The sequence below is a fragment of the Lysinibacillus sp. S1 genome, assembly GCF_044986265.1.
Taxonomy (GTDB): Bacteria; Bacillota; Bacilli; order Bacillales_A; family Planococcaceae; genus Lysinibacillus; species Lysinibacillus capsici.
Genome location: NZ_CP173154.1, coordinates 3,451,773 through 3,567,115, shown reverse-complemented (window position 1 = coordinate 3,567,115; position 115,343 = coordinate 3,451,773). Strand labels below are relative to the sequence as shown.

The following is a 115,343-nucleotide window of genomic DNA, read 5'->3' as shown; positions in this document are numbered from 1 at the left end:
AACGATAAAGAAAACAATTTCAGCGCTATACTACAAAGCTTTGAATACGATATCCCCCGACCAGAAGCCTGCTGTCGCCTAGGTTATCACTTTATGGAACAATCTAGAAATTACGAAGCTATATTTTGGTATGAGCAAGCTCTAGTGATTAAACAGAAGCCAAATGCGCCCTTTCAAAACAAAAGCTTTTCTACATGGCTACCCCACTTACAGCTCTGTGTTCTTTACGATCGCTTACAACAATATGAACTAGCCAATGCCCATAATGAATTAGCGGGCTCGTTTATTCCGAATGACCCAAAAATTCTACACAATAAAGAATATTTCAAGCGTATTTTAACAATCAATCAAAATGACTCTTAAAAAATATCAATCACCATCTAAAAAGTTTCGTCTCCTATTCACAGGATAAACATCCAATTATCTTAAATACAATTGCAACGAATCTATAAATAACTCTCTATTTACAAGTAATTAATAGTTATGTGTCTACCTCCCTTCTCATTCATCAGAATACGATATTTGAGAGAGGAGGTGAGATTATGCATTTTGGAAATTTTATAGATAGAGTTTGCAGTAAGTGTCATTCATTTCCTTGTTGTTGTAAAACTGGTCCTATTCCAAGTTGTCCAATTTGGCCAGTGAAACCTACAGGACCGACTGGGGGGATAACTGGACCTACAGGTAGTACAGGTGTGACTGGCGCTACGGGGGTTACTGGCGTTACAGGGACTACTGGTGTTACTGGTGCTACTGGCGCTACTGGGGCTACTGGGGTAACCGGCGTTACTGGTTCTACGGGTGAGACTGGGGCTACTGGAGTTACCGGCGCTACTGGGGTAACCGGCGCTACTGGTGYTACGGGTGCTACTGGGTCTACTGGCGCTACTGGGGTAACTGGGGCTACGGGCGTTACTGGGGCTACTGGCGCTACTGGAGTAACCGGAGCTACTGGCGCTACTGGTTCTACCGGCGCTACCGGCGTTACTGGKGTAACTGGGGCTACCGGCGTTGCCGGGGCTACTGGCGTTACTGGGGTTACTGGGGCTACTGGCGTTACTGGTGTAACTGGSGCTACTGGCGCTACTGGCGTTACTGGGGCTACTGGCGTTACTGGCGCTACTGGCGCTACTGGTTCTACCGGCGCTACTGGCGTTACTGGGGTAACTGGGGCTACCGGCGTTACTGGAGTAACCGGGGCTACCGGCGTTACTGGGGCTACTGGCGTTACTGGTGTAACTGGGGCTACCGGCGTTACTGGGCTAACCGGCGCTACTGGCTTGACTGGTGCAATCGGACCTACTGGCGCTACTGGGGTTACTGGGGCTACCGGCGTTACTGGGGCTACTGGGGTTACCGGCGTTACTGGTGCTACCGGCGCTACTGGCGCTACTGGCGCTACTGGCGTTACTGGCGCTACTGGASCTACTGGTTCTACCGGCGTTACTGGCGTTACTGGGCTAACCGGCGCTACCGGCGCTACTGGTTCTACGGGTGWKACTGGGCCTACTGGCGCTACTGGGGKAACTGGGGCTACCGGCGTTACTGGCGCAACCGGCGCTACTGGCGCTACTGGAGTAACCGGGGCTACTGGCGTTACTGGAGTAACCGGGGCTACTGGYGCTACTGGTTTTACTGGCGCTACAGGTGTTACTGGTTCAACCGGASCTACTGGCGTTACTGGTGTAACTGGGGCTACTGGCGGAACTGGGGYAACTGGCGCTACTGGACKTACTGGTGCWATCGGACCTACTGGCGCTACTGGGGTAACCGGCGCTACTGGCGTTACTGGGCTAACCGGGTCTACTGGCGTTACTGGTGCWACRGGKCCTACTGGCGTTACTGGTGCAATCGGACCTACTGGCGCTACTGGTTCTACCGGCGCTACCGGCGYTACTGGGGTAACYGGGGCTACCGGCGTTACTGGGGTAACGGGGGCTACTGGCGTTACTGGCKTTACTGGYTCTACTGGCRCTACTGGCGTTACTGGTGCAATYGGASCTACTGGCGCTACTGGTTCTACCGGCGCTACCGGCGTTACTGGCGCTACCGGCGCTACTGGGGTAACCGGGGCTACTGGCGTTACTGGGGTAACTGGGGCTACTGGCGTTACTGGGGTAACTGGGGCTACTGGCTGNACTGGTGCAATCGGACCTACTGGTGCTACCGGCGTGACTGGGTCAACCGGCGCTACTGGCTTGACTGGTGCAATCGGACCTACTGGCGCTACTGGGTCAACCGGCGCTACTGGCTTGACTGGTGCAATCGGACCTACTGGCGCTACTGGAGTAACCGGGGCTACCGGCGTTACTGGGGCTACTGGCGTTACTGGGGTTACTGGGGCTACTGGCGTTACCGGCGTTACTGGGGTAACCGGCGCTACTGGCGCTACTGGTGTAACTGGGGCTATCGTACCAACTGGGGCTACTGGCGTTACTGGCGCAACGGACCTGACTGGCGCTACTGGGGTAACCGGGGCTACTGGCGTTACTGGAGCTACCGGTGTTACTGGTGCTACKGGCGCTACTGGAGCTACTGGTGTTACTGGTTCTACGGGCGCTACAGGTGTTACTGGCGAATCTGGACCTACTGGCGTTACTGGTGTAACTGGGGCTACCGGCGCAACGGACCTAACTGGCGCTACTGGGGTTACTGGTTCTACGGGTGTAACTGGGGCTACCGGTGTTACTGGTGTAACTGGCGCTACCGGCGTTACTGGTGTAACCGGGGCTACCGGCGTTACTGGAGTAACCGGAGCTACCGGCGTTACTGGTGTAACTGGCGCTACGGGTGCTACTGGCTCTACGGGTGTGACCGGCGCTACTGGTTCTACTGGTTCTACGGGTGTAACCGGGGCTACTGGCGCTACTGGTTCTACTGGAGTAACCGGCGCTACTGGCACTACTGGCGTTACTGGAGCTACCGGCGTTGCTGGGGCTACGGGTGAGACCGGCGCTACTGGGGCTACTGGGGCTACTGGCGTTACTGGTGCAATCGGACCTACTGGCACTACTGGGATAACTGGGGCTACCGGCGTGACTGGCGCAATCGGACCTACTGGCGTTACTGGCGCAATCGGACCTACTGGCGTTACTGGTTCTACGGGCACTACTGGCGCTACTGGGGTTACTGGTTCTACGGGTGTAACTGGGGCTACCGGTGTTACTGGGGTAACCGGGGCTACCGGCGTTACTGGTGTAACTGGCGCTACGGGTGCTACTGGGCCTGCGTTTTCTGAAGGATTCTCTGCCTTTAAAAACACGTTGGCTGTTAGTGGATCTACTTCAATCACTAACTGGAGTGTTGCTTCACCATACTTTACAACACCTGCTTTCAATCCAACAACTGGGATATTCACTGTACCAACTACAGGTAGGTATTCCTTTGAAGCAACCATTAACTACTCCACTGCTGCGGCTATTACCGTTACTTTAGGAGCAGGAATAAACCCTTCATTTGCAATTAGACAAAATGCTACTACAAATTTAATTAGTGGCTTGTTCCCTGTACTAAACGTCAATGTGGCGCTTGTATTAACTTTACGCGCAGTTCTTGGAAATGGCACAATCACTTTAGCAGGAGAAGTGAATTTAAATGCTGGAGATACGATTGATTTGTTCTATGAAGCAAATGGATTGACTATCTCTCTTACACTAGGCGGCGCTAACTCTGGTGGTATTGTTTGGTCATGTCATCGAATTTCTTAGAGTTAGGACATTAATCAGCAATACAGCTCTTAGTAGAAATAGCAAACCACAAATAGTGGTTTGCTATTTCTTTTTCATGTAACAATATAAAAAATAGTACAAACATTGATAATAAATGTTTGTACTATCTGATTTGCATTACTTGAACATTTCCATTAATACTTCATTCGCAACCTGTTTACCTTGCTGTACACATTCTGGAATTGATATTCCTTCAAACGAGCTTCCTGCAAGCTTTACAGTTGGAAAATGTTCTTGTAATTCTTGTTTGATACGAAGGACTTTCGCCTCGTGGCCAACTGTATATTGTGGCATCGCATTTTTCCAACGTGTTACAACCGTTGTGACAGGTGCGCCATCGATACCAATCGTTTTCTGTAAATCCTGTAGCACGGTTTTTTCGATCTCCGTATCCGATAAAGCCACAATCGCTTCGTCGCCCACTCGACCAATATAACTGCGTAATAATACAAAATCCTTTGGTGAAGTACCTGGCCATTTTCGATTCATCCAAGTGCAGGAAGTAATTGAAAAATCACTATTTCGAGAGACATAAAAAGAAAGTGCATCTAAATCCCCGAGTTGTTCCTTTTTAAAGGCCATTGTAACGGTTGCAATAGTAGCAGCCTTCATTGTGCCCAATTCATGTAATAGACTTAACTTACTAAACATTTTTTCAGCCATATTAAAGGGGGTGGCAATAATAACAGCATCTGCTTTGATATGTGAAAAATTATTGAGCATTACCTGAACTGAACCATCCTTGCCATGCTCTATTTCCTCTACTTTGACACCCTTCATCACTGTCCCCGGAAGTAGTGATTCTTCTATACTTTCAATGAGTGTTTCAAGGCCATTGCTAAAGGTTTGAAAGATACCTTTATTTTCAGCTATGTGATGATTGCTTAAGAAATTCGTGCCTGACTTCTTCATACCAATCAGCAAACTACGATATTGTTGTTCTAAACTATAAAGCTGTGGGAAGGTTGAGCTCATACTTAACTGCTCAATATCCCCTGCAAATGTACCTGCTAGTAGGGGCTCTACTAGATTTTCCACTATCTCAGCACCAAATCTTCTTCTAAAAAAAGCGCCTAACGGTTGATCGTCATCCTGTGTAGAACGGGGAATGAAAAAGTCCCCCGCCGCACGAACTTTACCACTTAGTGAGAACAAGCCTGAAGTTATGAATGAAGAGATATGTGGTGTCTCTCCAGATAAGAGATGACTAGGTATTGGATATAACTGACTACCAACAGCTATATAGTTTGGACCCGCATTACTTGTTAATAGTTTCTGTTCGATCCCAAGATCCTTTGCTAAATCATTGACATAGTTTTCACGATCAAAAAAAGATTCTGGCCCACGCTCAATAATAAAGCCATCTTTTCTTAGAGTTTGAATTTTTCCGCCAAGACGTAATGACGACTCGACAAGTACGATATCTAATGGCAATTCTTTTGCGCTTGCTTCTTTTTGCATATAGAACGCAGCTGTAAGGCCTGTAATGCCACCGCCTACGACAACTACCTTTCGTCTTTTCTGAGTCACCAACATCATCACTTTCTTTTCGCTTAGCTTAATTTTTTATGAATCGCCTCTACCATCGCATCAATAAATAAAGGATGTGTATTTGGCATCGCTGGACGATAGTATTTTGCACCAAGTTCATCACAAACAACTTTACATTCAAAATCGTTGTCATACAACACTTCTAAATGCTCTGTTACGAAACCTACTGGTGTATAAACAAATGAACGGAAACCTTTTTCTTCGAATAGCTCACGTGTTAAGTCTTGAACATCTGGACCAATCCAAGGCTCTGGTGTTTGGCCTGCTGATTGCCAGCCAACCTCTACATTTTTTAAACCGGTCGCAGCTTGAATAAGACGAGCTGTTTCAATTAGTTGATCTTCATATGGATCACCTAAGTTTTTAATTTTTTCAGGCAATGAATGTGCTGATACAATTAGACAAGCTGTCTCACGTTCTTCTTCTGACATTGCATTGAATGTCTCATTCACTTGTTGTTTCCAGTATTCTATGAATTTTGGCTCGTCATACCAAGATTCCACAGAAGTTATCTTTAAGCGACCTCCTGCGGCCTCTTCAGCACGACCATTATAAGACTTAATTGAGAAAGTAGAGAAATGAGGAGCTAAAACAATAGAAACCGCTTCTTTTATGCCCTCCTCCACCATTTGCTCTACTGCATCTTCTATAAATGGATGAATATGTTTTAAACCAATAAACAATTTATATTCTATAGCATCCTGTACTTCGTTCAAACGTGTACATAATGCTTCAGCTTGTGCTTGTGTTGCCGCAGCTAATGGGGATAAACCACCGATTGCTTCATAGCGGCTACGCAAATCTTCTAAATGCTCTGCAGAAGGTTTACGTCCATGACGAATATGCGTATAGTAAGGTTCAATATCTTCTTCTTTATAAGGTGTTCCATATGCCATTACTAGTAAGCCTTTAACTTCTTTCATTACCCTTTTCACCTCTAAAATTGTTTTATGTTTTTCATACATTATGTGATAAAAAGAAGCTGCCCAATCTTGATTGTTGGACAGCTCCTTTTCTACATTGAAATTAAAATTCCCTATGTAGAAAAGGACATATTATTCACGCTTGATTGACTTCCATTAAGAACGAGCTTGAATTTGTTGAGCACTATATTCATGAATAAGTGTTGTAAGACGTTTTAAGACATCTGGGTCAACCTCTGGGAAAACACCATGACCAAGATTAAAGATATGACCTGGCATTTCTAGACCTTGATCAATAATATCCTTCGTTCGTTTTTCAATAACTGACCAATCTGCAAGTAATAGGGATGGATCTAAGTTTCCTTGTACAGGCTTGGTAATACCATTGGCACGTGCATCTTTAATCGGTAAACGCCAATCTAAGCCCACAACATCTATCGGTAAATCATTCCATTCCTTTGCTAAATGGCTAGCACCCACTCCAAATTGAATTAATGGTACATTTTCTTTTTGCAACTCTGCAAAAATACGAGTCATAATCGGTTTAATAAATACACGGTAATCCTCTACATTTAAGGCTCCAACCCATGAGTCGAACACTTGGATAGCTTTTGCACCAGCTTTAATTTGAGCCGTTACATCTGCAATAATCATGTCAGCGAGTTTATCCATTAAAGCAAACCAAGCTTGAGGTTCAGATACCATAAATGATTTTGTTTTATTATAGTTTCTTGAAGGACCACCTTCAATCATGTAGCTTGCAAGTGTGAATGGGGCTCCAGCAAAACCGATTAGAGGTACATTTAATTGCTCTTCTGCAAGTAACTTGATTGTTTCTAATACAAATGGTGTATGCTCTTTAGCATTGAATTCACCTAATTTTTCTACATCCGCTACTGAACGAATAGGATTTGAAATAACAGGACCAACACCTGCCTTGATTTTCACATCTATCCCAATTCCAGGGAGAGGTGTGACAATATCTTTATATAAAATAGCAGCATCTACATTGTAATTTTCTACAGGTAGACGAGTGACATACGCACATAGCTCAGGTTGATGTGTAATTTCCTCTAAGGAATACTTTTCTTTAATGGCACGGTATTCTGGCTGAGAACGTCCTGCCTGACGCATATACCAAACTGGTGTATGTGCGGTCCTTTCTCCACGTGCAGCACGTAGAAGTGTATCATTAAAAGTTGTCATGAATAGTTCCTTCCCCTCGTTAAATTCTTACTATAAAAAATCGCATGTTTATTCCTTTATTATTGATATCCGTTTCCAATAGTAAACGCTTCCTCTGTTATTGTATAGTTTTCCTAGTGAAATGTCATAAAATTGTTCTTTCTCGGCATATTCTTTTTGAGCGGAGCGTTAGACTTACGCCAGAAAGGGTATAATCACGCTATATTAGTAAGATTCATAAGGAGGATAAATTCATGTATATTTATTTAACTTCTGGTACTGGCGATTTTTTGGAACAGGTAAAAAATAAGTATCCTAATGAACATATGATTTTAATTCATGGGGAAGGTAACTCTGTACTGATACATGAAACAGAAGGAAAAACAGTATTTGCGACACCTCGTAAATTTGAAGTGCTAGATTCAGTAAATGATTTAGAGGAACACGGTTTCTTTGTTTTCAACAATATTCCTGTAACAGATGAAGGAAGACCAGTTTTCGAGCATCGCTTTTTAGAACGTTCACGCGCTATTGAAAACGAGCCTGGCTTTGTTGCCTTCCGTTTATTAAGGCCTATCAAGAGTGATACTTACATTGTCATGACTCAATGGCATGGACCTCATTCATTTGACGCATGGAAGAGCTCTAAAGCCTATGAAACTGCCCATGCTAGAAGAGATGATTCAACTGGGATACGCCAGCAAAACATCTTCTCAGCAGCTTCTTATGTAACAACCTATAGTGCTATACCAAAAGAAGAAGATTCACAATAAGTTTAAATAATTAAAAGCTCATTTATCCAACAATATCATTGGTAAATGAGCTTTTTAGTATTCTATTTCTACTTTGAAACCTTCGACGTTAATTCACTAATCACCAAAACAATGATAAAGGCAATATAAAACATTGGTTGTGTCATAGCACATAAGCCCACAACAATAGCTTGTGTAATCATGGCTAAACGCACAATTTGCTTCACAGCTAGTTGACGAGCATGATCTGGTAACGGATAGAGCATGTCCATTCGAAATTCGCCACTGGATAACAGAGCTTGTTTTAACTGAATAGTTGTCGCAAAGCTGAGTGCACCTGCTACAATCCATGTAACGACAGGAATATCTACAAATGCTGCAATGATTGCTGAAATAGCAGTAAGGCGTACCCATAAATAGAAATGGTCATCTGTTCGAATAAAGGTACGAAATACCAAGTACTTTTGAGCATTTTCCTTACCGTATGGTACAAATTTATAGAGCCAGTCCATCCAGCTTCGACGGCGAATGCTACCGTGTAAATGAGGTACATCTGTAAAATAATTTGCAAAACGATAGAAGCTCATCATACGATTCTGTTCAAGCTTGACAAAATGCTCATACGGCACTGGTTCACCAACTGATTTTTTACTAAAGACCATCATATAAACAACACTAATAACTGTCGCGATTACTGCTAATAACAACTGTGCATGGAGCCCCATATAAATAGTAGCTGCAAAAATGACAGCTCGGATAAACCTATCCACCCAAACCATCTGCCCTCGTTCACTATAACGATAGCTGAATTCTCCTCGAACACTTAGATATTTCAACACAATAGTAAGTAAAAATATTGTCCATATTTCGACCGTTGTTAATTCAGTCACGGCTTTTAATAAAGGGATACTAACAATATAGACAATCGCTACAATCCACACCTGAGACCAAAACGTCCAAGCCAACGCCTTGCTGAAGTACAAAGACATCTTTGATTCTAAAGGTAATAAGTATACTTGATCTGGCTCTCTCAACAATGTAGTCGGACGGCTAAAGGCCAATAAAATCCCGATGATAACAGCTATCAGGACTTCTGCTGGAAAGTCTGTTTGAACAACTTTCAGCCATTCGCTATATTGATAGCCCCCTGCTCCTATTAGAAATACAAGTACGATAGCAATATGCCCTGTAAAAATAAATTGCATATATTTTTGTACTTCTCCTATATAATGCATGAAGCGAGAGGACCATACATCACGCAAGTTCTTCATGGTCCCGCTCCTTTGTCATAGCAATATAGAGGTCATCTAATGTCGCATACGGCATAGCAAATGATTGACGTAAATCAGCCATTGTTCCTTGTGCTCGAACTCTTCCTTCATGCAATAAGATAATGCGATCACAATGCTTTTCAGCTGTTGATAGAATATGTGTAGACATTAATATAGAAGCGCCTTCTTTTTTCTTTTCATCCATTTGATCTAATAACGATTGAATACCTAATGGATCCAATCCCACAAAAGGTTCATCAATAATATATAGACTTGGATTCACTAAAAAGGCACACATAATCATAACTTTTTGACGCATTCCCTTTGAAAAATGTGAAGGGAACCAATTTAATCTTTTCTCCATTCGAAATTCTTTTAACAGTACCTCAGAACGAGCATCGAGTGTTGCTTTGTCAATACCGTAAGCCATTGCAGTTAATTCTAAATGCTCTCTTAATGTTAGCTCATCGTATAATACAGGGGTTTCAGGAATATAGGAAAAGGCTGTACGATACTTGTCCGTATCTTCCTTTAATGTTACACCATTTAGACGAATGTCCCCTTCCTTTGGCAACATTGTTCCTATAATATGTTTAATCGTTGTACTTTTCCCAGCTCCATTTAAGCCGATTAAGCCAACTAGTTCACCTTCTCCAATCGTAAAAGATAGATCTTTAATAACAGGTTTTCTTGTATAACCACCTGTCACATGTTGTACCTCTAATACTGACATATTCTCACTCCTCTTCTTGTATTATATTTTATCAAAAATTAGCAAATGATACAGGTTTGAGTATGATAGAATGTACTTACATATACGTTAAGGGGGAAATTCTTATGAGCGATTGCCTATTTTGCAAAATTATTGATGGTTCCATTCCAAGTACAAAAATTTATGAAGACGATCATGTCTATGCATTCACAGACATTTCACCTGTTGCAAAGGGCCATACACTATTAATTCCAAAGCATCACTGCAAAGATTTATTTGAAATGCCAGAGGAAGTGGCTCGTAATCTATATGCTGTGGCACCAAAAATTGCAAATGCAATTAAAGCAGCATTTCAGCCGATTGGTTTGAATACCATTAATAACAACGGTGCTGCAGCTGGACAAACTGTTTTCCACTACCACTTACATTTTATTCCGCGTTACGATGAAAAAGAAGGGCTAGGCTTAATTTGGCAAACACAAAAGTACTCACCAGAGCAGTTGTCAGAAGTAGCAGAAAGTATTAAAGCCAATCTATAAGCCATTTGTAATATATTAACATCTGAATGTTCAGAATGCTGTATTGCAAATTTTTAAAATTTAGCGTACAATCACAAATAAGTTTCGCTAGCGGTCAAGAGGACACGTTAGGAGACAAATAGATTAGCATAGTCGAGGAGAGATTCAAATGAATACAAAGAATTTAGTATTAATGGCACTGTTAGTAGGTGTCGGTGCTGCACTTTATGTGGTTACACCAGGAATGGTGAATGGAATGAAGCCTGATTTTATGTTAACCATGATGTTTATTGGTATTCTATTATTCCCAACAGTGAAAGAAACGTTCCTACTTTCTCTTTCAACAGGGGTGCTTTCAGGTTTATTTACAACATTCCCAGCAGGTCTAGTTCCAAATATTATTGATAAAGCTGTTACTGGTTTTGTATTTTTAGCTGCTTTAATCATTCTCAAAAAACTGGCAGGTCATTTCGCCGTATCTGCTGTCTTAGTTGGCTTGGGAACAATTCTTTCAGGAACTGTCTTCTTAGTAGTAGCGCTTTTTGTGTTTAATGCAAATGTTGGCGCGACGTTTGCGATGCTATTTATTGGCGTTGTCCTTCCAGCTGTCGTATTTAACGTTGTTGCGTTTGCCGTTATTTATCCAATTGTTTCAAAATTAGTGAAGCGCTCTAAATTCAATACAGCTATTTCTCAAATTTCATAAATAAACACTTTAAATAATCAAAAGAAACTAAACTGTGACGGTCAAATCACTCGTTTAGTTTCTTTTTTCTTTTTGTATTGGTGCATTTCATGGTTTAATAGTAAATAAACATGACTAGAAATGAGGTATCTAATATGAAAGCAAAACCATTTTTACTTGGACTAACGACAGGAATTATCGGTGGGACAATCGCTGTACTTTTCTCCACGCCACAATCTGGGCAACAGCTACGTGCTTCTGTTAAACAAAATGTTGACCAAACAAAGGGTATGCTCCTTGATGTAAAACAACAAGTAGGAACTGTTAAACAATCTGTTAACACATTAACAAATGAAGTAAAAAATAATATCCCACAAATAATAAATGATTTAAAGCAAACAATTACGACTTTTACTGAAGAAATCGAACCAACGAAAAATAATTTACAACAAGAATTAGATGCTTTACAGAATTCGATAAGCGAAATCGAGAAAAACATTGCACAAATTACAGAAAATAAGAAAAAACCTCAAGAAAAAGTTAGCGACTAAAGTCCTTATCAATAGTTAGATAATCTGTATTTTTATCAAAAACTATTGCTATAATATTATTTTTTAGCCACTTTTCAATTTTTTAATTTTTCTAACTTTAAACTTTTTTCCTTTACTGCTATAATATTTTTAAAAATGTGAAAGAAAGCAGTAGGTGATGGCTTTGTCAGAGGAATTATATACACAAAAAGAAGCGATGCTTTATAGTCAAAGAATCGCACAGTTATCAAAAGCGCTGTGGAAAGCGGTTGAAAAGGATTGGCAACAATGGATTAAACCTTATGATTTAAATATTAATGAACACCATATTTTATGGATTTCATACCACTTAAAAGGCGCTTCCATTTCTGATGTTGCTAAATTTGGCGTGATGCATGTTTCTACAGCATTTAATTTCTCCAAAAAATTAGAAGAGCGTGGCTTTCTTAAGTTTTCCAAGCGTGATGACGATAAACGTAATACGTATGTTGAACTTACAGAAGCTGGCACAGAGCTCATTATAGAGATGAATAAAAACTACCATAATACGTATCATTCCGTACTGGAAGGATCATTAGCATTAAAAGATTTATATGGCCGTTTCCCTGATTTTTTAGATGTAATGGCTGTTATTCGTAATATCTATGGTGAAGATTTCATCGATATTTTCGAACGCTCTTTCCAACATTTCCGTGATTCCTTTGACACACTAGAAGAACGCACACCTGTAAAAGGATAAGACGAAGCTTCAAACTGCACATAATTTTTCCTGCAATTATTTATAAGTTGAACATAAATGAGTTATACTACTGTTCATTCAGGAATGAGTCATGTGAAAGGAGGTATTTCAGAAATATTTCTGAAGTACCTCCTTTTTCTTGCATTCTAACATAATTCAATTTACATTAAATAGGACACTTCCTATTCGGAGTTGATAAAAAACCATGCATTGCTGGAAAATTTTAAATTTAGAACATCATTACGGTACTACGCGTATTATTATAATGGGTGTCATTACTTTTTTATTGGTCTTTTCTGTTTCGTATGTAACGTTTAATTTATTTAATGAAGAGCATTATACAGATCGACTATTCTGGCTCTTTGTGATAGCTGTGCTAACACTTTATCCCATTCACAAATTTTTGCACTTTGTGGCCCTATTTGATTTACGCCAACATTTAAAATTACGTGTACGTAGTCAGTTTTATATAATTCCTGTTTTACACATGCGAATTCGAGAGCCATTATCTAAAAATCGATACATCTTAGCATTACTTACGCCTTTTATCGTTCTAAATACTAGTATTATAGTTGGAACATGGCTTTTACCAGCCTATACCCATTATGGGACATTGCTGTTAGCCTATCACTGTAGTCTATGCCTGATTGATATCCTTTACGTAAAGTATCTCTTGAATTCACCTAAAAATTCACAAATAGAGGAAACACCTAAAGGCTATGAAATTTTAGTTCCACCGACCGTTCACTAAATTGCTTGTACTTGTTTTTTATTGACGTTCTTTGTTATGCTATTACTATTGAAAGAGGGGAGGAATAGACTTGCTATTAATGATTGTAGTTCTATTCTCGGTATTCTATTTATTTCAAATTAACCGCATGACATATGCTCTATGCATGCGACGTGAAATTCCCGAAGAAAACCAACCAAAAATATTCCGAACTATAAATATACTTATTACTATCCTACTTGTCTCATTCTACATTGAAATTTTATATGCAGTTTAACAGAAAATTCCATTACGCCAAGGCGTAATGGAATCTAAATTTTTTCGGGCTTTTTTGAAAAGCCCCTTTCAAAACATGTGCACCATCCGCGCCCGTCCGCACGCTTGAAGATAAGTCGAGCCCCCCATGCAACAACTTTTACTAATCAAATAAATTGTTTAGAACCTAAGGCATGCGGCGCGAATGTCTAACATTGTTAAGAAAAGCTAAGAGTTAAAGCTCTTAGCTTTTCGCGGTTTTATTAATTAGTATAGGAACGCTGCACCAACGATAATTAATAAAATAAATAACACAACTAATAAAGCAAAGCCTGAGCCGTAGCCACCGCCACCGTATCCTCCGTTGCCCATAACTTCACCCCCTTTCTTTTCTATATCCTATGCGCTTCAAAATTTGAAATATAGGCAATACTCAAGGGGGAACCATTTTGTTTTTAAAACGTTTATGTTATAGTAAAAAATGGACGAAACCATGTTAGGAGAGAATATCCACTATGAAAAAGACAGTTTTATCTTTAACTTTAGCTGCATCTGTATTAGCGCTTGGTGCTTGTAGCGGCGGAGACAGCAAAGCAATCGTTACTTCTAAAGTGGGCGATATTTCAGTAGCTGATTTTAATGAAAAGGCAAAAGCTTTAACAGGCTCATATGTAATGCAGCAAATGGTGACTGAAAAAGTTTTAGCTGACAAATATGAAGTAACAGATAAAGAAATCAAAGAAGCGTATGACACAACTGCATCACAATTTGGTGATGGCTTTACACAAGCGCTTGCTGAAAGTGGTTTAACAGAACAGGGCTTTAAAGATTCTTTACGTGTTCAACTTCTTCAAGAAAAAGCTTTAAAAGATCAAGCCATTAAAGAAGAAGATGTGAAAAAATACTACGAGCAAATGAAAACAGAATTAAATGGTCGTCATATTTTAGTAGCAGATGAAAAAACAGCAAAAGAAGTAATTGAAAAAATTAAGGGTGGCGCTAAGTTTGAGGACGTTGCAAAAGAGTACTCAACAGATACTGGCTCTGCTCAAAAAGGTGGAGAGCTTGGATGGTTCTCTGTAGGTTCAATGGTAGATGAATTTAACGATGCCGCTTATGCTCTTGAATTAAATACATTAAGTGAACCAGTAAAATCTAGCTTTGGTTACCATGTAATTGAAATTACGGACAAGCGTGATGTAAAAGGTGTTGGTTCATTTAAAGACGAAGAAGAAAACATTCGTTCAACTATGTTAAGTAAACTGAACCAAACTGGTGAAGCTCAAACGATTCTTAAAGATATCGTTGCAAAAATGGCTAAAGATGCCGATGTGAAAACATCTGATAAAGATTTAAAAGAACCGCTTAAATTCTTTACAACAACAAGTGAAGAACAAGCAAAAGCAGCTGAAGAAGCAGCTAAAAAAGCTGAAGAAAATGCGCCAAAAGAGGATTCCGAAGATAAAGCAGAAGATACTGACAAGGAATCTAAATAATTAGAGTCTAGTATATAACAAAAGAGAAGCACCCTGATACATCAGATGCTTCTCTTTTTACTCTATTTTACTTTAAATTGGCTAATTTCAGTTTGTAGGTCATTTGACATTGTCTGAAGAACATTTGCAGCACTTGCTATTTCCTCATTAGAAGCACTTTGTTGCTCGATAGATAAAGCAATATGCTGTATGCCCGAAGATGTGCCATTTGCTATGCCAACGACTTCTTTTACAGCCTCATCTGTTTGACTAGCTTTCTCATTGACACGCAAGACAATATCCTTTACCTCCGTTGTACGATGACTTATCTGTTGCAAATATACGACTATATTTTTAAAGGTATCGCCTGTCTGTTCAACAGACTCACGGCCTTCCTCCACAAACTGTGTACCGCTATTAATAGCATAAACAGCACTGGAGGTTTGGTTTAAGATATCATCCACCAATGTTCGAATATTATCTGCAGCCTTTCCAGATTCCTCTGCTAACTTTCTTACTTCATCTGCCACTACTGCAAAGCCTTTTCCAGCCTCTCCTGCACGAGCTGCTTCAATAGATGCATTTAATGCAAGCAAGTTTGTTTGATCTGTAATACTTGTAATCAACGCTACAATCGTACTGATTTCCTTCGATTTTTCGCCTAAAGCATTTACAACTGCAGTTGACTGATGAACAGATTCATTAATGGTATTCATTTTTGCAATCGTTTGCTCAATTAACTGTAATCCTAAATCAGCCTTTTGGTTCGTTTCATTTGCTATTGAGGCAACTTCCTGAATAGCAGAAGATGCATGATCCATATCTTTAGTAATTAAATGTGCTGATTCAGATAATAAATCCATTTGCCTTAATTGTCCTTCTGCACTGGAGGCAATTTCCCCAATGGCACCCGAAATAGTTTCAACTGTTTGACTGCTTTGTTCGGTAATCGTTGTAAATTCCTTTGTAAAGGTTGATACATCTGTCGATGCTTTATTCGTCTTTTCAATGACCGTCCCAATTTGTACTAGCATATGATTAAATTCAGTCGATAATTGACCAATTTCATCTTTTAATCGATCATCAATACGAACAGTTAAATCGCCATCAGCAGCCTGGGTCATAGCATTTAACACACGCTTTACACGCCTTAAGACAATATACCTTGTACATAACGAAATAATTACTGTGCCAATAAATAACGAAATAAATGTATTAATGGCAACCCCAGCACTTCCATTCAAATGCACTACCTTCTCGAATTGACGACTAACAAATTCTGAAATATGGGAGCTAATAAATAAACTTATGCCGATAGCTAGTATCATTTTGAAAATTAAACTTTTCCAAAACTTAATTTTCCGTGAAAAAAGTCCCTCTGTATCCATTACTTTTCCCCATTCCTATAATTTCTCTCTCTATTCTAAAATAAATATTCACATTGGTACAATAGTTAGGCACTACAATTAAATATATGAATACTTAGACTCAGAGAAATTAATATCGAATAGCTAGACAGCAACGTTAGTTTATGGGACGATTGATATTGCTTTTTAAATAGTAGGCTTATAGAATGAACGATTATCAAGTGGGAAGAGTCTCTCTGTAAATTCACCCGGTGTCGTTTTACCTAATGCCCTTGTTAACATATTCATCTTTGCATCAATGTTATCGATATAATGCAAAATTTCTGCTTCCTGAATCATAGGTTTTTTCGGGCTACCCCACTCTTCTTTCCCATGGTGTGACAATACCATATGCTGCAACAGCATGACTTCTTCACCTTCAATTTCAAGCTCACTAGCAATCTTAGCAATTTCATTTACCATAATCGTAATATGACCTAATAAATTGCCCTCCACTGTATACATTGTGGCAACTGGGCCTGATAACTCTACAACCTTGCCTACATCATGTAAAATAATTCCAGCATATAATAAGTCACGATTTAATGTTGGATATAGGTCAGCAATGGCTTTACCTAGTTTGAGCATGGAGACCATATGATCTAATAAACCTGATGCATAGTCATGATGATTTTTAGTCGCTGCTGGAAAAACTAAAATAGCCTCTTGATGTTTTTTAATTGCTGCTCTTGTAATCCGTGAGATATTAGGGTTTTTAATGTCAAAGAAAAATTGCGTTAATTCTTCATATAGTTGTTCTTTTGGTGTTGCAGAGGATGGCACTAAATCGTGAATAGCAATTCCTTCCTCTGGCTTAGCAACACGGATAGATTTAATACGCAATTGATTCTTTCCTCTATAGTCATGAATCTCTCCGCCAACACGTACAATGGCTTCCGCATGGTACATCTTTTCATGATCCTCATTCGTATCCCATAGCTTTGCCTCTATATCCCCACTCTTATCTTGTAATATTAGCGACATAAATGGCTTCCCAACGGTTGTAACCCCTTTTGTCGCTTGTTTTATTAATAAAAATTGATCAACTACTTCTCCAACTTGGAGCGTCGTAATCCCTTTCATGTTGACGCCACTCCCCTTTCATTTGCTAATGCTCCTATATCGACAATCTGGTTTTTTTGCCAATAGTTGAGCATTGTGTCATGACAAGTAAAATATAAAATTTGACGTTCATATCCTACTTCTTTCATTAATTGTACCATTTTGTCTGTGCGGTTTCGATCAAAATGGACAAAAGGATCGTCCATAATCATTGGAAATGGTGCAGCGCTCACTAGGGTTTTTGCTAGAGCCATTCGCAATGCAATATAAGCTTGCTCTTTGGTAGCCTGGGACAACTCCACCATTTGATAACGTATCCCTGCAGCATCCTGCGCTACAAAATAACCATCCTCATGAATCGAAATTTTGTCATAGTTTCCTCCTGTTAGTAAACGGAATATAGCATTTACCTCTTCAAGGACATGAGGTAATTTTTCTTCACGAAGACGGAATAGTGTTTCATGAATAGCTGTCGCCACAGCTTTTTTAGTTGCCCACTGCTCAATTAACTGCTGCAATTCCGTTTTCTCCTGCTCAAACTGTTGAAGTAATTGACCATACTTTTCATCATTTAATAGCTGTTCTTTTTCCATTAGCAAAGCAGCACGTTGTTCCAGACATTTATCAATTTCTAATTGCAATGATTGCTGCTCTTGTTCTAAAGCACATATGTGTTCGCTAACAGAGTCCTCAATCAGATTTTCCTTCTGTTGAAGATCGAGTGAAGATAATTGAGCCTGGACGGTTTGCAATTCTGTCTCAATTTTTCTTCTCTGTTCAAATTGCTCATGCATTTCATAATAAGCCTGTTCATTTTGGATCTTTGCTTCTTTGAATAGCTCGTACATTTCAGCAGTATAACGATCCATTCTTGATTGTCCACCTTCTATTTTTATTTGGACGCTGGCTAGCTGATCTTTTGCATGCTGTGCTTGCTGCTGTTGCTGTTGTGCTTCAAGGTAGGCTGTTCGTAAATGCATATAAATTTCATGTTCATTATAGGCTCCCTCTAAAACCCGTTGAAGCTGCTCATAAATGTTGTTCTTTTCTACCAGCGTTTCTTGCAACAGACTTGAGGTACTGTTTCTTTTAGCTGCTAATTCTTGTACACCACGAATACGCATAAATAATTCGGGCATTAGCGATCTGGCTATCGTTCCTTGTAAGCGATAACGCTTTAAAAAATGTTGGAGCGTTTGAGTGGCCTCTTCACTCTCTACCTCCGTTAGTTGAATTTTATATTCAAGAGAAGTATATTGCTGCTCCTTCTCTTTCTGCTGTTCATTGATGTGCAACCAGCGATCTTCATATCTTTGCTTCTTTGCAAGAACTGCTTGTACTGTCAATTCCTCTTGCTCTAACTCCCGTAGGAGGATGCTATGCTCTTTATTAGTAGGTTCACTTGCTTGCTTAACATATCGAATAAACAAAAAAGTTAGCAATGATAAAACTGCTCCAATTAGAATTACAACTATGTTTTTTTCAAATACACCATAAGCAAACGACATGAAGCAAATCAGTAGGACAAGCCAGATAAAGTCATGAGGCTGCTTCTGCTTACTGCGTTGCGATTTGGCAGAACGTAGTTGCTCAAGCCTCCGCTTTTGTTGAGGCCATTGTGCTAAAATATGTTCTTCCTCACTTGTTAATGACTCACGCATTAGCTGTTGCTTCTGTTTGGCTATTGCATCTAATTCTAGGTGTACTTGCTCTAGTGAACGTAGATGAAATTTTAGCTCTTCCTCCGCCTCCTCTAATTTACTTAATTGAAGCTGAAATTGTTGCTCCTGTTGGAGTGAAACTGTTTCGTTCAAAAGATTTTCTTGTGCTTCTTTCTCTGTTACACCTAGTAAACGAAACTGTGCTTCAATTTCTTGTTCGAGCAAAAATAGATCATCCTGTAAATTTTGCTCTTTCACCATTAGCTGATGCCACGTTGCCTCTTTTTGCATAAGGTAAGCCATTTCATTGACCTTTTGCTCATCCACTGTTGCAAGTATTTTCTCCTGCAATATTTGATGCTGCTCCTTTAATTGCATCAGTTGCTGACTTTCATGTAACAGACGATCCTTTACCTGCTCATACCGTCTGATACCCTCTGATGGAAACTGAACATGTTGAAAATTGGTCATTGTCTGTTGCAATGTCTGTTGCTGCTTGAGGAGAGGGAGTGCTTGCTTTTGAATAGTTAATTGCTGCCATTGTTGCTGTTGCCGTTTTTGCGTACCAAATAGCTGTTCTAAATTTTGCTCAAGTAATTGTAATTGCTGTAATTTATCCTCAAAGGTTTGAATCTTCACCTGTTCCTGTTTAATTGTCCGCTCAAGCTGCTTTAGTTGTTCAATCTTTTGATTAATCAATGGCACTTTACCTGTCTTTTTAAACAGCTCACTAGCCTCTTTATCCATTTTCTTTTCAAGTGCGGATAAATACTGAATACCTGTTGTACCTGAGGCAAGTAGCAAGTGGGTTAGCTCCTCTTCAGACATTTTTTCAATACCTTGTAGTTCATGCAGCGAAAAAGAAAAAATGGCTTCAAAGGATGCCCTAGAATATCCATATAAAAGCTTTACTAACAACTCATCTTGCCCCGTCGTTCCATCCTCTAGGTAGACAGTAACATCACCAGCAGCCTTTCCTTTCACACGTTCAACTGTACATTGACCATAAATAGGGTGTAAAAGTGTCAGCTGACCTCCATATTTCGTTGAAATTTTCGGCTCATATTTGCGCTGTATCTGCTGCCTTGTTGGGAAACCAAAAAGCATTTGTAGTATAAACTGCTGTATCGTCGTTTTTCCTGCTTCATTTAATCCATAAAAAATAGTGACACCATCATTTAACGAAATGGAGATATTTTCATGCTTACCAAAGCCATAAATTTGGATTTTCTGTATTGTCAGCATGTAATCACGCCCTTTGAATTTCTTCTGCTAATAATGTCTGTGCACGATGGGTTAAGTTCTCAATATCCTTTTCACTAAGTGGCTCTATCAGCCTCGCACCACCAGCATATTGGTACAAATCTTTTAGAATATCCTTCCATTCATTACTGTCCCATTGTTCCATTAAGCTCACAACGGATTGAGTTGTTGCTGTATGCTCATAAAATCTCGCTGCCTTTTGCAACACCATTTTTTGTACCCAACACATTGGGTCAATACCTTCCTCAGCCTCTCGAATAGTCTCTAACCATGCATCTACTGTTGCATGTTCAAATAAAGCTTCCGTTTGTTCGTCAATATTTTGCAAATGAAGCTCTACTACCGATGCGCCATACTTCTTCCTATTAGCTGTAATAGCTTCTGCACATCTCTTCAATAATTCATTGGCGTGTACCACATTCGTACAATCCACCTCAATGGTGCTATAAACAACAGCAGAGGTAGAGATAAAATCAAGCTCAGTCGATGTTTTGGATAGCGTCACATCATAAAAGCCTTTCATTCCTTGTTCTTTACGATGTCGACTTTGAATATTGCCTGGATAAACAATTGGAGGGTTTTGATGTAAAAGCTGTCGTTTATGAATATGGCCAAGCGCCCAATAATGATAGTTCTTTTCAAGTAACTGTTGTTTTGTAAAAGGGGCATACACATCATGTGTTGTATTGCCTGCCTCACTGCCATGAAGCATACCAATATGAATGGCATGCTGATCATGTGCAGTTGGATAGCTTTCAATAACAGATTCCTTTAAATGACGTTCAGGATAGCTAAAACCATATATATTCACTTGTTGACCCCGTATTTTTAATTGAACTACACTCGTTTCAGCTGGTAATTCATAGACATTACTTGGTAAAGAAAAGCGTGTCCATGTACCATTTAAATGATCATGATTTCCGTAGCTCACAATGACAGGGATATTGTGTTGAAAAAGCTTCTCCATTGCATCTTGAAATCTTCGTTGTGCTTGCAAGCTACGATTTTCACCATCATAAATATCCCCAACAATTAGTAAAAAATCAGGTTTTTCCTGAATCGCTTTAAGGATAATTTTATCAAACGCTTCAAAAGTGCTTGACCGTATTTTCTTTAAAATGGGTTCGGGTAGACCAAATAAGCCCTTAAATGGACTATCTAAATGTAAATCTGCCATATGGAAAAAACGAATTGCTGACATCCAATCACCTCAAATAGTAGATAATTCTCTCTTTAGTACAAAACCAAAGTAATAATATGTTGTTTATTCAAAACCGAATATTTGTTCTATTTTATCATAACTCATGTTTGATGAAAAATGCTATTACGGAAAAAAACAACATCGCCTTACTTTTTCCACAATTTTCGTAATTTATCAAAAAATTCACTAGTTTTACCGTGAAGTTTATAAATCTTCTATGTATAATAGAAATATATTCAAGTAAAAGGGTGGGGTCTGTATGGAGAATTATCGTTTTACAGCTTTTGAAAAAACAGGGGAAACATTGTTTGATGAAACTTGGACTTTTGAAAATGATGAGGCTGCTAAACTAAATGGACAACAACAAATTGAGGAAAAAGGTGTTGCCGATAAAACTCATCGTCTTGTAAACGCTTCAGGTAAATTAATTTTATTCCATGTTTAGTGGCTAATAAAAGGCACGTAGTCAATGGTTTGCTACGCGCCTTTTATTATTTTTATTTCCCTACAAAGACAGGCGTTCTTTTCTCTACAAATGCATGAATGCCCTCGACATGATCTGTTGTTTTACGCATTGCAGACTGGCCCTCAGCCTCTAATGCTAAGATATTTTCTAGCTGTGGCATATTTTGTGCATGTAGAATTTTTTTCGTTGTAATCATGGAAGAAATCGGGGATGCAAGCATTTTCCCCACCACTTGATCTGCCATTGCAAATACAGTGCCCTCTGGTGCAATATAATCAATTAACCCTGCATCTAATGCTTCTTTTGCTGTTAATACCTTTCCCTCCCATATCATTTGTTTCGCTTTAACAGTACCTACACGCTCCTTCATGAAGAAATGACCGCCCCCATCTGGAATCAGTCCAATTCCAATGAAATTCATAGCAAGTTTACTATTTTCACAGGCTACAATAATATCTGCCCCTAGTGTTAGACTAAATCCTAAACCTGCTGATGCACCATGAACCGCTGCAATCACAATCATTGGTAGCTGATAATATGCCTTCACGATACGTGTCAGATAAACCATTGCCTCATCAATATTCAGTGGTTTGCTTTCATCTAGCATTGCTTTTATATCACCACCCGCAGAAAAGACCTTTCCTTCTCCACGAATAACAAGCACCTGAATATCTTTTTCCTGCTGTAGAGCCTCAAAGCATTCTGCAAGTTCACGCATCATGACATCATCCATTGCATTCATCGCCTGTGGGCGATTCAATGTTAAGGTTGCTCGACGCTCTAATTTTTCTAATGTAATCGTTGAAAATTCCATCTCTATAACCCCCAAATATGAATAGTCATTCACTATGTATAATTCGTGTTTTTTTTGAAAACTCCTTCTCTCTAAGCAAAATTGCTCCTGTTATGCTATATTAAAGGACGAATATCGAGATAAAGGTGGTAATGTATTTTGACACAAAAAGACTATCGTGTATTACTTTATTATAAATATATTACGATTGAAGATCCTGAAGCGTTCGCAGAAGAACATTTAGCATTGTGTAAAGAGATAGGGCTTCTTGGTCGTATTTTAGTAGGTTACGAAGGTATTAATGGAACTGTATCAGGTACCATTGAGCAAACAGATGCTTACATGAATCATATGAAGGCAGATGCTCGTTTTAGCGATATGATGTGGAAAATTGATGAGACTGAAGGGCATACCTTTAGAAAAATGCATGTACGTCCTCGTCGAGAAATTGTTCACCTCGGTTTAGAACAGGATATCAATCCGTTAGAAATCACAGGTGATTATTTAACACCTAAAGAATTTATGGAACAGATGCAAGATGACAACACCGTGGTTATCGATGCCCGTAATGACTATGAATATGATCTCGGTCATTTCCGAGGGGCTGTTCGACCAGATATTGAAAACTTCCGTGACCTACCTGCTTGGATGGAGGCGCATAAAGAAGATTTTGCAGATAAAAAAATCTTAACTTATTGTACAGGTGGTATTCGCTGCGAAAAATTCTCTGGTTGGCTAAAACGCGAGGGCTATGGTAAGAGCGTAGGTCAATTACACGGCGGTATTGCTACATATGCGAAGGATCCTGAGGTAAAAGGTCAATTATGGGATGGTCAAATGTTTGTTTTTGACCGCCGTCGAAGTGTACCGATTAATCAGGTGGAACATGTTATTGTTGGGAAGGATTATTTCACCGGGGAGCCTTCTGAACGATACACAAACTGTGCAAACCCAGCGTGTCATAAGTTAATGCTTTGTGAAGAAAAACATGAGGCATTTTACATGCGAAGCTGTTCAGATGATTGTCGCCGTGCAGAACGCAACTTTTTCGTGGAGGAAAACGGTTGGACAAAGGAACAGGTTGAAGAACAAATTGCTAAGATTGCAGAGGTCCAACAATCAAATTGTTAATCCATTCCATAATTTAATCCAGGTGCGCATTGCTGTTGGATTTCTGCTCAAAACTTCAGCATAGTGATCTACTCCAACATTATCAATCCATTTAAAAAGAGCATCGTCCATCAAAACGATGCTCTTCATTCATTTATGCACTTTATCCTTGCCCTAAATAACGCCCTACCTGGCGTCCACTAAATAAACAACCACCAACAAATGTCCCTTCTAAAGCGCGGTAGCCATGGACGCCACCGCCACCGAAACCACTTACTTCACCAGCAGCAAATAACCCAGGAATTGGCTGACCGTCCATGCCCAAAACAGCGCCATTTAAATTTGTTTGTAAGCCACCTAAAGTTTTCCTTGTTAGAATGTTTAAGCGAACAGCAATTAAAGGCCAATTTTTGGTATCTAAAATTTTATGTGGCTTGGCAACACGCACCCATTTATCCCCAATATAATTTCTTGCTCCATGAATAGCGTTTACTTGCAAATCCTTTGTAAACTTATTGTCCATTTCCCGATCTCTTGCCAAGATTTGCTCTTTAATCTTCATGAAATCAAGTAGCTCATTTCCAGCAAGTTTATTCATTCCATCTACAAGTTCCTTTAGATCATGTGCAATCACAAAATCCTCTCCGTGATTTTTAAAAGCTTGGATAGGAGCAGGTGGGCCTGGTAAAATGCGTTTTAGAACATCGCCAATGCTTTTGTTTGTTAAATCTGGGTTTTGCTCCGAGCCAGATAAAGCAAATTCTTTCTCAATAATTTTCTCCGTTAAAATAAACCAGGAATAGTCATAACCTGTTTTTTGAATCGCCTCTAACGTACTGAGTGTATCAAACCCTGGAAAGTTGGGTGCATGAAAACGATTCCCCTCTGCGTCAAACCACAGGGAGGAGGGACCAGGCAATATCCGAATTCCATGGTTGGGCCATATTGGATCCCAATTTCTTAAACCCTCTGTGTAATGCCACATGCGATCACGGTTTACAATGCGTCCCCCAGCATGTTCCGTGATCTCTAGCATTCTTCCGTCAACGTAAGCTGGTACACCACATACCATATTTTTTGGAGGGGTTCCTAATCGAGCAGGCCAATTTTTTCTCACTAAATCAAAATTTGCCCCAATACCACCACTTGCCACAATCACAGCTTTAGCTTCGTAGGAAAATTCACCGATTCCTAATCTCGAACTTTTTTCACCTCGATTAATAAAGGTTTCAGCTAGCACCGTTCCGCTAATTCCTATAATCTTCCCTTCTTGCTGCACAAATTCATCCACACGATGTCTTGGCTTGAAGTCAATGAATCCTTCTTTCATAGCCTGTTTTACTTTATCTACAAATGGCTTTACAATGCCAGGGCCTGTTCCCCAGACAATATGAAATCTAGGTACTGAATTGCCATGCCCTCCTGCCAATGAGCCTCCCCGCTCTGCCCATCCAACAACAGGGAAAAACTTTATACCTTTTGACTTTAACCAGTCGTATTTTTCACCTGCAGCAAAATCAACATATGCTCTTGCCCATTTATACGCCCAGGAATCCTCATCTTCTAAACGATCAAAGCCTGCAGTTCCTTGCCAATCCTGCCATGCAAGCTCCTTACTATCTTTAATTCCAAGCCTTCTTTGCTCTGGAGAATTTACTAAAAATATTCCTCCAAAAGACCAATATGCCTGTCCTCCGATTGAATTTTCAGGCTCTTGATCTACTAAAAGAACTTTTTTCTTTGCATCGATTAATTCACAAGCTGCGACTAATCCTGCAAGACCAGCACCGACTATTGCAACATCGTACTTCATTCTTACACCCCCAAATCAATCATCCTTAACTAACATTCTTCTCTCACAGTCTGTTTACCTTCTACTTTTTATATTTTTGTCTAAAATGTGACAAACAAAAACGTTCGCTTTCTTAGAACAAATCCATGGATAATTAGCATAAACCCTCTATTTTATTCCATTTAATTCCCATATAATTTTTCATGCTAAAACTACACAGAAACCTGATACTATCGGACTTTTCAAATATCGTTAGCGCTTTCATTGTATTCCCCAAAAAGACGAACATTACAACGGTATTATATAAATAATATTCGTTTTTAGTTATTTTTCAGACTTTTGAAGTCAGTATTTTTAAAGTTTTTAAGAAATATCGTTGACAAAGGTGAACAATAGGGATTATGATGTTAACAAATTTAATCACAAAAAATATAACGACGGAGACACACTAGTCGCAAGAAAATCCAAAGAGAGCTGATGGTTGGTGCAAATCAGTGATTTCTACGATAATAGTTCCACTCCTGAATAGATAGGCTGAACAACTTAAAAGTATGCTTATCCGTCTCATGCACGTTACGCATATAGCTAAGACTGCCAGAATAAATTTTCCAGCAGTGATTAAGGGTGGTACCGCGAACCAAAGTTTATACAGCCTTTCGCCCCTTACAACACACTAACTGTGTTTGTAAGGCGTGGAAGGCTTTTTATATTGTCTTCGATTTAGAAAGGAGATTGTTTGTATGCTGTAAGATGTTCGAATTTTACAAATTTCAGACTATCGTAGATAAAGCCATAGCCAATAATGATAAAAAAGGAGCTAATTATAATGACTACTGCAACAAAAACAAGAACTATTAACGTATTTATCGCTGATCCACTAAGTGAGGATGGTATTTTCCCATTACGCCAGGAACAAGATTTAGATTTAAACATTATTGTAGACACAGGTTTAGCACCAGAAGAATTAATCGCTAAAATTGCTAATGTAGATGTATTACTTGTTCGTTCTCAAACAACGGTAACACGTGAAGTAATTGAAGCAGCAAAAAGCTTAAAATTAATTGGTCGTGCTGGTGTTGGTGTCGATAATATTGATCTTGCTGCTGCTACAGAACACGGCATTATCGTGGTAAACGCACCAGATGGTAATACTAACTCAGCTGCCGAACATACAATTGCGATGATGACTTCACTTGCCCGTCATATTCCACAAGCTTTTAATACATTAAAAAATGGCAAATGGGATCGCAAATCTTTTGTTGGCGTGGAGCTAAAAAATAAAACTTTAGGCGTTGTAGGTTTTGGTCGAATTGGTGTTGAAGTAGCTTATCGTGCTAAGGGTCAACGTATGAATGTTATGGCATACGATCCTTTCCTAACAGATGAACGTGCCAAAGAATTAGGTGTAACAAAAGCAACGGTTGAAGAAATCTGTGTAGCTGCAGATTTCATTACAGTTCATACACCACTTTTACCTGAAACTCGCAACCTTATTAATAAAGATAAATTTGCGATGATGAAAGATGGCGTACGTATTATTAACTGTGCACGTGGCGGTATCATCAATGAAGACGATTTATATGATGCAATCGTAGCAGGTAAAGTGGCTGGAGCAGCTCTTGATGTATTTGTTTCTGAACCAGCAACAGATCATAAGCTACTGACTTTACCACAAGTTATCGCAACTCCTCACTTAGGAGCATCTACAATCGAGGCACAGGAATCTGTAGCGGTTGACGTATCAAATGACATCATTAAATTTTACAAAACAGGTACTGTAACAAATCCAGTAAACATGCCATCTATACCTAAAGAGCTTCTTGCACAAGTTGAGCCATTCTTTGAATTAGCTGAAAAACTTGGTTCATTCCTATCACAAGTGACAACAGAGCCAGTCAAAGAAATCAATCTATCTTATGCTGGAGAAGTAGCAAACTATGATGTTCGTCCATTAACTTCAAATGCATTAAAAGGTTTACTGTCTAAAAATCACGGTAATCATGTCAATGATGTGAATGCTCGTTACTTATCTGAACGTATTGGTATGAAAATTAATGAGCACAAAACAACAACAGCAAAAGGCTTTACTAGCTTAATTACTATTGAAATTATTACTGCTAACGAAACACATACTGTAGCGGGTACACTATTAAACGGTTTAGGTGCACGTATTGTAAAAGTAGAGGACTATGTTGTAGATGTCATTCCACAAGGTCACCTTCTTTACATTAAAAATACTGACAAACCAGGTGCAATTGGCCGTGTAGCAACAAAGCTTGCAGAAAAAGAAATCAATATTGCAACAATGCAGGTTGGTCGTGCACAGGTTGGTGGTACAGCGGTTATGATGTTAACGGTTGATAATGTTGTAACAGAAGAAGATTTAGTTTTTGTGGCACAGCTTGAAAACATTGATGAGGTAAAAGCCATTAACCTATAATTAATAATAGCAAGAAGCAGGGAGTCTCTACTCTCTGCTTTTTATTTTGGGAAAATGATACTTTTCTATGAGTTCTTCGTCATTAAAGAAAAGGAGGTGTTCAGCTTGAACATAGAAGAAATATTTTACTTACATAATCACACCATTTTTAAATACTTATATTACTTACTAAATGATGAAAAATTAGCGGAGGATTATACACAGGAAACCTTTGTCCGTTATTTGAACCATCACCAAACAATAAAAGAAGGAGCCGATCTCGCTTGGTTGCGGTGCACTGCACGCAACCTTGCCTATGATCATTATCGTCGGAAAAGGATTATTCAGTTTGTCCCTTTTTTACAACAGCATGAAGAACAAGCGTCACCTTCTCCTCATCAATGGCTGATGCAACGAGAAGATGCCAAGATACTGTATCTTGCAATTCGAAAACTAAAAATTACCTATCGTGATGTGATCATTCTGCGCAAAATAGAGGGGCTTTCCATCGAAGAAACCTGCGCTATTCTTGGCTGGAATGAGGGGAAAGTAAAAAACACATTAAAACGAGCACTCATCGCATTAAAAAAACAGTTAGGAGGTGAGATGGATGAAGAATGATAAGAAGACATGGCAACACTTAGATGATTTAATGTTATCTGATCAGCAGCAAAAAAAATTATTACGCAATATGACAGAGCCCTCAGTAATTAGTAAACAAACTACTGGAAATGGATGGAAAATTCCTTCTGTGTCAGTGCTATTTATAGTAGTTCTTTCTTTATTAATTTTAACTTTTGTTCAACGTCCGACTGATTCTCCTATGACAATGGATTCCTCCAAAGCCATCCAACGTGTCTACTTAAAGGAGAATCTGAACAAGGATACCTTTATAGCAAAGGATTCTTGCCTTTATGTTCCTCAGCAATGCTATGCTCATTCAAAGGCTATCACACAGCTACAACAGAATTGGGACAACGCTTCTCCTATAACAATATCCGCTAGTCAATGGAAAAGTGGTACTATCTATGATATTTTGATTCTCTATAATGACCGTACACAAGAGAAATGGAAGGTACTCAATAACAAGATTTTCTTCAATGTTGAAACCCAGCAAGCCTTTCTGATTGAAGAATCAATTGACTCTCTACGCTATTTTTATGATGAGAAGCGGTCGACGAAACTTATTTTAGGGAACATTTTCATCCTACTTATGCATTTCATCCTATGGATTGCTAAAAAAAGAATGCCTTATACAGAACGTCGCTTTTTCGCTGCGACAGTTGAGCATGCTATTGCCAATGCCATCATGCTCGTGTTGTTTGGAGGTATTTCATTTGGTATCTATCTTGTCCACCATACAATTCATGCAACAATTATTTATGGCCTTTTCTCACTCTACTCCTTTATGCAAATCTATTATCGTAAAAAGGCTGGTGAACCTAAGGGTTACTTAATTGCTAGCGCTCTTGTTCAGCTTTGTATAGCGATAGCTTTTACATGTTTATACCTTGGACTGAATGTCTATTTTTAATAAAAAAATGTACTGACTCCATGAAGGGTCAGTACATTTTTATACTATAGCTTATTTACAAGCTCCAACAACGCTGTCAAAGAATCCACCTCATAGGTAGGTGTCACAGCCCCGTTGGCGATATTGCTTTCACGATTAATCCATACATTGCGCATTCCCACACGAGATGATCCTAAAATATCAGTATTAAGATTGTCGCCAACCATAATTGCCTCGTCCGCTGTAATACCTGCTTTCTCCATCACAAACTCAAAAATAGATGCGTCCGGCTTACCTTTACCAAAGTCACCTGAAATAATAATATGATCAAAATATGGGGCAATTTCTGGTGTGATTTCTAGCTTTAAATTTTGCAAACTTGGTGCGCCATTTGTAAGCAATACAAGCTGATATTTTCCTTTTAATTCATCTAACACTGCAAAAGTATCTTCGTATAAAAATGGCGCTACTTTACGCTCGGCTACAAAGCGCTCTCCTAGCTCCTCTCCAAACGCTGTATCTTCAATACCAAGAGCAGCTAACCCTTTTGTCCAAGCCGCTGCACGATAGCTAGGAACAATTTCCTTCATTTTTTGGAAGGAGTCCGTCGAGTCGTCAAACGTTCCCCAAAGTCCTTCAAATGGATTGATACCAATTAATACCGTATAATCATATGTTTCATAACCCTCATATAAAGCACGTGCCTCTCGGCGAACAGCTTCCTCTAGCTCAGTAGGATTCACATTATGTACTGTTGCTGCATAGTCACATGTTTTTTCAAATGCAGTTTTGACTGATTTTTTATCCCATAGTAGTGTATCATCTAAATCAAAAATAATTGTATTTATCGACATTTTTGTCCGCTCCTAGCTCCCGATTAATACTACTATTTTAGCATATTTTCAAAATATTTAGGATAACAATTTAAGTACAATTCATGTATCTAAAAACAAGCTGTACGTCAAATCTTCACAGCTTGTCATGTATTAATTATTTTTATTTCGTAAACGATTCATTAAACTCTGAAGGTCTGCTCTTTTTTGTTGTGTTTCTTCTTTTAAAATTTCAATATGGTAAATACCATCTTTTTCTTCTATCTGAACACGATCACCTACTTGCACAGGCTTGTTCATGGCTGACTGTGAAATAATGAGTTGTTCCTCTTCTGCTGGAAACTTTAAGAAAACCGCATAGCCATCTTCAATACGGTCCAATGTGTATTTACTCAAGCTCACTTACAAGTTCCCCTTTCTCATTCCGTAATTGCGCAGCATCTCCAGCATTTAACCAAATTTGTTTAGTTGTCCATTTCAAATAATTTTGCCCTTCCCGTGCATTGGTCCCACTAGTAATATAAATCGTTTTCCCTGGCTGTAAAGAAAGATTAGGGAAATTATAAACTTGATGCCCTTCAATTGAAATAAGCTGCCAATCTTTTAAAGATACTGCGTGTTGTCCACTATTTTTAATTCCTACAATTTCAGTAACTAGATCCTTACTAACGATTTCAATAGCTGTTGTCGGTTCTTCTTTAGATAGTATATTACCAGTTTCTACACTAGAAGTTTCCTTACCGTTCACCGTATAGTTTACCCCATCTGTGGACACCGTAATCGTTCCTAAATCCGCGGTGGCATATATTTTACTACCAATAGCCTGCAAACGGTCCACAATTTCTGCATGTGGATGTCCATACTTATTATCCTCTCCATAACTTAATATCGTGACCTCTGGTTTTACAGCCTGAATGAACTCCTCTGAGCTACTTGTGTTAGAGCCATGATGTCCAGCTTTTAAAACTGTTGCTTTCACATCATACTGCAACATTTCCTTTTCTAATGCCACTCCCGCATCTCCTGTCAATAAAAAAGAGACATTCCCATAAGTCATTTTTAAAACAATGGAGGCATCGTTATTGTCTGTAGCCTGATCATTGGCATTTAAAACTTTCACATTTACATTCTTATCAAATTCGATATCATCACCGATTTTTGGCACATGATAAGGAATATTTTTTTCATCGATACGTGTCAGCATCTCTTCAAAGGTTTGCGATGTATGTACTTTTCCCGAATCATAAAATTGCTCAATCGTCATGTTATCTAATACAGGAATAAGCCCTCCAATATGATCAGCATCTGGGTGTGTTGCTACTACAATATCAAGCTTATCTATCCCAAGTTCTTTTAAATAAGAGACAATCTGTTGCCCTGCGCCCTTCACTCCCCCATCTATAAGCATCGTTTTACCACTTGGTGATTCGATCAGTATAGAATCCCCCTGTCCTACATCAATAAAATGAACCTGCATTTCATGACCAGCTGTTACAGGAATTTTCTCTGTCTTGACTGCCTCGGTACAGCCGGCTAATAAAAAAATACAAAGGAGTAATACTATTATTTTTTTCATCTACTAACTTCCTTTCTATTCTCCTATTATACAAAAAGAGAGCTAGCCATGGGCTGCTCTCCTTTTACTTTAAACAAATATCCACCATAAAATCATCGTAATAATAATAGTCACAAGCCCTTGGAGTAATGTGGCCACCGTTTGGGCTTTATAGGCTTGTGTTACTTCCATACCACTATACTGCGTAATCACCCAAAAGAAGCTATCATTCACATGGCTAACTGTCATTGCTCCTGCACCTATTGCCATCACCACTAATGCTAATGGTACCGCTCCATCAATCCCCAATGTCACAAGCATTGGGGCTACTAAAGTAGATGTAATCACAAGAGCTGTTGTGGAAGAACCTTGAGCCGTTTTCAACGCTGCTGCTACTATAAACGGCACAAGAAGGAATAATGTACCTGAGGCAAACATACCTAAATCCATTTCTTGAAGCATTTCTCCAACACCAGCATTTTTTATAACAGTTCCAAACGAACCACCAGCCCCTGTTATAAGTAAAATTGGTGCTGCTTCTTTTAGACTTTCGCCAATCCAACCTGTTAATGTCGTTTCATTGACTTCAGGTAATAATAAAAAGGCTGCTGCTACACCTAAAAATAAGGCCACTGTTGGAGAACCTAAGAATTTAAAGATGGTATTGAAAGTCGATTCCGTATCACCAACTAATGCTGCTATAGAACCCAAACCAATTAACACAATCGGCAGAACGATTGGTAAAAATGCTTTAAATGTTGAGGGCATTTTACCAAAGGATTTAATGACTTCCTCATAATCTAATGCCTCTACCTCATCTTCAGGAACGCGAATTTTTGTCGCCACTTTTACTGACCATAGATAACCTACGAATGTTGCTGGTATCGCGACTAGTAAACCAATGACAATGACTGTTCCTAAATAATCAGCTGCGCCAATATTTCCTGCTGCTGCAATAGGCCCTGGAGTTGGTGGTACTAATACATGCGTCGCAAATAAGCCAGTTGCTAAAGCTACTGCCATAGATGCAATCGTAACATTGGCTCGCTTTGCTAATGATTTTTGCAAGCTGGATAAAATAATAAAGCCAGAATCACAAAATACTGGTATGGATACGATATAGCCAATTAAAGACATCGCTAATTGTGGACGTTTAGGTCCTACAATTCTTAACACTACTTCTGCCATTCGATAAGCAGCACCTGATTTTTCTAATATTAAGCCTATAATAGTACCAGCAATAATGACTAAACCAATACTTGTCATTAAGCCTCCAAATCCAGTATTAATGCTTTCCACTACTGTCAATAATGGCATACCTGAAGCAATTCCAACGAAGAAAGCACTAATTAATAAAGCTAAAAACGGATGAAGCTTTAACTTAGCTGTTCCTAAGACAACAAATAATACCCCTATTAATATAATAATGAACAACATCTAGACATCCCCCTTTTGTAAGTAACGCTCTATCATTCTTTTAGTTTTTAACCGAATAAAGTGTGCAGGTTCTTGCATTGCCTGCTGCACATCAATCTCCTCATCTACCAATGACTCAACAACTGTAAAATACGCTTGTAATGCTGCATTTGCCTTGGTATCAATTCCTCCAGACAGCAGCATCGCCTCTACATTCGCTTGCTTTGCAGCTTTTGCTACACCTAATGGTGCCTTACCATGTAATGTTTGAAGATCAGATTTTCCTTCACCCGTTATCACTAACTGTGCTTCTGCTAAATGAGCCTGAAGTTGTACAGCGTCCAGCACAAGGTCAATTCCTGCATGGAAGGTTCCTTTTAAAAAAGCGATTAATGCGCCCCCCATTCCCCCAGCGGCTCCAGCACCTTTATAGTCATGTAATCGTATAGCAAATTGAGCTTCAACAATATCTGCAAAATGCTTTAAACAACGATCAAATTCAGCGACCTGGTGTTTTTGAACACCCTTTTGTGGACCAAAGATGGCAGTGGCTCCTCGTTCACCAATAAGCGGATTATCCACATCACAGGCAATCGTAAATGTTGCTTCTGCTAATCTAGTATCTAGTAGACTCATATCTATGACATCTAATTGCATAAGGTTAGAAACACCAGCCTCAAGTTCCACCCCTTCCGCTGATAATAACCGCACACCTAATGCTTGTAACATACCAGTACCCGCATCATTTGTAGCACTCCCACCAATGCCAATAATAAATTTTCTAAAACCTTGATCAAGTGCAGCTTTAATTAATTGTCCTGTGCCATAAGATGTAGCAAGTTCAGGATTTTTCTCATTTTCTTGTAACAGCATAATACCAGATGCTTGAGCCATCTCTATTACACAGGTTACTTGATCGCCCAGTACACCATATTGAGCCTGGATAGCTCTTCCCAATGGATCAAGCACAGTTGCTGAGCAATATCGACCATCTGTAGAGGCAATAAGTGAGTGCAGTGTACCTTCACCACCATCTGCCACTGGTAGTATAATTGTTTCAATTGAATGATCCACATCTAAGATTCCTTTTTGCATTGCCTTTGCTACTTCAACTGCTGACAGAGTACCCTTGTAGGAATCTGGACTAATGATAACTTTCATGTTATACCTCCACTTATGTCGTCCATTGACATTTACGTAAATTTTCATATCCCTAAGTTAAGCGCTTACAATTTATTATAATGACAATAAATTCAGAAAACATTATAATAGGTGTACAATTTATCTGTCATATAACAGGCTGTTTTTTATGCGAGGTGTATAAACATGTTGACAAAAAAGTTAGCAGAAGACATCGTCCATCAAACGATGTTGCGCTTGCGTCACAATATTAATGTTATCAGCCCAAGTGGAGTCATTTTAGCTTCTGGGGATAAAATGAGGGTGGAAAATATTCATGAAGGTGCACTATACGTAGCACAGACAAAAGAGACTCTAATTATAAATGAGGAAAATATAGCACTTTATCCAAACACAAAACCAGGCATCAATATGCCAATTATGTATCAAGATGAGGTTGTAGGTGTTATAGGTATTACAGGAGATTCAGAGGATATGCTTGAAATTGCTAATCTCGTTCAACTCACAACAGAGATTATGGCCCATCAAGCGATTGTTGAATCTAAAAGCGAATGGCAACGAAAGAATAACGATTACATATTTGAAGCACTCGTTCATGGAAGTAAGCTAGACGGAACCTTAACTGAACGGATTCAGAAATTACCATTTGCTCTTTCGGGCCCTTTTCAGGTGATTTTAGTGAGCTTAAATAAAGCATCCTACGCAGAAAATACAATACCCTTCTTTTTTGAGGATCTATTTTATAAACAGCCTATTCTTGCTGGTCATAGCCAATTACAGGAATACTATATCCTACTAACAAGTTGTATGGAGCAAAATTGCCGTCCTATTATAAAAGCACTGCGTAAGCAGAAACTTCCCTCCCTTCAAATTGGGGTAGGGCCTGTGGTTCAGCATTTATCTCAGCTTCCCTATAGCTACCAAGGTGCCAGAACAGCTCTAAAATTTGCTGCAATCAATAATGAATTGACTTTTTTTGAAGATGTCGAGTTATATTCCCTTTTTAAACCTCGTGAATCGGAAGAGGTACAAGCATTTTACCGTCGTGTACTCAAAAATTTAGACGCTAAACAATTGGAAACATTACAATCGTTTTTTGATTGTAATTTACAGCTAAAGCATTGTGCTCAGCAATTGAATATTCATCGACATACACTTACTTATCGTTTAAATAAAATAAGGGAATTAACAGGCTATGATCCGCAATACTTTGAGGATGCTGTTCTGCTAAAAATGGCCTGTACATTACGAACACTACAAACAATGAAGGCAATCTGAACAGATCAGATTGCCTTCATCATTAAGCCTTATATAATTCATTTAAAAATTCTATTTTCTTCCCAATAGCCTCTTCAAAGGTCATAATATAGGCAGCAGGATCTTTCGGATTATGGAATTGTGTAATTCTCCCTGTTTCGGGATGAACAAATTTTGAGGATGCCCCACAGCCAATTCCTAAGATTGTCTGCACTTCTTCCATAATAACGATATTATAAATACTTTCTTCTCCCGCTTTACTATAGCCCACATTTTCTAAATTACCTAAAATATTTTTCTGACGATATAAATAGTATGGAACATAATCATTTTCTTTTGTCCAAATTTGTGCCATTGCCATCATTTCAGCTACCGTATCACGGTCGGCTACTTTGTATTTATCCTTATTACGCGTCATCTCTGAAGCACGTTTAAATGATAGCGTATGAACAGTTAAAGACTCTGGCTGCATTTTTGCCGATTCCTCTAATGAATGTTGGAATTCTTCAATCCCTTCATTCGGTAGCCCAATTATAAGATCCATATTGATATTGTTCATACCTGATTCTCTTGCAAGCCAAAACTTATCAATGGTTTCCTGGACTGTGTGATGACGACCAATTGCTTTTAATGTTTCATCAGTATAAGATTGTGGATTTACACTAATACGATCAATACCCCATTTTTTTAGTACTTCTAATTTTTCTGGTGTGATGGTATCAGGTCTTCCTGCTTCAACTGTCACCTCTCGAATTGTTTCAGGGTTAGGGAATGATTCATACATCGTTTGATATAAGGCATCCATTTCATCGGCCTCAATTGAAGTCGGTGTACCACCACCCCAATAAATGGAGGTGATTTTCATATCATTGTCCTTCAGCCATTTGCCCATTTCGCGCAATTCAATATGCAAGCCATCTAAAAAAGTCGTAACACGCCCTTGCTTACGATTACTACCAATCGCATAGGCTGGGAAAGTGCAATATGCACATTTGGTAGGGCAGAATGGAATACCAATATAAACACTGATTTCTTGTCCAATGGAATCAAGATCAGGAATGGTCACTAGTTGTCGGTCCACAATTTCCTTTAATAGTCCAACTTTTTCCTTTGATAAGCGGAAATCTCGAATTAATAGATCAGCAATTTCTTGCTCACTTTTACCTTCTTTTCTAAATTTATGATACAGCTTTGTTGGGCGTACACCCGTTAAAATCCCCCATTGCTGATGCACTCCAGTATGCTGTTCAAGAACATCTAAAAATACATGTGACAATGCACGTTTTATGCGAATATTTAGCTCACGATCTGTTGCCGGGGACTCATATTGAATACTGTACTCATTCGTGTATTGCTTACCATCTACAATCAAGTTTGCTTTTGTAGAAATGGAAAAATCGTCTCCAGTCTGATAGTCAAATGAAGCAGACATATCTGCTCCCATTGGTTCAACCTTCAGCTTGGAATCCTCAAAAAATAAATTCGCAATATGATTTAATACGCGAATCCAATCTTCAGGATATTTTTGATCTATATGAATAATTTTCATTTCGTTTCGCTCTCTTCTTTTATATATTGCAGATTTAAGTTTAACAAATTTCTATGACTATAAGCAAAATAACAATTAGAATCTATAAAATAACAGAATATTCAGTTTAAATATAGACAAACTATTTTTTTGTCATTATAATTTTCAGAAAAGGTGGTGTCGAGAATGTTTATTTTAAAAAATGACAATTATACATCTGTTTCGAGCTTTATTCATCAAGTAGAAGTAGCATTCCACCATTTTGATTTAGAGCGCTGTGACGAAAAAACATTATATGTCACGGTAAAACTTAAATACGGCACACATAAAGTACTATGTGATTTTATTTATATTATTGATCAACAAGAAATCTATGGCGCTATTTCAATTAACAAGCATTATGAAAAGACAAGGGTATTTATTCAACAGCATTTTCAGCAATTTTTATTGTATTCAGATGAAATGGTATTAGCTAAAAACTTCATGAATACAATATCCTTTAAACAATGTCTCCAACAATTTGCGAAAAAGTATCCAGCCTTTATTTCCTCAAAGAACCATTACGCTCTAGCAATGGCTGAGTAACCACAAATAAAAATAGTATGCCAAGCATTGTTGGCATACTATTTTCTTAATTATTTTAAATATTCATCCACAAATTCAACAGGTACATATGTCTTTGTATTTTTTAAAGTCGGTGCGACTGTTAGTGTACGTAATGCCTTATTATAGCCAAATGTTTTTTCACCGCGAGTAATTGTGTAAGACATATTCCCTTTTGAAAGGATTGCCCCCTTGCCTGTAGAATCCACTTTGAAGCCAAGCTTTTCAGCGATCACACGTAATGGCACCATTTTTGTACCAGCTACTTCATAAGAATCTGATGCGATAATATTATCAATTTCTTCATTTATTGGATTCTTAGTAGTTGAGGAATCATCGTCCAGTACAATTACTTTAGATGGTGTTGTTTGAGCTGGGATACTTTTAGTAGAGGCCGTATAGAAAACAATCAGATGCTTCTCTGCTAAATCTTTAGCGTCCACCTTTTCACCTTTTTCATTGAATAGCTCTGTTTCTTTCCCAATATTTAATTTTAAAATATCATACGTATTAGTTAAATCTTCAAAGAAATAATCCACTTCTACAAAACCAACTTCTTCTGTTTCAACGATGACAACCTCTGGATTGAATTGTGGTGGATAAATATATTTTTGCGGTTTGTTAGCAAAGGTATAAGCTAATACTTTATCACCCTTTTGTAGCTCCACTTTCTTCCCAGTATTGTCGAACACGAGAGTATCTTTAGTAATTTCTAATACATTTGTTTGCTCGCCTTCTTTTACTGTGTAATATGTAATATTTTCCCCAACACGAACATCTTCCACAGTACCACGAGTATCATTAAAAATGTGTACGGGATCAATTTGTATTTGTGGTACCTCTGCTTCTGTAGATTGCTGCTCATTTGCTGAAGCTACCGGTACAAGGGCACTTCCAAATAATAATGCAGACATAGCTGCAGGTGCTATTTTTTTCATGTTCATAAAATCTCTCCTTATTGTTTGGATTCATAGTAGTAGTAGTTTTAAAATGGAAAAAGTTTCAGTGCAAACCGAGGATTTTATGAGAAAGAGGTGGCAGTATCTACTGCCACCTCTTATTCCTATTCTTTAACAATCTCGCTCAAACCAGTAATATCGATGCCATTTAAAGCTTGAGTAGCAAGGCGATCTGCTTCCGAATTATCCTTACGTGAAACAAGCTGGTATTCGGCTTGAATGTGAAGTTGCTCCAGCTTAGCATCAATTTTATCTGCCCAGCTTGCTAGTTCTTTTTCCAATGCTGGCCATTCCCCATTCAGTTGATTGATGACCACTTGTGAATCTCCTATAATACGCACAGGCAAATGGTGGACATTTAAAAGTTCTAGTTCTACTAAGGCTAAATAAAGCGCTGCATACTCTGCCTCGTTATTTGATTTCAATTCAGACGAAAAGGCATTCCTTCTCAATCGTAAAGGTTTACCATTTTGTTCGTAATAAATGGCGCAGCCTAGTCCTGCTTGCCTTGTCCCACGATCAAAACCTCCATCAAAATAGAGCGTAATATTATGAGGCTCTGTATCAATTTCCTTTAAATATGCTTTTAGCTCTTTAAGTGACCAATTTGTATCTTGCCGATCCATACAATGTAGCGATTTTACCCTTCCCGTTCTTTCCATGTCCTCTGCAAGTAAAAGTGCTTGAGCTGCAGGCATTTCAGCTGAACGTAAAACTGTTGTTGCTCCTTTTGGTGTTTTATAGGTCCATTCAATGATGACATGCATATTCATAACCTCCCATACTCTTTAACTGGTACATAAAGCAAAAACGTGTACCGACCAATAGCGGATACACGTTTTCCTCTCACTTGTTATATGTGCAATTCCTAGAAAATTTATTCCTTTTTAAATTGCGATTATCACCTTTTATTGAATTCCTTCATATAAACCTTGGATAGGTTTTATTAAAATGCGATTTACTTCTTCGATTACTTTACTTACCTTCATTTCTGCCTCAAGCATCGTTGAAATTTTTTCATTTTGCTGTGCAAGCTGTGCCGCTTTTTGTGCATAGACAAGCTCATCCTCCAAAATATCCTCACCAGCTAATTGCTTTTTCTGTAATTCGATTTGAATTTTACGGAAGTTTTTAAAGACATTTAATGCCTCTTCATCATTTTTAACAACTTCAACAGCAGCTTTTAACGCTTCAAATTCTGGAATCTTACGGAAAGTTGCTTCTAGCGCATTAATGTCATTATAAATATTAATCATTCATACAATCTCCTTTTAAATAAAGTAAACAATCAAGCCTTGCACAATCCCAATCAATCCACCAAGCACTGCACCTAATACAGTAATCATTTTAAACTCACGTTTTGAAATACCTAATACAAGCTCCTCTAATTTCTCTACTGGGAATGAGTCAACCTGCTCTCGCACAACCTCTTGTAAGTTTAAACGTTTTAGTACATCCTCAAGTTTTTCCTCTGCCTTCACAAAAGCTTTTTCTATAGCTTGTGGAATCACGGTATACTTCGCCCAGTCATTTCCTTCTGGCCAATAATAAGAAATCGGTTGATTTAAACGTTCAGAGATTGCTAATTGTTCTTTCACGTACACTTGTAATTTCGATAAAATGGGGTCAAATTGAACATCTTGCAAAAAGTCCATAGCGGGTCGATCTTTAAGTTTTTCCCATTCCTGTGAAAATATTTTTGTTAGTAATGTTGTTGTTCCTGGTGCTTGTAAAAACTTCACAAGCTCACGTTGAACTTTCCCAACTAATGAAGAGGAATCACCTAAGAACATATTGATCATGCCGCCTAGAGACCCTTTTGATGATAAAAAGTCATCAATCATTGCCTTAATCGTCATTTCACCTTCTGGTGATAAAAAATAATCCTCGCCTTTTTCTAAAATGTGCTGAACTGCTACTGGAATTTTAGCATCAATTGTATTTTGGATATCATCTGATAGCAGCGTACGAATTGATTTTGTTGATAGTGTATTCTTTACCGACGAAAATTGTCCCTCAACAATTGCTTCAACCTTCTGTTCAATGGTAGTAGGTAGATGAGCAAACCCAGCTAAGTTTAGCCAATCCTGAATTGTTTTGTCGTTTGTAAAGATTGTTTCTTCAACTTTTGTTTGCACAAAGTGTTCTACTTTGTCTTGAATATCCTTAGAGAAAAACTTTTTTCTAAATGTTTCAGGCGTGAGTAAATAATTAACTACTGTAAGACCCAACTGTTTAGCTAATTCATCACGTCGTTTGGGTATAAGGCCTGGTGTAAACGGTACACGCCAATTTTTAATATATATCGCTTTATATGGACGAAAAAGCATTTTAATGGCTAAGTGATTTGTAACGCCCCCAATTGCAGCCCCAATGATAGCCATAAAAAGTAATGTCACTATAAAATTATCCATTAGTATCCTCTCATTTCAATTGTATTCAAGATTGGCGTATTTTGTCGCCTTCTGCACTCATTATAGCAGAGCAATGATTTTCAACGAAAGAAATACCCCTTTAGAATTTCAATCTCATCCTATTTACTTCTATGAAAAGTGAATAGTTGCAAAAATACCTTTATACTTGAATAATATGACTACATACTATAAGAAGCGAGGTTTGATGATGATTCAACATTTCAGTTTTAAACCACTATTTGAAAACACGCAACTACCTGGGTGGTCTATTTCATTTTTTTATCAACGAGAACGATACCAAGCGGAATATTTAAAGGACGGTACGATTGAGTGGATAGGAGCCATTCCATCAGACGAGGAGGTTGTTAAAAAAATGATACATGAACTTATGCTGTTTCATGTATACGATTGAATTTGATAGTCAATTTTTCGTTGTGATCCCGTATAAAAATACCTATATTTACTATTAATAGCACGCCATTTAAGCTAATTATGTTGAATCCTGTTGAAATTTGTATATTTTTCTTATACATTTATGATATCAGCTTAATAGTAAATGTTTTTTATGCAGGGGGCCATTTCAATGAGTAAAGTCACACTTTCGGATGACTTAAATAGCTATAATTCAAAAGCGTTAATTCGTGTAAAAGTAAAAGAATTTTTTTCAGAATTTTCCGCTAAAATATTCGAATTAGTGGATGAAGCGGGTGCTGTTAATAGTAAGAAATTCGAGGAACTTTCTGGCTATAAAAGCGACTTTTACAATGAGTATTGCAGTCAACTAAAGGGCTTCTTTGATTTTTCTACTAGCTCTTTCGGCAAGAAATCGATTAAAACGTTCTATTTAACGTATAATAACAAGAACTATGTTTTAACACAGCAAGGCATAACGGAAAAAGCACCTGTATCTATCGCTCCGTTTACAGGTGAAATACCTTTAAAGGAAACGGTTCATGATGTTGAAAAAGCGTGTTTAAAATTACGCTTCCAGCAAGAATAAATAGGTCAAACATTTAGAAAGGGGGAGTCTCAAATGATGATTGAGACTCCCCCCTTTCTATAAAAAATAATTCATTTAAAAAAATCCGCAAGCTAAAGCACTCTTGAGATTTTTGACGTGTCGTATTATATGAGATGCAAAATGCTTCTTTCCCTAAACAAACTATCTTTGATCTTTCTAAAGTTAGCATATAGCCATGGTAATTACAATCTTTTGGTATTTGAATCTAGTTGCATTTTTTCAAAAGATCCATGAAAAACAAGTGAAAAAGTTGTTGTCAATATTTGTGTTTTTCTTTTAAATAATTTATGATTGAAACATCCAACAATTTTTTAAATCATAGGAGGTGTACACTTTGTTTACTTCCCTCATTCGGGCGGGAACAAAGGAATTATTTGGACGGAGACATATTGGAGATAACCATTAGGTTGGCGGCATTCGCCCTACTAATTATAATGACTGGATTTTTCGTTGCAACTGAATTTGCAATCGTAAAAGTGAGATCTACCCGCATTGATCAATTGCTCGCGGAAGGGCATAAAAAAGCGAAAAATGCAAAACGTGTTGTTTCAGATTTAGATGAGTACTTATCTGCATGCCAGTTAGGTATTACCATCACTGCACTTGGTTTAGGTTGGTTAGGTGAACCTACATTTGAAATCATTTTACACCCAGTGTTTGAATTTCTAAATTTGAATGGTAGTATTACATCTATCCTTTCATTCATACTTGCATTCTCAATCGTTACGTTTATGCATGTTGTTATTGGGGAATTGGCGCCAAAAACATTAGCCATCCAAAAAGCAGAATTTGTCACATTAAACTTTTCTGGCCCATTAATTATCTTCCACAATATTACGTATCCCATCATTAAGCTATTAAATGGCTCTGCCCGTGGTTTAACAGGTCTTTTCGGCTTAAAAATGATGTCAGAATCAGAAGTTGCTCATACAGAGGAAGAGCTGCGTATGATTTTGTCGGATAGTTTAAAAGGTGGAGAAATTAATAACTCAGAATATGAATATGTTAACAGTATTTTCGAGTTCTCTGATCGTCTTGCAAAAGAAATTATGGTTCCTCGAACTGAAATTGTCGGCATAGAAAAAGAGCTAACAATTAAAGAAGTGTTTGATTTAATGGGTGTTGAGCAATATACTCGTTATCCAATTCTGGATGGAGATAAAGATCATATTATTGGATTAGTTAACATGAAGCATTTATTAACCGCTTACATTAAAGATCCTAAAAATGGTGATAAGCCAGTCATTGATTATATGCAACCTATTATTCGAGTGATGGAAACAACGCAAATTAACGATCTATTACTAAAAATTCAACGTGAACGTATTCATATGGCCATTTTAATGGATGAATATGGCGGAACATCTGGTTTAGTGACGATTGAAGATATTATTGAGGAAATTGTCGGCGATATTCAAGATGAATTTGATGAAGACGAAATCCCGGAAGTACAAGAAATTGCAGAAAATCATTTTATTTTAGATGCTAAGATGCTTCTTGAAAATGTGAATGATATGCTTGGTACTGACATAGAAGATGATGATATTGATACTATCGGTGGTTGGTTCATGACGAAGCGTTTTGATGCAGTCGAAGGTGACAGTATTGAAGAGCAAGGTTTTGAATTTATCGCAAAAGAATTAGATGGTCACCATATTTTATACTTAGAAGTTCTGAAATTACCTAACAGTGATTTATCAAATGAATATGACGCAGTCATTGACTAAAATTGAATTGATTTGCCATACTTGTCGTGGTATTATTAGAAGCACGCTTGTATAATCTAGGCTATAAATATGGTCTTTTCTTCACACCTTATATAGGTGGGAGCAACGACCGTAATAAATAGATGAAACGACTCCCTTTTTAAAAGGGGGTCGTTTTCTAATGTCCGAAAGTTTTGCGAGGAGGAAACAAAATGGAGCTCTATACAAATTTACGTCAAGGGGAAAAAGGTGCATGGCTATCCATCGGTACATATCTAATCCTAAGCTCTGCTAAGCTTACAATAGGCTACATTGGTACATCTGAGGCCCTAAAAGCAGATGGTTTAAATAACACAACTGATATCATTGCTTCCATCGCGGTACTGGTTGGTTTACGCATTGCCCAAAGACCACCTGATTCCAACCACCAATACGGACATTTACGAGCTGAGACTGTTGCCTCTTTAGTCGCATCGTTCATTATGCTTGTTGTCGGTCTCCAAGTATTAGTTAGTTCCCTAAAAAGCTTGTGGGAGCCCACTGGTACAACACCTTCACTGTTAACAGCCTATGTAGCAATAGGTAGTGCAGTTGTCATGTATGTGGTTTACCGCTATAATTTAGCACTATCTAAAAAAATAAAAAGTGCCGCTGTTAAAGCTGCTGCCTTTGACAATCGCTCTGATGCACTTGTCAGCATCGGTACAGCCATTGGTATTTTTGGAGCCATTTTCGGCTTTCCGATCATTGATTCACTTACAGCTCTCATTGTTGCCTTTTTAATTATTAAAACAGCAGTAGAAATTTTTTGGGAAGCTGTTCAAAGTCTTACAGATGCATTTGATATTGATGAAGTTGAAACGTTATCGGTCTTAATCCGTAACGTGGACGGGGTAATGGAGCTTTTAGACTTTAAAGGACGTGCCCATGGCAATATGTATTTCATTGACGTAACTGTCACAGTAGATCCTTATTTAAATGTCTTTGAAAGTCATCGCATAACTGAAGAAATCGAACATACCATTATGCGTGAAAATCGCTTTTGTCAGGTTCTTGTGCATATTGAGCCACATATCATTCCTCCACAAAACGAAGAAAAGTCTCCTACCAATTGATTGGTAGGAGACTTTTCTTATTTAATAGCTATATAAATATCCACTTGTGATTCATGTGGATTAGCGCATCGTTCATCATACAGTTCAAAGTCGCCTGTATACGTTCGTTCAATTTTAGAATTTGCAAACCAAGCCCAAATCTCTTGCCAAGTTTGAATGACAACTTCAGGCATCATGCCTTTATCAGATGTAAAAACTAGATACTTAGCTGCTGGAATCTTTTTTACTACTAAATTAGCTTGAATGTCATCATTATTTACTTCTACACCTAGTGTAAGAGTATAATTACCATTCACATCCGTCTCATAGTCTGAATACAAACCATAGACATGACCATTTTTTCGCTCGGCTATTTGGTCCGTAATATTTTGCTGATAAAAGTGATCCCATAATTGCGGAATTTTAGCTTGCTCTGTTATTTCATTGGCATTACTTGTTTGAGTTGAAATACCCACGATGTTAAATGAGTTTAATTCAACTACTTTTGGTTCTCGCCACTCACATTTTCTCCATCGCTTTAAATTTGGCAAAAAGGAAGTCAGCATATTACGTGCTTCATTTTCTGGCATACCACCTTCCATAAGATGCGGTACACAAATTTCAATCATTTCGTCTACTGTTAACTGGGGTTGTTTAAACTCGCCCCCCTCGTAACAATATGTACAATAATCCTGACTTTTTTCCCCTTCTTTTTCAGTACCCAATAATGCCTCTTCTACTAAAGGCATACCGCAGCTTTGACAATAGCTTTGCATCGTCATTCCACCTTTCGCTTTATTTGTACTTACTATAGCAAAGGAAACCTGACAACTGTCTGTCATCAATTATTTAGATTTTTATATAATTGAACAATTTCTAAAGCTCGTTTTTGAATAATATCTCTTATATAAAGTGGTTCCATAATTTTAATGCGATGCCCAAAGCTTAACAAGAAACCATAAAGCCATTCATCTTCGGGTATAGATATATAAATCATGGATTGTTCATGGTCTATATGTTCTGCACCAAAGGATTCCTCCACTAATGTTGTAATGTCTTTATCAAAAGAAATGACTAAATCGACTACGTTTTGTGGTCGATGCCATTCTTTACCCCAAGGGAGTTCACTTAAATTCACTTCCTTATGCTCAAAGGTAGAATCAGCTTGAAGCAAATGTTTCATTCGCGCAAGCTTAAATAAACGAAAGTCCTTTCTTAATGTACAATAGCCATACAAATACCATATCTTCCCTTTTTGAACAATTGTATGTGGTTCGACTATTCGGCTTGTTTGTTCACCATAAGTAGTAGAATAATGAAAGCTTATGCAACGATTATTCTCTATAGCTGTCTTGAGCGTCGTAATAAGCTCTTTAAAGAGAGCGTTTGGTCCCCATGGACTAAGATCAACAAATAGATGGTCCATCGATTGTTTTACATGATCATCAGCAATACTCGTTATTTTCTCGAGCACGGCTTCAGCGTGGGAATCTTCATAGGTAGTCAAAGCACTTTTAATCGCAATAGAAAGTGACGTGAGCTCATCCTTCGTCAACACTTGCCTATCAACACGATAACCATCGATTAAACTAATGCCACCATTTACACCTTGCTGACTAATAACAGGTACACCAGCACAGCTCAATGTTTCAATATCTCGATAAATGGTACGAATCGAAACATTAAATAACTCTGCTAATTCCTGTGCCTTAACCTTTTTACGGTTGATTAATATCATCGTCATGGTTAGAAGTCTTTCTAATTTCATGGTAAAATCTCCTTTCTTGCCATCCCATTTTTCCTATATATACTTCTATTTTAATTAATAACCTATCTTTTTAAGTATTTTTTAAGTACTTTTTGAGTATTTTTTAAGACAAATGTACTATAATAACGCCTAATTATTGTTACAACAATTATACTATTTTAACAATAAAAGAAAAAACAAGGCTTATGCCCATATGCAACTTTCATTAACAATACTATGTTGTTTCATTTTTGTATAAGAATAGTTTGATTTTAACGCCTAAGCAATTATTTCAATTCTCTTAACACAAACTAAAAAACTTTTTTCTTCTATATAATGAACGGCGAAATTTTCTTTGAATGGATTTGACGCGATGTGATAAACACATCGGGATTCATTGACTCTCACCCGTGAAAGAACTACACCATAAATTGCTTTTTTCTGGCATCAAATTTTTAATAGAAAAGTTGAGTGATTTTCACTTTTCTTGCCCTTCACTATATATAGGAAGCCTTTTCACCCAAAATGAACTAGAGTTTAATGTTTTTAATTTAATTGTATAAAGGAGAGTTTGATGTGATTCGAGCCGTTTTAATAGACAATGAACCGTTAGCTTTACACTATTTTCAAAATAAACTACATGCCTTTCAACAAATACAGGTGATGCAAACCTTTACAAGCGTAGAAGTATTTCTGAATGAACTACCAACTATGGAATTTGAGGCTATCTTTTTAGAAGTAAAACTTCAGGAATTATCAGGACTTGAAGTTGCTGATATTATCAAAACGGAACGCCCACAAGTCAGTGTAATTTTCATTACCGCCTATCATGAATTTGCATTACAAGCCTATGAAATTGGCAGTCTCGACTATGTATTAAAGCCTATCAGTCATGCCCGTTTAGAAAAAACTGTAGCCCGTATTGAGCATGAATTTTCCATTCAGCAAATGCTTCAACAGGCTACACAAACTGTCTTAAATGTACAATGCTTCGATCAATTTGCCGTCTATAGTAACAATAGTTTAGTGGCATTTAAAACAGAAAAGACAAAAGAATTGTTTGCTTATTTTATTTTGCATCCAAATATACCGATTCATCGAGATTATTTAATTGAAATTCTATGGCCAGATTTAGATTATGTACGAGCCAAATCAAATCTTCATACAGCTCTATCTTATTTAAGGAAAACTCTAAATACAATTGGCTACGAAAACTGTATTGTCTTTTCAAATAAATACTATATCTTCGAAAAGCCAAATATCGTATGTGATTTATACGATTTTCAAAAACTTCATGAGGATTTTTCAAGACTTGAATTTCCTTCTATTTCTTTGATTAATCAATGTCTTTCTATTTATAAGAATGGCTTATTTGTTTTTGATGATTATGAATGGTCAACTGCCTATAAAGATAAATTAATGAAATCATACATAGAGCTATTAGAAAAAGGGTTTCAAACAACGGTCTTTTCAGATACTGAAAGAGCTATGGAATTTTTACATGCATTAATAGAGTATGATCCCTATAATGAACAAAAACTTGAGCACTATTTATATACGTTAATACAGGCAGGGCTTCATGAACAGGCACTCAAAATTTTCCAAACATATACGCAAAGACTAGAGGAAGATTTAGCACTAACACCTAGCTCTACATTATTAGAGATATCTAAAAAATTATTTGTTCAACATAAATAATGTAAAAAACGGCGAGTGCTTCTAAGTGAGTAGAAGCTCGCCGTTTATTTATATCCCACTACCTTCAGTTAGCCCGTGCTTAACAGCATACAGTGCTGCCTGTGTACGGTCTTGTACCTGTAGCTTTGTAAAAATATTCGAAATATGGGTTTTCACCGTCTTTTCTGTGACAAATAGTGAGGATGCAATTTCCCGATTACTCTTTCCTTTTGTAAGCTCTGCTAGCACATCCTGCTCACGAGGTGTCAGCGGATTTAATAAATGGGGTGCATTCTGAGACTCCTGGCGATCCATTTCAAGCGTTGACGTTGCTTCAGGATGTAGAGTGTTTTCACCACGCATAATACGACGAATGGATAAGACCAATTCATCTGGCTCAATATCTTTTAACTGATAGCCTGCCGCTCCTGCCTCCATTGCTGGAACCACATGATCTCGATCAGAAAAGCTAGTAAGCATTAAAATTTCTATTTGTGGAAACTTCGCTTTGATGCGTTTAGTCGCCTGGATGCCATCCATTTCAGGCATGACTAAATCCATTAAGATAATATCTGGTTGAATGCTTTCTGCTAATGCAACAGCTTCGTGCCCATTTTTGGCCTCTCCAACAACCTCAATATCCTTTTGTGTCTTTAAGAAAAACAGTAGTCCTCTACGCACCACGTGATGATCGTCTGCAATTAATACACGTATCATGTCCTCTCCCCCTTAATATGGCAAGCGGATTAGCAGCTCCGTACCTTTGCCAATTTCACTTACCCAGTCGGCAGTTCCACCAACTGATTTTGCACGATCCTTGATAGATTGTAAGCCCATTGAAAGCAACTTTGTATTGTTGTCAATGACAAAGCCCCGTCCCTCATCACGAATAACCAACAAAATATCTGTTGACGTAACAGTAATATACAATGCTGCCTCTAATACACCTGCATGGCGACGTACATTATTTAACGCCTCTTGGGCTACGCGAAATAATGTTTCTTCAATACGTGAGGGAAATTGCAATACGCCTGAAACCGTAACATGTAGTTTTAAGCCAAGCATTTCAGCGTATACTTTCATGGCCTCAAGTAAACCATTTTCCAATCCTTTAGGTCGCAATTGCCAAATTAACGCACGCATCTCTGTAAGTGCATCTTGTGTTAAATGCTGAATCTCTTTAAATGTTTCTTTCACTTCGCAATCATCCGTCATTTCAATGCCAGCCCTAGCTGTTAACGTAACCGAGAATAGTAGTTGATTAACTGAATCGTGTAAATCACGAGCTAGGCGATTACGTTCCTTCACAAGCGCCATTTCCTGCTCCTGCTTTGTCAGTAAAATTCGCTTAATAGCTGAACCCATCTGAAAGGCAACTGATTCTAATAAAGCAAGCTCCTCCTCTGAAAAGCGTACTGTATCCTTAGATGCAACATTTAATACGCCAAAACGTTCTTGTCCAGATTGAAGAGGTACTGTCGCATGATGCGTGATTCCTTCATGATCCCCAACATTTGCAGCTATGGCACTTTCAATACGCTGACACTCGATAATATTGGAGGCTTTTTTTAGCTCTTCATTACGATAACGCGATACACACCAACAACCGCCCTTTTTTAAATAATGGCAATTGTTATATTCCAATGCCTCTGGTAGATTTTCATGGACAACTAGTTCTGAACGCCCCTTTGCATCAATAAAAAAAATCCAGCCTGTTTCAAAATTGGTGCCATTTAAAAATTTGATGAGCGCACCTTTTAGCATTGTGACAATTTCAGTTTCTTCATTTAATAGTTCAGCAATCTCTTTTAAAATACTGATATTGGAATGCTCATTCTCCCTCACGAAAACACCTCTTCTTTAGCATTACTATTGTTAATGATACCATTAAGCTATTGAAAGCGTCTGCTTCCACCGTTCATACTTTAGACTGAAATTCATCACATACCTTATTTTGTGTAAGTTGATTTACATATAAAACTAGAACCACTATAATCGAACAAGGACATGGTTTTATGAAGGGAAGATTGAATATGTCTAAAAAAGAAGAAAATGGCTTATTATTTATTTGGATTGTTTCTGCTATAGCAACACTAGGTTCGTTATATTTTTCTGAGATTCGTCATTATGAACCTTGTAAATTATGTTGGATTCAACGTATTTTTATGTACCCAATTGTTATAATGACGACAGTAGCATTTATACAAAAAAATGCACGTATTGCTGTCACAACAGCTGTATTTTCTGTGGTTGGCGGCTGTATTTCACTTTACCATTACGGAATTCAAAAGCTTAGCTTTTTAGCTGAAAATGCCCCCTCCTGTGGCGCAGTTTCTTGTACAGGACAATATATTAATTGGTTAGGCTTTATTACTATTCCGTTTTTAGCATTAACTGCATTTATTTTAATCGCAGGGGCAAGCTTTTATTTAATCAAAGCTTCTAAAGCTGCAAAATAATCGAAAGACCGTGTTCTACCTTTGGAATACGGTTTTTTCTACGGAGGAAGATCTATGTTTCATTATGAAATTGCTGAAGATAACTTAAGTGTGGAAGAATTGCTACGTAATCATTGGCGACTCGGTAAAAAACTCGTTCATGAATTGCGTATGGCCAAAGCCATCACATTGGTAAATGATGAGCTGATTCAATGGAATACACCATTACAAACTGGAACAATAATCAAATTTACGTTTCCTGTTCCAACTTCTAGCTACAAACCAACACCTGTATGTGCTATTGATGTAGTCTATGAGGATGACCATTGTTTAATCGTATCAAAGCCAAAAGGTATGGCAACACATCCTAATGATGCTCGTGATACACATACATGTATGAACCATGTCATGGCACATATCAAAGAACAGGGTGGCATTTATGCTGAACATGTTCATCGTCTTGATAAAGGGACACAGGGCTTATTACTAGTAGCAAAGCACCCTTTAGCAAAGTCCATTTTCGATCGAATGATTGAGGAAAAAACCATTATTCGTACGTATGCAGCAGAGGTGCAAGGTAACTTACGAACGTCTTCTGGAACGATTGCTGAACCAATTGGCAAAGACAGACACCATGCCACAAGACGTGTTGTGTCCAAAACTGGACAGCATGCTGTAACACACTATGAAGTGGTGGCGCGTTACAAAAATTCCTGTGTCGTTCATCTCATACTTGAGACTGGGCGAACACATCAGATCCGTGTGCATTTAGCCTATATTGGCCATCCAATTATTGGGGATACAATGTATGGTGCACGAGAAACAGTAAGTGATGACTACGAACTACATGCCATTCAATTAGAATTTGACCATCCTTTTTTAAATAAACGTATTATCGTCAAGGACGAGCAATAAGAAAAATCCCGCCTCTATAGGAGTGCGGGATTTATTCTTTTTTTAAAAATCAAATTTAAAATGATCAGGATCTTGTCCAAATCGTTGGTTACGATTTAATGTTGCCATTTTCTCCATTTGATCTTGGGTTAATTCAAAATCAAAAATCTGTGCGTTTTCCTCAATTCGGCTCGGTGTTACGGATTTGGGAATAACGAGTGTATCATTTTGTAAATGCCAACGCAGTACTACCTGAGCAGGGGTTTTATCGATTTCTTTCCCAATCTCCATAATGGTAGGATCAGCAAGTACACCACCACGTCCTAGTGGAGACCATGCAGTAACAGCAATTTGGTGTTCACTACAAAATGCGCTTAATGACTGCTGTTGTAAATATGGATGTACCTCCACTTGATTAACCATCGGTGCAGTATTTGCCTTAGCCAATATTTTTTCCAAATGATGCTCATGATGATTCGATACACCTGTTGAGCGAATTAATTTTTCATCGTAAAGGCGCTCAATAGCTCGATATGTTTCTTCAAATGTTTCAGGGACAGCCCAATGTGTTAAATATAAATCTAGGTAATCCATATTTAAATTCTTTAGCGAAACCTCAAAAGCACGTAATGTTGCATCATATCCTTGGTCATTATTCCATACTTTTGTTGTAACAAAAATATCTTCACGACGAATGCCTGAATGACGAATAGCTTCTCCTACTTCTACCTCATTCCCATATAAGGATGCTGTATCAATAGCTCGATAACCGTATTGAAGTGCTTTATCAATAGCCTGTAATGTTTCCTCACGTTCTGTCATTTTGTAAACACCTAAGCCAAAACGAGGCATTTCTACACCATTTGATAATGTTTTCGTTGATTGTAAATTCAAAAAGCACAACCCCTTTCTTATCCTCGTTCCATTATACAAAAAATTGGATTTAAGAAAAATAAAGCGGCTGGTTTATATACTACTTTTTCTTCTGTTCAACATCTTCCAATTGAATTGGATCAGCGATTCGCTCATCCTCCGCAAGCTCTAGACCATCACGTAAATGCTCCATCTGCTTGCCCAAATCTTTTAATTCTTTCATATCTCTCACCATTGTCCCATTTTCAATATTTGGCACCTTTTTTTCCATACTAATCACCTCACTTTTAGTTTTCCCGATATCAAGCTGTTTGAACCATTTCTGACATATTTTATTCTGCTATGTCGTTTCATTTTTAAAGTAGATAGGCTATACTAAAAAGAGATTTCTTTATAACATGAGGAGGGTTACTTCCATGAAATTATTATTAATCATTGGTGTAACAGTTGCTTTCTTAACAGCTATTTTCACTGCTGGATACGAAGGCGACTACAAAGCTGACAAATAATATCTCAAGAAAATCACTAAGCTTTTCGAAAAGCTTAGTGATTTTCTTTTTTTGTGGAACAATAGAAATACTTGACTTTCCTTTATTTTTAAAATAAACTAACTTACATAAAGTAACTTAATGAAAAAAGATAACTATTTGGAGGTATTCAAAATGCATTTTCATGAAAAACCAAACACCTATGTAACGAATGTTGAAATAAAAGTGAGTGATTTACACCGCTCTTTAACCTTTTATCAAGAAATTATTGGCTTTAAAGTGTTACAACAAGATTCACATAAAGCTATGTTAACTGCCGATGGAGAAACAGCTCTATTAACTCTTGTTCAGCCTAAAACCGTAGAAGATAAGCTTAGCATGACGACAGGACTTTATCACTTCGCCCTATTATTACCTAGTCGACGTGACTTAGCTAATGTTATTTCTCATTTTCACGAAAAAGGTGTGTACCTTGGGGCTTCTGATCATGCTGTAAGTGAAGCACTCTATTTAAATGATCCTGATCATAATGGAATCGAGATTTATGCAGATCGTCCTGAAAGTGAATGGACATGGCATAACAATCAGGTGCATATGGTGACAGAACCACTCAATATTCGTTCTATTTTAGAAGAGGGCGATGGCAACTGGCTTGGTCTGCCTGCTGGCACAGTAATGGGCCATATTCATTTATCGGTCTCTAACTTGGCTGAAGCCGAGCAATTTTATACAAAGGGATTAGGTTATGATATTGTCACACGCTACGGGTCCCAAGCATTATTTATTTCTACAGGCCGTTACCATCATCATATCGGCTTAAATACTTGGCACTCAGAGAATGCACCAAAGCTTGGAAAAAATCAAGTTGGCTTAAAAACGTTCTCATTGCGTTTAGATAACGAAGAACAAGCGGCAACTATGAAAGATAATCTTCGTGGTATAGGTGCACCCGTTACGGAAATCGTCGGAGGGTTCCAAACAGAGGATCCTGCGGGGAATGTTGTGTTATTAAAGTTTTAATATTAAAAAGCAGTTCTCACAAGCGGAGAACTGCTTTTTAATGTAACCCTGGATATCCTTGTTGACGTAATGCCTCATAAATAACAATTGCAGCCGTATTGGACAAATTAAGTGATCGCACATGATCACTTTGTGGAATACGTAAACACATATCTCGGCGTTCATAAGCAAAGTCCTTCGGCAAACCTGTAGTTTCTTTTCCGAACATAAAATAAATATCTCGGTCTTGATCACTAAAATCATTTTTCGTAAACGGCTCATCACTGTATGTTTCGATTAAATAAACATCTCCATTTTTAGAGTACTCTATAAAATCCTCAAGTGAATCATGATAGACAATATTTACACTATGCCAATAATCTAAGCCCGCCCGTTTCAGCATTTTATCATCCGTTGAAAAACCTAGCGGACGAATTAAATGGAGCGATGTATTAGTACCCGCACAGGTACGTGCAATATTCCCCGTATTGGCTGGTATTTCTGGTTGATATAAAACGATATGCAATGGCATAACGACACACTTCCTTATTAAAAAATTCTTTAAGATGACTCTTTAAAAAGTTAACGAAGCCTTCCTCTTTTGGAGCGACTCTTCTCACAATTAGAGCGGATCCGCTCTCAATCATAGGAACTCCAAGCAATTGATTTCATCCCTACATTAAACTGTAGTTAGTCAATTGCTTCTACATCCAATACTACTTAAAAAACTGCAACCCTTTATAAATTTCACTTCGCACTTCTTCGTCCTGCTCTGTAGCTTCTGCTTCATGTAAGGCAGTTTGTGCAGTATCTCCGCCAATCTTACCCAAAGCCCATGCGGCTGTGCCTCGAATGACAGGACGGTCATCTTTATGAAGTAGAGCAATCAAATCTGGTATGGCGGCTTCCTCTTTAAAATGAGCAAGTGCCAAGATGGCATTACGCTGGATAGGCTTTTTTCCACGCCATGAGCCTGAAACATGACCAAATCTCCCCTTAAACTCTCGATTAGTAATCGTTAAAAGCGGTGTCAATAATGGTTTGGCTAGCTCTGGATCTGGTATAAATTCTTCATGTATCCAATTAATTTTCCCTTTATTTTTAGGACATACTGTCTGGCATGTATCACAGCCATAGAGTCGATTACCGATATGACTACGAAACTCATCTGGTAATGTACCCTTCGTTTGAGTCAGAAAAGCAATACAACGCTGTGCATCCAATTGTCCACCTTGAATTAAGGCTCCCGTTGGACAAACATCCAAGCACAGTCGACAATCTCCGCATTCATCCTCCATTGGCTTATCTGGCGCAAATGGAATATTTGTAATGAGCTCTCCTAAATACACATAGGAACCAAATTCAGGCGTTATAATCGAGCAATTTTTTCCGCTCCACCCAATGCCTGCACGTTCAGCTACCGCCCGATCTACAAGGGCTCCTGTATCAACCATTGATTCAATACGTACACCTTTGACATGTTCCTCAAGCCAAGTGGATAATAGCTTTAAACGCTCACGTAATGCTGTATGATAATCGACACCCCATGAAGCACGGCAGAAAATTCCACGTCGCGCACCCCTTTTACCAATTGGTGCATTTTGCATACGTGAAGGGTAAGCCACAGCTATCGCTACAATACTCTCTGCTTCATCTAGTAATTGAAGGGGTTCTGTACGTTTTTGAATATCACTTTCTTCAAATCCAGACTGATAGCCAAGCTCCTGCTGGCGACGCAATCTGTTTTTTAATTCTGTAAAGGGAGCTGCTGTTGTAAAACCTATTTTATCAACACCAATGGACATCGCATATGCCACAAAATCACGTTGCAGGTCGTGTATGTTCATTTTATTTCCAACTCCTTACATGGTACAATATTAGAAATAGATAAAGTAGGTGATGTTCATTGGAAATTTCCATTAACCCAACTCTATTAACACAACATCCCGAGCTAAAAATCGGCATTATTCATTATACCAAAATTGTTGTAGCAGAATCCCCTCAAATGATTAAAGGGCGTATGCAATTGTATCAGGAAAATCTTTTTCTTGAAATGCAGGAACTTCCTGTAACACAGCGTGAGGGGATCGCAGAATGGCGACAAATTTGGAAAAAGCTTGGTGCTGATCCAAACCGCTATCGTCACTCAGCAGAAAGCCTTATGCGTCGAATTAGTAAGCAGAACTATTTAACGCCAATTCATTCAGGTGTTGATTTAAATAATTTCTTTTCACTTCAATATGAAATGCCAATTGGGCTATATGATGTTGCTCAAATCAAAGGGTTTGTAACAATTGATCTTGGTCATGACGAGATTGGTTATGAAGGTTTGAATGGGCGCTTTAACACATTAGAAAATATTCTGTATAGTCGTGATGAGGTAGGAGCATTTGGCTCACCTTTTGTTGATTCTAAACGCACAGCTGTCACAGAGGAAACAACTGATGCGTTACATATTTTTTATTTCCGCCCTTCCTTAACAAATGATGCAGCGAATGAACTGCTAGCGTCAGCTGGGAAAATGTTTAATCAAATTCATGGAGGACATTATCAAATCGCAATTATATCAAATGATGTACCCTCTATAACACTATAAAAAGGACGTGTTTTCGTGATTAATCTTGCAGAAGCTGTTAAACTAAAAAGTATTTTAGGAAAGAAAACTCAAGAGCTAGTAAACGAACTACATCGCAGTGCCTTTGTAACAGTTGAAAAGGGACAAGCCCCTAAAACAAGTAATCGAGCACTCCCCCTTATTGAAGCTGACTTAGCCCAAGTTCGTCTAGATACTCGTACATTAGACCGCCTCGTTTACGAAGCAAACATCCAAAACACGGTAGACTTTAAAGGTCAAAAGCTAGCACTAGTAGAGGCCATCGAACTAGCAACACAACTTCGTGCCGAGGCTGATATGTGTAAAGATTTCAGTATGCGAGAAAAAGAGAGTGTAAGATTTGGCTATGGCGAAAATACAATGTTATATGAAATTGCTTTGTATGAGCCAGATGAATATAGAGAACGAGCTACAAAGCTTGAAAAAGATGCACATAAGCTATCTAATCTTATTAATTCAAAAAATTACAGTATTCAAATTAACTTTGACGATTCCCGTTATTTCTAGACTCGGGACGGTGAGACTCCAACCCGAGTTGGATGTGCTGTTTTCAAATCTAGCTTTTCAGCTAATTAGTTAAAAACCAATAACAAGTTACCTGTTACTGTATGACCGATGACTAATGACCAACTATAAGCAATGGCCATACTCAAAACAACTTGATTCCATTTGAAAACGCCATCCAGGGCTCTCCTACATTTATGTATGGAGAGCTTTTTTAAGTAGTTCAAAGGGATAATTTGGATGACTAGTTTGCCCCTTTCAAGGACAAAATGGAAGTATCTATAGGAAAGGGGTCATACTATGACACAGCAAGATGATGCAACACATGAGCAAGATATGACATTGACCAACAGACAGGGACATCCAATTACCAACAATCAAAATTTGCGAACAGTCGGTAATCGAGGTCCTGCAACATTGGAAAATTATGATTTTCTAGAAAAAATGAGTCATTTTGACAGAGAGCGAGTTCCAGAACGGGTTGTGCATGCTCGTGGAGCTGGAGCACATGGGTATTTTGAAACCTATGGTGTTGTTGGCAATGAACCTATCTCTAAGTATACACGTGCAAAAGTCTTTCAGGATAAAGGGAAAAAAACACCTGTCTTTGTGCGTTTTTCAACTGTTATACATGGTGGTCACTCCCCAGAAACATTGCGTGATCCCCGCGGTTTTGCAGTAAAGTTTTATACAGAGGATGGCAATTGGGATTTAGTGGGCAATAATTTAAAGATCTTCTTTATTCGTGATGCGCTCAAATTTCCAGATATGATTCATGCTTTTAAGCCTGATCCCATTACTAATATTCAAAACGTTGAACGTTTTTTTGATTTTTGTGCTAGCTCACCAGAAACCTTCCATATGGTAACATTCGTTTACTCTCCTTGGGGGATTCCAGCAAATTATCGTATGATGCAGGGCTCTGGGGTTAATACGTACAAGTGGGTGAATAGTGAAGGCAAGGCAGTCCTTGTCAAATATCATTGGGAACCGCTACAAGGTATTAAAAATTTAACACAAAAAGAAGCAGAGGAAATCCAACAGAAAAATTTCAATCATGCTACACAAGATTTATATGATGCTATCGAACGTGGAGACTTCCCCGAATGGGAGCTACATGTTCAAATTATGGAGGATGGTTCACACCCTGAGCTTGATTTTGATCCATTGGATGATACAAAGCTTTGGCCAAACGATCAATTTCCATGGTATCCAGTTGGCAAAATGGTGTTAAACAAAAACCCTGAAGACTATTTTGCTGAGGTGGAACAGGCTACTTTCGGGACAGGGGTGCTTGTTGATGGCTTAGACTTCTCTGATGATAAAATGTTGCAAGGTCGTACTTTCTCTTATTCTGATACACAACGCCATCGTGTAGGCGCCAACTACTTACAGCTTCCAATTAATGCACCAAAAAAACGTGTAGCGACCAATCAACATGGTGGACAAATGATGTATAAGCGTGATTTGGCACCTGGACAAAATCCACATATTAATTATGAGCCATCCATGCTGAATGGATTAAAGGAAGCAACACAAGCTGGTAAAGAATATACACCATACATTGAAGGGAACCTTGTTCGTGAATCGATTGATCGTCAAAGTAATACGAAACAGGCTGGTGAAACCTATCGTAACTTTGAACAGTGGGAACGCGAAGAACTTCTTAAAAATTTAATACGTGATCTATCGGTCTGTCATGAGGATATTCAAAATGCCATGATTGCTTTGGCACAAGAAGCCGACGAAGAATATGGTCGCTTACTCAAGGAAGGTTTGCACAACGCTAAAAAAGATTCCTCTGCATCAAAACCACTTGGCAATATCAATGGTGATCAAGCACCTCAAGATGCCATGAATAAAGGACACGATGCTGAGCCTTATTAACGAAGCTAAAAAAGACATTACATTTTTTGTAATGTCTTTTACTTTATTGTTCATATGCCTTATACCAATGATAAGGTTGAATTTCCTTTAATGATTTAAATACCAATTCTCCATCTGCATTCGTAATCGCTGCCTTTACATTTTCTCCCCAATAAAAAAGTCTTTCCTGACAGACTCCACAGGGTGTCAGCACTACAAATTTAGATGTTTCATCTTCCCTAGCAACACAAATCGAATGCGTTACTTTTGTATTCAATTTATGTGCCTCTAAAATAGCACCTGTTTCCATACATAATTCAGTAGCAGCATTCATTACCTCGGGTGCGACACTTGTTAAAATTTGCCCATCCGCGGTATATAAGGCTGCAGCTCCTCCCCATCCAGTGGGATATCTTTTTTCTGCTAGTGCAACCGCAGCTTCATACAGTACTTTTTCAATATCCATATTTCCTCTCCCTATCATACATGCACACCTGGTAATATTTTCAACACCTTTTCCTGTGCGTCTAAAATTGCCTCTGTTCCTAATGGAATGGCTATATTCGTTGTTTCATGTCCGAACTTAAAACCTGCCACGACTGGTATTCCTAAATCTGTAAAATACTCCTTCATTAACGAATGAAGTGCTTCTTCATCAGATCCTGTCTGTGTAAATGAACCAATGACGACTCCTGCTAATTGCTCAAATTTCCTTGCTTGTTTTAAATGCTGAAGCATTGAGTCAATAACTGGAATTGTTTCATTTACATCCTCTATTAATAAAATCCTACCTTCAGTTCTTACTTCAAATTTGGTACCTAGTGTGCTGACAAGACGATAAAGATTTCCTCCGATCATTTCACCACGTGTGATGCCCCCAGCAATCGTTGTTAGCGGAGAAATTGCCTCTGTATACTGAATTTCCATAGGGGAAAATAGCTGTAAAAACATTTTTTTTGATAAATCATCCATCTTATTAGCTGACATCAGCATTGGCCCATGAAATGTCACCATATTGGCATACTCATTAATCGCACAATGTAAATATGTAACATCAGAAAAGCCCCAGAAAATCTTAGGATTTTCTTCTATTAAAGCATAATCAATTTTATCAGCAATTCTGGCAGAGCCATAGCCTCCCTTTACACAAAAGATTGCTTTCACTTCTGGGTTTTTTACCATCTCATGAAAATCAGCTAGTCTGATTTCATCACTTCCTGCCAAATATTCATGTTTTGCATGAATCGTATCACCCACAATATAGCGAAGACCCAATTCGTCCAAAAAAGCTACTGCTTCTCCTAGTTTTTCAGGCTCTACAAGACTTGAAAGTGCAACAACACCGACTAAATCTCCCTTTTGTAAACATGGTACGGTACTTTTCACAGTTATTCCTCCTCTTGTTGTCCTTATTTTAGCATAGCAAAACTTCAGAGGCATTGATTATTGCTATACTGACTGCCTATAATTAACTTTACTATTCAATTAATAAAGGGGTTAAAGCATCTTGAAAATTCCACCATATATATTATTAGTACTCGCAACTCTTTTATGGGGTGGTAATTTTGTTATTGGACGTGCCGTTAGTGAAGATATTCCTCCCCTAACACTTGCCTTTTTACGCTGGTGCGTCGCATTTATTATCTTTTTTCCCATTGCATTTCACCAATTAAAACGTGAATGGCGGTTACTGAAAAGACATTGGTTTATTGTCATCATTCTTTCATTAACAGGTGTTACAGCATTTAACACACTTGTTTACATTGGATTACATTACACAACGTCCATTAATGCATCTTTAATGAACTCTTCTACGCCCATAATGATTTACATACTTTCCTTTATTTTTTTGAAGGAAAAACTATCAAAATATCAGTTAATAGGGACCGTTCTATCACTGAGTGGAGTTGCCTTTATTATAATGGGTGGCTCTTTTACAAGGATTGTCCATTTTACTTTCAACAAAGGGGATTTAATTGTAATCGCAGCAGTATTATGTTGGAGCATATATTCATTGCTCATTAAACAATATGCAACTCGCTTACCAGGGCAGTCTACCTTTCTAGTGACGATTGGACTTGGGGCTATGATGTTATTTCCTTTTTCTCTCTATGAAACACTGTCTAGTGCAACAGCAATTCATTGGGAATGGTCAACCTTTGCTGCTATTTTATATGTTGGTATTTTTGCCTCTATCATTGCTTTTCTCTGCTGGAACAGTGGTGTTATACAGCTGGGAGCGAACAAAGCAAGTATTTATTTAAATTTCATTCCTGTTTTTGCCTCCATTTTCGCTGTTCTTTTTCTAAGTGAAAGATTGCACTCTTTTCAGCTTATAGGTGGACTAGCCGTTGTAGCAGGGGTTATTTTATCAGGAAAAATAAATAAGCAAAGACTTCAATCCTAAGAAGTCTTTGCTTATTTTTGCTAATTCGTACCACCATAAATTACTGTAACATTAGGATGGTTTAATAATTGGCTTGCTGGGAATTCTTCTGTAATATGACCACTTTTCAATTTCTCAATCGCCGCGAGCTTTTTTTCACCAAAGGCAATGAGAACGATTTCCTTTGCTTTCATTATGGAGTGGATGCCCATTGTAATGGCATGTGTTGGTACTTCAGATGGATCATCAAAATAAATAGCATTTTCTGTTCTTGTTGACTCTGTTAGCTCCACAATATTCGTCTTGGCATCAAACGATGCGCCTGGTTCATTAAAAGCAATATGTCCATTTACACCGATTCCTAGAAGCTGTAAATCAATGCCTCCTGCTTCTTCAATGCGCTTATCATATGCAGCACATTCTTCAGCTAAATTGGCTGCCTGTCCATTTGGCAAATAGACATTTTTCGGCTGTATATCCACAAAATTAAATAAATTCTCATGCATAAATGTAAAGTAGCTTGCTGGACTTGATTGCTCAATGCCAACATACTCATCCAAGTTAAAAGTTTGTACTTCCTTAAAAGATAAATGGCCAGCTTGGTGTCGTGCCACTAATTCTTTATACATGCCTACAGGTGATCCACCAGTTGCTAAACCTAAAACACTATCAGGTTTCTCTTGTATTTGTTTTGAGAAAATAGTAGCTGCCACTTCACTCATTTCCTCATATGTATTCACTTCTATCCATTTCATTCTTTATACGATACCTACCTTACCATTAATATTATTAACTAATATGTAAAATATTTCACTTTATAGTAGCTAATATATTAATCTTACTAGTTATTTAGCTATTTTTCTATCATTTCCTACTTCAGTTTATGCGTGTAATCTAAGACTATTTCGGTTATGTTATTAATAAGGAAGTGAGGCGATTTTATGAATGAACAGATTCAGCACTATTTACAGTATATTCAATTTCAAGGAACGTTAGAGCCATCTATTCAACTACTTGGACAACTACAAACTAAACATCTATTAACCATTCCCTATGAAAATTTAGATGTTGCCTTGAATCGTGGTATCTCCTTCGCTATTCCTGATATATTTAAGAAAATAATTATTGATAAACGTGGTGGCAATTGTTTTGAATTAAATATCTTATTCAGCTGGCTTCTACGAGAGCTTGGCTTTTCTGTCACCAATCGTTATGCCCAGTTTTGGCGCAACGTAGCGGAAAATACCCCTCCAGAGGAAATTCCTATGCATCAATTATTACTAGTAAATATGAGTGGACAATACTATATCTCGGATGTAGGTGTCGGTGCATTAGCACCCTGTAAACCAGTGCCACTGATTGCTGGCTATCAACACCGTGAAGGTAAAGAGTTATATAAAATAGATTATGATGAAGCGAATGGTTGGATGCTGTTGGAACAAGCTAAACATAGTTGGCGTTTGCTTTATAGTTTTCACGACGATGCCAATGATGCAAAATTTGCACCACGACTTTCCAAGCAAAAAAATAAAATTGCTATGATTCGAACCATTGGTGGCCGTCATACCATGATGAACAACGAATTTAGAATTTATGAAGGACAATCTTTAACTACCTATACAACAAACACTGAGAAGGAATGGCTGCAAGCTCTACAGCGTTTTTTTCATATCTCTGTACAACAATAAGGAAAGCAAGTCCATCGGTGGCTTGCTTTCCTTTCACATTATTTCATTGTCCTATTGAGCAATTCAAACACAACTATGTCATTGTGTAGCTCTTTAACTAAACCTATATCATCTACAAAGTAATAAGTTTTCACTACATCACTAAATTCTGACCTTTTCTCGACTATAACCACGCCCGTATATTGCACATCACCAGCTTGTACCGTACCATCAGTAGATTTTACAGTTACTCGTTCCCCTGCAGAAACCCCTGGATCATCTTCATGTAAAACAACACCTATTCTAAGTGGAAGTTCTATATATAAATCATAATGTGTGTTAGCTTCACTAGCAATGGCTTGTCCGTATGCACGATCATGACCATATAAAAGCTCATCAGAGATAGTTTGTCCTGTACTTACATTTTTGACTGTCCATACATCATTTTTACCGTCGTGTTGCTGATATTGATAGTTTAAAGTATAACGCTTATTGTCACTTAAAGAATAATAGGCATACGTATATTCAAATGCGGGGTCCCTTAGCAAGTTAGGTTTAGAAAGAGTCATTGCTCTCGCTAAAAACGCTGAGAAATGGGCGCGTGTAACAGGGTCATTAGGTTTAAACGAACCATTCTCATAGCCCCTTACTAAATGATTATGGGCCAGTGTTAAAATTTCTTTATAACCTGGTGTCTGCTTACTCACATCTGTAAAATAATAAGGATCTGAACCTTTTAATTGAAAGGCCCTATTTAGCACAATCGCCATTTCCCCCCTAGTAAGCGGTGCATCTGGATGAAATTTATGGGCAGTATCAAATATACCTTTATTTTGCACAGCCGCAATTTCTTTATAAAATTTATGAGTGGTTGTTACATCTTGAAAGTTTGGATTTTGCACATGGATCGTGTTTAATCCTAAAGCACGTGTTAGCATTACAGCTACTTGTGCTTTCGTAATAAAATCATTCGGCTTGAACAAGTTAGTCGAATACCCTTTCGCAATATCCTGTTCTACTAAATAATGAATTTCCGTCGTTAATGTATCATCCGTTAGATCGATAAAGCTGGCTGCCTGCACTTCCTTCGGTAATATACCAATCGTTATCAGGATCAAACATACTAGCTTCAATATGTTCTTCACATTATCCCTCCTCCTTCGATTCTATACCCATAAAGACGTACCCATATGCTTAAAATGAAAAAAGCCTCTATTAAAAGAGACTTTATTCGTTATTTTTATATTGAATTAATCCAATTCCTATTCCAGTCGGATCGACCAAATAAGCTAGATAGAAATCATCAAACGCCATTTTGTCACGCAAAATAGTAGCACCATTGTGTTTTGCCTGTGCAATGACTTCGTCAATTGCCTCCACTTCAATTTGAATTCTTGTACCATGCGGAAAATCGCTTGGTCCTTTACCAATGCCACCATTAATTCCAGCTTTGTCTTCATTCCCAGTCATAACTGCCCAATAATCCCACTTTGGAGCTGCCACCTCCCAGCCAAACACTTTACTATAAAAAGCTGCCGCTTTCTCCGGTTCCTGACTATTTAATTCAAAGCCAATCACTTTTCCCATACATATACCCCCTCATTTTTAGCATAACAAATAATTCAATAATTAATTGGAATTCCCTTCCTGCAACTTTAGAAATTTGACAATATTCCAAATAAAAAATTTATGTATTTAATTAGTTAGAAAATTATGTATAATTAAATTAGAACGATTGTTCAAAACATTAAAGGAGTACAACATTGAGTAAAAGACGCTATGACAGTGACAAGGCAAAGATTGAGATTATCAAACATGCCATCCAATTATTTTCTCAACATGGCTATAATCAGACATCTGTTGGTGATATTTCAAAAGCCTCTGGTTATAGTAAAGGACATATTTATTATCATTTCGAAAATAAAGAAAAGTTATTTGTGCTTTTGGCGCAGCAATCGATGAAAAATTGGCATGACAAATGGTTGCAACAAGAATCTTCATACACCACATCAACAGATAAATTGTATGGTATGGCCATGCATGTCCTCTATGAGTATCAAACACCCTTACTAAAGTCCGGTCAGGAACTGGCATCTAATCCCAAATCAAGTCCTGATTCAATACAACAGTTATTCAATTTAGCTATTACGCCAATGAATGCTTATCGAGCAATTCTTCAAGAGGGCATCGACCAAAACGAATTTGTTCATGGCAATGTAGATACATGGACCGTCTTACTTGGCACATGGCTAGGTGGATTATGTCAGCTGACCAATACTCATAACTTGAAATCATTAGAACCACTCTTTCAACAGGCAATAACGATTTTCTTAAAAGAAATTAAAAAAGGTGGGGTTTAAATGAAAGTAGGTTTAATAGGTGATAGCTTAACAGAAGGTCGTCCAGGCGTTTCATTTTATGATCTCTTGAAACATCAATATCCTCATATTTCATTCGATAATCTTGGAAATCCAGGCGAGACGATTAAAAGTTTATTTACTCGCTTGGAAAAAATGCCGCTCCAATCTTCCTATGATCTCCTTATTCTTTGGATAGGCGTCAATGACGTCTATTCAAAATTATTAAAGGTGCAAGCACAGCCTGTGGCGAAGGATCACATTGAATTCGAAGAGTACTGCCTCAAGGTATTAGAGAAAGCACATGACGCTTCCAAAAATGTTGTATTAGTATCTCCAGCATTAGTAGGAGAAGATCTTCAAAATCCCTCTAACAAAGAAATAACACAATTAACGTCTGTTATGGAGTCTATTTCAATGAAATCTGGCAATGTTTATTTTGTAAATATGCAAAATCTCTTTAAAGATCATTTAGAACATTTGGAGTGCTCAGGCTTTATTAATACGAATGTAATAAGAGTCCTACTGGATGTTTTATTTTACAAAAGTCCTTTACGTATCGATAAATTATCTCAAAAAAGAGGGCTACATGTAACTTTAGATGGTGTTCATTTGAATAGTAAAGGTGCTGATTTAGTGGCACAGCAATATAGCTCTATCATTGAACTTTATAAAGTCGAAGGAGACAAAATCGGGAGGTCCTAAAGATGAGAAAGATTGCTGTTGTTACTGGCGGTGTTTCAGGGATAGGAAAGGCTATTTGCCAAGAATTAATTGCTCGACATATATTTGTCATTATTGCTGATATTCAAGATCATGAGGGTCGTGTGTTAGAAGCAGAGTTAAATAAGGATATCGCCAATGTAAAATTTGTACATTTAAATGTAACCGATTACAAAAATGTAACTTCTGTCATTCATGATGTATTTGAAGAATTTCACCGTATAGATTATCTGTTTAATAATGCTGGTATCGCTATGTATGGGGAGATGGGTGAAATGACTATTGAGGATTGGAAGGAAATTATGGCCATTAATTTATGGGGTGTCATTTATGGGACTCAAATAGGCTACCCACTTATGAAAAAACAAGGTTTTGGTCATATCGTCAATACCTCCTCTGCTGCAGGGTTAGGACCTTCTCCTTTTTCTACTGCATACGCTACTACCAAACATGCTGTTATAGGACTAACAACCTCTCTACACTATGAGGCTGAGGAATTCGGGATTAAGGTGAGCACTCTATGTCCAACGTTTGTGGATACACCAATTTTCGATAATGCAAAGGCGATTCATATGGATAAATCCATTATCACCAAACAATTAAAGCAGCAAAAAATGATCTCACCTCAGCGAATTGCAAAAATGGCTATAGAGGGTGTTCATCAAAATAAGCCTATCATTTGTCCAATGCCAATGCGCAAAACACTGGATGTTGTTTTTACTATTTTTCCTTTTTTACACAAAGCGTTAATGAGAATGGTTTGTAAAGTGAGTCGTAATGCACGTTTAACCTAATGTTTCACAAGGCTCCCTTCTAATGGGAGCCTTGCTTATTTTATAATACGACACCATCGCTCATTTTAATAATACGATCTGTATATGCCAACATTTCTTCGTCATGCGTCACTAATAATGTTGTTATATTTAAAGTTTTTGTTAATGTTCTTAATAACAACATAATCTCTTTAGAGCGCTGTGAATCTAAACTAGCCGTTGGTTCATCAGCAAACAATACTTTCGGTTGATGAATAATAGCACGTGCAATTGCTACACGTTGCTTCTCTCCCCCTGACAAGGAGGAAGGATAGGCAGTTTTACGATGTTCCATTCCAACTAACTCCAATAGCCGATTGACTTCATATTTCTGTTCATTCTTTTTTAATGGAGATTCAGCTACATCTAGCATTAATAGCAATTGTTCCTCCACTGTCAAAAAGGGAACGAGATGTGCAAATTGAAAAACAAAACCGAATTTACTTGCACGTAATTTTCGTACCTGGTCGGTTTTCATCGTCGTAAGATTCTGCTCTTCAAATAACACTTGCCCATCTGTTGCTGGTTGTAGTCCTGCAGCGATCGTTAATAATGTACTTTTCCCAGAGCCAGAAGCACCTACCAATGCTGTAATCTCTCCTTCATTTAAAGAAAGATTGATGCCCTTTAAGATCTCTTCCTCGACTTCACCATTCTTAAACGTTTTTCGTACTTCATCAATTGTAAATAACGTCATGATTAAGCCTCCCCTTGCTGTATTGCTTGTAACGGTTCAATTTTTTTAATTTGCATTCCTGACAAGGTCGCACCAATAAAGCCTATGAGGAGGAATACAACGGATAACTGTGTTGTAGTGCCTATTGTTAAAGTGAATGGCATCCCCTTAGGAGCAACTATATTAAATAGCTGGCTAAGACTGACAGATACCACAAGTGAAAAGATTGTAATAATAGCCATCTGTGTCCAGATCATTTTAAATAGCTTACTTGTTTTTAATCCAATCGCTTTTAAAATGCCATACAAGCCAATTTTTTGCACATTCATCATATAGAAGAAAATAGCAAACAACATCCCACTAATGACAACTAAGAACCATATAATCATATTTAAAGATAATTGTTCCGCATTATAACTAGGGATAGTATTGAGAAACTCTTTATTGCTATATGCTTGCAATCCCTTAATATCATTTGGCTCACTATTTGGTACAAAAATTAATTGTTTATCAGCTACCCGATACATCTCCTGATAAGCCTCTTCACTAATATAAGCAACGGGAGCATGGCTATATTTTTTTTGCTCTACAAAACCTTTTACAATGAACTTTCCACTGTATTGATTATTCGTTAATATATCTCCAACTTGTATTCCTTTATCTTGTAGTGAGCTATCCAAAAGCAACTCGTCTTGATGCACATTGCTAAAAAGTGTAGATTCCGTTGATGTCACAAAGGCTACACTTTGTTGTTTATCATCCTGATCATTTAAAAAGCCCATCTGGATCGAAAAAGCTACTGCCTCTTTTTCTTTACTTATGACTTTCTGCTGCAGATCGCTATCGATTCTTGAAAGATTAAATGTGCCATCTGCATCCTCAGCCATGTAAAATTGTCCCTTCGGTAAATCCTTAATTAAAGCTGCATTATCCTGTGACAGACCATTTGCTAAACCCGAGATAATAAACGTTAAAAAACTAACTAGGAAGATAATGGAGCCCAAGATTAAAAACCGTACTTTATTCTTCTTCATTTCTTTCCAGGCAAGATTCATCACTAACCCCTCCATTTCTTTGATTACTCATAGCTTAAAATTGTTAAATGAACAGAGCATGAACTAATCGTAAAAATTTAGAGATTATATAAAAAGCCGCTCTATAAAGACATTTTTATCTCATAGAGTGGCTTCTTTTTTGAATCTTATTTATCTTTACTTGCTAAAATCTTTTTTGCTAACAAAATTTCTCCTACTATAAATGAGTTGATATTTTTAATAACAATTATATATTTTGTAAAACTTATAATAAGGTTTGTTTAACAGATTACATAAATCAAAAGTTATATACACGAAAAATTTCCAAGAATTTCTTTATTTCTACCCTTGTTATTGTCATAGTGTCTATAGTAATTTTGGACGTAATAATCATAGTAATCTATTGGAAGTATGGCTGAAAAAATCGATCAATACTTAAAAAATAAAAAATTTCAAGGTATCGTTCTTATTGCAAAGAAAGGTAAAATTTTATTTACAAAAGGTTACGGTTTGGCAGACACTGATTTACCTAATAGCCCAACCACACTCAGAAACATTCACTGCTGTAGCGATCATGCAACTAGAAGAAAAAGGACTTTTAAACCTAGATAATCCAATTTCACAATACTTTCCAGACTTTCCGAATGGAGGGTCTATTCAAATAAGTCATCTCCTATCTAAGTCGTTTCCGTCATAGCACGGCTCAATGACGAGAAGTTAACAGTGATTGTTCTTAGCAACGAGATGACAGTGAATTCTAAAAGAATCAACCCTCATTTTACTTCCATCGTTCTTCAGCAGCCAATTTGGATATGGGAAGAATAATAGAACTATTTCATTATTATAATACAGTGTTTAATGGTGATTAGAATAGTATCTTTAAACATTTCTTATCCGTAGTAGTATAGATTGAAGCAACAGAGTATATAGCACATTTAACAAAGGTTGTTTCACACATTTATAAGGAACGTCTAAAGCAAAAGGATTGCGAGTTCAGTCATACAAAATAAACTCACAATCCTTGTTATATCGATGAAAAAGTAAGCATAAGTTTTTTTACTAGGTGGATGTCTAACTATTTTAACCCCTTTATAAGTCGTGCAGAGGCAAAGCAAGTTTCACCATTTTTGAAATATACAACTCGTTCCTTATGATCTACAAATTCAATGTTTTGTTTATTCACAATAAAAGCCTTATGACATTGATACATCGATGTATGTGCTTCCTTAAAATCCTTTAAGCGACCATAAAACTCAATATGCTCATTTTCTAAATGTAATATAATTTTATGTAATTTTGGGGATGCCGCAAAAAAGTATATATCCTGAATAGCAATATTCCTTGTATAACCATTTGCTCTTATTTGAATCTGTGAAGGTGATTGTTGTTGGCCAATTTGTATATACTTTTCATATGCAACTTTTAGTGTTGTTAATATTTTTTGCTGTAACATACCTGTGTGATCCTTAATAATAAAATCTAACGCAGCAATTTTATACATAAACGTTAAATAGGTCATTTCTGCATGGGTTGTGACAAATATAATACTGCACAATGGGTCACGTTGGCGAATCATATCCCCTAACATAAGCCCTGTCACCTCATGGTTCAAATCAATATCCAAAAAATAACAATCTGCTTTTTCATATGTAATGACTTCATTAGGGTTTGTAGTTGTAAGTACAATTTCAATCCCGTTCCCTTCCATCATAGCATAGTTTTTAATGGTTTTTTTGATATGCTCTAATTGTACAACATTATCTTCACAAATAATCACTTTCATATTTACACCCCCTCCTCCTCAATAAACAACTCTTGTATAAATAAATTGCCATTTATTTTTGTATTTAAACGAAGTTTTGGAGATGCATCTACCATTTGACGTAATATAGATAAGCCCAAGCCTCGCTCCTCTCCTTTTGTCGAGAAGCCTTCTTTGAAAATTTCATGCACTTTTAACTCATAACTTTTATTGGATGAAAATGTATTCATACATGCAATTAACACAGCTTTTTCCATTCGAATAAATGCTAATCGAATCCAAGGCTCTGTAGCATGTTTACTGGCTTCAAGCGCATTGTCCAATAGTATGCCGCACATACGATTTAATTGAATCTCATCCAATGCTATTCTATCGATTTTTTCGACAATCTCAATGTACATTGGAACGTGAAACGTTTGCGCTTGAATAAGTTTTGTTGTTAAAAGTCCTTTTAAACTAGCTATATTTAAACAGTTAAGCATCGAAAAGGATATTTCATGCGCTTGCTCTTTCTTTTCAGTTTGTAAAATATGTCGATAAAAATAGGTTTCTAGTTCTGAGTAACTTTTAGAATCTATAAAATGACGCATTGATGTTAAAATATTCATATAATCATGTTTAAATTGACGCATATCTCTATTAATTTCTTCAAGCGAAGACACATATGAATTAAATTCTTCTAATTCCATTTCCTTTTGTTTAATATGTATGTTCTTAATAGCTAAGTAAACAAAGAAACCAATAATAATGATAAAGATCATCAAATAAATCACAAAAAAGAACAAATTATGTTGGACACTTTTGATAAACGATGTACCATCCATCAACACAATATCAGTATACATAAAGACAATCGTCATAAGCATCAAGGGAATCATTGCAGGTATAATGTATTGCTTAAACACATACCATCTAACAAAATAATCGAATAACTTTATGTAGACAAGCACCAATATAAATAGGATACTCATCGAAAAAATGAGTTGTACCAATGGAGAAGTGATGATAGCATCCATGCCATTCGATAAATGATACACGACAAGCGAAGAAATATGATCTGCCAAAACAACTAAAACAATCGTAAACAGCACATGGGCCACATTCCGCCAACGCTTTGTTTGCCGGTAGACGAAGAAACTTTCCACTAATAGGATGTACGCCATAGCATAGACACCTATAAAAGCAAAAAACACTACTGATGGCGAAACTATTAATAAAGAAATCTTCAATATCATTTTTTTTGTTATTGCAATTTTGCTAAAATATAACGGTAAAATACTTAATATCAAAAATTGATAAATAATCAAAGTTAAATAGGATATACTCCACATACGAATAACATGATCCTTCCAAAATAACATATAATCAATATCTATCTTAGAATATTTATGTATTTTTTTCAAATTTATTGAAATTTAATTCTTGTGGCAACTCCTCTTCTCCTAAAGCTCCCCAACACATATAAACAGAGCTAAAGTCAGCCAATTTAACGAATAAATTATATAAATAATCAATAATATTGTCGATAATAAATTTCATTAATGAGATCCTCCTATTTTTGCAATAACCACTAAAACAATCCCCTTCAAAAATCCTGCTAAGAAAAATACACTTATGGATGTTGGAAAAATAACGAGTAGTCCCCCCAACACAATAAGTCTGCTATACAGTTTTTTAAACAAAAATGTTCGATGAGCTTCACCCTGTACTTTTGTTTTTTTAGAACTCACTGGACCAATAAACAATAAGATGACAGCTCCTAGCAAAAACGCCCCCCAAACAACGAGTGAAGTGATAGGCAATGCTACAGCTAGCCATGTGATGAACGGAAATGAAATACAACTAACAATAAGACACGTTTTAAATGATGAACAATGCGCACCATATGCTACTTGACGCACCAATAGAAATCCAATTTGAACCAGTAACATTCTCCAAAATAAACCGAACGCTATAGCTATACCGTAAATAATCAAAAATTTTTTTAACTCGCTTGTAACAACACGAAATCCATACACTAATTTAATTTTATCTAACTGTGTTAACGGTCTTCTATGTTCAAAAAAATCTACTAGCATTTCCTCTTTTGCAGTAAATTCCATCTCATCACCTCCTTGATCACTAGTATAAAACATGTAACATCAAAATAGTTAAAAATATCCTAAAAAGTATATTTTTAAAGATAATCGCCTATTTTCAATCTTCTCTTTTACATAAACGTTCAAAAAAAGAACGTAAGCGTAAAGTGCCACTTAACGTTCCCTTAAATAAGTTTTTCTGTATATGCTTTATAAACTGCTTCTAAATAATGAGATGTTCCAAAATATGCATTAATATGTCTAATCGATTGCTCTATCTCTGTATTTGTAAATTTTTGAGAGTTACAAAGAAAGTCAATGGAGTGACCCTTTGCCAATTCCATGAGCACACTCATTTCTAACATATTCAATCCGCCCAATCGTCTTGTATCAACTATTTCTATTGAGTCTCCTTCAATGATATGAACTAGTTGTTCTATCGTCATATTTTTATTTATTACCTTACAATTCAAGATATTATTTGTGTAGTAATGAATCTCTCCAATATTTTCATCTGTCATAAAAACAATTTGGCATTTCATTGTTTCGAGGTTTTTTAAATATGGTATATAGTGAACAAAATGCTTATAAGATGTGTCAATTAACACAACATCATATTTTTTATTGGCATTTATCCTTATGACAACCTCACTCAACAAGTTAATGGTATCAACTACCCAAGACGGTCTATACATAGTGAACATATTTTTTAAAAGCTCTTGCATAAGCGTGTAATCTGAATGTACTAAGATATACATTATTCTGTTATCTGACACGAACATTTCTATATAACACTCCGTTTTACAAATCGAGCAATATATAGTCGACAACATACTAAAATAATCATCGCTGTACCTATACTTGAACTAAATATAAATAAGAAATCCCATTCTATTGGCCCATCTGCGTCAATTTGCATGATTAACTTTGTTAAAAACATGCCACTTGTTAATCCAAGTAGTAAACCGATAGTGACAATAAAGAGAACTTCAGACCAAATAACCTGTTTTAATTCTTTTGGGGCAAGCCCGATTAAACGTTGTGTATTGTATTGGTCTCTTCTTTTAAAGATTATATGAAAAATCGTTTGCACTAGACCAGTACAACTCGCTACTACTAAAGCAGTCAAAATGAGCATGAACATTGCCCATCGTTGATAAAACCATTCCGAGGCTTGCTCTAAAAGAACAGCTCGCTCCACAATTTTTAACGTTGGCCAATCATGAATCGTCTGTTGGAGATCGTCTAATGTTGTGCCATTACCTAAAGTTAAATGGATTTTATCAATTGTTACAACATCTTTAATCAAAGGGGAATTCCAATCAACAAAAAGTTGTTTATATTTGTTTTCAGTTGGAACAATTCCAGTAATTCTTAAACGAATGACTTTTTCATTTGACCGTCTATCTAAGTAATCGCCTTCTAAAACATCGCCTATTTTTAAATCATACTTATCAGCTACATCATCTGTAATTTCAACTCTATCTGCTCCACCAAAATCTTTGGCAAAATAATTCAGATTAACACCATTATTAGTGAGAAAAGAACTACCCTTACTATCTAATTGTATTTCTTTTATTGAAATTTTTTTTCGCAATAACTCTATATCATTATAAGAAATATTTTCAAAATAAGGATTATCAATCGCTACTTCATACGGATAGGTTTTTTCAATCGTTGTTTCCTCGGATTGTACAATAGATTTCAAAAATGTACCATTAAACGTAATAATCATAATCAAAATCGCTAATATACAAACAACAGGAACATAGTTACTTAAATTAGGGATGAATTGAATTTTTACATAGTGCGCTTTGTTTCCTAAATAGCGATGAATCCAGGAAGAATATTTTTTCAATGTGTATACTATCATATATGGGAATAAAAAGAATAGACAACCTATGATACATACACTTCCAGTAAAAATGAGAATAATTGATTGAATTGCATCATTTTGCAAAATACCTTGTGCAAGAATAAGTAAGGACATCACACCTACTATAAAAGTAAGTACGGTCTTCCATTTCGTCCAATGATATGATTTAAACTCATAATTTCTTTTCATTGCTAAAGGTAATATTTTAGTTACCCTCGCTACTTGAACAAACACAAACATGTAGAGTAAGAAATAAATAGCAAGTAAAATTGCTGAAAAATAGACAACAGGAATGTTAAAATGGGCTTGTGGTAAGCCAACCATCTCAACCAAAGATGGGACAACGAATTTTAGCAACAAAAGGCTACTGATTGTGCCTGTCCCCACACCTATTAGTAATATGATAGTCGATTGATAGTTGACAATCTTTTTTAGTTGCCCTGTCGTTGCTCCCATTGTTCTTAAAACGAAAAATTGGGCTTGTAAACGACTAAATAATAATGAAAAAGTGGACTTCAATAATAGACCACTAATAATGATAATACTAAACACTAACATCATGATGAAAACGAGTAAGGAATTTAAATTTGCTTGTACCCAGTCCGTTTCTTTCGTTATATCTACACGTATATTTGGGAAAAATTGATGTAATACAGTAGCTGTCTGCCACACATCCGTTGTTTTAATCATGACAAACAAGCCTTTTACATCCGATGGAATACTACTTACAATTTTCAAAGAATCAATGTCCATATAGAGAATAGGCGCATCTTCTCCATATTCATTAGGAGATAGCACTCCTTTTATAAGAAACGGCTTACCATTTACCATAATTGAATCTGAAACAGACTTATTTAATGTTTTTGATAACGAATGTGAAATAATAACTTCATTATCTTTCGGTATGTCGTTCAAATGATAAAATCCTTTTGTTAAATGCCCATTTGTAACACCTAATGTATAGGCTCCTTCAATCTTATCAATAGATGTAAATTGTAGTAAAATCGGTTCCACAAGCTCGACTTCTTCTAAAGTTTTAATCTGATTAAAACTTTCTTTCGTAATCCATTGACTAGACTCTTGACTAGATGAAAGGTTATAACCAGCAGAAATATCCACATCCCCATACAAGTTACGAATATTGTCTTCCATTTCTGTTCGTGCATTTTCAACATAGATCAACATTGTTGCAATTAAACAAACAGCGAGTGCTACAACTTGTATGGCAATGATTACTTGTATTTTAGCAGCTCTACAAAGTTTCCAAGCAATATTCTTTAAATCATACATTGAGATAACTCCTCTGTATGTTTTTAAATTTGTCAAAAATCATCGATAAATTATCGCTATTTACTTGATTGATATAACTATCTACTAATTTCCCTTTATGAAAGAATAGTACACGATCAGCATAAGTCGATACATGTGGATCATGTGTTACCAATATAATTGTTTGATTTGTTAGATTTTTCAATTGAACAAGTGTTGTTAAAATATCATTAGTTGTATTCACATCTAAGGCCCCTGTTGGCTCATCTGCCAGTAATAATAGCGGATTGGCAATAATCGCTCGTGATATAGCCACTCGTTGTTTTTGCCCACCAGATAATTCATGTGGTTTCTTCACAGCTAAATCACTAATTGACATTTTTGTTAAAACATCTTTCACCTTTTGCGCAATTTTTTTAGAGTCCTCATCTAGCAAAATTAAAGGCAGAGCCACATTATCTGATACCGTCAATTCATCTAATAAGTTAAAATTTTGAAATATAAAACCTATATTTCGTTTTCTAAATTCCGATGCTATCGGTTCTTGAAATTGCTCAATCATTGGTACACCTTGAAACATTAATTCCCCATGTGTAGGTTTGTCTAAAGCAGCTAAAATATTAAGTAATGTACTTTTCCCTGAACCACTCGTACCCATTATTGCTACGATTTCGTTTTGGTAAATTTCACAATTGATTGTATCTAGTGCTTGTACAATAAAATCCTTTGACTGAAATTCCTTTGACACATTTTTCATCACTACTAATGGGGTTTCTTTCATATTTTGTGTCTCATGTAGTTTCAACGGTTTCATGAAAATGCTCCTTTCGCTCATACCATTTGGATTGGGCTTGATGCATACGATAAAATAATCCTTTATTATTTATTAATTCATCAAAAGTACCAATTTCTTCAATTTTCCCCTTATCCATTACGATAATCTTATCTGATAATTTCGTGGGTCCGATTCTATGTGTAATCGTAATCGTTGTTTTATCATCTGTCATGCTATCAAATAATTCAAGTGTTTTTAATTCTGAATGAGGATCTAATGACGCTGTAGGTTCATCCAACAAAATCAAACTAACATCCTTCATTAGCGCTCGTCCTAAAGCTATTTTTTGCCATTCTCCCCCAGATAGATCAATTCCGCCATCCATTTCTTTAGATAAATAAGTATCTAAGTCAACATTATGGATTGATAATTTATGTCCCAATCCTACTTTTCTTATGACATCCCATATTTTCTGGTCATTCTCCATGTCATCTACATTGCCAAAACCAATATTTTCTCTTAAGGAATACATATATTTAGGGAATGTTTGAAAAACAACAGCAACTTGTTTATGTAAACTAGATTTATCAATGTCGGTCATATTTTCTCCATTTACTAAAATCGTTCCTTCTGTCAAATTGAATAATCCTACTAAACAATGGGCGAGTGTTGTTTTCCCTGAACCGTTTCCACCTACAATCGAAATTTTTTCTCCTCTTCGTATTGAAAAGTTCAATTTTGAAAAAGCTGAAATATCAGAATAAGGATAGTTGAAAGTGCCATTTTTAATATCAATCGTTTCAATAGAATTAATTTCTTCTCTCTTTTCGTCATCAAAATGTTCTATTTTCAACAACTTGATTAATGCATTATTATAAATAGCTGCTTCAAAAATAGAAGCTATATGTGCACCAATTTGAGCAAAAATGCCCTGTAAAGTAATTATAGCTGCAGTTAACGCCACATAACTCCCTATTGTTAAAGCGTTCTCTACTAGTTGATAAACAAAGAATACAGATACACCTGTATTGATAACTCCTACAAATAGTATCATCACTGCACTATTTTTCAGTTCCCACTTTGTCACTTCAAGTCTCTTGTTCATCGTATAAAAATAAAGTTTTTTCCATTTTTCCAGTAAATAATCACTCAATGTATACACTTTAATTTCCTTTAAATAGCTTTTGTCAAAAAAAAGGGATTCTGTATAAGAAAGCTCTCTTTCTTTAAATACAACGTTTTTTTCAACTTTATAATTTTTAAGTTTGCTAAAAAAAACAATGACAACCCCGGGAATTGTTGATAAAAGCACAGTTAAAGGTAATGTCCAATGAATAGCCATTAAAATCGCAAAAACTGAAAATAACGAAAATACACTTGTAATGATCTGCAAAAAAGAATATGTTGTACCTAACCCATTTCCTTCCAATGCTTTGGCTGCCAGATTCACTTGATTGTAAAAAAAGCTAGACTCAAAGTTTTCTAAAGAAACGCTAGTTACTTTTTTGTTTAACATCGCTTTAAATAAATAATTCACTCTTAAAGAAATTTTTCGAAATAGATAATCTTGAATTTTTCCAGATAGTTGTCCAAATAGACTAAGAAACGTTATTGCTACAAGGAGAACTAACACAAACCCCAATTCATTAGGAATTTTCTGCACCACCGTTAGTTGATCTATCAACCTTTTCTGTAGCAAAATTTCTAAAGGTAACATAATAGAAGTTATTATGCTTAAAATAGTTAAAAAAAGAAATATGCTCTTTTGTTCTCTCCAAATATTTTTCAAATAAAAATACTGTGAATAGAAAAAGTCTCTAACAGGTCGATCTTTCTCATGGAATTTTAATTCATTCAACTTCATAGTCATTCACATCCAAAAGATTTTCTAAACTTGCGATTCCTTTCTTCTCTACTACAAAATTATTAGTATTCAAAACTAGATACATTGGAAAGACATCTATTTTTAACTGATTAGAAAGAATTTCTTCTTCTATAAAATAAATATATTCATCCTCTAAATAGCTCAGGTTATCCCGATTTTCTATCGTATCCGTTGCTATAAAAATATACTTTTCTTTTTTAACAGGAATTAAAAAATTGAGTTTTTTTAATGTTGCTTTACAAGCAGAACACTGACTATCAATAAATACTAAAGTCTGCACATTAATCTCATTCATAATATCTTGAACTTTAACAGATTCAAATTGTTTATTCTTCAATGGAATCAACGGAAAAACGTTTTTTTCCATCGGTCCCCATTTTTCTACATTTAGCACTCGTCTAGTTCTTAATGAAATCAAAATGCTAAGCATTAATACACAAGAAATGATGACGAAAGCATAATAAATTTCCATGTCCATCGTTACACCACCTCTACGTTTCTTCTAATAATTATTAAAGTGATGAACCATAAAAGAACAGGTACGAGATAAAATATATTGCCAAAGTCAAGTATATTCATATTACCTTTATCAAAATAGAGTAGTGGCACTATACTGAAAAACATGCATAGACTTTGTATTAAGCCACCCAGTCCTGTCTTAGTTGGAATTAAATTGCCGAAACATTTACAGTCCTCTTCTATCTTATTAATAAGTGCATACGAATTAATAATTATAAAGAGTAAAATTAAAGATAAGGCACTAATATAAAGTATAGGGTGAGCATAAATAAACAAACTGACACCTATTACAATTTCAAATAATGGGAATAACAATGCCAAAAATGTAATTAAAATATCATTGATAGGAATATACTTTAAAAAAAACTGCTTTGTATTTGAATGTGAGATTAATTTAGAAATCCCAGAAAGTATCAATACTAAAGCAGAACCATAACAAAAAATATAAATCATAGTATCTCTCCTAAAAAAATTAAGAAAGTTAATGTGAATTTCACATAATTGTATCCTAAATTTTTTATATTTATATTGATAGGTATGTTTTCAAAACAACCACAGTTACGTGTCTTTCCTCCTTTAGAAGGTTTAAACAGTAAAAAAAGATTGAACAATTGCAACATTACAGCGGTCATACATATGTAAACATTCACAAATTGAATTAATAAGGAGATACCTACAAGCACATCTAAACTCACTAAAATGCTTACGAATATCGGAGATATTGTTATTTTTTCATTTATCGCCACGTAATAATGATAAATTTTAAAAACTTTATTGAATCCGTTTTTTAGAAAAATAATTGCTACAACCAGATAAACAATAATGATATTCAGTCAACTCCTTTTCTTTCAAGCCACTATTAAAATCCTTTAATATACAAGGATTTTAATAGTAAAATACACACAAAATTTTATATTGTTTCAAAGAGATTTACCTTATGAAGAAAAATTCATTATATCTTCCCAATAATATTTTTCACCCATATATAGTAATACTGGAATTTCTTCAATTTGCAATTGATTTAATTTCATCAAATGTTCGACTTTTATCTCGTTATCGTTTTCAAATAACACTTTTATCAAAATAACTTCTCTCTTTTTTGAAATTCTACGATAAAAAGCATTCAAAACATATAAGTTATCAAAAATGTTATTTTCATCCGAAATCAAATATGTTCTTCCCTTTTCCAGGAAATCTATTTGCTCAATCTGTATAAATCTCCGCTGAAAATCAATGCAGTTTCTTAATTTTGTCAAATTGTAAAAAAAGAAAATCAAAAATACAATCCCGAAAATTAGTGTCATACTTTATTTATCAGTTAGAAAAATATGAAAACGTTCATTTCACATTTTGTAGGAGTATTGTGCTATTACTATAGGGCAAATTTAGTTTTTGTATTTATTTTCTGCTATAGAACCATAACGATTCATCGTAGACTCTTCACCAAAACCTGTTCTTGACTATACATTCCTGTTACAACTTTTATGTAATAAAAAAGTAGAACATTAATTACAGTTAACATCGAAATAAATAAAATAGTTTTGGTATTAACCTATTTATAAGTTAGCAGTCATCTTTTTCTGCAGAACAACTAACCGTTTCAGTCTTACAAACGTAACATATATTTACAACTCCAGGACCATAACATGGTTCGGTTCTATATTTACGTCTTCTATAACTACCTTTTACAGCACCTGTTTCATCAAAAAATGGCAATTCTTTACCCCAGCCACATTGACCTTTAATGATTTCCGAACTATTTCCACTATCTAAAAGCATTGGTTTGCTATATGTCATTAACATAATTATTTCCTCCTGCAACCCTTAGAAATAGCACAATACACCTACACTAACAGCCTCCTTATTAATATTGATTCATTACACTTCTTGCATAATCCATACTTCAATGGAGAACAGTAATAAAAAAGCCTCATCTATCAACAAACCATTTCTCCACTTATATAAATTTTCTTCCCAAAACTTTTCGGAACAAAGACCTAACTTTGAGACAACTAAAGGTGACTTTACATTAGAATAAATTGAATTCCAATTTTTCCTTATACTCTTTAATGTATGAGCAATGTGTGATGTTTTATTTATACGCAGTCGAATACTGTCAGGTAACTTATTTTTCTGAGAGTCTCTTAAAATTTTTTTCGTGTAGAAAGGATCAAAGAGAATATGACTAGGGATTTTAATCATAAAAGAAATTAACTCCCTATCTAAAAAAGGATGTTTTATATCCGCACCATAAAAGCCACCTATCGCCCTATCCATATAATGATTGGCTTTTGCATTTAACATTTGATGCAATAAATTTCTAGCATGATTCCGTTTATTTTTAGTTGTTCTACTAAAAGGATGTGGTTGAATGATGTACTCACGTAATCCTTTAAAAGCAGACATATTTGTATACATACAATATTTAGTTAAATCGCCGAACATATCCTTTATTTTTCCTTCTCTAACGTAATCTCTTAATAAATACGGCGGATTCGTTAAAAGTTGGTCACCACCATAACCTGTTAGGATACTATATGTATTATTGTTCACACTTGACTCTATTAAGGGAGAAATAAATTCACATGTAGGAGCAGTAGCATACGGTTCGTCAAAACGTAATATATTATTCCGAAGATCTTCATACATCAATACTGAATCATAATTTAGAAAAGTACCTTTAGAATTATATTGTTCTAATAATTCCGTTATATATGCACTTTCATCGCATTCCTTTAATTCATCAAAAACAACGCTTACCGAATTAATTTCTCCGTATCTATGCCCCAATCGTTTTGACACATTAAAAATAGTAGTTGAGTCTAAGCCACCGCTTAATAACACCGTATTTCGCTCGCTTTTCCGTACTCTCCTCAAAACTGCTTTGTTCAAAATACTTTCGAATTCTTCAATTAACGCTTCCCGATTTATAGTTGTCTCCTTCATCATCCATTTATCAGAAAATAATTCATCATAATTCACATAGTTTATTAGGTTAATTTCCTTATTTTCATAAACAAACATATTCCCACTCGGTAAACGCAAGATCTCTTTATATGGCGTTAAATAGGAATCAACAATTCCTTTTGCATTTAGATATTCTTGAAAGTAAACACCGTTCAACTCAGGTGTATTTAGATAACTTTTCAATAGAAAGATATCGCTCGCAACTACTAATTTTGTATCGGTTTTTAAATAAAAGAGCCTTTTTACCCCCAAGGTATCTCTACAGGCCATTAATGTTAAATTCTTTTTATCAAATAGAACAAATGAAAACTCGCCATCTAAACGCTTCACAAAATCCAAACCAAATGTGTTATAAAGGGAAATTAAATTAGTGAGTAATTCTTGCTCAGTCCAATCAACATTTTCATATACACCATGATTCAAAATATTGTATATCACAATGTCTCCCACTATTAACACATCATTATTTTCAAAAAACACATATGGGGTCGTATTTTGAGCATATGCTGCTTTCAAAACAAAGTTCTGTGAGGATGTGTTGAAATAATTTACTTTTGATTTACTGTTGATCTTAAGATGTCCATTTTTATCCACTTCTCCCTCCGAATTATCCATAAATTCAAACACATACCAATTCACCTAAGTTCAACTCCCTTCATATACGAGTTTGAATCTATAATCACTTTCAACGAATCAAGATTTTCCATTTCTTCAAATAGATTGTGGCCCTGATATTGAATCCAGGCATGTGCCTCTAAGGGAAATTTTTTTATCCCTATTACCATGTTTACTGGTATACCATACTTAGATTGAAGTATCTTATAACCAATTAACGTTTTGTGTATACAATCTGCTTTCCTAGGATACCAACAGCAAACTTGGTCTAAAAGAATAAACCACTCCAAAATCTCTTCAGAATTCTCCTCAGTAAAAATCTCTTTAGAACCCTCTATAGTATATTTTTTTATATAGCGTCTAAAGACTTCATCAAAACCTTTTCTCCGTATTTGGAAATCTAAAAATATTAATTCTTTGTATAAATATAAAATATTATACAAATTTAATTAAACCTCCTTTTGACAACGAATTTAAAAATCCATCTAAATCCTTTTGAATAATTAAAATATCTTCATTTGTCCTTTTAGCTATTAATTTGGAAATATCAGAGACTATTGGTGTTTTATCAAACTCTTCCCAAATAAATGAACTAAATTTATCTAGTGCGTAAATTTGATTCGTATAAATATTAATAATTAGATATTCATCCTCTTCTTTATAGGAAAGAAGATACTTTGATTTTTTTACACGCATCCCTTTTACCACTTCCTCCTCTTTTACATTGTGAACAATCCTTTAATACTGTTCCTGTATTACTACTATACACAGTCATAAGCTCTAACAGTCTCTTTACTCTTATCATCTTCTTTCTTCCACATAACCGTATTTTTTCTACTTACTCCATTACGTTTATGATTATATAAATGTAGTGGAGTAAAATGACAACTCTTGTGCTATCGATTACATCCACATCAAGTCCATCACTCAACACATATATAAAAACTGCACCTTCTAGTTGATTGTTAACTTTCAATCAACTAGAAGATGCAACTCGTAGGGTTTTATTGGTCCATGAAAGATCTTAAAAATAGAAATCTAAAAATCAATGTATAAAAGAAAATATTCTCTCTCCACCAAAGTTCAAAAAATTATTGATGTTGAAACAGATGTCTTTGTCTTTTACCTAAAATCTATAGGATAAACCTATTCTTTTCAGGCGTCTAAAATGGCACAACCTTTATAGAAAAATATTGTAAAGATATTTATTACCCTCTAAAGCCCTGTAAAATTTGTAAAACAAATTTACCTGTTTTACATAAACATAACTGCTTAGTCTATCATAGCGAACGTTCTGACACACAATGTTTTATCACATAAAAAAACAAGAATGCTAATATAAACATTCTTGTTTTAATTATGTTTCTAATGATTCCTTTGGAGATTCAAACCCATGAGTAACTTCTATGTTAAAACTCATACTATTCTCTTCCAATGAATTTTCTATACTTTTTTTATTCTCGTTGACCTTTTCTTCAAAAAGAATCCTTCTCTTTCTAAACCTGTTGCAATTCCCCTAATATAAAAAGCTCATAAACCCTGTTATATCAAGATTTATGAGCTTTCTTAATTTTTATTAATTTGATGATACCGGTGGTCGGGGTCGAACCGACACTCCAAAGGAACACGATTTTGAGTCGTGCGCGTCTGCCAATTCCGCCACACCGGCATAATGGAGATAAAAAAAATCGGATAAACCGATTAACAGTTAAAATATGGAGGCGGCAACCGGATTTGAACCGGTGATAAGGGTGTTGCAGACCCGTGCCTTACCACTTGGCTATGCCGCCGTCATACATGGAGCGGAAGACGAGGTTCGAACTCGCGACCCCCACCTTGGCAAGGTGGTGTTCTACCACTGAACTACTTCCGCAAAAATGGCTGGGGTACTAGGATTCGAACCTAGGCATGACGGAATCAAAATCCGTTGCCTTACCGCTTGGCTATACCCCAACAATGGGGCGACTGATGGGAATCGAACCCACGAATGCCGGAACCACAATCCGGTGCGTTAACCACTTCGCCACAATCGCCATAAAATTAATTGGCAGGGGCAGTAGGAATCGAACCCACACCAAAGGTTTTGGAGACCTCTATTCTACCGTTGAACTATGCCCCTAAAATAATAAAACTGGTGGAGGGGGACGGATTCGAACCGCCGAACCCTAAGGAGCGGATTTACAGTCCGCCGCGTTTAGCCACTTCGCTACCCCTCCGGGAATATCTGGTGCCGGCTATAGGAATCGAACCCACGACCTACTGATTACAAGTCAGTTGCTCTACCTGCTGAGCTAAACCGGCAAAAAAATAAGATGGGTCAGGACGGAATCGAACCGCCGACACTTAGAGCTTCAATCTAATGCTCTACCAACTGAGCTACTGACCCATATTTTAAAATAAATGGCGGTCCCGACCGGGATCGAACCGGCGATCTCCTGCGTGACAGGCAGGCATGTTAACCGCTACACCACGGGACCATTTGGTTGCGGGGGCTGGATTTGAACCAACGACCTTCGGGTTATGAGCCCGACGAGCTACCACTGCTCCACCCCGCGATAATACTATAATATTGTTAAAATAATGGTGGAGGATGACGGGCTCGAACCGCCGACCCTCTGCTTGTAAGGCAGATGCTCTCCCAGCTGAGCTAATCCTCCATCTGGGTATTGAATTGGTGACCCCTACGGGATTCGAACCCGTGTTACCGCCGTGAAAGGGCGGTGTCTTAACCACTTGACCAAGGGGCCATCGTTTGGAACACATCAAAGTGCTGGCGGAGAGTAAGGGATTTGAACCCTTGAGACAGTGTTAACCGCCTACACGATTTCCAATCGTGCTCCTTCGGCCACTCGGACAACTCTCCAAGAATGGCTCCGAAGGCAGGACTCGAACCTGCGACAACCTGATTAACAGTCAGGTGCTACTACCAACTGAGCTACTTCGGAATAATTTTAGTATATAGCCTAGCGACGTCCTACTCTCACAGGGGGAAGCCCCCAACTACCATCGGCGCTAAAGAGCTTAACTTCCGTGTTCGGTATGGGAACGGGTGTGACCTCTTTGCCATCATCACTAGACTATTTGAAAGACAATACTTATTATAACATATCTTATAAAAATTACAAGTATATTCTAATATTTTATTCTTTCAAAACTGGATAAACGGTGCATTGAATGTTTCAAACTTTTTTGGTTAAGTCCTCGATCGATTAGTATTCGTCAGCTCCATGTGTCACCACACTTCCACCTCGAACCTATCTACCTCATCGTCTTTGAGGGATCTTACTTACTTGCGTAATGGGAAATCTCATCTTGAGGGGGGCTTCATGCTTAGATGCTTTCAGCACTTATCCCGTCCACACATAGCTACCCAGCGATGCCTTTGGCAAGACAACTGGTACACCAGCGGTGTGTCCATCCCGGTCCTCTCGTACTAAGGACAGCTCCTCTCAAATTTCCTACGCCCACGACGGATAGGGACCGAACTGTCTCACGACGTTCTGAACCCAGCTCGCGTACCGCTTTAATGGGCGAACAGCCCAACCCTTGGGACCGACTACAGCCCCAGGATGCGATGAGCCGACATCGAGGTGCCAAACCTCCCCGTCGATGTGGACTCTTGGGGGAGATAAGCCTGTTATCCCCGGGGTAGCTTTTATCCGTTGAGCGATGGCCCTTCCATGCGGAACCACCGGATCACTAAGCCCGTCTTTCGACCCTGCTCGACTTGTAGGTCTCGCAGTCAAGCTCCCTTGTGCCTTTACACTCTACGAATGATTTCCAACCATTCTGAGGGAACCTTTGGGCGCCTCCGTTACCTTTTAGGAGGCGACCGCCCCAGTCAAACTGTCCGCCTGACACTGTCTCCTGCCCCGCTAAGGGGCATGGGTTAGAATTTCAATACAACCAGGGTAGTATCCCACCGACGCCTCCTTCGAAGCTGGCGCTCCGAGATCTCTGGCTCCTACCTATCCTGTACAAGTTGTACCAAAATTCAATATCAGGCTACAGTAAAGCTCCACGGGGTCTTTCCGTCCTGTCGCGGGTAACCTGCATCTTCACAGGTACTATAATTTCACCGAGTCTCTCGTTGAGACAGTGCCCAGATCGTTACGCCTTTCGTGCGGGTCGGAACTTACCCGACAAGGAATTTCGCTACCTTAGGACCGTTATAGTTACGGCCGCCGTTTACTGGGGCTTCAATTCGCAGCTTCGCTTGCGCTAACCACTCCTCTTAACCTTCCAGCACCGGGCAGGCGTCAGCCCCTATACGTCACCTTACGGTTTTGCAGAGACCTGTGTTTTTGCTAAACAGTCGCCTGGGCCTATTCACTGCGGCTCTCATGCGCTTGCACGCTCAAGAGCACCCCTTCTCCCGAAGTTACGGGGTCATTTTGCCGAGTTCCTTAACGAGAGTTCTCTCGCACACCTTAGGATTCTCTCCTCGACTACCTGTGTCGGTTTGCGGTACGGGCACCTCTCACCTCGATAGAGGCTTTTCTTGGCAGTGTGAAATCAGGAACTTCGTCCATACGGACTCGCCATCACAGCTCAACGTTACAGTGTGCGGATTTGCCTACACACACGCCTTACTGCTTGGACGCGCACAACCAACGGCGCGCTTACCCTATCCTACTGCGTCCCCCCATTTCTCAAACGGTGAGGAGGTGGTACAGGAATATCAACCTGTTGTCCATCGCCTACGCCTATCGGCCTCGGCTTAGGTCCCGACTAACCCTGAGCGGACGAGCCTTCCTCAGGAAACCTTAGTCATACGGTGGACGGGATTCTCACCCGTCTTTCGCTACTCATACCGGCATTCTCACTTCTAAGCGCTCCACCAGTCCTTCCGATCTGACTTCAACGCACTTAGAACGCTCTCCTACCACTGACATCGTAGATGTCAATCCACAGCTTCGGTGAATCGTTTAGCCCCGATACATTTTCGGCGCAGCGTCACTCGACCAGTGAGCTATTACGCACTCTTTAAATGATGGCTGCTTCTAAGCCAACATCCTGGTTGTCTGTGCAACGCCACATCCTTTTCCACTTAACGATTACTTTGGGACCTTAGCTGGTGGTCTGGGCTGTTTCCCTTTTGACTACGGATCTTATCACTCGCAGTCTGACTCCCGTGTATAAATATCTGGCATTCGGAGTTTGTCTGAATTCGGTAAACCGGGATGGCCCCCTAGTCCAAACAGTGCTCTACCTCCAGTATTCTCATCACGAGGCTAGCCCTAAAGCTATTTCGGAGAGAACCAGCTATCTCCAAGTTCGATTGGAATTTCTCCGCTACCCACACCTCATCCCCGCACTTTTCAACGTGCGTGGGTTCGGGCCTCCAGTAAGTGTTACCTCACCTTCACCCTGGACATGGGTAGATCACCTGGTTTCGGGTCTACGACCACGTACTATTTCGCCCTATTCAGACTCGCTTTCGCTGCGGCTCCGCCTTCTAAAGCTTAACCTCGCACGTAATCGTAACTCGCCGGTTCATTCTACAAAAGGCACGCTATCACCCATTAACGGGCTCTAACTACTTGTAGGCACACGGTTTCAGGATCTCTTTCACTCCCCTTCCGGGGTGCTTTTCACCTTTCCCTCACGGTACTGGTTCACTATCGGTCACTAGGTAGTATTTAGCCTTGGGAGATGGTCCTCCCGGATTCCGACGGAATTTCACGTGTTCCGCCGTACTCAGGATCCACTCAGGAGAGAACGAACTTTCGACTACAGGGCTTTTACCTGCTCTGGCGGACCTTTCCAAGTCGCTTCATCTAACTCGCTCTTTTGTAACTCCGTATAGAGTGTCCTACAACCCCAAGAGGCAAGCCTCTTGGTTTGGGCTCTTCCCGTTTCGCTCGCCGCTACTCAGGGAATCGATTTTTCTTTCTCTTCCTCCAGGTACTTAGATGTTTCAGTTCCCTGGGTCTGCCTTCAAGACGCTATGTATTCACGTCAAGATACTACGCGATTAAACGTAGTGGGTTCCCCCATTCGGAAATCTCCGGATCAAAGCTCACTTACAGCTCCCCGAAGCATATCGGTGTTAGTGCCGTCCTTCTTCGGCTCCTAGTGCCAAGGCATTCGCCGTGCGCCCTTAATAACTTAACCAAGTTATTAAGCCTATAAAAAACTTAAAAAAATAAATGTGTTTGTTACAATTTCAATGTCGTTTTATCCAGTTTTCAAAGAACAAGTTTTGAAGTGTTTCATTCAGAAGAATGAACCTTCAAAACTGAACGCAAAACGTAATCTTACAAACCTAAGGTTTGTATTCCGAAATAATCCTTAGAAAGGAGGTGATCCAGCCGCACCTTCCGATACGGCTACCTTGTTACGACTTCACCCCAATCATCTATCCCACCTTCGGCGGCTGGCTCCAAAAGGTTACCTCACCGACTTCGGGTGTTACAAACTCTCGTGGTGTGACGGGCGGTGTGTACAAGGCCCGGGAACGTATTCACCGCGGCATGCTGATCCGCGATTACTAGCGATTCCGGCTTCATGTAGGCGAGTTGCAGCCTACAATCCGAACTGAGAACGACTTTATCGGATTAGCTCCCTCTCGCGAGTTGGCAACCGTTTGTATCGTCCATTGTAGCACGTGTGTAGCCCAGGTCATAAGGGGCATGATGATTTGACGTCATCCCCACCTTCCTCCGGTTTGTCACCGGCAGTCACCTTAGAGTGCCCAACTAAATGATGGCAACTAAGATCAAGGGTTGCGCTCGTTGCGGGACTTAACCCAACATCTCACGACACGAGCTGACGACAACCATGCACCACCTGTCACCGTTGCCCCCGAAGGGGAAACTATATCTCTACAGTGGTCAACGGGATGTCAAGACCTGGTAAGGTTCTTCGCGTTGCTTCGAATTAAACCACATGCTCCACCGCTTGTGCGGGCCCCCGTCAATTCCTTTGAGTTTCAGTCTTGCGACCGTACTCCCCAGGCGGAGTGCTTAATGCGTTAGCTGCAGCACTAAGGGGCGGAAACCCCCTAACACTTAGCACTCATCGTTTACGGCGTGGACTACCAGGGTATCTAATCCTGTTTGCTCCCCACGCTTTCGCGCCTCAGCGTCAGTTACAGACCAGAAAGTCGCCTTCGCCACTGGTGTTCCTCCAAATCTCTACGCATTTCACCGCTACACTTGGAATTCCACTTTCCTCTTCTGCACTCAAGTCCCCCAGTTTCCAATGACCCTCCACGGTTGAGCCGTGGGCTTTCACATCAGACTTAAAGGACCGCCTGCGCGCGCTTTACGCCCAATAATTCCGGACAACGCTTGCCACCTACGTATTACCGCGGCTGCTGGCACGTAGTTAGCCGTGGCTTTCTAATAAGGTACCGTCAAGGTACAGCCAGTTACTACTGTACTTGTTCTTCCCTTACAACAGAGTTTTACGATCCGAAAACCTTCTTCACTCACGCGGCGTTGCTCCATCAGGCTTTCGCCCATTGTGGAAGATTCCCTACTGCTGCCTCCCGTAGGAGTCTGGGCCGTGTCTCAGTCCCAGTGTGGCCGATCACCCTCTCAGGTCGGCTACGCATCGTCGCCTTGGTGAGCCGTTACCTCACCAACTAGCTAATGCGCCGCGGGCCCATCCTATAGCGACAGCCGAAACCGTCTTTCAGTCTTTCACCATGAAGCAAAAGAGATTATTCGGTATTAGCCCCGGTTTCCCGGAGTTATCCCAAACTATAGGGTAGGTTGCCCACGTGTTACTCACCCGTCCGCCGCTAACGTCAAAGGAGCAAGCTCCTTTTCTGTTCGCTCGACTTGCATGTATTAGGCACGCCGCCAGCGTTCGTCCTGAGCCAGGATCAAACTCTCCATAAAAGAAATTTGATTAGCTCAAATTGTTTTGCTGGCATCATGTTTGATGTCCAAAATTTTTGTTTTGTTCACTAACCGAAGCTAGCTACTTAAAACTTTATTGATTACGTTTTGCTTGTTCAGTTTTCAAGGTTCATTATTTAAGTCGTTTTTCAGCGACTTCTTTATATTAACATCTCATTCAAAACATGTCAACAACTTTTTTAAAAAAGTTTTTTGTGTTTTTCTGAGTTATTCGTTTATGTCTTAGCGACAATTAATATAATACAATACTAAGATATTATTCGTCAACTACTTTTCTAAAAAAATATCGAGGTATTTTTTAGATACCTCGATTACAAGCATACTACAGTCATTGCCCCATTTCTAGAGCATCTTTATTTACCTTGTAATGACGGTGAAATATCCTATCATTTTTCGCTGCAATGGGTTCAATTTGAATATAGCCTTTATCCACTAGATACTCAACAAACACTTCTAAATCCACTGAGTAGTTAACAAGTTCATGATGATCATGTAATTCCTGAATAGTCCACATTTCTTTTGTTTGCATGACTTCTAATATATGCTGTGCCCCATCTCGTGTACGAGAGTGGATTAAAAACTCACTTGCTAAAAACAATAATTCTAAGCGCTTTTCTATTGGCTCATTACTTGTCACTAGCTCTTCATACAGCTTATAGATGGCTGGCTCGATTTTTTTCACCTGTGCCCAAACAGTTACTTCAGGATACAGGCCACTATCGATAATAGATAGGCGGCCTAGATGATGTAGCGAATCCACAACATGATTATAAGCATCTAAGTAACTTCCTTTATCAAAGTATTCTTTCCCCTCCAAATAGCGACGAATTAACTTTGAAAATTGAATACCTGTTTTAATTTTACGACCACTATACGGAAATTCCTGCAATTCTATTTTTAGTTTATGCAGAAATTCATTCCGATCAAATAATACTCTACCGAAGAATATCCAATCAACAACCTTTCTATTTGAACCGATGAGTAACCATTTTCGAATTAATTTCTCCGTAACAGTATGTAGAGCGATTTTATTTCCTTCATATAAGTAATGTTTTGAAAAGACTGGTTGCTCTGCTTCTTTTACGATAATGAGTAAAACCGTATCAAATGTATCTGTAACGTTACTTTGTTCTTCACGCTTTTCCACTAAAATTACGCCTAATGTATTCGACTGACTCGCACGTTCTTGATATATCGGACGCAGTACTTGCTCCATGTTCAGCCCTCCTTTATTCATATAGGTTGTTTTGTTCCGTTAAAAATTCGACATACTCTAAAAGTATTCCTTCTTTCATTCAGTTCAAAGCTAAAATACTTTGCCCTTATATGTTATAGTAGATTTTAGATTGGGAGGCAAGATGAAATATGAAACCTTATAAAAGTAAAATTAATAAAATTCGTTCATTCGCATTAGCACTAATCTTTTTTGGTTTTATTGTCATGTACGGAGGCATTTTCTTTAAAAACAGCCCGATATTAGTTTTAATTTTCATGTCACTAGGTGTTCTTTGTATTATCGGTAGCACAGTTGTATATGCGTGGATCGGATTACTGTCAACAAGAGCTATTCAAGTAGAGTGTCCTAATTGCCATAAACATACAAAGGTTTTAGGCCGAGTAGATATGTGCATGTACTGCAATGAGCCATTAACACTTGATCCTACTCTAGAAGGTAAAGAGTTCGATCAATCCTATAATAAAACAAAAAAATCCTAGCCCTTTTTAAGAGCTAGGATTTTTATTGTACTTTAGCAGTAGCAACTTTACATGATGGACAAGTGCCGTATATCTCTAAGCGATGCGAATGCACATCAAAGCCTGTTACCTGTGATGCAAAATGCTCTATTTCGTCGAGTCCAGGATAATGGAAATCGACGATCTTACCACAGCATTCACAAATCATATGGTAATGATCGTTTGTCACGAAATCAAAGCGACTTGAAGCATCCCCGTAAGTTAGCTCTTTCACAAGACCTACTTCACGAAATACACGCAGGTTGTTATAAACAGTCGCTACACTCATATTAGGGAACTTACCCTCAAGAGCTTTATAAATTTCATCGGCAGTAGGATGTGCCATTGATTGAATTAGATATTCCAAAATAGCATGACGCTGAGGAGTAATACGTACACCAGTTGTTTTCAACGTGTCCAGTGCATCTTGTAAATGCGTTGCAGACATCGTCATGCACCTCTTCCATAAGTATTATTAATTTATAATTGTTATAAATAGTGTATCCAATTCGTACTACTTCGTCAACAATCACACATTGCTTATCCTCAATAAATCAATGGTTTTTTCCTTAATATCCTCTTGATAAATCCATAACATTTTCTAAATCCGTGTCACCCTTTAGCCATTTTGTTAGGCTTGGCTTGAAAATTTCTAAGCTACGCTCAACATAACGAGAAGAATGACTGGATACATGAGGTGATACTATAACATTTGGTAATGTCCATAATGGATTGTCGGATGTCAGAGGCTCCTCTTCAAATACATCTAAAACTGCGTGTCCTATTTGCTTTCTTTCAATCGCTTGAATGAGTACGTTTTCATCAACTAAATTACCTCGACCAAAATTCATGAAGATCGCATTGTTTTTCATCGCAACAAAATGCTCTTCTTTTAATAAATGGGTCGTTTCTGTTGTTTTTGGTAATACAGAAATAACGATATCTGCAAGAGGTAGTGCTTCTTTCAAATTGGTAAAACTAATCATCGTATTCATATAGGCCGCTTCTTTACCAGAGCGGTTACACCCAATTGTTGTAACACCAAAAGCTTGCAATAAACGCCCAACTTCCGAACCAATGGCACCTGGCCCCAAAATAAGTGCCGTACTATCTCGTAATTCCGTTTGTTGTGTTTTTTTCGACCATTCATTTTTCTTTTGCTGCTCATACATCCAAGGCAAAGCTCGTTTAATGGCTAAAATATGAGCAAGAATCGATTCAGCCATAGGCGTTTTATGAATGCCACGAACATTTGAAACTAGAATCCTGCGTTCAATAATAGCCTGAGCTGGCATTTTTTCTATACCTGCCGATGCAACAAAAATCCATTTTAGCTTTGTAGCAGATTGAATACTCTCTTCTGTTAAATCTTCACCATATGTAACTAATACATCCGCTTGTTGAAGCTCTTCATTTGATATGCTCTTTTCAAAGATAAATTCAAGCTGTGGAAATTCTGCTACTAATGGTTCTCGTAAATCTGGTCTAGGTTCAAATGTAAAATAGATTCTCATTGTTTTGCCTCCTGTTCTGCTAAATAAGCATATACTTCTTCAATATGATTTTTCACTCGAACTTTGCGCCAAGCTTTTACAAGCTTCCCCTCAGCATCAATTAAAAACGTTGAACGCTCTATGCCCATATATTCACGTCCATACATTTTCTTTAAAACCCATACATCATAAGCTTCAGCAATAGCATGGTCCTCATCCACTAATAATGAAAATGGCAAACCATGCTTATCAATAAATTTTGTATGCTTGCTTGCGTTATCTGGGCTAACACCCAGAACAACAGCATTTAAATGACTGAAGTCCTCAAACTTATCGCGAAAATCACATGCCTCCGTCGTGCAGCCTGGTGTCATATCCTTTGGGTAAAAGTATAAAATAACATTTTTTCCTTTAAAATCAGCTAAATGCACCATCTCGCCCTTTTCGTTCAATAGAGAAAAATCCGGCGCTTTTTGTCCTTCTAGTAATGTCATACAATCTCCTCCTCTGTAGGTCCTATTTTACTCTAAGTAACAAATCAAGTCATATCTCTTAATTTCTTTGGATTTCTTACACCGATAGGTCTACAATAGATTACGTATAAAAAGTTAGGAGGCAATTCTATGAATCATGCAAAATCTGAAGCAATACATGAAGAGGCATTACAGCATATTGTTGGTGGTGTAAACAGCCCTTCTCGTTCATATAAAGCAGTAGGTGGCGGTTCTCCTGTAGCCATGGCGCGAGGAAAAGGCGCTTATTTTTGGGATGTAGATGGCAATCGTTATATCGACTATCTAGCAGCATATGGTCCAATCGTTACTGGTCATGGTCATCCTCATATTGCAAAGGCCATTACGCACGCAGCTGAAAATGGTACATTGTTTGGGACGCCGACTGAGTATGAAGTTACTTTCGCAAAAATGTTAAAGGAAGCCATTCCGTCGATGGATAAAGTACGTTTTAACAACTCTGGTACAGAAGCTGTTATGACAACGATTCGTGTGGCACGTGCCTATACAGGACGTACAAAAATCATGAAATTTGCTGGTTGCTACCACGGGCACTTTGATTTAGTATTAGTGGCTGCCGGATCAGGTCCAGCAACATTAGGAACACCAGATTCAGCGGGCGTGACAACTTCGACTGCTGAAGAAGTTATTACTGTACCTTTTAATAACCCTGAAGCCTTTACAGAAGCCATGGATAAATGGGGCGAGGAGATTGCAGCTATTTTAATCGAGCCAATAGTAGGAAACTTCGGTATCGTTGAACCAAAGCCAGGCTTTCTTGAATTAGTACATGCTACAGCAAAGGAAAAAGGGGCCCTAACGATTTATGATGAGGTCATCACGGCCTTCCGCTTCCACTATGGTGGCGCTCAAAATTTACTTGGCCTAACACCTGATCTAACTGCACTTGGTAAAGTTATTGGTGGTGGTTTACCAATCGGTGCTTATGGCGGACGTAAAGAGATTATGGATACTGTGGCACCCCTCGGCCCAGCATACCAAGCGGGTACGATGGCTGGAAATCCTGCATCTATGCAAGCTGGTATTGCTTGCCTAGAAGTTCTACAAACACCAGGTATATACGAGGAAATGGATAGATTAGGCGCAATTTTAGAAGAAGGTGTTTTAGCTGCTGCTAAAAAACATGGCGTAACCATCACGTTAAATCGTCTTAAAGGAGCGCTTACTATTTACTTTACAGATGTGAAGGTAGAAAACTATGAGCAAGCTGAAAGCTCTGATGGTGAAATATTTGGACGCTTCTTTAAACACATGCTTGAGCAAGGTATTAATCTAGCTCCTTCTAAATATGAAGCATGGTTCTTAACAACTGAGCATACAGAAGCAGACATTCAGGAAACAATTGAAGCAGTAGATATTGCGTTTTCTCAATTGTAATCTTGACAAGAAAAAGGCGACTTGCAAGTAGAAGTCGCCTTTTTCTTATTCATCCATGCAAATCTATGTATTTTATGAGCACTTCCTTCTATAATGTAAAGAAGCTAAAAAATATTAGACAGAAAGGACATCTTTATGAAATTAGGTGCCCGTGTATTTAAAACTGGTGTAGCTATCGTATTTGCATTATTTATTGCAGAGTTGTTAAAACTACCTTCACCTGTTTTTGCTGGAATTGCAGCTATTTTTGCTATTCAGCCTTCTATTTATCGTTCTTACCAAACCATTGTGGAGCAAGTACAAGCGAATATTATAGGTGCGACAATTGCCGTCATTTTCGGCTTGCTTTTTGGACACCATGTCGTTGCCATTGGTATAGCTGTCATAATAGCTATTGGTTTAATGTTAAAGTTTAGACTCGAAAAATCACTTTCGCTAGCGTTGGTTTCAGTTGTAGCTATTATGGAATTTCAAGGGGATGACTTTTTAACATTTAGTTTGATACGCTTTGTTACGATATTAGTTGGGGTATTAGCAGCATTTGTCGTAAATCTTGTGTTCTTACCACCTAAATACGAGGTAAAACTATTTCGCAAAATTTATATTTTACAAGATGATATTATTCGTTGGACACGACTGGCTGTACGGCAAGCTTCTGAGCATACATCCACAAAAACAGCATTAAGTAAGTTTAAAAACCGTATGCTACGAGTGGATACGCTGTATGATTTATATAAGGAAGAGCGTAATTACTTTAAAAATAAAAAATATGTCAAAGCTCGCAAACTAGTAGTCTATCGTCAAATGATTTTAACTTCCAAGAAAAGCTTGGAATTGCTACAGCGTTTGCATAATCACGAAAATGAATTAGCTCAGCTCCCTACCCAATTTCATTTAATGATTCAGGAGAGACTTGATTCCTTGCTAACGTACCATGAGCAATTGCTCTTAAAATATACAGGGAAGCTTAAGCCTGAGCATTCGGAGTGGAGTAAAAGCATTGACTATGTCCAACGTAATGAGCTGATGGAAATTTTCATCAAGCAAATCAACTTTGCTCGTGAAGAAGGCGATACGGAGTTTTCTAGCTATCACCTACTCTATATTTTATCGCGTATTTTAGATTATGAGGAAAACTTAGAACATCTTGATACACTTATTGTTTCTTACCAAAGCTATCATGGACATGAAATCAATGTAGAATTTGAAGAAGAATTCATATAGCTAACATTTTGGCGACAGATTACCTTGATTCAGTGGGATTTTGATCACCCATTGAATAAGATAAGTCTGTCGGCTTTTTTTATACAAAAAACCTCCAAGTAGTAATCTACTTAGAGGAAAGGAGCTAAGAACGCAATGTTAGCAATTGTTGCTCTGCTTGTTGGCGTTTGACCGTTTGTTCAGCACGTAAATGCTGATAATTGGCAATGCCTGATACAATAGTATCCCACATTTCTTCAGGAGTCTTGGTAGTGTTGGATTGTTGAGCCATGGCAGTACTTAATTGCACCGCTTCCTTGCTAGCTCCCCCAAATTGCCTCATACGATCTTCAAAGGCAGAGGCTGATTGACTTTGTAATTGTTGACGTCTTTCATTAACTGCATTCATCAAACCCATTTTAAAAACAGGAATGGTTTTAACAAAAGCCCCATTAATTTGTTCCATCAATTCACTGTTACCATTACGTAGCATATCGATTTGAGGGGCTGTGATAATAGCCACCATACGCGATTTTTCTAAGTCATCTATTTTTTGCTGGAGCATCTCTGCAATACCTTGCAAACGATTTAGCTCCATTTTCGCCAGCTGATTACCTGCTTCACTCTGTTTTTCATACATCGGAATCAATGTTGTTTGGACCTCATGAAGCTTCATGTCAGTTGCTACGATATACTTTTCTAGCTCAAGATAGTACATGAGGTCTTCTTGATATAAGCGTGCAAGTACTCGGTTATCCTTCGCTAATTCCTCTTCCATCAGTACAAATTGATAATGGATTTTCTCAATATCTCTCCCCAGTCCATTATATTTCGTAAATAAATCGCCATCATTTTTGGTCTTACGTGCAAACAGCTTTTTAAAAAAGCCCTTTTGCTCTGTAAAATCTTGTTTGTCGAATGTCTGCATAAGGGCTTCAAGCTGCTTAAATAATTCATTTGATTCGAAAGTTGTTGACTGGGTGATGATGGCTAAAATTTGATCTGCAAAAGTAGCTAATTTTGTAGACGGTTCTTTTCCTAAAGCTAATAGCTCTATCTGATTTTTTATATTGATTTGATTGGCAATTTGCCGTACCTCTGCATGATCCCTTAACTGTTCTTTGAAGGCTTCTGCTGTTTCCAGTGTCAGCTGCTTCAGCGTCAACGAGTTATTCGACATTCGTGCCGCCTCCTTCCTATCATCAGAAAAAACGATTAAAGAGTTTTTTTATGATTTTGTCGGGTGCAGTTTTCTGTGGCTTTGGTTCTTCATAGTGCAAGTCAAACAGCATATGCTCTAAACGGTGTACATCATAACTATCCTCTTGCAAATGCTTTTCTAAATCTAGTTGTCCTGTCGGATTATAAAAAACAATATCCACACCAAATCGATTTAAAAAGGCCAATAACGCTATATCTTCACGTGATAAAGCTGGTTGTTGAGGTGCTTGGTATAATACCAGCTTCGGTACCTCTTGGGAATAGTCAAAGCTTTGTAGTAATCTTAGGATCTCCTGTGGAATCATCGACATTTGTTTAAATAAAAATAACTGTAAATCATATAAGGTCTCATTTGGCTGCTGTTTCAACATGGGCTGCTCACAGGAAGTTTTTATCGTGTGTGCAATCGCACGTTGTAGCTCCAATGTTAACTCACCGTATTGCCACCAATCACTTTGCATAATACGCTCTACTGATAGTTCTCCATTTACTAGGCAATGCTTATAGTGAAAGTGGAAATTCGCTCTACTCGTTGGTGCATAGGGGAATTTCTGGACAAAAACAGTTTGCGGATTTGCTAATAACTGATGCATATAATACCAGTATTCTTCCCGTCTGCTCGAAACCCCACTAATTTTGGCAAATATGACTGGAATGACAATCTCATCCCCAATTACTTCAAACTGTGGTCGAACCAAAGCTTTCTCTTTTGCATAAATAAAAATATCATCATATGTCATCCGTAATGTTAAGGAGCGTGGCATAAAATCTTTAAACTGCCAAGGCTTATAGACACCTGATTGCTGATCATGCATTAATTGCTCAAAATGCTGACTAGATCGATATCCAACCGTTGCCTGCCGGTCACGCAACTTATCAGGAAATGGCTGTAAAGTTGTTTGATTGGCATACGCATATGTGATAGAGAAAGTATCATTAGGATCAATCTCAGCAAATTCATCTATTTTAGCTGGATGAAAAATTAACACATCACAACCGAGCTCCATTAATAACAATAAGAAATAGCGCTGACTTAGAGTTGCTTCCCCATACCAAACTACTTTAGGAAAATCGTCTGTTGGTTTCATGGATTTTGTCCATAGAATCCAATGGTTTTTTAGCCATTTCACCATATCAATTAAAAAACGGCGAAAGTCATTTGCTAGTAAACCTAATGATTGCTGTTTTTGAAAGAGCTCTACTACTTTAATGGTTGCTAACTGTAAATGGCGATTCATTACACTGTCATCATGCTTAGGAATTAATTGATAACCATACATCATTGCCACTAAACGATTAATAGATAGACCTTGTGGAGTTTGTTGATGCTGCGAAAGGATTGTTTGTATTGCCTGAAAGTCTTTTGGTTCAATATGTTTATTTAATTCTTCACTTAAAATATGGATGTTAGTGTTCTGTGATAATGTAAATAATGAATTGAAATAATCATCTTCTTCGATTGGTACGCCCAATACACGAACAGCAATTCTACTAAAGCTCACTTGCTGCTCTGTTGTTTCATAAAATGCACGATCCTTTGGTGAATCTTGAAACGCCTGTAGCCAATCATCAGGATGACGCTCCAACACTGATTTAATTGTGATTGTTTGCATACAAACGCACCTCCTAAAAATCATCCTCAGCCTATGCTAAAGCATTCATTTGTCATAGGACGTCTCACCTAATGACAACAAAAATATTTGAACATCTATACGATCGTTTGTTGTGATGTCATCTGTAAAACTGTTTCCAATAAATTCTTTGTAAATGCTTCACCATTGTGAGACGAGTAAGTTGTATTTTGTAAAAACTTTGGCTGTTTATCCTTTAAGTCTCCATGATTTGGTGTAAAACCTAAATCAGCCATTGCAAGCATGCCATAATCCATAATAGAATCACCTGCTGCTATATGCACATCGTATGTACAGAACTCTTTTATATATTCTATAGCCGCTTCCTTTGTCAGCACCTTGGGCATAAAATACAATTTTTTCCCTTGTAGCAGAACATGCCAACCATGCATATCAAACTCTTGAATCATCGCTTGTAATTCATCGTATGGTAAAATATCAATATCTACATGATGTACATAAAAAAGATCATCTATATAAAGAGATTGTTGTAGCCATGTATCAGATTTAATCGTCTGAAATAGCTTTAGCATATCCATACGAGGGATCGAGGAATCTTCAATACGTCTAGATAATGTTTGTGTCCATTTTTCATATGGCTGACCCTTTTCTACTATTGTACCCCCATTGCTTGTAATTGCAAAAGCAGGGCATAAATCATGAATAAAATGGATTCTTTGATATTGATGTAAAGCTCTTGTCGTAACAGGTACAAATAAAGTATGTTGGTGTACCTGTTGCAATAGGGGTGCTGTTGCCTGTGTCATCATACTCATTGCTGTTTCGTCCTTGTGTTCAACGACGATTGTCTCTGTAGCTGGCGGAAACATCTCCATCATGCGTTTAGAATAAATAAGGGTTCTATCTAAATCAGATGTAAATAATATCATCATATTCTCCTCTATAATTCTTTGATCAAACCACAACATGCATAGGACATATTCGAATACTCTTCAATCAATACATTTTTTTCCTGCGCTAATAATAAAATATGTTTCAATTCATGCATGTACTGTGGATTAATTAAAATCTTCCAAGGTATCCTTCTCAGCAAAACTCTTGTCGTTTCCCCAACACCTGGCTTAATGAAATGAATATTATCAATACCAAAATCTCGTTGAATTATTTGCACGGACTTCATACCCTCCCATGTAATTGGAGAGATTTCTTGCTCTTGAATTTGTTGCACAATTTTACTCTGTACTTGTTCAAAACATGTGACGATACGCTCTATGTACAGATTGGAGACATCTATTGCCTCTAATTCTTTGTAGTATTTTGCACCATGAAAATCGTTTGCATCCATAAACTGCAAATTTAATACCGTTCTACTTACTAATCCAGATACAGTGGAATTTAAACAAGCAGATGGTATTAAAAAATCCTCACGAGTTCCATAAATAGCTGCACAATGGCCAGGATCAGCCAAAACAGCTAAATCGCCACTTAACTGTTCTTGATATCGTAAATTAAACTTTTGGCAGGATTGAATTAATTCATTGGTAATTGCCCCTTTTCCTGTCCAACCATCAATAAATTGCAGACTTCCTAGAGGATGCTGTGTCAAAATATAACGAATTGCCGTTTCATCAAACCCACGACCTCGCAGTATAGAAATGGAGTAATGTGGAACATTCACATGATAATGCATGGCTATATACCGTTTGATTAAAATACCAATGGGTGTACCTGCACGAGCTAAACTCACAAGAATTAAATTTTCTAATCCTCTATTTTCAATGATTTGTTCTGCCACTACTCCAACGGCGATTGCTATTCTTTCTGCATGAACATCTAGCGCTTTATAAAAAAGATTCATGTAGGTATCCGATGGTTGCTTCTCCACTGGCAGCATTTCCGAATAATGTATACCCGATTGAATGAGTTGTTCACGTTTCTCATTATCCATTTCAAGGAATGCACTTCCAATATCACGCAATAAAAAAATAACGTCCTCTGGTGCATAACTCCCCATTTTATCTGGCTGCAAAGTCGATATCATCGTTCTACCTCCAATTCATGCATACTAATTACATATACTTTGGCGTTAGTGGCTTCTTGTAATGCCTTTACCACACGAGCAACTACCTCTTTACTTGCTATACGTTCCACTATGAAAAAAAGTTCCGTGTAAGACTGGCTTTGAAGATTATATAAAAAATTAGTGACCCCGTTATTTTCTGGACTTTCAAAGGCTATTTTATCGTTAATCGTATATACTAAATCATCCGTACAATAGATTGGACTACGAGTAGTTGACTGAAAATAAACATCATTTCCTAAATAAGAGGCAATTTGCATAGGAACATACATGAACTCACCCGAGCCAATAACAAGCGCTGGTCCATTTGTTCTTAGCTCTTGTAATTGCATAGCAATAGCTTGTATCGTTTGCTTTTGGTCAACATGCTGTTTTGACGTGAGCATAAATCTCCCTGTTGCTAGTAAATAGGGGTACTTATTTATTAATCCATTCTCCGCAACAGAACGATAGAATTTGCGATCAACAGATACTTGAATCGGACAAATGTCCATATCTCGTGCAACCTGTGTTAGTAAGTTTGGTTGTGTACTGGTTAAGCTTGGAATGCCTGAACAGCTAAAATTCCCACACATAATGGAGATGAATTCTATAGAGATACCCCATTGTACTTCTAATTGCTTAAAGATTGTTTGCTGCTGTTGGGAACGCCAATCTAAAATAGATAGTACCGCATATTGTCTCACTAAAGGAAATTTCTGTATTAAAGTCTCAATAATATTAATGACCGTATTTCCAGTAGTAATCTCATCATCAATTAACACAATGCGCTTAGCTTGCAGTAAAAATTCTGGTTCCTCCGTATAAATTCTATGGCTTGTCGCATGTGAATGTTCTTCTTCAAACGTAACAAATGGCTCAAAATCGGGCAACACTTCACGTGTTGTGTGGATATACATAGCATTCGAGTGAAAGGCATTAAATACTGCGTGTCCAAGTGCTGTTGCTGTCTCAGCAAAGCCAATAAACAATGTTTCATCCGTTAATTCTAGGGTTCCTTCTATGGATTTTTGTACTTCATCCAAATTAGCTCCGTCTTTTAAAGCTGTAACGACAGACGAAGCCATTACCTTTTGTCCCGTAAGATGCTGCTGATACATCATTGCTAAAAGAGTTCCTGTCAGTAAAGGGATTTGCGGACGGACAGCCAAATGTTTGCCTAGTACCGTGCTTACAAACAAAAATTGTCTCTTCTTATTAATCCGAGCCGCCATTCTAAACAAATCGGTTAGCGCAAAATTATGCGGATTGTAGGTAATTTCAATATCAATTGAATAATTCGGTAAAATGTTTAATTTACTCATTTGTTGTTGCATATACACTACCACCTATTTCAGACTGTAATAAAAGTGAGGCAAAATCGACAGATTCATGATAAACACCATAGACATGAGCCTGTTTTAAAATCCGTTGTGCCCATCTCATATGTGGCTTAATTTCATTCATTTTATTAGCATAGTGACTTTTCATAACACCTTTTTGTCCATCATTATTTTCTATAATACTTAGCGCATCTAAGTATTCCTCATACGAAATAGCATACAGGGCATGCACAACACGGATATGGCTCGGATGAATAATTGTTTTTCCCACTATGCCATTTTGTTTATCCATTAAAACTTCTTTCATTAATCCATCTAAACAATCGTCTAATAACGCTTTCCTTGTATCAAGCGCGCCTTTCTCACTAAATGGTGTCACTCTAAGTGCGGGCTTTAATACACGCTGATTATTAAAATACTCCCACACAGGCCCAGAAATAATAAAACCATCTTCCTCACGACCTAAGATATTTACAATATCTGCAATACAATCTCGTATGACACTAATATCATAAATGGTAGAATCCATACGCCGGCGAATTCCGTAAATACCACAAAAATCGGTAGCACCAATTCGTACATTTAATACACGGGCTTTGTATTGATGTAGAACCGCTTTAATGTCTAATAACGCTTCCATGCGAGATTCCTTATATAGTACCTCACGACTTTCTAAAATTGGCATACCATATAAAATTAAATCATTTTCTAAAATGGTTTGTTCAAGCAACTCGAAATAACGGGCACCCTGTTCTGCTGTAAACTTCGGAAAGACATAGCCAGTTAATATTTCTTGCTTTTTCCCTAAAACAGTTGTTAGCCTTTGAAATTGCTCAACATGACGTACTCGAACAAAAAGTAAAGGGAGCTCCTGAAGTAATAGCTGTTTTTGCTGATAGAGTGCATATAATTCACTAATATCCTCTATCAGCTTAGCTTCACAATCTACTAACTCTGCATCTCCAACTGCATCCTCCAAATCAATGACAAGTGATGTGAGTTCCTTATATTTTTGTGATCGGATCAAGCTCACAATCGTAGGCATGGAAGCTGGCATATACAAAGTCGCACCTAGGGCATATGACAAAATATCCGCCGTTTCCCATTTCGTAAACGGCTGTGGCTTCTTATAAAAAATCATCTCTGCATCTGTTGCAAAATGTTGCATCTAATCCTCTCCCCAGTAACTATGCCTTTTGTGAAAAAAGCACTGTATCAGCCTGTTCCATACAGACTAATACAGTGCCTTGTTTACACTGCTGTTTTCTTCTTCAACTTGTAAATAACAAATGTCAATAAGAATGCAGCTATTAAAATAATAACGAAAATTTCATGCGAAGGATGGTAGCCCCAATATACTAACACACATTTTCAGTGTATTACGATAAGCCCCTGTTACATCTGCTAGTTTAAAAACTGTGCATATGTATTTAATATCTCATTTAATACATCCACATCAGATCCTCCACCATACACCTACGTCTCATAGTTACTGTAGGCCATATGCATTGATTAAAGCAGCTAGTCCACCCTGGTAACCTGAACCTACTGCAGCAAATTTCCACTCACCATTATGTCGGTACAGCTCACAAAATACTACAGCCGTTTCAATACTGAAATCTTCACCTAAATCGTAACGCAATACCTCTGATCCCGACTCTTCGTTCGTCAATCGTACATAGGCATTTAAGACTTGCCCGAAGTTTTGATGACGTCCCTCGGCATCGTAAATAGTAACCGTCACTACAATTTTTTCTATTTGAGGTGATACTTGCTTTAAGTTGACAAGAATTTTTTCATCATCCCCATCCCCTGCACCTGTACGATTATCTCCCGTATGGACAACAGACTGGTCTGGGCTGGCTAGATTATTATAGAAAATAAAGTCCTGTTCATTACGACATTTACCTGAAGCATCTAGTAAAAATACAGATGCATCCAGGTCAAAGTCTTGTCCACCATCAAATTGCTTTACATCCCAGCCTAAACCAATGCCAATGCTATTTAAGCCTGGATCCTGCTTTGTTAAATCAATACGTTGCCCTTTACTTAATTGTATAGCCATTCAAAAATCTCCCTTTCTGTCCAAAGATGAAATTTTAGTTTACACTTAAGCCATAATCATTACATAAAGCAGCTAAGCCACCTTGATAGCCTGCACCAATCGCATTAAATTTCCATTCTCCGTTATGACGATATAATTCCCCTACAACAATAGCTGTTTCAATACTGAAGTCCTCGCCTAAATCATAGCGAATAATTTCTTCGTTGGAAGCAGCATTCATAATACGAATATAGGCATTAGACACCATACCGAAGTTTTGACTGCGAGACTCTGCATCATGAATGGTTACTGTGAAGGCTAGTCGCTGAACATGAGCAGGTACTTGAGTTAATGCCACTTTCACCACTTCATCGTCACCTTCGCCTACACCTGTTAAATTATCGCCTGAATGCTCAACTGAACCATTGCCACCTGTAGTGTTGTTATAAAAAATAAAATCATTTTGATCTGCAACTTTACCTGTATCAGCAAGTAAAAACACAGAGGAGTCTAAGTCAAAATCATGACCACCATCATATTTATTTGTATCCCAGCCTAAACCTACAACCACATTCGTTAATCCTGGATTTGTTTTAGTTAAATCTACCTTTTGACCTTTTTGTAGTGAAATGCCCATAATTTTTATTCCTCCTATTTAGTCAATTATTTATTGATATCTTCGAACAACGTCGCCAAGCTTTATGTCATTTGTTCCCGTACCAACCGCAGCAAATTTCCATTCGTTATTATGACGGTAAATTTCTCCACATACTAACGTCGTTAAATTCGAATAATTATCAGTTAAATTATAGCGAATTAGTTCGCTTCCTGTCCTGTCATCATACACACGAATATATGCATTATGAATCATACCAAAGTGTTGATTGCGACCTGCCGCATCATAAATGTTTACAACAAACACAAGCTTGTTATATTGCGAAGGTACAGACGATAATTCAATTGTAATTACCTCATCATCACCATCACCATCACCTGTTAAATTATCACCTGAATGTCGAACAGAACCACAGCTACTTGTTAATTTTCCGAAATAAACAACATCGTCACCCGCTACAACCTTATCATCTTGTAACATTAATACCGAAGCATCACAGTCGATACTTCTGCCACTGCCACTATTTCTGCTAGAAAATAAACCACCTAAAAAGCCGCCACTTTTCTCTTGGCCTACAGGGTCCCACCCTAAACCAACTTTAATTTTATTTAATCCTGCGTTACCCTTTGTTAAATCAACTCTTTGTCCTTTTTGTAAATTAATCCCCAATTCTAACACCCTCCTAAAATATGTATTTCAGTCGAAAGATTTTATGGTAAGCAATAATCTACTAAGCTAAAAGATTTCTACTTAAATTAAGTCTAAAATAACGTGACAAAAAATTCAATTAATGGCTCCGAAAAGGTGTTTTCACTTATTTTTGAAAGCCCCTCACGTCTTTTTCTATACTATAGAACGTTTTTGTAGTAAAAATGTTCCTTTTATATCCAATGGTCCAAGCAGCTAAAAAAACCTTCTAACTTGTAGAAGGCTATTGTCTTATTTACTAGCTTTTCATTTTTGGATCCAGTGCATCTCGTAGTCCATCACCCATTAGATTAAAGCCTAAAACTGTTAACATAATAGCTAAACCAGGGAAAATCATCGTCCACGGAGCATTTAATAAAAACTTCCGTGCATCCGCTAACATTTTTCCCCATTCTGGTGCTGGAGCTTGAGCCCCTAGCCCAAGGAAACCTAATGCTGCCGCTTCAATAATGGCTGTCGCAATTGCTAGTGTTCCCTGTACAATTATTGGGGTTATGGAATTCGGCAAAATATGGGAAAATAGAATTCGTGCATCACGCATACCAATTGCTTTTGCCGCTACTATATATTCCTCTTCCTTGACACTTAAAACCTTAGAACGGATTAAGCGCCCAAAATTCGGTACGTTAATAATAGCAATGGCGATTAATGCATTTTGTAAAGATGGACCAAGCACTGATACTACTGCAATCGCTAGTAGCATACTAGGGAAAGCTAGCATAATATCAAAAATACGTGAAATTATCGTATCGATCCATTTTCCATAATAACCTGCAATGATGCCAAGTAAACTACCAATTATCACGGACAAAATAACAGAGAAAAAGCCTACCCACAGCGAAATCCTTGCACCGTGAATGATCCTCGAAAAAATATCCCGTCCAAAATCATCCGTTCCAAACCAATGATCAGCGGATGGTGCCAGTAAACGCTTCGTTAAATCTTGTTCATTGATGCCCTGTGGTGCAATGAACGGACCAATGACAGCTAGTATAATAAAAAATATAACAATTCCTGCTCCAACAAGGGATACTTTACTCTTTTTAAAACTACGCCACCCTTCGAGCCATGGACCTACTGCCTTTTCTCGAACTGGTGATACTTCTTTTTTTATATCGATTGCTCCAGTCATCATTGCAACTCCCTTCTATTTGTATTTAATCCGTGGGTCGACTACTGTGTACAGTAAATCCACGATTAAGTTAATCATGATGAAAATAAATGCAACGACGAGAATACCTGATTGAATAACGGGATAATCCCTGAAGCCAATCGCATCATAAATATAACGACCAATTCCTGGCCAACTAAAAATCGTCTCTGTTAAAATGGCACCACCTAGCAGTAATCCAGTTTGTAGACCAATTACCGTTAACACAGGAATAACTGCATTCTTTAATGCATGCTTATAAACAACAATAAACATTTTTTGTCCTTTTGCTCTTGCAGTCCTTACATAATCTGAACGCATAACTTCCAGCATGGAGGACCTTGTGATTCTGGCAATGATAGCCATCGGAATCGTTGCAAGTGCTACTCCTGGTAATATTAATCGTTTTATAACTTCGATGAATTGATCAAAGCGGCCTTGAATAAGCGTATCCAATAAATAGAAATGGGTTATGGCGGTAATTGGATTTCGCACATCTTCTCGACCAGATGTAGGCAGCCATCCAAGCTTACTACTAAATGTCCATTGCTCCATCAATCCAAGCCAGAACACGGGTACAGATACACCGATTAACGCTATAATCATTGCTGTATAATCAAACCAAGAATTTTGGAACCACGCAGAAATAATGCCCGCATTCACACCAATAACAATCGCAATGATCATCGCAAATAGTGCAAGTTCGGCTGTTGCTGCTAAGTATGGGAAAATTTCTTCTGATACAGGTAGTTTCGTACGTAGGGAAACCCCTAAATCTCCCTGAAAAATACCTGCTAAGTAACTAAAATATTGTGTATACCACGGCTTATCTAATCCTAAACTTGCGTTTAACGCCTCGACCGCCTCTTTTGTTGCCTGTTGTCCTAAAATAACTTGTGCTGGATTTCCAGGAATTGCCCGTATCAACATAAAGACGATAAAAGTCATTCCAAGCAAAACTGGGATTAGTTGAAGTAAACGTCTCCCCATATAGTGAAGCATTTTCATCACCTCTCTATGATTTTCATAATCTACTGTGAAGTCTTTATATACTGTTGAAAGGTTGAGCCTTCACTAAACGGTTTTGAATGTTTAGTTGAATTCTTTCATACAGGAAATAATCATTATCTTTACTTGAAAAGAATCTGCGAGATTTCCACGGCTTACCCGCAGAAAAGCAAGCAGATTCTTCACATTCCTTTGTTCAATTAAAAATGATGAAATTTACTATTGAATATCTACTGCATCTAAACGGTCAGAACCAGTAGGATGCGCAATGTAATTTGTAACTTTCTTGTTAGCAGCTAAAATTGGAATAGAGTGAGCAAGTGGAACCCATGGAGCATCCTCAGAAATAATTACTTGAGCTTGCTTATAAAGTTCATTACGCTTGTCTTCATCAATCTCAGTTTGAGCAGCTGTTAATATCTTGTGTAATTCTGGATTATCATAGAACGTGTAGTTATTAGAACCAATATTATCGCCGTCTAATAACGTGTATAGGAAGTTATCCGCATCCCCATTATCGCCTGTCCAGCCAAGTAGGAATGCATCCGCTTCACCGTTTTGAGCTTTTTCTAAATACGTAGCCCATTCAAATGACACAATTTTAGATTTAATACCCACGTCTTCTAAGTTCTTTTGAATCGCTTCAGCCACTTTTTGTCCGTCTGGCATGTATGGACGTGGTACTGGCATTGCCCATAGCTCAATTTCCTTGCCATCGTAGCCTGCTTCAGCAAGTAATGCTTTCGCTTTTTCTGGATCATACGTATAGCCTGTCACTTCATCGTTATAACCAGAAATTACTGGTGGCATTGGGTTTTTCGCTGGCTCAGCTAGCCCTTCATAAAATGCATCTACTAATGCTTGTTTATCAATTGCATAGTTGACTGCTTGACGCACTTTTACATTATCAAAAGGAGGACGTGTAACAGTTAAACCAAGGTAACCAACGTTCATAGATGGACGTTCGATTAACTGTAAATTAGCATCACCTTCGATTGTTGCTTTATCAGATGGGCTTAAGCCATCAGCTACATCAATATTGCCTGCTAATAAATCATTTAAACGTGCTGAGTTTTCTGGAATAGAACGATAAATTACTTTATCTAATTTAGGATAGCCATCAATATAGTAATCCGGGTTTTTCTCAATTGTGATTGAATCATTACGTACCCAGCTAACAAATTTGAATGGACCTGTTCCTACAGGATTTGCAGATAAACTTTCTTCATCTGCTTCAAATGCTGTTGGAGAAGCAATCGCAAATGGAGACATTGCTAAATTTTTCAGGAATGGTGCTTGAGGTTGACTTAACTTAAAGACAACTGTGTAGTCTCCCTCTGCAGTTACTGATTCAATTACTTGCTTATCACCAACGACAAATTGCGAGCTAAAGTAAGGGTGTTTATCTGCACCTGTTTTCCAACGTTCAATATTTTTAACAACAGCCTCAGCATTGAAATCTGTGCCATCATGGAATTTCACACCTTCTTGTAGCTGGAAAGTATACGTTAAACCATCCTCTGATGCCTCCCATGATTTAGCTAAGCCTGGTTGAATTGTTACATCTCGCTCTCCAAAGTTTACAAGTGTTTCATAAATATTAGCTGTCACCGTGAAGGATTCACCGTCTGTAACAACAGCAGGGTCAAGTGCTACAGAATCTCCACCACGACCATACACTAAAATTTTTGGTTCTCCACTGCTAGCTGTATCGCCACCAGTTGAAGTATCTTTACTACCCGTATCCTTAGTATCTGAGCCGCCACATGCTGCTAAGATTGTCGAGAGAATAAGGAGTAGCATTACACCTAAAGTCCAAAACTTCTTTTTCTTCATCGAATTTCCCCCTATGAGTTTTTATATCATTTAATGTTGGAGTGCCTCGTAAAGATGGCAAGCAACATAATGACCTGGTTTCACTTCTTGCATTTTAGGTACTACCTGTGAGCACTGATCCATTTTAAACGGACATCTCGTATGGAAAGTACAACCGCTTGGCGGGTTTGAGGCACTTGGAATATCTCCAGAAATGATGATCTGTTCCCGTTCAAACGTAGGATCTGGAACAGGAACCGAAGATAAAAGTGCTTGTGTATATGGATGAAGCGGTTCAGCATATAAATCCTCACTCGCTGTCAGCTCAACTAATTTACCTAAATACATAACGCCAACTCGATTACTAATATGACGCACAACCCCTAAATCATGGGAAATAAAAATATAAGTTAGCCTTAAATCCTTTTGCAGCTTTTGCAATAAATTCAAAACCTGTGCCTGGATGGATACATCAAGTGCAGATACGGGCTCGTCCGCAATAATTAAGCGTGGATTGGTCATCAGGGCTCTAGCAATGCCAATACGTTGCCTTTGCCCTCCACTAAATTGATGCGGATAGCGTTTGATATGATATTCATTCAATCCAACAATCTCAAGTAGCTCCAACACTTTTTGTTTTCGCTCTTTGGCATTACCTATCCCATGAACAATAAGAGGCTCCTCTAAAATTTTGCCGATGTTATGGCGAGGATTTAGTGAGGCATAGGGATCCTGAAAAATCATTTGAATATCTCTACGTGCCTTCCTCATTTCATTGTTGGATAATTCTGAAATCATTTTGCCTGCGAATTCTATCCTGCCTCCAGTTGGCTCTAGTAAACGCATTAATAATCGACCCGTTGTGGATTTACCACAGCCTGATTCGCCAACAATTCCTAATGTTTCTCCTTCAAATACTTCAAAGGAAACATCATCTACAGCCTTTACATCCCCGGCATGTGAATTAAGGACTCCTTTTCGAATCGGAAAATATTTTTTTAACCCCTCAACCTTTAATAACGCTTTCGACACGTTGCTCCACCTCCTGTTTTTCTAGTAAAAAACATCTCGATTTATGATTCTCTGCTGCTTCAAATAAAGGTGGTGTTTCCTGTAAACAACGTTCCATTGCATATTGACATCGTGCTGCAAAACGACAGCCTACTTGAATACTTCCTGGTTTCGGTACACTTCCAGGAATGGAGTATAAATTTTCCTTTTTATAACGCATGTCAGGTACTGATTGAATGAGTCCTTGTGTATAGGGATGTTTAGGATTAGTGAAAATTTCATGAATCGGCGCCTCTTCCACTATTTGTCCTGCATACATAACAATCACTCGCTCACAGGTTTCCGCGACAACCCCCAGATCATGTGTAATTAACAACACAGCTGTATTCAATCGTTTATTTAAGTCTTTCATAAGCTGTAAAATTTGGGCTTGTATTGTAACATCCAATGCAGTTGTAGGCTCATCCGCAATCAATACTTGAGGGTCACAGACAAGTGCCATAGCAATCATCACACGTTGACGCATACCGCCAGACAGCTGATGTGGGTAGTCCTTTAGCAAATCCTCAGCACGTGGTAGACCTACCAATTTCATAATTTCAACCGCTCTTGCAAACGCTTCCTTTTTTGACCATTTTGGATTATGGATTAATATAGCTTCCTTTAACTGGTCACCAATCGTGAACAAGGGGTTTAGCGAAGTCATCGGCTCTTGGAAAATCATTGCAATGTCTTTTCCACGTATTTTTTGCATTTGTTTGTCCGTACATTTAGCAATATTTTTGCCATCTAGCAAAATTTCTCCACCCGTTATCTTACCTGGTGGTGATGGAATTAATCCCATGATGGACAGCGACGTAACACTTTTACCACTTCCCGATTCTCCTACAATCCCTAAAATTTCCCCTTCATGGACAGAAAAATCGATATCGTCTACAGCAGGAATTTGCCCATTATCTGTGAAAAAGGTTGTTTTCAAACCTTTTATTTCTAGTAGTTTTTTCCTCATGTGTAACGCCCCACCCTACCTATATTTTACTTAAATGTATAATAATATTAATAGAATACTATAACTTTCGTTAAATTCCTTATTTTCAGATAATTCTAACTAAAAACCCTTACTCTTTCAATCATTAATATTCTGCAAATTACATAGAATTTCTACAATAATCGCCTTCCATAATAATAAAATCTTATAAAGAGATAATTTTTTACTTTTTTCAAAAAAAAATAGCCTTCCATTTTCGAATAAATGAAAGACTTTTTTTGAAAAAATTTCTTAAACCGTTTAATTTTCGGAAAATTTTAATCTAAGTGCTGTACTTGGAATAAATTATAATATGTCCCTTGACTGTCCATTAACTGTTCATGTGTTCCACTTTCAATTAATTGACCATGATCGATGACGAATATCTTGTCAGCATGGGTAATTGTAGAAAGACGGTGCGCAATAATAATAGTTGTTCGTTCATGGGCAAGCTTGTCTAATGATTCTTGAATCAGTGCTTCACTTTCTAGATCTAATGCAGAAGTAGCCTCGTCCAGGATTAAAATTGGTGGATTTTTTAAAAACACACGCGCAATGGCAACTCGTTGTTTTTGTCCGCCAGAGAGCTTTACTCCTCTTTCCCCAACCTTTGTGTCATAACCATTAGGCAGACTCATAATAAAGTCATGGGCATTTGCCGCTTTGGCTGCTTCGATGACCTGTGCATCTGTTGCATCTGGTTTCCCCATTAATATATTCTCTTTGACAGAGTCACTAAAAAGTATATTGTCTTGCAAGACAATACCAATTTGAGATCGTAAGGAATGTAAAGTAACATCCCGTACATCTTTTCCATCAATGGTCACTTTCCCGCTTGTTGTATCATAAAAGCGAGGAATTAAACTGATAATCGTTGACTTACCACCACCACTCATCCCTACAAAGGCAACAGTCTCCCCAGGATTTATCGTTAAATCGATAGCATCTATAATAGGTGAGCCAGTTTCTTCATATTGGAAGGATACATTGTGAAAGCGAACCTGCCCATTTGCATGTGGTAGTTCACCAGCATAGTCCTTATCATTGACTTCATAAGGCTCATCTATTAAATCGAACATTCGATCCATTGAAGCGATTGACTGTGTTAAAGTTGTGGACGAGCTAACAAGTCGACGAAGTGGGCCATATAAACGTTCAATATAAGCAATAAAAGCAACCATTGTTCCAACTGAAAGTGACCCATTTATTACTTGATAGCCCGCATAGGCTATAACTAGTAATGGCGCTACATCTGTAATGGTATTCACGACAGCAAATGATTTTGCGTTCCACTTTGTTTGATCAAGCGCTTTTTCTAAAAACTCACCGTTTGCTGAATCGAACAATTTTTGCTCATGCTTTTCTAAAGTAAAGCTTTTAATAATGCTCATACCAGCTACACGTTCATGTAAATAGCTTTGTACACCTGCAAGTGCTTGAGAACGTTTCCGTGTCAAATCTCTCAATTTGCCAAAAAAGTATTTCACACTGAAAGCATAAAATGGAAATGCGACCAACGCTACTAGTGTTAGCTTCACATCCATGGTTAGCATAATGGCAATCGCAATTACAATCGTCGCCAAATCTAACCAAACATTCATTAACCCCGTCATGACAAAGGTTTTTGTTTGTTCAACGTCATTAATTACCCTTGAAATAACATCCCCTGCCCGTGTATTGGCATAATACCTTAAGCTTAAACGCTGTAAATGTGCATAAATTTCCTTACGAATATCAAATAGTACCTTGTTGCTTACGTGTTGTGCAAAATATTGTCGATAATACTCAATAGGTGGACGGATAATAAAGAACACAATAATAGTTCCACCTAGCCAATAAAATAGTTCTTTTGTTTTTTCTACATCTGTTAAGTCATCTGCTGCAATAATATCGTCTAGCACAATCTTAATGAGCAGTGGAATAAATAGTGGAATAGCAAATTTTACTATACCAATGATAATCGTTAAAATAATTTCCCATGTATATGGTTTAACAAAGCGCATATATCGCTTAATGCTTCCCAATTTATCATCACATCCTTACAAAAAGAAACAGACATTCGAAGATGAATGCCCTAAGTATTATAGCAATATTTTGATTAAAATACAGTTATGATGACTTTATAGCGAACTATTTTACCTTTACCTTAACAACACTCTGTCCCCTCCAATAAAAAAACACCTATTAGTTAAACTAATAGGTGTCATGATTGATCATCTGACTGCATATCAAGCTGGAACTTGTAACGATTTGTCCAGACATCGATGAAATCGGGTGCAAATGGTCCTCTTTTTTGTTGAATCCAGCTTATTAATTTATCGACATTGCGCTTTAAAATCTTATCTATGACATCAGGATAAGACATTTCCTTACGATGGAGCTCATATTCATCCTCGTCTAAAAGGGTATAAGACATGTCAGGAAAAACTTTAATATCTAAATCATAGTCGATATATTTAATGGCATTATTATCGAAAACAAATGGTGAGCTTAGATTGCAATAATAATACACACCGTCTTCACGTAGCATACAGATGATGTTAAACCAGTGTTCCGCATGGAAGTAGCAAATAGAGGGCTCTCTCGTTAGCCATGTACGACCATCGGATTCTGTCACAAGTGTCCGTTCATTCGCACCGATTACGATATTTTTCGTTCCTTTTAAAACCATCGTTTCTTGCCAAACACGGTGGATACGGCCATTGTGCTTATAACTATGTATTTGTATCGTTTCTCCTTCTACCGGTAATGCCATTTTGTTAGCCCACCTT

At 37.7% G+C, this 115,343-nt stretch carries 111 protein-coding genes, 15 tRNA genes, 3 rRNA genes and 1 other annotated feature (1 of these 130 only partly in view); of the genes, 37 read left to right on the top strand and 92 right to left on the bottom strand.

The features are described 5' to 3' along the window. Together ACHZEU_RS17780 and ACHZEU_RS17775 are read left to right on the top strand one after the other, a co-directional pair. Positions 1–363, top strand: the final stretch of a protein-coding gene (locus ACHZEU_RS17780) for a glycosyltransferase (protein ID WP_404803592.1). The gene continues 723 nt to the left of window position 1, outside the view; only the last 363 of its 1,086 coding nucleotides appear in the window; its start codon lies beyond the left edge, outside the window; it ends in the stop codon at positions 361–363. Positions 364–542: 179 nt separating this feature from the next. Next, on the top strand, positions 543–3,707 hold the full coding sequence (locus tag ACHZEU_RS17775; protein ID WP_404803591.1) for a beta strand repeat-containing protein: 3,165 nt from the start codon (positions 543–545) through the stop codon (positions 3,705–3,707). A gap of 138 nt (positions 3,708–3,845) precedes the next feature. On the opposite strand, the gene hemY is transcribed toward ACHZEU_RS17775, so the two are convergent. The 3 genes from hemY to hemE all read right to left on the bottom strand — a co-directional run bounded on the left by hemY (position 3,846) and on the right by hemE (position 7,408). Then, entirely contained in the window at positions 3,846–5,267 is a 1,422-nt protein-coding gene (gene hemY / locus ACHZEU_RS17770) for a protoporphyrinogen oxidase (protein ID WP_048391734.1), read from the bottom strand. A gap of 14 nt (positions 5,268–5,281) precedes the next feature. After that, positions 5,282–6,202 carry a ferrochelatase gene (gene hemH, locus ACHZEU_RS17765; RefSeq protein ID WP_112116630.1) on the bottom strand — a complete coding sequence of 307 codons (921 nt, stop codon included), beginning with the start codon at positions 6,200–6,202 and terminating at the stop codon, positions 5,282–5,284. 156 nt (positions 6,203–6,358) lie between these two features. Beyond that, a complete protein-coding gene (hemE, locus tag ACHZEU_RS17760) occupies positions 6,359–7,408 on the bottom strand; it encodes a uroporphyrinogen decarboxylase (RefSeq protein WP_048391738.1) in 1,050 nt (349 codons plus the stop codon). A gap of 233 nt (positions 7,409–7,641) precedes the next feature. Here hemE and ACHZEU_RS17755 point away from each other — a divergent pair, with 233 nt between their 5' ends. Beyond that, positions 7,642–8,160 carry an antibiotic biosynthesis monooxygenase gene (locus ACHZEU_RS17755; protein WP_048391740.1) on the top strand — a complete coding sequence of 173 codons (519 nt, stop codon included), beginning with the start codon at positions 7,642–7,644 and terminating at the stop codon, positions 8,158–8,160. Positions 8,161–8,228: 68 nt separating this feature from the next. Here ACHZEU_RS17755 and ACHZEU_RS17750 read toward each other — a convergent pair whose 3' ends face one another. After that, a complete protein-coding gene (locus ACHZEU_RS17750; protein WP_066037078.1) occupies positions 8,229–9,410 on the bottom strand; it encodes an ABC transporter permease in 1,182 nt (393 codons plus the stop codon). Beyond that, positions 9,394–10,143: an ABC transporter ATP-binding protein gene (locus ACHZEU_RS17745; RefSeq protein ID WP_066037077.1), complete on the bottom strand. Its 750-nt coding sequence runs from the start codon at positions 10,141–10,143 to the stop codon at positions 9,394–9,396. The genes ACHZEU_RS17750 and ACHZEU_RS17745 overlap by 17 nt, the downstream gene beginning before the upstream one ends. A gap of 104 nt (positions 10,144–10,247) precedes the next feature. Between ACHZEU_RS17745 and ACHZEU_RS17740 the strand changes: the two genes are divergently transcribed. The 5 genes from ACHZEU_RS17740 to ACHZEU_RS17720 all read left to right on the top strand — a co-directional run bounded on the left by ACHZEU_RS17740 (position 10,248) and on the right by ACHZEU_RS17720 (position 13,345). Beyond that, entirely contained in the window at positions 10,248–10,661 is a 414-nt protein-coding gene (locus tag ACHZEU_RS17740) for an HIT family protein (RefSeq protein ID WP_048391747.1), read from the top strand. 148 nt (positions 10,662–10,809) lie between these two features. Continuing rightward, positions 10,810–11,346: a tryptophan transporter gene (locus tag ACHZEU_RS17735; protein ID WP_259949846.1), complete on the top strand. Its 537-nt coding sequence runs from the start codon at positions 10,810–10,812 to the stop codon at positions 11,344–11,346. A 134-nt stretch (positions 11,347–11,480) separates the two neighbouring features. Next, the gene (locus tag ACHZEU_RS17730; protein ID WP_048391751.1) at positions 11,481–11,876 is read left to right on the top strand and encodes a YtxH domain-containing protein; all 396 of its coding nucleotides are present in this window, start codon (positions 11,481–11,483) and stop codon (positions 11,874–11,876) included. 157 nt (positions 11,877–12,033) lie between these two features. Then, on the top strand, positions 12,034–12,594 hold the full coding sequence (locus ACHZEU_RS17725) for an HTH-type transcriptional regulator Hpr (RefSeq protein ID WP_004230760.1): 561 nt from the start codon (positions 12,034–12,036) through the stop codon (positions 12,592–12,594). A gap of 205 nt (positions 12,595–12,799) precedes the next feature. Beyond that, on the top strand, positions 12,800–13,345 hold the full coding sequence (locus tag ACHZEU_RS17720; RefSeq protein WP_016992098.1) for a DUF3267 domain-containing protein: 546 nt from the start codon (positions 12,800–12,802) through the stop codon (positions 13,343–13,345). A gap of 501 nt (positions 13,346–13,846) precedes the next feature. Here ACHZEU_RS17720 and ACHZEU_RS17715 read toward each other — a convergent pair. Further along, on the bottom strand, positions 13,847–13,951 hold the full coding sequence (locus ACHZEU_RS17715; protein WP_004230765.1) for a YjcZ family sporulation protein: 105 nt from the start codon (positions 13,949–13,951) through the stop codon (positions 13,847–13,849). Positions 13,952–14,094: 143 nt separating this feature from the next. Here ACHZEU_RS17715 and ACHZEU_RS17710 point away from each other — a divergent pair, with 143 nt between their 5' ends. Then, positions 14,095–15,075 carry a peptidylprolyl isomerase gene (locus ACHZEU_RS17710; RefSeq protein WP_048391754.1) on the top strand — a complete coding sequence of 327 codons (981 nt, stop codon included), beginning with the start codon at positions 14,095–14,097 and terminating at the stop codon, positions 15,073–15,075. 62 nt (positions 15,076–15,137) lie between these two features. Here ACHZEU_RS17710 and ACHZEU_RS17705 read toward each other — a convergent pair whose 3' ends face one another. The 4 genes from ACHZEU_RS17705 to ACHZEU_RS17690 form a co-directional block, all read right to left on the bottom strand. Further along, entirely contained in the window at positions 15,138–16,442 is a 1,305-nt protein-coding gene (locus tag ACHZEU_RS17705; RefSeq protein ID WP_279496118.1) for a methyl-accepting chemotaxis protein, read from the bottom strand. A gap of 165 nt (positions 16,443–16,607) precedes the next feature. Next, the gene (yhaM, locus tag ACHZEU_RS17700; protein WP_048391758.1) at positions 16,608–17,543 is read right to left on the bottom strand and encodes a 3'-5' exoribonuclease YhaM; all 936 of its coding nucleotides are present in this window, start codon (positions 17,541–17,543) and stop codon (positions 16,608–16,610) included. Then, a complete protein-coding gene (locus ACHZEU_RS17695) occupies positions 17,540–20,428 on the bottom strand; it encodes an AAA family ATPase (protein WP_279496121.1) in 2,889 nt (962 codons plus the stop codon). The genes yhaM and ACHZEU_RS17695 overlap by 4 nt, the downstream gene beginning before the upstream one ends. Before the next feature lie 4 nt (positions 20,429–20,432). Beyond that, positions 20,433–21,647, bottom strand: a complete 1,215-nt coding sequence (locus tag ACHZEU_RS17690; protein ID WP_066037075.1) for a DNA repair exonuclease — start codon at positions 21,645–21,647, stop codon at positions 20,433–20,435. 259 nt (positions 21,648–21,906) lie between these two features. Here ACHZEU_RS17690 and ACHZEU_RS17685 point away from each other — a divergent pair, with 259 nt between their 5' ends. Continuing rightward, complete coding sequence (locus tag ACHZEU_RS17685; protein ID WP_036075853.1) at positions 21,907–22,092, top strand: YhzD family protein; 186 nt, start codon at positions 21,907–21,909, stop codon at positions 22,090–22,092. Between the two features lie 52 nt (positions 22,093–22,144). On the opposite strand, the gene ACHZEU_RS17680 is transcribed toward ACHZEU_RS17685, so the two are convergent. Then, the gene (locus tag ACHZEU_RS17680; RefSeq protein WP_048391764.1) at positions 22,145–22,927 is read right to left on the bottom strand and encodes an enoyl-CoA hydratase; all 783 of its coding nucleotides are present in this window, start codon (positions 22,925–22,927) and stop codon (positions 22,145–22,147) included. 138 nt (positions 22,928–23,065) lie between these two features. On the opposite strand from ACHZEU_RS17680, the gene ACHZEU_RS17675 reads away from it, so the two are divergent. Beyond that, entirely contained in the window at positions 23,066–24,037 is a 972-nt protein-coding gene (locus tag ACHZEU_RS17675; RefSeq protein WP_066037074.1) for a rhodanese-related sulfurtransferase, read from the top strand. Here the strand turns inward: ACHZEU_RS17675 and ACHZEU_RS17670 are convergent. Further along, positions 24,026–24,166, bottom strand: a complete 141-nt coding sequence (locus ACHZEU_RS17670) for a hypothetical protein (RefSeq protein WP_279496124.1) — start codon at positions 24,164–24,166, stop codon at positions 24,026–24,028. The genes ACHZEU_RS17675 and ACHZEU_RS17670 overlap by 12 nt on opposite strands. A 13-nt stretch (positions 24,167–24,179) precedes the next feature. Continuing rightward, entirely contained in the window at positions 24,180–25,829 is a 1,650-nt protein-coding gene (locus tag ACHZEU_RS17665) for an FAD-binding dehydrogenase (protein ID WP_048391767.1), read from the bottom strand. Positions 25,830–26,233: 404 nt separating this feature from the next. Next, positions 26,234–26,475, top strand: a binding site (T-box leader). Positions 26,476–26,634: 159 nt separating this feature from the next. On the opposite strand from ACHZEU_RS17665, the gene serA reads away from it, so the two are divergent. From serA to ACHZEU_RS17650, 3 genes are all read left to right on the top strand, one after another. Beyond that, positions 26,635–28,248: a phosphoglycerate dehydrogenase gene (gene serA, locus ACHZEU_RS17660; protein WP_279496126.1), complete on the top strand. Its 1,614-nt coding sequence runs from the start codon at positions 26,635–26,637 to the stop codon at positions 28,246–28,248. Between the two features lie 105 nt (positions 28,249–28,353). Then, complete coding sequence (locus ACHZEU_RS17655; protein ID WP_066037072.1) at positions 28,354–28,848, top strand: RNA polymerase sigma factor; 495 nt, start codon at positions 28,354–28,356, stop codon at positions 28,846–28,848. Beyond that, positions 28,838–29,761, top strand: a complete 924-nt coding sequence (locus ACHZEU_RS17650; protein WP_115674058.1) for a hypothetical protein — start codon at positions 28,838–28,840, stop codon at positions 29,759–29,761. Before ACHZEU_RS17655 ends, ACHZEU_RS17650 begins: the two co-directional genes overlap by 11 nt. A 44-nt stretch (positions 29,762–29,805) precedes the next feature. Here the strand turns inward: ACHZEU_RS17650 and ACHZEU_RS17645 are convergent, their stop codons facing one another. The 5 genes from ACHZEU_RS17645 to ACHZEU_RS17625 form a co-directional block, all read right to left on the bottom strand. Further along, on the bottom strand, positions 29,806–30,594 hold the full coding sequence (locus tag ACHZEU_RS17645; RefSeq protein ID WP_048391774.1) for an HAD family hydrolase: 789 nt from the start codon (positions 30,592–30,594) through the stop codon (positions 29,806–29,808). Positions 30,595–30,726: 132 nt separating this feature from the next. Next, a complete protein-coding gene (locus tag ACHZEU_RS17640) occupies positions 30,727–30,975 on the bottom strand; it encodes a DUF3006 domain-containing protein (protein WP_048391776.1) in 249 nt (82 codons plus the stop codon). After that, positions 30,962–32,149, bottom strand: coding sequence for an MBL fold metallo-hydrolase (locus tag ACHZEU_RS17635; RefSeq protein WP_259949872.1), 1,188 nt, complete (start codon positions 32,147–32,149; stop codon positions 30,962–30,964). Before ACHZEU_RS17635 ends, ACHZEU_RS17640 begins: the two co-directional genes overlap by 14 nt. 69 nt (positions 32,150–32,218) lie before the next feature. Continuing rightward, positions 32,219–33,565 (bottom strand): GntP family permease, encoded by a 1,347-nt coding sequence (locus ACHZEU_RS17630; RefSeq protein WP_259949875.1) that lies wholly within the window; start codon positions 33,563–33,565, stop codon positions 32,219–32,221. Continuing rightward, positions 33,566–34,705 (bottom strand): glycerate kinase, encoded by a 1,140-nt coding sequence (locus ACHZEU_RS17625; RefSeq protein WP_048391783.1) that lies wholly within the window; start codon positions 34,703–34,705, stop codon positions 33,566–33,568. A gap of 165 nt (positions 34,706–34,870) precedes the next feature. On the opposite strand from ACHZEU_RS17625, the gene ACHZEU_RS17620 reads away from it, so the two are divergent. Continuing rightward, on the top strand, positions 34,871–35,962 hold the full coding sequence (locus ACHZEU_RS17620; protein ID WP_279496131.1) for a sugar diacid recognition domain-containing protein: 1,092 nt from the start codon (positions 34,871–34,873) through the stop codon (positions 35,960–35,962). Between the two features lie 22 nt (positions 35,963–35,984). Here ACHZEU_RS17620 and ACHZEU_RS17615 read toward each other — a convergent pair whose 3' ends face one another. Further along, positions 35,985–37,490: a coproporphyrinogen III oxidase gene (locus ACHZEU_RS17615; RefSeq protein ID WP_279496133.1), complete on the bottom strand. Its 1,506-nt coding sequence runs from the start codon at positions 37,488–37,490 to the stop codon at positions 35,985–35,987. A gap of 165 nt (positions 37,491–37,655) precedes the next feature. On the opposite strand from ACHZEU_RS17615, the gene ACHZEU_RS17610 reads away from it, so the two are divergent. Beyond that, on the top strand, positions 37,656–38,054 hold the full coding sequence (locus ACHZEU_RS17610) for a hypothetical protein (RefSeq protein ID WP_279496136.1): 399 nt from the start codon (positions 37,656–37,658) through the stop codon (positions 38,052–38,054). A gap of 50 nt (positions 38,055–38,104) precedes the next feature. Here the strand turns inward: ACHZEU_RS17610 and ACHZEU_RS17605 are convergent, their stop codons facing one another. From ACHZEU_RS17605 to ACHZEU_RS17590, 4 genes are all read right to left on the bottom strand, one after another. Then, a complete protein-coding gene (locus ACHZEU_RS17605) occupies positions 38,105–39,016 on the bottom strand; it encodes a copper amine oxidase N-terminal domain-containing protein (RefSeq protein WP_112116643.1) in 912 nt (303 codons plus the stop codon). A gap of 119 nt (positions 39,017–39,135) precedes the next feature. Continuing rightward, the gene (locus ACHZEU_RS17600; protein ID WP_048391789.1) at positions 39,136–39,798 is read right to left on the bottom strand and encodes a ribonuclease H family protein; all 663 of its coding nucleotides are present in this window, start codon (positions 39,796–39,798) and stop codon (positions 39,136–39,138) included. A gap of 141 nt (positions 39,799–39,939) precedes the next feature. After that, the gene (locus tag ACHZEU_RS17595) at positions 39,940–40,287 is read right to left on the bottom strand and encodes a YlbF family regulator (RefSeq protein ID WP_004230811.1); all 348 of its coding nucleotides are present in this window, start codon (positions 40,285–40,287) and stop codon (positions 39,940–39,942) included. Between the two features lie 15 nt (positions 40,288–40,302). Further along, the gene (locus tag ACHZEU_RS17590) at positions 40,303–41,445 is read right to left on the bottom strand and encodes a DUF445 domain-containing protein (RefSeq protein WP_048391791.1); all 1,143 of its coding nucleotides are present in this window, start codon (positions 41,443–41,445) and stop codon (positions 40,303–40,305) included. Between the two features lie 208 nt (positions 41,446–41,653). Between ACHZEU_RS17590 and ACHZEU_RS17585 the strand changes: the two genes are divergently transcribed. The 4 genes from ACHZEU_RS17585 (at position 41,654) to ACHZEU_RS17570 (ending at position 45,287) form a co-directional block, all read left to right on the top strand. Continuing rightward, complete coding sequence (locus ACHZEU_RS17585) at positions 41,654–41,857, top strand: YheE family protein (protein WP_048391848.1); 204 nt, start codon at positions 41,654–41,656, stop codon at positions 41,855–41,857. Between the two features lie 171 nt (positions 41,858–42,028). Beyond that, complete coding sequence (locus ACHZEU_RS17580) at positions 42,029–42,445, top strand: hypothetical protein (protein WP_259949882.1); 417 nt, start codon at positions 42,029–42,031, stop codon at positions 42,443–42,445. Between the two features lie 455 nt (positions 42,446–42,900). Beyond that, positions 42,901–44,193, top strand: a complete 1,293-nt coding sequence (locus ACHZEU_RS17575) for a hemolysin family protein (RefSeq protein ID WP_231595601.1) — start codon at positions 42,901–42,903, stop codon at positions 44,191–44,193. Positions 44,194–44,384: 191 nt separating this feature from the next. Beyond that, positions 44,385–45,287: a cation diffusion facilitator family transporter gene (locus ACHZEU_RS17570; RefSeq protein ID WP_279496141.1), complete on the top strand. Its 903-nt coding sequence runs from the start codon at positions 44,385–44,387 to the stop codon at positions 45,285–45,287. A 17-nt stretch (positions 45,288–45,304) separates the two neighbouring features. Here ACHZEU_RS17570 and ACHZEU_RS17565 read toward each other — a convergent pair whose 3' ends face one another. Both ACHZEU_RS17565 and ACHZEU_RS17560 read right to left on the bottom strand, forming a co-directional pair. Beyond that, a complete protein-coding gene (locus tag ACHZEU_RS17565; RefSeq protein ID WP_048391797.1) occupies positions 45,305–46,042 on the bottom strand; it encodes an effector binding domain-containing protein in 738 nt (245 codons plus the stop codon). Positions 46,043–46,107: 65 nt separating this feature from the next. Next, the gene (locus ACHZEU_RS17560) at positions 46,108–47,034 is read right to left on the bottom strand and encodes a YafY family protein (protein WP_279496144.1); all 927 of its coding nucleotides are present in this window, start codon (positions 47,032–47,034) and stop codon (positions 46,108–46,110) included. 555 nt (positions 47,035–47,589) lie between these two features. On the opposite strand from ACHZEU_RS17560, the gene ACHZEU_RS17555 reads away from it, so the two are divergent. Further along, entirely contained in the window at positions 47,590–48,711 is a 1,122-nt protein-coding gene (locus tag ACHZEU_RS17555) for a response regulator (protein ID WP_103118812.1), read from the top strand. Between the two features lie 48 nt (positions 48,712–48,759). Here ACHZEU_RS17555 and ACHZEU_RS17550 read toward each other — a convergent pair whose 3' ends face one another. Both ACHZEU_RS17550 and ACHZEU_RS17545 read right to left on the bottom strand, forming a co-directional pair. Then, positions 48,760–49,407 (bottom strand): response regulator transcription factor, encoded by a 648-nt coding sequence (locus tag ACHZEU_RS17550; RefSeq protein WP_054548661.1) that lies wholly within the window; start codon positions 49,405–49,407, stop codon positions 48,760–48,762. 12 nt (positions 49,408–49,419) lie between these two features. Next, the gene (locus ACHZEU_RS17545) at positions 49,420–50,535 is read right to left on the bottom strand and encodes a GAF domain-containing sensor histidine kinase (protein ID WP_054548662.1); all 1,116 of its coding nucleotides are present in this window, start codon (positions 50,533–50,535) and stop codon (positions 49,420–49,422) included. A 188-nt stretch (positions 50,536–50,723) separates the two neighbouring features. Between ACHZEU_RS17545 and ACHZEU_RS17540 the strand changes: the two genes are divergently transcribed. Both ACHZEU_RS17540 and ACHZEU_RS17535 read left to right on the top strand, forming a co-directional pair. After that, a complete protein-coding gene (locus ACHZEU_RS17540) occupies positions 50,724–51,149 on the top strand; it encodes a disulfide oxidoreductase (protein ID WP_048391807.1) in 426 nt (141 codons plus the stop codon). A 54-nt stretch (positions 51,150–51,203) separates the two neighbouring features. Then, positions 51,204–52,043, top strand: a complete 840-nt coding sequence (locus tag ACHZEU_RS17535) for an RluA family pseudouridine synthase (RefSeq protein WP_054548663.1) — start codon at positions 51,204–51,206, stop codon at positions 52,041–52,043. A 42-nt stretch (positions 52,044–52,085) separates the two neighbouring features. Here the strand turns inward: ACHZEU_RS17535 and ACHZEU_RS17530 are convergent, their stop codons facing one another. Both ACHZEU_RS17530 and ACHZEU_RS17525 read right to left on the bottom strand, forming a co-directional pair. After that, on the bottom strand, positions 52,086–52,916 hold the full coding sequence (locus ACHZEU_RS17530) for an aldo/keto reductase (RefSeq protein WP_279496148.1): 831 nt from the start codon (positions 52,914–52,916) through the stop codon (positions 52,086–52,088). Positions 52,917–52,995: 79 nt separating this feature from the next. Further along, entirely contained in the window at positions 52,996–53,166 is a 171-nt protein-coding gene (locus ACHZEU_RS17525) for a hypothetical protein (protein ID WP_004230831.1), read from the bottom strand. Between the two features lie 391 nt (positions 53,167–53,557). Between ACHZEU_RS17525 and ACHZEU_RS17520 the strand changes: the two genes are divergently transcribed. After that, the gene (locus ACHZEU_RS17520; protein WP_054548665.1) at positions 53,558–54,403 is read left to right on the top strand and encodes a VOC family protein; all 846 of its coding nucleotides are present in this window, start codon (positions 53,558–53,560) and stop codon (positions 54,401–54,403) included. Positions 54,404–54,440: 37 nt separating this feature from the next. Here the strand turns inward: ACHZEU_RS17520 and trmL are convergent, their stop codons facing one another. Continuing rightward, entirely contained in the window at positions 54,441–54,914 is a 474-nt protein-coding gene (trmL, locus tag ACHZEU_RS17515) for a tRNA (uridine(34)/cytosine(34)/5-carboxymethylaminomethyluridine(34)-2'-O)-methyltransferase TrmL (protein WP_004230835.1), read from the bottom strand. Between the two features lie 184 nt (positions 54,915–55,098). Beyond that, positions 55,099–56,229, bottom strand: a complete 1,131-nt coding sequence (gene queG, locus ACHZEU_RS17510; RefSeq protein WP_103118816.1) for a tRNA epoxyqueuosine(34) reductase QueG — start codon at positions 56,227–56,229, stop codon at positions 55,099–55,101. 59 nt (positions 56,230–56,288) lie between these two features. Here queG and ACHZEU_RS17505 point away from each other — a divergent pair, with 59 nt between their 5' ends. The 3 genes from ACHZEU_RS17505 to ACHZEU_RS17495 all read left to right on the top strand — a co-directional run bounded on the left by ACHZEU_RS17505 (position 56,289) and on the right by ACHZEU_RS17495 (position 59,387). After that, positions 56,289–56,978 (top strand): B3/4 domain-containing protein, encoded by a 690-nt coding sequence (locus ACHZEU_RS17505; protein ID WP_048391818.1) that lies wholly within the window; start codon positions 56,289–56,291, stop codon positions 56,976–56,978. A 15-nt stretch (positions 56,979–56,993) separates the two neighbouring features. Next, a complete protein-coding gene (locus ACHZEU_RS17500) occupies positions 56,994–57,503 on the top strand; it encodes a hypothetical protein (protein ID WP_048391820.1) in 510 nt (169 codons plus the stop codon). Positions 57,504–57,800: 297 nt separating this feature from the next. Next, positions 57,801–59,387 (top strand): catalase, encoded by a 1,587-nt coding sequence (locus ACHZEU_RS17495; RefSeq protein ID WP_259949891.1) that lies wholly within the window; start codon positions 57,801–57,803, stop codon positions 59,385–59,387. 43 nt (positions 59,388–59,430) lie between these two features. Here the strand turns inward: ACHZEU_RS17495 and ACHZEU_RS17490 are convergent, their stop codons facing one another. Further along, positions 59,431–59,832 carry a cytidine deaminase gene (locus tag ACHZEU_RS17490; protein ID WP_048391850.1) on the bottom strand — a complete coding sequence of 134 codons (402 nt, stop codon included), beginning with the start codon at positions 59,830–59,832 and terminating at the stop codon, positions 59,431–59,433. 14 nt (positions 59,833–59,846) lie between these two features. Next, entirely contained in the window at positions 59,847–60,752 is a 906-nt protein-coding gene (locus ACHZEU_RS17485) for an LD-carboxypeptidase (protein ID WP_054548667.1), read from the bottom strand. Positions 60,753–60,873: 121 nt separating this feature from the next. Between ACHZEU_RS17485 and ACHZEU_RS17480 the strand changes: the two genes are divergently transcribed. Next, a complete protein-coding gene (locus ACHZEU_RS17480) occupies positions 60,874–61,773 on the top strand; it encodes a DMT family transporter (RefSeq protein WP_103118818.1) in 900 nt (299 codons plus the stop codon). 20 nt (positions 61,774–61,793) lie between these two features. Here ACHZEU_RS17480 and nagB read toward each other — a convergent pair whose 3' ends face one another. After that, a complete protein-coding gene (gene nagB, locus ACHZEU_RS17475) occupies positions 61,794–62,507 on the bottom strand; it encodes a glucosamine-6-phosphate deaminase (protein ID WP_279496157.1) in 714 nt (237 codons plus the stop codon). A 186-nt stretch (positions 62,508–62,693) separates the two neighbouring features. On the opposite strand from nagB, the gene ACHZEU_RS17470 reads away from it, so the two are divergent. After that, positions 62,694–63,440, top strand: coding sequence for an arylamine N-acetyltransferase (locus ACHZEU_RS17470; protein ID WP_112116655.1), 747 nt, complete (start codon positions 62,694–62,696; stop codon positions 63,438–63,440). Positions 63,441–63,478: 38 nt separating this feature from the next. Here the strand turns inward: ACHZEU_RS17470 and ACHZEU_RS17465 are convergent, their stop codons facing one another. Next, positions 63,479–64,564 carry an S-layer homology domain-containing protein gene (locus ACHZEU_RS17465; protein ID WP_279496160.1) on the bottom strand — a complete coding sequence of 362 codons (1,086 nt, stop codon included), beginning with the start codon at positions 64,562–64,564 and terminating at the stop codon, positions 63,479–63,481. 82 nt (positions 64,565–64,646) lie between these two features. Further along, a complete protein-coding gene (locus tag ACHZEU_RS17460) occupies positions 64,647–65,006 on the bottom strand; it encodes a VOC family protein (protein ID WP_048391834.1) in 360 nt (119 codons plus the stop codon). 176 nt (positions 65,007–65,182) lie between these two features. Here ACHZEU_RS17460 and ACHZEU_RS17455 point away from each other — a divergent pair, with 176 nt between their 5' ends. From ACHZEU_RS17455 to ACHZEU_RS17445, 3 genes are read left to right on the top strand one after another with little or no spacing between them, the layout of a single operon-like run. Then, positions 65,183–65,779, top strand: coding sequence for a TetR/AcrR family transcriptional regulator (locus tag ACHZEU_RS17455; protein WP_066038296.1), 597 nt, complete (start codon positions 65,183–65,185; stop codon positions 65,777–65,779). Next, a complete protein-coding gene (locus ACHZEU_RS17450; RefSeq protein WP_259420062.1) occupies positions 65,780–66,481 on the top strand; it encodes an SGNH/GDSL hydrolase family protein in 702 nt (233 codons plus the stop codon). It begins immediately after the preceding gene. Positions 66,482–66,483: 2 nt separating this feature from the next. Then, positions 66,484–67,293, top strand: coding sequence for an SDR family NAD(P)-dependent oxidoreductase (locus ACHZEU_RS17445; RefSeq protein ID WP_279496167.1), 810 nt, complete (start codon positions 66,484–66,486; stop codon positions 67,291–67,293). Between the two features lie 40 nt (positions 67,294–67,333). Here ACHZEU_RS17445 and ACHZEU_RS17440 read toward each other — a convergent pair whose 3' ends face one another. Together ACHZEU_RS17440 and ACHZEU_RS17435 are read right to left on the bottom strand one after the other, a co-directional pair. Continuing rightward, positions 67,334–68,008, bottom strand: a complete 675-nt coding sequence (locus ACHZEU_RS17440; RefSeq protein WP_048391842.1) for an ABC transporter ATP-binding protein — start codon at positions 68,006–68,008, stop codon at positions 67,334–67,336. 2 nt (positions 68,009–68,010) lie between these two features. Further along, positions 68,011–69,042: an ABC transporter permease gene (locus tag ACHZEU_RS17435; protein ID WP_103119109.1), complete on the bottom strand. Its 1,032-nt coding sequence runs from the start codon at positions 69,040–69,042 to the stop codon at positions 68,011–68,013. 390 nt (positions 69,043–69,432) lie between these two features. Between ACHZEU_RS17435 and ACHZEU_RS17430 the strand changes: the two genes are divergently transcribed. After that, positions 69,433–69,633 (top strand): hypothetical protein, encoded by a 201-nt coding sequence (locus ACHZEU_RS17430; protein WP_227744950.1) that lies wholly within the window; start codon positions 69,433–69,435, stop codon positions 69,631–69,633. Then, positions 69,596–69,718, top strand: a complete 123-nt coding sequence (locus ACHZEU_RS17425) for a beta-lactamase family protein (protein WP_259949915.1) — start codon at positions 69,596–69,598, stop codon at positions 69,716–69,718. The genes ACHZEU_RS17430 and ACHZEU_RS17425 overlap by 38 nt, the downstream gene beginning before the upstream one ends. Before the next feature lie 378 nt (positions 69,719–70,096). On the opposite strand, the gene ACHZEU_RS17420 is transcribed toward ACHZEU_RS17425, so the two are convergent. The 35 genes from ACHZEU_RS17420 to ACHZEU_RS17250 all read right to left on the bottom strand — a co-directional run bounded on the left by ACHZEU_RS17420 (position 70,097) and on the right by ACHZEU_RS17250 (position 91,854). Then, complete coding sequence (locus tag ACHZEU_RS17420) at positions 70,097–70,804, bottom strand: LytTR family DNA-binding domain-containing protein (protein ID WP_131521058.1); 708 nt, start codon at positions 70,802–70,804, stop codon at positions 70,097–70,099. A 2-nt stretch (positions 70,805–70,806) separates the two neighbouring features. Beyond that, entirely contained in the window at positions 70,807–71,946 is a 1,140-nt protein-coding gene (locus ACHZEU_RS17415) for a sensor histidine kinase (RefSeq protein WP_193767372.1), read from the bottom strand. Positions 71,947–72,169: 223 nt separating this feature from the next. Beyond that, positions 72,170–72,322 (bottom strand): cyclic lactone autoinducer peptide, encoded by a 153-nt coding sequence (locus ACHZEU_RS17410; protein WP_131521057.1) that lies wholly within the window; start codon positions 72,320–72,322, stop codon positions 72,170–72,172. Continuing rightward, positions 72,322–72,885, bottom strand: coding sequence for an accessory gene regulator B family protein (locus tag ACHZEU_RS17405; RefSeq protein WP_193767371.1), 564 nt, complete (start codon positions 72,883–72,885; stop codon positions 72,322–72,324). Before ACHZEU_RS17405 ends, ACHZEU_RS17410 begins: the two co-directional genes overlap by 1 nt. 161 nt (positions 72,886–73,046) lie before the next feature. Further along, entirely contained in the window at positions 73,047–73,637 is a 591-nt protein-coding gene (locus ACHZEU_RS17400) for a hypothetical protein (RefSeq protein WP_404803588.1), read from the bottom strand. An 8-nt stretch (positions 73,638–73,645) separates the two neighbouring features. Continuing rightward, complete coding sequence (locus tag ACHZEU_RS17395; RefSeq protein WP_131521054.1) at positions 73,646–76,027, bottom strand: ABC transporter permease; 2,382 nt, start codon at positions 76,025–76,027, stop codon at positions 73,646–73,648. Further along, positions 76,020–76,820: an ABC transporter ATP-binding protein gene (locus ACHZEU_RS17390; RefSeq protein WP_373565032.1), complete on the bottom strand. Its 801-nt coding sequence runs from the start codon at positions 76,818–76,820 to the stop codon at positions 76,020–76,022. The genes ACHZEU_RS17395 and ACHZEU_RS17390 overlap by 8 nt, the downstream gene beginning before the upstream one ends. Then, a complete protein-coding gene (locus ACHZEU_RS17385) occupies positions 76,798–78,645 on the bottom strand; it encodes an ABC transporter ATP-binding protein (protein WP_193767369.1) in 1,848 nt (615 codons plus the stop codon). The genes ACHZEU_RS17390 and ACHZEU_RS17385 overlap by 23 nt, the downstream gene beginning before the upstream one ends. Then, entirely contained in the window at positions 78,632–79,144 is a 513-nt protein-coding gene (locus ACHZEU_RS17380) for a hypothetical protein (protein ID WP_131521052.1), read from the bottom strand. Before ACHZEU_RS17380 ends, ACHZEU_RS17385 begins: the two co-directional genes overlap by 14 nt. 2 nt (positions 79,145–79,146) lie before the next feature. After that, complete coding sequence (locus ACHZEU_RS17375) at positions 79,147–79,638, bottom strand: MauE/DoxX family redox-associated membrane protein (protein ID WP_131521051.1); 492 nt, start codon at positions 79,636–79,638, stop codon at positions 79,147–79,149. Further along, complete coding sequence (locus tag ACHZEU_RS17370) at positions 79,635–79,982, bottom strand: hypothetical protein (RefSeq protein ID WP_404804601.1); 348 nt, start codon at positions 79,980–79,982, stop codon at positions 79,635–79,637. Before ACHZEU_RS17370 ends, ACHZEU_RS17375 begins: the two co-directional genes overlap by 4 nt. Positions 79,983–80,120: 138 nt before the next feature. Then, entirely contained in the window at positions 80,121–80,441 is a 321-nt protein-coding gene (locus ACHZEU_RS17365; protein WP_259955591.1) for a hypothetical protein, read from the bottom strand. A 307-nt stretch (positions 80,442–80,748) separates the two neighbouring features. Beyond that, positions 80,749–80,988: a hypothetical protein gene (locus tag ACHZEU_RS17360; protein ID WP_131521049.1), complete on the bottom strand. Its 240-nt coding sequence runs from the start codon at positions 80,986–80,988 to the stop codon at positions 80,749–80,751. Positions 80,989–81,063: 75 nt separating this feature from the next. Next, a complete protein-coding gene (locus ACHZEU_RS17355) occupies positions 81,064–82,779 on the bottom strand; it encodes an asparagine synthase-related protein (RefSeq protein ID WP_404803587.1) in 1,716 nt (571 codons plus the stop codon). 8 nt (positions 82,780–82,787) lie between these two features. Further along, positions 82,788–83,210, bottom strand: a complete 423-nt coding sequence (locus ACHZEU_RS17350) for a lasso peptide biosynthesis B2 protein (RefSeq protein ID WP_227744937.1) — start codon at positions 83,208–83,210, stop codon at positions 82,788–82,790. Beyond that, on the bottom strand, positions 83,203–83,463 hold the full coding sequence (locus tag ACHZEU_RS17345; RefSeq protein ID WP_131521047.1) for a PqqD family protein: 261 nt from the start codon (positions 83,461–83,463) through the stop codon (positions 83,203–83,205). The genes ACHZEU_RS17350 and ACHZEU_RS17345 overlap by 8 nt, the downstream gene beginning before the upstream one ends. 892 nt (positions 83,464–84,355) lie before the next feature. Beyond that, positions 84,356–84,436 (bottom strand) — tRNA-Leu (locus ACHZEU_RS17340). A gap of 47 nt (positions 84,437–84,483) precedes the next feature. Continuing rightward, positions 84,484–84,557: transfer RNA gene (locus ACHZEU_RS17335), tRNA-Cys, on the bottom strand. An 8-nt stretch (positions 84,558–84,565) separates the two neighbouring features. Further along, positions 84,566–84,640 (bottom strand) — tRNA-Gly (locus ACHZEU_RS17330). Positions 84,641–84,645: 5 nt separating this feature from the next. Then, a tRNA-Gln gene (locus ACHZEU_RS17325) sits at positions 84,646–84,720 on the bottom strand. A 4-nt stretch (positions 84,721–84,724) separates the two neighbouring features. Beyond that, positions 84,725–84,800, bottom strand: a tRNA-His gene (locus tag ACHZEU_RS17320). 12 nt (positions 84,801–84,812) lie between these two features. Further along, positions 84,813–84,886 (bottom strand) — tRNA-Trp (locus tag ACHZEU_RS17315). A 13-nt stretch (positions 84,887–84,899) separates the two neighbouring features. Then, positions 84,900–84,983: transfer RNA gene (locus ACHZEU_RS17310), tRNA-Tyr, on the bottom strand. 9 nt (positions 84,984–84,992) lie between these two features. Continuing rightward, positions 84,993–85,068 (bottom strand) — tRNA-Thr (locus tag ACHZEU_RS17305). A gap of 12 nt (positions 85,069–85,080) precedes the next feature. Continuing rightward, a tRNA-Phe gene (locus tag ACHZEU_RS17300) sits at positions 85,081–85,153 on the bottom strand. 15 nt (positions 85,154–85,168) lie between these two features. Further along, positions 85,169–85,244 (bottom strand) — tRNA-Asp (locus ACHZEU_RS17295). Positions 85,245–85,247: 3 nt separating this feature from the next. Continuing rightward, a tRNA-Met gene (locus ACHZEU_RS17290) sits at positions 85,248–85,322 on the bottom strand. A gap of 26 nt (positions 85,323–85,348) precedes the next feature. Next, positions 85,349–85,424 (bottom strand) — tRNA-Val (locus tag ACHZEU_RS17285). A 15-nt stretch (positions 85,425–85,439) separates the two neighbouring features. Continuing rightward, positions 85,440–85,514: transfer RNA gene (locus ACHZEU_RS17280), tRNA-Glu, on the bottom strand. Between the two features lie 24 nt (positions 85,515–85,538). Next, positions 85,539–85,630, bottom strand: a tRNA-Ser gene (locus ACHZEU_RS17275). 5 nt (positions 85,631–85,635) lie between these two features. After that, positions 85,636–85,712 (bottom strand) — tRNA-Asn (locus ACHZEU_RS17270). 16 nt (positions 85,713–85,728) lie between these two features. Continuing rightward, a 5S ribosomal RNA gene (gene rrf / locus ACHZEU_RS17265) occupies positions 85,729–85,844 on the bottom strand. A gap of 112 nt (positions 85,845–85,956) precedes the next feature. Next, a 23S ribosomal RNA gene (locus tag ACHZEU_RS17260) occupies positions 85,957–88,884 on the bottom strand. A gap of 181 nt (positions 88,885–89,065) precedes the next feature. Then, positions 89,066–90,617: ribosomal RNA gene (locus tag ACHZEU_RS17255) — 16S ribosomal RNA — on the bottom strand. The 16S, 23S and 5S rRNA genes sit together here with 15 tRNA genes alongside, the layout of an rRNA operon. 349 nt (positions 90,618–90,966) lie before the next feature. Then, entirely contained in the window at positions 90,967–91,854 is an 888-nt protein-coding gene (locus tag ACHZEU_RS17250; protein ID WP_016994017.1) for a nucleotidyltransferase-like protein, read from the bottom strand. Between the two features lie 149 nt (positions 91,855–92,003). Here ACHZEU_RS17250 and ACHZEU_RS17245 point away from each other — a divergent pair, with 149 nt between their 5' ends. After that, positions 92,004–92,354 (top strand): YgzB family protein, encoded by a 351-nt coding sequence (locus ACHZEU_RS17245; RefSeq protein ID WP_048394737.1) that lies wholly within the window; start codon positions 92,004–92,006, stop codon positions 92,352–92,354. A gap of 22 nt (positions 92,355–92,376) precedes the next feature. Here ACHZEU_RS17245 and perR read toward each other — a convergent pair whose 3' ends face one another. From perR to bcp, 3 genes are all read right to left on the bottom strand, one after another. Continuing rightward, the gene (gene perR / locus ACHZEU_RS17240; RefSeq protein ID WP_004230508.1) at positions 92,377–92,820 is read right to left on the bottom strand and encodes a peroxide-responsive transcriptional repressor PerR; all 444 of its coding nucleotides are present in this window, start codon (positions 92,818–92,820) and stop codon (positions 92,377–92,379) included. Between the two features lie 121 nt (positions 92,821–92,941). Beyond that, entirely contained in the window at positions 92,942–93,886 is a 945-nt protein-coding gene (locus ACHZEU_RS17235; RefSeq protein ID WP_048394740.1) for a D-2-hydroxyacid dehydrogenase, read from the bottom strand. Beyond that, positions 93,883–94,359 carry a thioredoxin-dependent thiol peroxidase gene (gene bcp, locus ACHZEU_RS17230; RefSeq protein ID WP_048394742.1) on the bottom strand — a complete coding sequence of 159 codons (477 nt, stop codon included), beginning with the start codon at positions 94,357–94,359 and terminating at the stop codon, positions 93,883–93,885. Before bcp ends, ACHZEU_RS17235 begins: the two co-directional genes overlap by 4 nt. A 129-nt stretch (positions 94,360–94,488) precedes the next feature. On the opposite strand from bcp, the gene ACHZEU_RS17225 reads away from it, so the two are divergent. Together ACHZEU_RS17225 and ACHZEU_RS17220 are read left to right on the top strand one after the other, a co-directional pair. Continuing rightward, a complete protein-coding gene (locus tag ACHZEU_RS17225; protein WP_259420330.1) occupies positions 94,489–95,775 on the top strand; it encodes a glutamate-1-semialdehyde 2,1-aminomutase in 1,287 nt (428 codons plus the stop codon). 135 nt (positions 95,776–95,910) lie between these two features. Then, positions 95,911–96,999 (top strand): aromatic acid exporter family protein, encoded by a 1,089-nt coding sequence (locus tag ACHZEU_RS17220; protein WP_279496182.1) that lies wholly within the window; start codon positions 95,911–95,913, stop codon positions 96,997–96,999. 124 nt (positions 97,000–97,123) lie between these two features. Here ACHZEU_RS17220 and ACHZEU_RS17215 read toward each other — a convergent pair whose 3' ends face one another. The 16 genes from ACHZEU_RS17215 to ACHZEU_RS17140 form a co-directional block, all read right to left on the bottom strand. Further along, complete coding sequence (locus ACHZEU_RS17215) at positions 97,124–98,158, bottom strand: toxic anion resistance protein (protein ID WP_279496184.1); 1,035 nt, start codon at positions 98,156–98,158, stop codon at positions 97,124–97,126. Between the two features lie 22 nt (positions 98,159–98,180). Next, a complete protein-coding gene (locus tag ACHZEU_RS17210) occupies positions 98,181–99,812 on the bottom strand; it encodes a YceG family protein (RefSeq protein WP_269897855.1) in 1,632 nt (543 codons plus the stop codon). 95 nt (positions 99,813–99,907) lie between these two features. Beyond that, positions 99,908–100,720 carry a hypothetical protein gene (locus ACHZEU_RS17205; RefSeq protein WP_279496188.1) on the bottom strand — a complete coding sequence of 271 codons (813 nt, stop codon included), beginning with the start codon at positions 100,718–100,720 and terminating at the stop codon, positions 99,908–99,910. A gap of 11 nt (positions 100,721–100,731) precedes the next feature. Continuing rightward, the gene (locus ACHZEU_RS17200) at positions 100,732–101,832 is read right to left on the bottom strand and encodes a cysteine protease StiP family protein (protein ID WP_279496190.1); all 1,101 of its coding nucleotides are present in this window, start codon (positions 101,830–101,832) and stop codon (positions 100,732–100,734) included. After that, positions 101,829–103,187 (bottom strand): phosphoribosyltransferase family protein, encoded by a 1,359-nt coding sequence (locus ACHZEU_RS17195; protein ID WP_279496192.1) that lies wholly within the window; start codon positions 103,185–103,187, stop codon positions 101,829–101,831. The genes ACHZEU_RS17200 and ACHZEU_RS17195 overlap by 4 nt, the downstream gene beginning before the upstream one ends. Further along, on the bottom strand, positions 103,168–104,361 hold the full coding sequence (locus tag ACHZEU_RS17190; protein WP_279496194.1) for an HpcH/HpaI aldolase/citrate lyase family protein: 1,194 nt from the start codon (positions 104,359–104,361) through the stop codon (positions 103,168–103,170). The genes ACHZEU_RS17195 and ACHZEU_RS17190 overlap by 20 nt, the downstream gene beginning before the upstream one ends. Before the next feature lie 321 nt (positions 104,362–104,682). Continuing rightward, positions 104,683–105,258, bottom strand: coding sequence for a TerD family protein (locus ACHZEU_RS17185; protein WP_016994007.1), 576 nt, complete (start codon positions 105,256–105,258; stop codon positions 104,683–104,685). Between the two features lie 34 nt (positions 105,259–105,292). Further along, entirely contained in the window at positions 105,293–105,874 is a 582-nt protein-coding gene (locus ACHZEU_RS17180) for a TerD family protein (protein WP_048394760.1), read from the bottom strand. A gap of 30 nt (positions 105,875–105,904) precedes the next feature. Continuing rightward, positions 105,905–106,522, bottom strand: coding sequence for a TerD family protein (locus ACHZEU_RS17175; RefSeq protein ID WP_048394762.1), 618 nt, complete (start codon positions 106,520–106,522; stop codon positions 105,905–105,907). Positions 106,523–106,799: 277 nt separating this feature from the next. Beyond that, positions 106,800–107,696, bottom strand: a complete 897-nt coding sequence (gene nikC, locus ACHZEU_RS17170; protein WP_054549024.1) for a nickel transporter permease — start codon at positions 107,694–107,696, stop codon at positions 106,800–106,802. Between the two features lie 12 nt (positions 107,697–107,708). Next, positions 107,709–108,713 (bottom strand): ABC transporter permease, encoded by a 1,005-nt coding sequence (locus ACHZEU_RS17165; protein ID WP_048394767.1) that lies wholly within the window; start codon positions 108,711–108,713, stop codon positions 107,709–107,711. Positions 108,714–108,938: 225 nt separating this feature from the next. Next, entirely contained in the window at positions 108,939–110,555 is a 1,617-nt protein-coding gene (locus ACHZEU_RS17160; protein ID WP_054549023.1) for an ABC transporter substrate-binding protein, read from the bottom strand. 30 nt (positions 110,556–110,585) lie between these two features. After that, on the bottom strand, positions 110,586–111,566 hold the full coding sequence (locus tag ACHZEU_RS17155) for an ABC transporter ATP-binding protein (protein WP_259951033.1): 981 nt from the start codon (positions 111,564–111,566) through the stop codon (positions 110,586–110,588). Next, positions 111,541–112,554: an ABC transporter ATP-binding protein gene (locus ACHZEU_RS17150; protein ID WP_103118833.1), complete on the bottom strand. Its 1,014-nt coding sequence runs from the start codon at positions 112,552–112,554 to the stop codon at positions 111,541–111,543. Before ACHZEU_RS17150 ends, ACHZEU_RS17155 begins: the two co-directional genes overlap by 26 nt. 296 nt (positions 112,555–112,850) lie before the next feature. After that, a complete protein-coding gene (locus ACHZEU_RS17145) occupies positions 112,851–114,596 on the bottom strand; it encodes an ABC transporter ATP-binding protein (protein ID WP_305193654.1) in 1,746 nt (581 codons plus the stop codon). 179 nt (positions 114,597–114,775) lie between these two features. After that, positions 114,776–115,327, bottom strand: coding sequence for a DUF402 domain-containing protein (locus ACHZEU_RS17140; protein ID WP_004230486.1), 552 nt, complete (start codon positions 115,325–115,327; stop codon positions 114,776–114,778). Between the last annotated feature and the right edge of the window lie 16 nt (positions 115,328–115,343).

Coding starts and splice junctions, on each gene's coding strand:
- hemY (WP_048391734.1), bottom strand. CDS start 5,267: ATGATGTTGGTGACTCAGAAAAGACGAAAGGTAGTTGTCGTAGGCGGT.
- hemH (WP_112116630.1), bottom strand. CDS start 6,202: ATGAAAGAAGTTAAAGGCTTACTAGTAATGGCATATGGAACACCTTAT.
- hemE (WP_048391738.1), bottom strand. CDS start 7,408: ATGACAACTTTTAATGATACACTTCTACGTGCTGCACGTGGAGAAAGG.
- ACHZEU_RS17755 (WP_048391740.1), top strand. CDS start 7,642: ATGTATATTTATTTAACTTCTGGTACTGGCGATTTTTTGGAACAGGTA.
- ACHZEU_RS17750 (WP_066037078.1), bottom strand. CDS start 9,410: ATGAAGAACTTGCGTGATGTATGGTCCTCTCGCTTCATGCATTATATA.
- ACHZEU_RS17745 (WP_066037077.1), bottom strand. CDS start 10,143: ATGTCAGTATTAGAGGTACAACATGTGACAGGTGGTTATACAAGAAAA.
- ACHZEU_RS17740 (WP_048391747.1), top strand. CDS start 10,248: ATGAGCGATTGCCTATTTTGCAAAATTATTGATGGTTCCATTCCAAGT.
- ACHZEU_RS17735 (WP_259949846.1), top strand. CDS start 10,810: ATGAATACAAAGAATTTAGTATTAATGGCACTGTTAGTAGGTGTCGGT.
- ACHZEU_RS17730 (WP_048391751.1), top strand. CDS start 11,481: ATGAAAGCAAAACCATTTTTACTTGGACTAACGACAGGAATTATCGGT.
- ACHZEU_RS17725 (WP_004230760.1), top strand. CDS start 12,034: ATGGCTTTGTCAGAGGAATTATATACACAAAAAGAAGCGATGCTTTAT.
- ACHZEU_RS17720 (WP_016992098.1), top strand. CDS start 12,800: ATGCATTGCTGGAAAATTTTAAATTTAGAACATCATTACGGTACTACG.
- ACHZEU_RS17715 (WP_004230765.1), bottom strand. CDS start 13,951: ATGGGCAACGGAGGATACGGTGGCGGTGGCTACGGCTCAGGCTTTGCT.
- ACHZEU_RS17710 (WP_048391754.1), top strand. CDS start 14,095: ATGAAAAAGACAGTTTTATCTTTAACTTTAGCTGCATCTGTATTAGCG.
- ACHZEU_RS17705 (WP_279496118.1), bottom strand. CDS start 16,442: ATGGATACAGAGGGACTTTTTTCACGGAAAATTAAGTTTTGGAAAAGT.
- yhaM (WP_048391758.1), bottom strand. CDS start 17,543: ATGAAAGGGATTACGACGCTCCAAGTTGGAGAAGTAGTTGATCAATTT.
- ACHZEU_RS17695 (WP_279496121.1), bottom strand. CDS start 20,428: ATGCTGACAATACAGAAAATCCAAATTTATGGCTTTGGTAAGCATGAA.
- ACHZEU_RS17690 (WP_066037075.1), bottom strand. CDS start 21,647: ATGTCAGCAATTCGTTTTTTCCATATGGCAGATTTACATTTAGATAGT.
- ACHZEU_RS17685 (WP_036075853.1), top strand. CDS start 21,907: ATGGAGAATTATCGTTTTACAGCTTTTGAAAAAACAGGGGAAACATTG.
- ACHZEU_RS17680 (WP_048391764.1), bottom strand. CDS start 22,927: ATGGAATTTTCAACGATTACATTAGAAAAATTAGAGCGTCGAGCAACC.
- ACHZEU_RS17670 (WP_279496124.1), bottom strand. CDS start 24,166: ATGAAGAGCATCGTTTTGATGGACGATGCTCTTTTTAAATGGATTGAT.
- ACHZEU_RS17665 (WP_048391767.1), bottom strand. CDS start 25,829: ATGAAGTACGATGTTGCAATAGTCGGTGCTGGTCTTGCAGGATTAGTC.
- serA (WP_279496126.1), top strand. CDS start 26,635: ATGACTACTGCAACAAAAACAAGAACTATTAACGTATTTATCGCTGAT.
- ACHZEU_RS17650 (WP_115674058.1), top strand. CDS start 28,838: ATGAAGAATGATAAGAAGACATGGCAACACTTAGATGATTTAATGTTA.
- ACHZEU_RS17645 (WP_048391774.1), bottom strand. CDS start 30,594: ATGTCGATAAATACAATTATTTTTGATTTAGATGATACACTACTATGG.
- ACHZEU_RS17635 (WP_259949872.1), bottom strand. CDS start 32,149: ATGAAAAAAATAATAGTATTACTCCTTTGTATTTTTTTATTAGCCGGC.
- ACHZEU_RS17630 (WP_259949875.1), bottom strand. CDS start 33,565: ATGTTGTTCATTATTATATTAATAGGGGTATTATTTGTTGTCTTAGGA.
- ACHZEU_RS17625 (WP_048391783.1), bottom strand. CDS start 34,705: ATGAAAGTTATCATTAGTCCAGATTCCTACAAGGGTACTCTGTCAGCA.
- ACHZEU_RS17620 (WP_279496131.1), top strand. CDS start 34,871: ATGTTGACAAAAAAGTTAGCAGAAGACATCGTCCATCAAACGATGTTG.
- ACHZEU_RS17615 (WP_279496133.1), bottom strand. CDS start 37,490: ATGAAAATTATTCATATAGATCAAAAATATCCTGAAGATTGGATTCGC.
- ACHZEU_RS17610 (WP_279496136.1), top strand. CDS start 37,656: ATGTTTATTTTAAAAAATGACAATTATACATCTGTTTCGAGCTTTATT.
- ACHZEU_RS17605 (WP_112116643.1), bottom strand. CDS start 39,016: ATGAACATGAAAAAAATAGCACCTGCAGCTATGTCTGCATTATTATTT.
- ACHZEU_RS17600 (WP_048391789.1), bottom strand. CDS start 39,798: ATGCATGTCATCATTGAATGGACCTATAAAACACCAAAAGGAGCAACA.
- ACHZEU_RS17595 (WP_004230811.1), bottom strand. CDS start 40,287: ATGATTAATATTTATAATGACATTAATGCGCTAGAAGCAACTTTCCGT.
- ACHZEU_RS17590 (WP_048391791.1), bottom strand. CDS start 41,445: ATGGATAATTTTATAGTGACATTACTTTTTATGGCTATCATTGGGGCT.
- ACHZEU_RS17585 (WP_048391848.1), top strand. CDS start 41,654: ATGATTCAACATTTCAGTTTTAAACCACTATTTGAAAACACGCAACTA.
- ACHZEU_RS17580 (WP_259949882.1), top strand. CDS start 42,029: ATGAGTAAAGTCACACTTTCGGATGACTTAAATAGCTATAATTCAAAA.
- ACHZEU_RS17575 (WP_231595601.1), top strand. CDS start 42,901: ATGACTGGATTTTTCGTTGCAACTGAATTTGCAATCGTAAAAGTGAGA.
- ACHZEU_RS17570 (WP_279496141.1), top strand. CDS start 44,385: ATGGAGCTCTATACAAATTTACGTCAAGGGGAAAAAGGTGCATGGCTA.
- ACHZEU_RS17565 (WP_048391797.1), bottom strand. CDS start 46,042: ATGCAAAGCTATTGTCAAAGCTGCGGTATGCCTTTAGTAGAAGAGGCA.
- ACHZEU_RS17560 (WP_279496144.1), bottom strand. CDS start 47,034: ATGAAATTAGAAAGACTTCTAACCATGACGATGATATTAATCAACCGT.
- ACHZEU_RS17550 (WP_054548661.1), bottom strand. CDS start 49,407: ATGATACGTGTATTAATTGCAGACGATCATCACGTGGTGCGTAGAGGA.
- ACHZEU_RS17540 (WP_048391807.1), top strand. CDS start 50,724: ATGTCTAAAAAAGAAGAAAATGGCTTATTATTTATTTGGATTGTTTCT.
- ACHZEU_RS17535 (WP_054548663.1), top strand. CDS start 51,204: ATGTTTCATTATGAAATTGCTGAAGATAACTTAAGTGTGGAAGAATTG.
- ACHZEU_RS17525 (WP_004230831.1), bottom strand. CDS start 53,166: ATGGAAAAAAAGGTGCCAAATATTGAAAATGGGACAATGGTGAGAGAT.
- ACHZEU_RS17520 (WP_054548665.1), top strand. CDS start 53,558: ATGCATTTTCATGAAAAACCAAACACCTATGTAACGAATGTTGAAATA.
- trmL (WP_004230835.1), bottom strand. CDS start 54,914: ATGCCATTGCATATCGTTTTATATCAACCAGAAATACCAGCCAATACG.
- queG (WP_103118816.1), bottom strand. CDS start 56,229: ATGAACATACACGACCTGCAACGTGATTTTGTGGCATATGCGATGTCC.
- ACHZEU_RS17495 (WP_259949891.1), top strand. CDS start 57,801: ATGACACAGCAAGATGATGCAACACATGAGCAAGATATGACATTGACC.
- ACHZEU_RS17490 (WP_048391850.1), bottom strand. CDS start 59,832: ATGGATATTGAAAAAGTACTGTATGAAGCTGCGGTTGCACTAGCAGAA.
- nagB (WP_279496157.1), bottom strand. CDS start 62,507: ATGAAATGGATAGAAGTGAATACATATGAGGAAATGAGTGAAGTGGCA.
- ACHZEU_RS17470 (WP_112116655.1), top strand. CDS start 62,694: ATGAATGAACAGATTCAGCACTATTTACAGTATATTCAATTTCAAGGA.
- ACHZEU_RS17460 (WP_048391834.1), bottom strand. CDS start 65,006: ATGGGAAAAGTGATTGGCTTTGAATTAAATAGTCAGGAACCGGAGAAA.
- ACHZEU_RS17450 (WP_259420062.1), top strand. CDS start 65,780: ATGAAAGTAGGTTTAATAGGTGATAGCTTAACAGAAGGTCGTCCAGGC.
- ACHZEU_RS17445 (WP_279496167.1), top strand. CDS start 66,484: ATGAGAAAGATTGCTGTTGTTACTGGCGGTGTTTCAGGGATAGGAAAG.
- ACHZEU_RS17440 (WP_048391842.1), bottom strand. CDS start 68,008: ATGACGTTATTTACAATTGATGAAGTACGAAAAACGTTTAAGAATGGT.
- ACHZEU_RS17435 (WP_103119109.1), bottom strand. CDS start 69,042: ATGAATCTTGCCTGGAAAGAAATGAAGAAGAATAAAGTACGGTTTTTA.
- ACHZEU_RS17430 (WP_227744950.1), top strand. CDS start 69,433: ATGGCTGAAAAAATCGATCAATACTTAAAAAATAAAAAATTTCAAGGT.
- ACHZEU_RS17425 (WP_259949915.1), top strand. CDS start 69,596: ATGCAACTAGAAGAAAAAGGACTTTTAAACCTAGATAATCCAATTTCA.
- ACHZEU_RS17420 (WP_131521058.1), bottom strand. CDS start 70,804: ATGAAAGTGATTATTTGTGAAGATAATGTTGTACAATTAGAGCATATC.
- ACHZEU_RS17415 (WP_193767372.1), bottom strand. CDS start 71,946: ATGGCGTACATCCTATTAGTGGAAAGTTTCTTCGTCTACCGGCAAACA.
- ACHZEU_RS17410 (WP_131521057.1), bottom strand. CDS start 72,322: ATGAAATTTATTATCGACAATATTATTGATTATTTATATAATTTATTC.
- ACHZEU_RS17405 (WP_193767371.1), bottom strand. CDS start 72,885: ATGGAATTTACTGCAAAAGAGGAAATGCTAGTAGATTTTTTTGAACAT.
- ACHZEU_RS17395 (WP_131521054.1), bottom strand. CDS start 76,027: ATGTATGATTTAAAGAATATTGCTTGGAAACTTTGTAGAGCTGCTAAA.
- ACHZEU_RS17390 (WP_373565032.1), bottom strand. CDS start 76,820: ATGAAACCGTTGAAACTACATGAGACACAAAATATGAAAGAAACCCCA.
- ACHZEU_RS17385 (WP_193767369.1), bottom strand. CDS start 78,645: ATGAAGTTGAATGAATTAAAATTCCATGAGAAAGATCGACCTGTTAGA.
- ACHZEU_RS17380 (WP_131521052.1), bottom strand. CDS start 79,144: ATGGACATGGAAATTTATTATGCTTTCGTCATCATTTCTTGTGTATTA.
- ACHZEU_RS17375 (WP_131521051.1), bottom strand. CDS start 79,638: ATGATTTATATTTTTTGTTATGGTTCTGCTTTAGTATTGATACTTTCT.
- ACHZEU_RS17360 (WP_131521049.1), bottom strand. CDS start 80,988: ATGTTAATGACATATAGCAAACCAATGCTTTTAGATAGTGGAAATAGT.
- ACHZEU_RS17345 (WP_131521047.1), bottom strand. CDS start 83,463: ATGCGTGTAAAAAAATCAAAGTATCTTCTTTCCTATAAAGAAGAGGAT.
- ACHZEU_RS17250 (WP_016994017.1), bottom strand. CDS start 91,854: ATGGAGCAAGTACTGCGTCCGATATATCAAGAACGTGCGAGTCAGTCG.
- ACHZEU_RS17245 (WP_048394737.1), top strand. CDS start 92,004: ATGAAACCTTATAAAAGTAAAATTAATAAAATTCGTTCATTCGCATTA.
- perR (WP_004230508.1), bottom strand. CDS start 92,820: ATGTCTGCAACGCATTTACAAGATGCACTGGACACGTTGAAAACAACT.
- ACHZEU_RS17235 (WP_048394740.1), bottom strand. CDS start 93,886: ATGAGAATCTATTTTACATTTGAACCTAGACCAGATTTACGAGAACCA.
- bcp (WP_048394742.1), bottom strand. CDS start 94,359: ATGACATTACTAGAAGGACAAAAAGCGCCGGATTTTTCTCTATTGAAC.
- ACHZEU_RS17225 (WP_259420330.1), top strand. CDS start 94,489: ATGAATCATGCAAAATCTGAAGCAATACATGAAGAGGCATTACAGCAT.
- ACHZEU_RS17220 (WP_279496182.1), top strand. CDS start 95,911: ATGAAATTAGGTGCCCGTGTATTTAAAACTGGTGTAGCTATCGTATTT.
- ACHZEU_RS17215 (WP_279496184.1), bottom strand. CDS start 98,158: ATGTCGAATAACTCGTTGACGCTGAAGCAGCTGACACTGGAAACAGCA.
- ACHZEU_RS17210 (WP_269897855.1), bottom strand. CDS start 99,812: ATGCAAACAATCACAATTAAATCAGTGTTGGAGCGTCATCCTGATGAT.
- ACHZEU_RS17205 (WP_279496188.1), bottom strand. CDS start 100,720: ATGATATTATTTACATCTGATTTAGATAGAACCCTTATTTATTCTAAA.
- ACHZEU_RS17200 (WP_279496190.1), bottom strand. CDS start 101,832: ATGATATCGACTTTGCAGCCAGATAAAATGGGGAGTTATGCACCAGAG.
- ACHZEU_RS17195 (WP_279496192.1), bottom strand. CDS start 103,187: ATGCAACAACAAATGAGTAAATTAAACATTTTACCGAATTATTCAATT.
- ACHZEU_RS17190 (WP_279496194.1), bottom strand. CDS start 104,361: ATGCAACATTTTGCAACAGATGCAGAGATGATTTTTTATAAGAAGCCA.
- ACHZEU_RS17185 (WP_016994007.1), bottom strand. CDS start 105,258: ATGGCTATACAATTAAGTAAAGGGCAACGTATTGATTTAACAAAGCAG.
- ACHZEU_RS17180 (WP_048394760.1), bottom strand. CDS start 105,874: ATGGGCATTTCACTACAAAAAGGTCAAAAGGTAGATTTAACTAAAACA.
- nikC (WP_054549024.1), bottom strand. CDS start 107,696: ATGATGACTGGAGCAATCGATATAAAAAAAGAAGTATCACCAGTTCGA.
- ACHZEU_RS17165 (WP_048394767.1), bottom strand. CDS start 108,713: ATGCTTCACTATATGGGGAGACGTTTACTTCAACTAATCCCAGTTTTG.
- ACHZEU_RS17160 (WP_054549023.1), bottom strand. CDS start 110,555: ATGAAGAAAAAGAAGTTTTGGACTTTAGGTGTAATGCTACTCCTTATT.
- ACHZEU_RS17150 (WP_103118833.1), bottom strand. CDS start 112,554: ATGAGGAAAAAACTACTAGAAATAAAAGGTTTGAAAACAACCTTTTTC.
- ACHZEU_RS17140 (WP_004230486.1), bottom strand. CDS start 115,327: ATGGCATTACCGGTAGAAGGAGAAACGATACAAATACATAGTTATAAG.